The organism is Martinezella multihospitum, assembly GCF_900094585.1.
Classification (GTDB): domain Bacteria; phylum Pseudomonadota; class Alphaproteobacteria; order Rhizobiales; family Rhizobiaceae; genus Rhizobium; species Rhizobium multihospitium.
In genome coordinates this window covers 113,780-229,122 of the sequence record NZ_FMAG01000008.1, presented here as the reverse complement: position 1 = coordinate 229,122, position 115,343 = coordinate 113,780, and the positions used below count along the sequence as shown (strand labels likewise).

96 protein-coding genes (1 of these 96 cut by a window edge) are annotated in these 115,343 nt (G+C 60.1%); 57 read left to right on the top strand and 39 right to left on the bottom strand.

Features of this window, described 5'->3' with window-relative positions; genetic code table 11:
• Positions 1-209 precede the first annotated feature (209 nt).
• The 3 genes from GA0061103_RS27710 (at position 210) to GA0061103_RS27700 (ending at position 3,946) form a co-directional block, all read left to right on the top strand.
• Positions 210-1,166, top strand: coding sequence for a sugar-binding protein (locus GA0061103_RS27710; protein ID WP_092717138.1), 957 nt, complete (start codon positions 210-212; stop codon positions 1,164-1,166).
• Between the two features lie 102 nt (positions 1,167-1,268).
• Positions 1,269-2,810, top strand: coding sequence for a sugar ABC transporter ATP-binding protein (locus tag GA0061103_RS27705; RefSeq protein ID WP_092716870.1), 1,542 nt, complete (start codon positions 1,269-1,271; stop codon positions 2,808-2,810).
• A gap of 128 nt (positions 2,811-2,938) precedes the next feature.
• The gene (locus tag GA0061103_RS27700; RefSeq protein WP_092716868.1) at positions 2,939-3,946 is read left to right on the top strand and encodes an ABC transporter permease; all 1,008 of its coding nucleotides are present in this window, start codon (positions 2,939-2,941) and stop codon (positions 3,944-3,946) included.
• A 73-nt stretch (positions 3,947-4,019) separates the two neighbouring features.
• Here GA0061103_RS27700 and GA0061103_RS27695 read toward each other — a convergent pair whose 3' ends face one another.
• Together GA0061103_RS27695 and GA0061103_RS27690 are read right to left on the bottom strand one after the other, a co-directional pair.
• A complete protein-coding gene (locus GA0061103_RS27695) occupies positions 4,020-4,466 on the bottom strand; it encodes a hypothetical protein (protein WP_141694477.1) in 447 nt (148 codons plus the stop codon).
• Positions 4,467-4,588: 122 nt separating this feature from the next.
• The gene (locus GA0061103_RS27690) at positions 4,589-5,491 is read right to left on the bottom strand and encodes a LysR family transcriptional regulator (protein WP_092716864.1); all 903 of its coding nucleotides are present in this window, start codon (positions 5,489-5,491) and stop codon (positions 4,589-4,591) included.
• Between the two features lie 137 nt (positions 5,492-5,628).
• On the opposite strand from GA0061103_RS27690, the gene GA0061103_RS27685 reads away from it, so the two are divergent.
• The 4 genes from GA0061103_RS27685 (at position 5,629) to GA0061103_RS27670 (ending at position 11,273) form a co-directional block, all read left to right on the top strand.
• Positions 5,629-6,855 (top strand): HlyD family secretion protein, encoded by a 1,227-nt coding sequence (locus GA0061103_RS27685; RefSeq protein ID WP_092716862.1) that lies wholly within the window; start codon positions 5,629-5,631, stop codon positions 6,853-6,855.
• Positions 6,856-6,932: 77 nt separating this feature from the next.
• Complete coding sequence (locus GA0061103_RS27680; protein WP_092716860.1) at positions 6,933-8,555, top strand: MDR family MFS transporter; 1,623 nt, start codon at positions 6,933-6,935, stop codon at positions 8,553-8,555.
• A 30-nt stretch (positions 8,556-8,585) separates the two neighbouring features.
• A complete protein-coding gene (locus tag GA0061103_RS27675) occupies positions 8,586-9,791 on the top strand; it encodes an adenylate/guanylate cyclase domain-containing protein (protein WP_092716858.1) in 1,206 nt (401 codons plus the stop codon).
• Positions 9,792-10,181: 390 nt separating this feature from the next.
• Entirely contained in the window at positions 10,182-11,273 is a 1,092-nt protein-coding gene (locus tag GA0061103_RS27670) for a porin (protein WP_092716856.1), read from the top strand.
• Between the two features lie 160 nt (positions 11,274-11,433).
• Here the strand turns inward: GA0061103_RS27670 and GA0061103_RS27665 are convergent, their stop codons facing one another.
• From GA0061103_RS27665 to GA0061103_RS27655, 3 genes are all read right to left on the bottom strand, one after another.
• Positions 11,434-12,768 carry an acetyl-CoA hydrolase/transferase family protein gene (locus GA0061103_RS27665; protein WP_092716855.1) on the bottom strand — a complete coding sequence of 445 codons (1,335 nt, stop codon included), beginning with the start codon at positions 12,766-12,768 and terminating at the stop codon, positions 11,434-11,436.
• Between the two features lie 292 nt (positions 12,769-13,060).
• Positions 13,061-14,533: a multicopper oxidase family protein gene (locus GA0061103_RS27660; RefSeq protein ID WP_092716853.1), complete on the bottom strand. Its 1,473-nt coding sequence runs from the start codon at positions 14,531-14,533 to the stop codon at positions 13,061-13,063.
• A 235-nt stretch (positions 14,534-14,768) separates the two neighbouring features.
• Complete coding sequence (locus GA0061103_RS27655) at positions 14,769-14,963, bottom strand: heavy-metal-associated domain-containing protein (RefSeq protein WP_092716851.1); 195 nt, start codon at positions 14,961-14,963, stop codon at positions 14,769-14,771.
• A gap of 160 nt (positions 14,964-15,123) precedes the next feature.
• Between GA0061103_RS27655 and GA0061103_RS27650 the strand changes: the two genes are divergently transcribed.
• Positions 15,124-17,616: a heavy metal translocating P-type ATPase gene (locus tag GA0061103_RS27650; RefSeq protein WP_092716850.1), complete on the top strand. Its 2,493-nt coding sequence runs from the start codon at positions 15,124-15,126 to the stop codon at positions 17,614-17,616.
• Positions 17,617-17,672: 56 nt separating this feature from the next.
• Positions 17,673-18,122 (top strand): Cu(I)-responsive transcriptional regulator, encoded by a 450-nt coding sequence (gene cueR / locus GA0061103_RS27645; RefSeq protein WP_092716848.1) that lies wholly within the window; start codon positions 17,673-17,675, stop codon positions 18,120-18,122.
• Between the two features lie 126 nt (positions 18,123-18,248).
• Here cueR and GA0061103_RS27640 read toward each other — a convergent pair whose 3' ends face one another.
• Both GA0061103_RS27640 and GA0061103_RS27635 read right to left on the bottom strand, forming a co-directional pair.
• Positions 18,249-19,691 carry a GAD-like domain-containing protein gene (locus GA0061103_RS27640; protein WP_092716846.1) on the bottom strand — a complete coding sequence of 481 codons (1,443 nt, stop codon included), beginning with the start codon at positions 19,689-19,691 and terminating at the stop codon, positions 18,249-18,251.
• Positions 19,692-19,784: 93 nt separating this feature from the next.
• Positions 19,785-20,693, bottom strand: a complete 909-nt coding sequence (locus GA0061103_RS27635) for a LysR family transcriptional regulator (RefSeq protein WP_092716844.1) — start codon at positions 20,691-20,693, stop codon at positions 19,785-19,787.
• 167 nt (positions 20,694-20,860) lie between these two features.
• On the opposite strand from GA0061103_RS27635, the gene GA0061103_RS27630 reads away from it, so the two are divergent.
• Complete coding sequence (locus tag GA0061103_RS27630; RefSeq protein ID WP_092716842.1) at positions 20,861-21,685, top strand: aldo/keto reductase; 825 nt, start codon at positions 20,861-20,863, stop codon at positions 21,683-21,685.
• Positions 21,686-21,696: 11 nt separating this feature from the next.
• The gene (locus GA0061103_RS27625) at positions 21,697-22,908 is read left to right on the top strand and encodes an MFS transporter (protein WP_092716840.1); all 1,212 of its coding nucleotides are present in this window, start codon (positions 21,697-21,699) and stop codon (positions 22,906-22,908) included.
• A gap of 115 nt (positions 22,909-23,023) precedes the next feature.
• On the opposite strand, the gene GA0061103_RS27620 is transcribed toward GA0061103_RS27625, so the two are convergent.
• Positions 23,024-23,938, bottom strand: a complete 915-nt coding sequence (locus GA0061103_RS27620) for a hypothetical protein (RefSeq protein ID WP_092716838.1) — start codon at positions 23,936-23,938, stop codon at positions 23,024-23,026.
• A gap of 299 nt (positions 23,939-24,237) precedes the next feature.
• On the opposite strand from GA0061103_RS27620, the gene GA0061103_RS27615 reads away from it, so the two are divergent.
• Positions 24,238-25,389, top strand: a complete 1,152-nt coding sequence (locus tag GA0061103_RS27615; RefSeq protein WP_092716837.1) for an MFS transporter — start codon at positions 24,238-24,240, stop codon at positions 25,387-25,389.
• A gap of 159 nt (positions 25,390-25,548) precedes the next feature.
• Here the strand turns inward: GA0061103_RS27615 and GA0061103_RS27610 are convergent, their stop codons facing one another.
• Positions 25,549-26,058: a cytochrome P460 family protein gene (locus GA0061103_RS27610; RefSeq protein ID WP_092716835.1), complete on the bottom strand. Its 510-nt coding sequence runs from the start codon at positions 26,056-26,058 to the stop codon at positions 25,549-25,551.
• 234 nt (positions 26,059-26,292) lie between these two features.
• Between GA0061103_RS27610 and GA0061103_RS27605 the strand changes: the two genes are divergently transcribed.
• Positions 26,293-27,042: a 2OG-Fe(II) oxygenase gene (locus tag GA0061103_RS27605; RefSeq protein ID WP_425349549.1), complete on the top strand. Its 750-nt coding sequence runs from the start codon at positions 26,293-26,295 to the stop codon at positions 27,040-27,042.
• An 8-nt stretch (positions 27,043-27,050) separates the two neighbouring features.
• On the opposite strand, the gene GA0061103_RS27600 is transcribed toward GA0061103_RS27605, so the two are convergent.
• Positions 27,051-27,812 carry a helix-turn-helix domain-containing protein gene (locus tag GA0061103_RS27600; protein ID WP_092716831.1) on the bottom strand — a complete coding sequence of 254 codons (762 nt, stop codon included), beginning with the start codon at positions 27,810-27,812 and terminating at the stop codon, positions 27,051-27,053.
• A 170-nt stretch (positions 27,813-27,982) separates the two neighbouring features.
• On the opposite strand from GA0061103_RS27600, the gene GA0061103_RS27595 reads away from it, so the two are divergent.
• Complete coding sequence (locus GA0061103_RS27595; protein ID WP_092716829.1) at positions 27,983-30,235, top strand: marine proteobacterial sortase target protein; 2,253 nt, start codon at positions 27,983-27,985, stop codon at positions 30,233-30,235.
• Entirely contained in the window at positions 30,232-30,852 is a 621-nt protein-coding gene (locus GA0061103_RS27590) for a class GN sortase (protein WP_208603575.1), read from the top strand. Before GA0061103_RS27595 ends, GA0061103_RS27590 begins: the two co-directional genes overlap by 4 nt.
• 38 nt (positions 30,853-30,890) lie before the next feature.
• Here GA0061103_RS27590 and GA0061103_RS27585 read toward each other — a convergent pair whose 3' ends face one another.
• Positions 30,891-31,856, bottom strand: a complete 966-nt coding sequence (locus GA0061103_RS27585; RefSeq protein ID WP_092717132.1) for a nitrilase family protein — start codon at positions 31,854-31,856, stop codon at positions 30,891-30,893.
• A gap of 90 nt (positions 31,857-31,946) precedes the next feature.
• Between GA0061103_RS27585 and GA0061103_RS27580 the strand changes: the two genes are divergently transcribed.
• The 4 genes from GA0061103_RS27580 (at position 31,947) to repC (ending at position 37,377) form a co-directional block, all read left to right on the top strand.
• Positions 31,947-32,852 (top strand): LysR family transcriptional regulator, encoded by a 906-nt coding sequence (locus tag GA0061103_RS27580; protein WP_092716827.1) that lies wholly within the window; start codon positions 31,947-31,949, stop codon positions 32,850-32,852.
• 859 nt (positions 32,853-33,711) lie between these two features.
• Entirely contained in the window at positions 33,712-34,935 is a 1,224-nt protein-coding gene (repA, locus tag GA0061103_RS27575) for a plasmid partitioning protein RepA (RefSeq protein WP_092716826.1), read from the top strand.
• Entirely contained in the window at positions 34,932-35,966 is a 1,035-nt protein-coding gene (gene repB / locus GA0061103_RS27570) for a plasmid partitioning protein RepB (RefSeq protein ID WP_092716824.1), read from the top strand. Before repA ends, repB begins: the two co-directional genes overlap by 4 nt.
• A gap of 187 nt (positions 35,967-36,153) precedes the next feature.
• A complete protein-coding gene (repC, locus tag GA0061103_RS27565) occupies positions 36,154-37,377 on the top strand; it encodes a plasmid replication protein RepC (RefSeq protein ID WP_092716823.1) in 1,224 nt (407 codons plus the stop codon).
• A 188-nt stretch (positions 37,378-37,565) separates the two neighbouring features.
• Here repC and GA0061103_RS35155 read toward each other — a convergent pair whose 3' ends face one another.
• From GA0061103_RS35155 to GA0061103_RS27550, 4 genes are all read right to left on the bottom strand, one after another.
• Positions 37,566-37,736, bottom strand: a complete 171-nt coding sequence (locus tag GA0061103_RS35155; RefSeq protein WP_167376662.1) for a hypothetical protein — start codon at positions 37,734-37,736, stop codon at positions 37,566-37,568.
• A gap of 627 nt (positions 37,737-38,363) precedes the next feature.
• A complete protein-coding gene (locus tag GA0061103_RS27560) occupies positions 38,364-38,861 on the bottom strand; it encodes an HIT family protein (RefSeq protein WP_092716821.1) in 498 nt (165 codons plus the stop codon).
• Positions 38,862-39,661: 800 nt separating this feature from the next.
• Positions 39,662-41,269: a DHA2 family efflux MFS transporter permease subunit gene (locus GA0061103_RS27555; protein WP_092716820.1), complete on the bottom strand. Its 1,608-nt coding sequence runs from the start codon at positions 41,267-41,269 to the stop codon at positions 39,662-39,664.
• The gene (locus GA0061103_RS27550) at positions 41,242-42,501 is read right to left on the bottom strand and encodes an HlyD family secretion protein (protein ID WP_092717129.1); all 1,260 of its coding nucleotides are present in this window, start codon (positions 42,499-42,501) and stop codon (positions 41,242-41,244) included. Before GA0061103_RS27550 ends, GA0061103_RS27555 begins: the two co-directional genes overlap by 28 nt.
• Before the next feature lie 249 nt (positions 42,502-42,750).
• Between GA0061103_RS27550 and GA0061103_RS27545 the strand changes: the two genes are divergently transcribed.
• Complete coding sequence (locus tag GA0061103_RS27545) at positions 42,751-43,338, top strand: TetR/AcrR family transcriptional regulator (RefSeq protein ID WP_167376661.1); 588 nt, start codon at positions 42,751-42,753, stop codon at positions 43,336-43,338.
• Positions 43,339-43,477: 139 nt separating this feature from the next.
• Here the strand turns inward: GA0061103_RS27545 and GA0061103_RS27540 are convergent, their stop codons facing one another.
• The 5 genes from GA0061103_RS27540 to GA0061103_RS27520 all read right to left on the bottom strand — a co-directional run bounded on the left by GA0061103_RS27540 (position 43,478) and on the right by GA0061103_RS27520 (position 50,411).
• Positions 43,478-45,199 carry a peptidoglycan D,D-transpeptidase FtsI family protein gene (locus GA0061103_RS27540; protein WP_092716816.1) on the bottom strand — a complete coding sequence of 574 codons (1,722 nt, stop codon included), beginning with the start codon at positions 45,197-45,199 and terminating at the stop codon, positions 43,478-43,480.
• A gap of 202 nt (positions 45,200-45,401) precedes the next feature.
• Positions 45,402-45,947: a sarcosine oxidase subunit gamma family protein gene (locus GA0061103_RS27535; protein ID WP_092716814.1), complete on the bottom strand. Its 546-nt coding sequence runs from the start codon at positions 45,945-45,947 to the stop codon at positions 45,402-45,404.
• On the bottom strand, positions 45,940-48,873 hold the full coding sequence (locus GA0061103_RS27530) for a sarcosine oxidase subunit alpha family protein (protein WP_092716812.1): 2,934 nt from the start codon (positions 48,871-48,873) through the stop codon (positions 45,940-45,942). Before GA0061103_RS27530 ends, GA0061103_RS27535 begins: the two co-directional genes overlap by 8 nt.
• Positions 48,870-49,148, bottom strand: a complete 279-nt coding sequence (locus GA0061103_RS27525) for a sarcosine oxidase subunit delta (RefSeq protein ID WP_092716810.1) — start codon at positions 49,146-49,148, stop codon at positions 48,870-48,872. The genes GA0061103_RS27530 and GA0061103_RS27525 overlap by 4 nt, the downstream gene beginning before the upstream one ends.
• Before the next feature lie 12 nt (positions 49,149-49,160).
• Positions 49,161-50,411, bottom strand: coding sequence for a sarcosine oxidase subunit beta family protein (locus tag GA0061103_RS27520; protein ID WP_092716809.1), 1,251 nt, complete (start codon positions 50,409-50,411; stop codon positions 49,161-49,163).
• Positions 50,412-50,499: 88 nt separating this feature from the next.
• Here GA0061103_RS27520 and GA0061103_RS27515 point away from each other — a divergent pair, with 88 nt between their 5' ends.
• From GA0061103_RS27515 to GA0061103_RS35590, 14 genes are all read left to right on the top strand, one after another.
• Positions 50,500-51,459: a GlxA family transcriptional regulator gene (locus GA0061103_RS27515; RefSeq protein WP_092716807.1), complete on the top strand. Its 960-nt coding sequence runs from the start codon at positions 50,500-50,502 to the stop codon at positions 51,457-51,459.
• A gap of 79 nt (positions 51,460-51,538) precedes the next feature.
• A complete protein-coding gene (locus tag GA0061103_RS27510; RefSeq protein ID WP_092716805.1) occupies positions 51,539-52,222 on the top strand; it encodes a helix-turn-helix domain-containing protein in 684 nt (227 codons plus the stop codon).
• Positions 52,223-52,314: 92 nt separating this feature from the next.
• Positions 52,315-53,223, top strand: coding sequence for a class II glutamine amidotransferase (locus GA0061103_RS27505; RefSeq protein WP_092716803.1), 909 nt, complete (start codon positions 52,315-52,317; stop codon positions 53,221-53,223).
• 30 nt (positions 53,224-53,253) lie between these two features.
• Positions 53,254-53,940 (top strand): GltB/FmdC/FwdC-like GXGXG domain-containing protein, encoded by a 687-nt coding sequence (locus GA0061103_RS27500; protein WP_092716801.1) that lies wholly within the window; start codon positions 53,254-53,256, stop codon positions 53,938-53,940.
• A 15-nt stretch (positions 53,941-53,955) separates the two neighbouring features.
• Positions 53,956-55,284, top strand: a complete 1,329-nt coding sequence (locus GA0061103_RS27495; RefSeq protein ID WP_092716799.1) for an FMN-binding glutamate synthase family protein — start codon at positions 53,956-53,958, stop codon at positions 55,282-55,284.
• A 77-nt stretch (positions 55,285-55,361) separates the two neighbouring features.
• On the top strand, positions 55,362-56,669 hold the full coding sequence (glnT, locus tag GA0061103_RS27490) for a type III glutamate--ammonia ligase (RefSeq protein ID WP_092716797.1): 1,308 nt from the start codon (positions 55,362-55,364) through the stop codon (positions 56,667-56,669).
• 99 nt (positions 56,670-56,768) lie between these two features.
• On the top strand, positions 56,769-57,653 hold the full coding sequence (purU, locus tag GA0061103_RS27485; RefSeq protein WP_092716795.1) for a formyltetrahydrofolate deformylase: 885 nt from the start codon (positions 56,769-56,771) through the stop codon (positions 57,651-57,653).
• A 3-nt stretch (positions 57,654-57,656) separates the two neighbouring features.
• The gene (folD, locus tag GA0061103_RS27480) at positions 57,657-58,562 is read left to right on the top strand and encodes a bifunctional methylenetetrahydrofolate dehydrogenase/methenyltetrahydrofolate cyclohydrolase FolD (protein ID WP_245304883.1); all 906 of its coding nucleotides are present in this window, start codon (positions 57,657-57,659) and stop codon (positions 58,560-58,562) included.
• Positions 58,563-58,674: 112 nt separating this feature from the next.
• Positions 58,675-59,808: an aminomethyl transferase family protein gene (locus tag GA0061103_RS27475; RefSeq protein ID WP_092716793.1), complete on the top strand. Its 1,134-nt coding sequence runs from the start codon at positions 58,675-58,677 to the stop codon at positions 59,806-59,808.
• Between the two features lie 10 nt (positions 59,809-59,818).
• Positions 59,819-60,424 carry a dimethylamine monooxygenase subunit DmmA family protein gene (locus tag GA0061103_RS27470; RefSeq protein ID WP_092716791.1) on the top strand — a complete coding sequence of 202 codons (606 nt, stop codon included), beginning with the start codon at positions 59,819-59,821 and terminating at the stop codon, positions 60,422-60,424.
• On the top strand, positions 60,421-61,386 hold the full coding sequence (locus tag GA0061103_RS27465) for a PDR/VanB family oxidoreductase (protein WP_092716790.1): 966 nt from the start codon (positions 60,421-60,423) through the stop codon (positions 61,384-61,386). The genes GA0061103_RS27470 and GA0061103_RS27465 overlap by 4 nt, the downstream gene beginning before the upstream one ends.
• A gap of 29 nt (positions 61,387-61,415) precedes the next feature.
• The gene (locus GA0061103_RS27460) at positions 61,416-62,456 is read left to right on the top strand and encodes a heme-dependent oxidative N-demethylase family protein (RefSeq protein ID WP_092716788.1); all 1,041 of its coding nucleotides are present in this window, start codon (positions 61,416-61,418) and stop codon (positions 62,454-62,456) included.
• 67 nt (positions 62,457-62,523) lie between these two features.
• A complete protein-coding gene (locus GA0061103_RS27455; RefSeq protein ID WP_092716786.1) occupies positions 62,524-63,861 on the top strand; it encodes an NAD(P)-binding domain-containing protein in 1,338 nt (445 codons plus the stop codon).
• A gap of 115 nt (positions 63,862-63,976) precedes the next feature.
• A complete protein-coding gene (locus GA0061103_RS35590) occupies positions 63,977-64,576 on the top strand; it encodes a methyl-accepting chemotaxis protein (protein ID WP_092717124.1) in 600 nt (199 codons plus the stop codon).
• Here the strand turns inward: GA0061103_RS35590 and GA0061103_RS27445 are convergent.
• Positions 64,573-66,942, bottom strand: a complete 2,370-nt coding sequence (locus GA0061103_RS27445; protein WP_092716784.1) for a trimethylamine N-oxide demethylase — start codon at positions 66,940-66,942, stop codon at positions 64,573-64,575. The two genes, GA0061103_RS35590 and GA0061103_RS27445, sit on opposite strands and share 4 nt — an antisense overlap.
• Before the next feature lie 242 nt (positions 66,943-67,184).
• Here GA0061103_RS27445 and GA0061103_RS27440 point away from each other — a divergent pair, with 242 nt between their 5' ends.
• A complete protein-coding gene (locus tag GA0061103_RS27440) occupies positions 67,185-68,969 on the top strand; it encodes a trimethylamine N-oxide permease (RefSeq protein WP_092716782.1) in 1,785 nt (594 codons plus the stop codon).
• Positions 68,970-69,062: 93 nt separating this feature from the next.
• On the opposite strand, the gene GA0061103_RS27435 is transcribed toward GA0061103_RS27440, so the two are convergent.
• Positions 69,063-70,514 carry an MFS transporter gene (locus GA0061103_RS27435; protein WP_092716781.1) on the bottom strand — a complete coding sequence of 484 codons (1,452 nt, stop codon included), beginning with the start codon at positions 70,512-70,514 and terminating at the stop codon, positions 69,063-69,065.
• Between the two features lie 113 nt (positions 70,515-70,627).
• On the opposite strand from GA0061103_RS27435, the gene GA0061103_RS27430 reads away from it, so the two are divergent.
• Positions 70,628-71,503: a helix-turn-helix transcriptional regulator gene (locus tag GA0061103_RS27430; RefSeq protein WP_092716779.1), complete on the top strand. Its 876-nt coding sequence runs from the start codon at positions 70,628-70,630 to the stop codon at positions 71,501-71,503.
• A gap of 301 nt (positions 71,504-71,804) precedes the next feature.
• Positions 71,805-72,119 carry a hypothetical protein gene (locus GA0061103_RS27425; protein ID WP_092716777.1) on the top strand — a complete coding sequence of 105 codons (315 nt, stop codon included), beginning with the start codon at positions 71,805-71,807 and terminating at the stop codon, positions 72,117-72,119.
• A gap of 110 nt (positions 72,120-72,229) precedes the next feature.
• On the opposite strand, the gene GA0061103_RS27420 is transcribed toward GA0061103_RS27425, so the two are convergent.
• Complete coding sequence (locus GA0061103_RS27420) at positions 72,230-73,129, bottom strand: LysR substrate-binding domain-containing protein (protein ID WP_092716775.1); 900 nt, start codon at positions 73,127-73,129, stop codon at positions 72,230-72,232.
• 135 nt (positions 73,130-73,264) lie between these two features.
• Here GA0061103_RS27420 and GA0061103_RS27415 point away from each other — a divergent pair, with 135 nt between their 5' ends.
• The 11 genes from GA0061103_RS27415 to GA0061103_RS27365 all read left to right on the top strand — a co-directional run bounded on the left by GA0061103_RS27415 (position 73,265) and on the right by GA0061103_RS27365 (position 85,124).
• Positions 73,265-74,815 (top strand): ABC transporter substrate-binding protein, encoded by a 1,551-nt coding sequence (locus GA0061103_RS27415; protein WP_092716774.1) that lies wholly within the window; start codon positions 73,265-73,267, stop codon positions 74,813-74,815.
• Between the two features lie 22 nt (positions 74,816-74,837).
• Positions 74,838-75,719, top strand: coding sequence for a dihydrodipicolinate synthase family protein (locus tag GA0061103_RS27410; RefSeq protein ID WP_092716772.1), 882 nt, complete (start codon positions 74,838-74,840; stop codon positions 75,717-75,719).
• A 33-nt stretch (positions 75,720-75,752) separates the two neighbouring features.
• Positions 75,753-76,712, top strand: coding sequence for a nucleoside hydrolase (locus GA0061103_RS27405; protein ID WP_092716770.1), 960 nt, complete (start codon positions 75,753-75,755; stop codon positions 76,710-76,712).
• Positions 76,709-77,680: a nucleoside hydrolase gene (locus GA0061103_RS27400; protein ID WP_092716768.1), complete on the top strand. Its 972-nt coding sequence runs from the start codon at positions 76,709-76,711 to the stop codon at positions 77,678-77,680. The genes GA0061103_RS27405 and GA0061103_RS27400 overlap by 4 nt, the downstream gene beginning before the upstream one ends.
• 5 nt (positions 77,681-77,685) lie before the next feature.
• Positions 77,686-78,660, top strand: coding sequence for an ABC transporter permease (locus tag GA0061103_RS27395; protein ID WP_092716766.1), 975 nt, complete (start codon positions 77,686-77,688; stop codon positions 78,658-78,660).
• A complete protein-coding gene (locus tag GA0061103_RS27390) occupies positions 78,660-79,598 on the top strand; it encodes an ABC transporter permease (protein WP_092716765.1) in 939 nt (312 codons plus the stop codon). The genes GA0061103_RS27395 and GA0061103_RS27390 overlap by 1 nt, the downstream gene beginning before the upstream one ends.
• 3 nt (positions 79,599-79,601) lie before the next feature.
• Entirely contained in the window at positions 79,602-81,407 is a 1,806-nt protein-coding gene (locus tag GA0061103_RS27385; protein WP_092716763.1) for an ABC transporter ATP-binding protein, read from the top strand.
• Positions 81,408-81,522: 115 nt separating this feature from the next.
• Positions 81,523-82,587, top strand: coding sequence for an ABC transporter substrate-binding protein (locus GA0061103_RS27380; protein WP_208603573.1), 1,065 nt, complete (start codon positions 81,523-81,525; stop codon positions 82,585-82,587).
• On the top strand, positions 82,584-83,618 hold the full coding sequence (locus GA0061103_RS27375) for a FecCD family ABC transporter permease (protein ID WP_092716761.1): 1,035 nt from the start codon (positions 82,584-82,586) through the stop codon (positions 83,616-83,618). Before GA0061103_RS27380 ends, GA0061103_RS27375 begins: the two co-directional genes overlap by 4 nt.
• Positions 83,608-84,396, top strand: a complete 789-nt coding sequence (locus GA0061103_RS27370) for an ABC transporter ATP-binding protein (RefSeq protein WP_092716759.1) — start codon at positions 83,608-83,610, stop codon at positions 84,394-84,396. The genes GA0061103_RS27375 and GA0061103_RS27370 overlap by 11 nt, the downstream gene beginning before the upstream one ends.
• Positions 84,393-85,124: a molybdate ABC transporter substrate-binding protein gene (locus tag GA0061103_RS27365; RefSeq protein ID WP_092716758.1), complete on the top strand. Its 732-nt coding sequence runs from the start codon at positions 84,393-84,395 to the stop codon at positions 85,122-85,124. The genes GA0061103_RS27370 and GA0061103_RS27365 overlap by 4 nt, the downstream gene beginning before the upstream one ends.
• 94 nt (positions 85,125-85,218) lie before the next feature.
• Here GA0061103_RS27365 and GA0061103_RS27360 read toward each other — a convergent pair whose 3' ends face one another.
• Positions 85,219-86,154 carry a LysR family transcriptional regulator gene (locus GA0061103_RS27360; protein WP_092716756.1) on the bottom strand — a complete coding sequence of 312 codons (936 nt, stop codon included), beginning with the start codon at positions 86,152-86,154 and terminating at the stop codon, positions 85,219-85,221.
• 172 nt (positions 86,155-86,326) lie between these two features.
• Between GA0061103_RS27360 and GA0061103_RS27355 the strand changes: the two genes are divergently transcribed.
• From GA0061103_RS27355 to GA0061103_RS27335, 5 genes are all read left to right on the top strand, one after another.
• Positions 86,327-87,103 carry a class I SAM-dependent methyltransferase gene (locus tag GA0061103_RS27355; protein WP_208603572.1) on the top strand — a complete coding sequence of 259 codons (777 nt, stop codon included), beginning with the start codon at positions 86,327-86,329 and terminating at the stop codon, positions 87,101-87,103.
• Between the two features lie 10 nt (positions 87,104-87,113).
• Positions 87,114-87,758 carry a pyridoxine/pyridoxamine 5'-phosphate oxidase gene (locus GA0061103_RS27350; protein WP_092716752.1) on the top strand — a complete coding sequence of 215 codons (645 nt, stop codon included), beginning with the start codon at positions 87,114-87,116 and terminating at the stop codon, positions 87,756-87,758.
• An 85-nt stretch (positions 87,759-87,843) separates the two neighbouring features.
• The gene (locus GA0061103_RS27345; protein ID WP_092716750.1) at positions 87,844-89,073 is read left to right on the top strand and encodes a DUF2325 domain-containing protein; all 1,230 of its coding nucleotides are present in this window, start codon (positions 87,844-87,846) and stop codon (positions 89,071-89,073) included.
• A gap of 155 nt (positions 89,074-89,228) precedes the next feature.
• On the top strand, positions 89,229-89,717 hold the full coding sequence (gene msrB, locus GA0061103_RS27340) for a peptide-methionine (R)-S-oxide reductase MsrB (RefSeq protein ID WP_092716748.1): 489 nt from the start codon (positions 89,229-89,231) through the stop codon (positions 89,715-89,717).
• A gap of 18 nt (positions 89,718-89,735) precedes the next feature.
• Positions 89,736-91,577, top strand: coding sequence for a cytochrome c biogenesis protein DipZ (locus tag GA0061103_RS27335; protein WP_092716746.1), 1,842 nt, complete (start codon positions 89,736-89,738; stop codon positions 91,575-91,577).
• Between the two features lie 6 nt (positions 91,578-91,583).
• Here the strand turns inward: GA0061103_RS27335 and dinB are convergent, their stop codons facing one another.
• Complete coding sequence (gene dinB, locus GA0061103_RS27330; RefSeq protein ID WP_092716744.1) at positions 91,584-92,681, bottom strand: DNA polymerase IV; 1,098 nt, start codon at positions 92,679-92,681, stop codon at positions 91,584-91,586.
• A 380-nt stretch (positions 92,682-93,061) separates the two neighbouring features.
• Here dinB and GA0061103_RS27325 point away from each other — a divergent pair, with 380 nt between their 5' ends.
• Positions 93,062-93,385: a hypothetical protein gene (locus tag GA0061103_RS27325; RefSeq protein ID WP_092716742.1), complete on the top strand. Its 324-nt coding sequence runs from the start codon at positions 93,062-93,064 to the stop codon at positions 93,383-93,385.
• A gap of 40 nt (positions 93,386-93,425) precedes the next feature.
• Here GA0061103_RS27325 and GA0061103_RS27320 read toward each other — a convergent pair whose 3' ends face one another.
• The 7 genes from GA0061103_RS27320 to GA0061103_RS27290 form a co-directional block, all read right to left on the bottom strand.
• Positions 93,426-93,986: a GNAT family N-acetyltransferase gene (locus GA0061103_RS27320; protein ID WP_092716740.1), complete on the bottom strand. Its 561-nt coding sequence runs from the start codon at positions 93,984-93,986 to the stop codon at positions 93,426-93,428.
• Between the two features lie 22 nt (positions 93,987-94,008).
• Positions 94,009-96,366 carry an Orn/Lys/Arg family decarboxylase gene (locus tag GA0061103_RS27315; protein WP_092716738.1) on the bottom strand — a complete coding sequence of 786 codons (2,358 nt, stop codon included), beginning with the start codon at positions 96,364-96,366 and terminating at the stop codon, positions 94,009-94,011.
• A 166-nt stretch (positions 96,367-96,532) separates the two neighbouring features.
• Positions 96,533-97,885: an NCS2 family permease gene (locus tag GA0061103_RS27310; protein WP_092716736.1), complete on the bottom strand. Its 1,353-nt coding sequence runs from the start codon at positions 97,883-97,885 to the stop codon at positions 96,533-96,535.
• Positions 97,886-97,933: 48 nt separating this feature from the next.
• Entirely contained in the window at positions 97,934-99,712 is a 1,779-nt protein-coding gene (locus GA0061103_RS27305; RefSeq protein WP_092716734.1) for an adenine deaminase, read from the bottom strand.
• Entirely contained in the window at positions 99,702-100,700 is a 999-nt protein-coding gene (locus tag GA0061103_RS27300) for a LacI family DNA-binding transcriptional regulator (RefSeq protein ID WP_092716732.1), read from the bottom strand. The genes GA0061103_RS27305 and GA0061103_RS27300 overlap by 11 nt, the downstream gene beginning before the upstream one ends.
• Positions 100,701-100,857: 157 nt before the next feature.
• The gene (locus tag GA0061103_RS27295) at positions 100,858-102,690 is read right to left on the bottom strand and encodes an ABC transporter ATP-binding protein (RefSeq protein ID WP_092716731.1); all 1,833 of its coding nucleotides are present in this window, start codon (positions 102,688-102,690) and stop codon (positions 100,858-100,860) included.
• Positions 102,691-102,722: 32 nt separating this feature from the next.
• Positions 102,723-103,919, bottom strand: coding sequence for an aminotransferase class V-fold PLP-dependent enzyme (locus tag GA0061103_RS27290; RefSeq protein WP_092716729.1), 1,197 nt, complete (start codon positions 103,917-103,919; stop codon positions 102,723-102,725).
• Between the two features lie 92 nt (positions 103,920-104,011).
• On the opposite strand from GA0061103_RS27290, the gene GA0061103_RS27285 reads away from it, so the two are divergent.
• Positions 104,012-104,845 carry an IclR family transcriptional regulator gene (locus GA0061103_RS27285; RefSeq protein WP_092716727.1) on the top strand — a complete coding sequence of 278 codons (834 nt, stop codon included), beginning with the start codon at positions 104,012-104,014 and terminating at the stop codon, positions 104,843-104,845.
• A 67-nt stretch (positions 104,846-104,912) separates the two neighbouring features.
• On the opposite strand, the gene GA0061103_RS27280 is transcribed toward GA0061103_RS27285, so the two are convergent.
• The 5 genes from GA0061103_RS27280 to GA0061103_RS27260 form a co-directional block, all read right to left on the bottom strand.
• On the bottom strand, positions 104,913-105,425 hold the full coding sequence (locus GA0061103_RS27280) for a RidA family protein (protein WP_092716725.1): 513 nt from the start codon (positions 105,423-105,425) through the stop codon (positions 104,913-104,915).
• An 18-nt stretch (positions 105,426-105,443) separates the two neighbouring features.
• Positions 105,444-106,652, bottom strand: coding sequence for an amidohydrolase/deacetylase family metallohydrolase (locus GA0061103_RS27275; protein WP_092716723.1), 1,209 nt, complete (start codon positions 106,650-106,652; stop codon positions 105,444-105,446).
• A complete protein-coding gene (locus tag GA0061103_RS27270) occupies positions 106,653-107,531 on the bottom strand; it encodes an ABC transporter permease (protein ID WP_092716722.1) in 879 nt (292 codons plus the stop codon).
• Positions 107,531-108,472 (bottom strand): ABC transporter permease, encoded by a 942-nt coding sequence (locus GA0061103_RS27265; protein ID WP_167376660.1) that lies wholly within the window; start codon positions 108,470-108,472, stop codon positions 107,531-107,533. Before GA0061103_RS27265 ends, GA0061103_RS27270 begins: the two co-directional genes overlap by 1 nt.
• 183 nt (positions 108,473-108,655) lie before the next feature.
• Positions 108,656-110,182 (bottom strand): ABC transporter substrate-binding protein, encoded by a 1,527-nt coding sequence (locus GA0061103_RS27260; RefSeq protein ID WP_092716720.1) that lies wholly within the window; start codon positions 110,180-110,182, stop codon positions 108,656-108,658.
• Between the two features lie 179 nt (positions 110,183-110,361).
• Here GA0061103_RS27260 and GA0061103_RS27255 point away from each other — a divergent pair, with 179 nt between their 5' ends.
• Positions 110,362-112,782, top strand: coding sequence for a glucan 1,4-alpha-glucosidase (locus GA0061103_RS27255; RefSeq protein ID WP_092716718.1), 2,421 nt, complete (start codon positions 110,362-110,364; stop codon positions 112,780-112,782).
• A gap of 40 nt (positions 112,783-112,822) precedes the next feature.
• Entirely contained in the window at positions 112,823-113,563 is a 741-nt protein-coding gene (locus GA0061103_RS27250) for an ROK family protein (protein ID WP_167376659.1), read from the top strand.
• 64 nt (positions 113,564-113,627) lie between these two features.
• Here GA0061103_RS27250 and GA0061103_RS27245 read toward each other — a convergent pair whose 3' ends face one another.
• Both GA0061103_RS27245 and GA0061103_RS27240 read right to left on the bottom strand, forming a co-directional pair.
• Entirely contained in the window at positions 113,628-114,506 is an 879-nt protein-coding gene (locus GA0061103_RS27245; protein WP_092717114.1) for a hypothetical protein, read from the bottom strand.
• 209 nt (positions 114,507-114,715) lie between these two features.
• Positions 114,716-115,343, bottom strand: the 3' portion of a protein-coding gene (locus GA0061103_RS27240) for a LysR family transcriptional regulator (protein WP_092716716.1). Its footprint extends 299 nt past the window's final position; 628 of the gene's 927 nt are visible here — the last part of the coding sequence; its start codon lies beyond the right edge, outside the window; the stop codon is at positions 114,716-114,718.

The following is a 115,343-nucleotide window of genomic DNA, read 5'->3' as shown; positions in this document are numbered from 1 at the left end:
ACAAATAGCTAGATTTTCGAGAATCCACCGCTTCACACATGCGAAATTGTATTACTAATTCTATTTACTAATCGAAATTAGTCGTATACCGTCGCTCCCGTGGTTGGACGTGCCGTATCTCGCTCGGCGAGAAACCCTAGGAGGGGGTTCAGGACGGCCTGCCGCGAGTTGCAACTAGATCCCGCAAGCGGATCTATGGGAGGATGATCATGAAGTACGTAACACGGGGCGCTGCCGCCTTTGCGGCAGGGTTGCTGCTGAGCTATGCAACGGCGACCTATGCCGCCGACAAGCCGACTCTCGCATTTGTGGTCAACGGCGCATCCGACTTCTGGAAGGCGGCCGAAGCCGGCGTCAAGAAGGCCCAGGCCGAACTGCCGGACTTCAATATGGAATTGAAATATCCTGAACAATCGTCGGTCGCGATCCAGCAGCGACTGATGGAAGATCTCGTGGCGGCCGGCGTCAAGGGTATCATGGTTTCCGCCGTCGATCCTAAGACTTCAACAGACGGGCTGAACAAGATCGGTTCGGAAACGGCGCTGTTTACTACCGATAGCGACGCGCCGGATACGAACCGCGTCGCCTATATCGGCTCATCGAACATCGATGCCGGCAAACAGGCCGCCGAAATCGCCAAGAAAGCCATGCCGAACGGGGGCAAGTGCATCGGCTTCGTGGGACTTCTCGGCGCCGACAATGCCAAGGAGCGCATTCAGGGCATGAAGGACGGCCTGGCGGGCACGAAGATCGAGTTGACCGACGTGCGCGGCGACGACATCGACCAGACGAGAGCGAAGAAGAACGTCGAAGATGCGCTCGTTGCAAGCCCTGACGTCACCTGCATGGTCGGCTTCTACTCCTACAACACGCCGCGCATCTACGAAGCACTGCGCGAAGCCGGCAAACTCGGTCAGATCACCGTCGTCGGTTTCGACGACGATCCGATCACGCTCGGCGGCGTCAAGGAAGGAACGATCGCCGCAACGGTCGTGCAGCAGCCCTATCTCTGGGCCTATCAAGGCATGAAGCTGATGGCCGCCTATCTGAAGGGCGACAAATCGGGCATTCCCGCCAGCAAGCTGATCATCATCCCGACGAAAATCATCGGCAAGGACGATGTCGATGCCTATGCGGCCAATCTGAAGGCTATGGCTGGCAATTAAGGCCAGCCAGCAGCGCCGGTTGCGAGGACCGGCGCTGCTCGAATGCAATTGCTCACGTCGCCGCGGCTCTCGAAGCCACATCGCACAGGCATGATATTCGTTATGAACCAACGCTCGGATACATTGGTATCGACTGAAACCACAATGCCCTTTCTCAGCCTTTCGGGAATCGGCAAGACCTACCCGGGCGTGGTAGCGCTCGATAATTTCTCGATGGACGTCAGCCCCGGCGAGGTGATCGGTCTTGTCGGCGAAAACGGCGCCGGCAAATCGACGCTCATGAAAATCCTTGGTGGCGTCGTCAAGCCGGATCACGGCAGCATTCGGCTCGATGGAGCCGAGCACGGCGCCTTCACGGTCGAAAGCAGCATTGCGTCCGGGATTGCCTTTGTCCATCAAGAGCTCAACCTGTTTGATAATCTCGATGTTGCGGCCAATATTTTCCTTGGCCGCGAACCATTGCGCGGCGGCGCCCTGAAACTGGTCGACCGTACCCGCCTGCGCGAGATGGTCACCCCTCTTTTGAAGCGCGTCGGTGCCAATTTCTCGCCGGATACGCCGGTGGCGTCGCTGTCGCTTGCGCAGCAGCAGATGGTCGAGATCGCCAAGGCATTGTCCATCAATGCCCGCCTCGTCATTCTCGACGAGCCGACCTCGAGCCTGCCACTCGCGGAGACGGAGAAACTGCTGGCCGTCATATCCTCGCTGAAGGCCGAAGGTATCAGCGTCATCTTCATTTCGCACCGCCTGCATGAGGTCGAGCGCGTTGCCGATCGCGTCATCGTTCTGCGCGACGGCACGCTTGTCGGCACATTGCCGAAAGACGCGATCGACCACGATCGCATGGTGAAGCTGATGATCGGGCGGGCATTGGCCGCACGCTCCGTGGAAGCGGCTCGTCCGCCGGGCGATATCGCGCTGAAGATCGCGGCAGTTCGCACCGCCGCCTATCCGACGCAGCCCGTCAATCTTGACATCCGTTTCGGCGAAATCCTCGGCCTCGCCGGCCTCGTCGGCTCAGGCCGGACCGAGCTTGCCCGCGTCCTGTTCGGGGTCGACCACAGCTATGGCGGCAACATCACCCTCGACGGACAGGACCTGAAACTGCGATCCGCCAGGGACGCCGTCGCCAATGGCATTTTTCTCGTGCCCGAGGATCGCAAGCTGAACGGCATCCTGCTCGATATGCCGATCTCTCAGAACATATCATTACCCAACCTCCCGGCCTTTGCACGCCGCTCCATGGTTTCGCCGGAGCGAGAAAATGCCATGGCCGAAACGCAGCGCAGGCAGCTCGCCATCAAGACGCCATCGGTCGCAACGCGCACCGGCACGCTTTCGGGCGGCAACCAGCAAAAGGTCGTGCTCGCCAAATGGCTGGCGATGCACCCAAAGGTACTGATCTTCGACGAGCCCACCCGTGGCATCGATATCGGCGCAAAAAGCGAAATCTACAGCCTGATGCGCAAGCTTGCGGATGCCGGTGTGGCGATCCTGATGATCTCGAGCGACATGGAAGAGGTAATCGGCGTCTCCGACCGGATCGCGGTCATGCATGAAGGCCAAATCTCCGGTATTCTCGACAAAGATCAGTTCAGTCAGGAAAACGTGCTTTTGCTGGCCGTCGGCAAAACGCTACACTAGAGCGGTTCAGCTATCCATGGAAACCTGAACCGCTCTATCTCATTGTTTTTGCGCAATTTCTAACGAAGGACGCTTCGCACTTTGCCTGGAATTGCTCTAACGGCCGCGGCCAATGGGAATTGATATCGATGAGTAAGAAAGATCTGGGCCTGCTTCTGCTGATCATCGTCGTCGGCATTGTCGTGACGATCATCAATCCGCGCTTCCTTCTGCCGATCAACCTCGCCAATACGTCGAACCTCATCGGCCTTTTCGGGATATTGTCGATCGGCCAGGCTTTCGTCATCATCACCGGTGGCATCGAACTGTCGGTCGGCTCACTGGTTGCCTTGCTCGGCGTCCTGTTCATCGATTTTATCGCCGTCCAGAACATGCCCTGGGCGATTGCCCTGCCGCTGATCCTGATCCTTGGCGGCGTTCTGGGAGCGATCCATGGCTGGCTGATTACCCGGCTCAACCTTCAGCCTTTCGTCGTCACGCTCTGCGGCCTTCTGATCTATCGTGGTGCGGCGCGCTTCTACACGGCAGACGGCACGGCCGGATTCGCCTTCGGCCAGAACTTTCCGACCCTCGAATTCCTGACCGCCGGCCGCTTCTATGGCGTGCCGAACACCTTCATCGCGCTCGTGATCATTGCCGCCGTCATGTGGATCGTTCTGCATCGCTCCGTCTATGGCCGCTATCTCTACGCCATCGGCAAGAATGAGGAGGCGGCAAAATATTCCGGCATCCGCACCACGAAGATGGTAACGGTCGCCTACATCATCTGCGGCGTGCTGACGGCGCTTTCGGCGATCTATTTTGCCATGTACACCCGCTCCATCTCGCCGGCGAGCCACGGGCAATTCTATGAGCTCTACGCGATCGCCGCGGCGGTGCTTGGCGGCTTTTCGCTGCGTGGCGGCGAAGGATCTCTGATCGGCGTGGTGCTGGGCACGATCCTGCTGCAGGAATTGCAGAACCTCGTCAATCTGCTCGGCATCCCCTCCTCGCTCAACTTCGCCGTCATGGGCGGCGTCATCCTGATCGGTGTCTTGATCGACCAGCAATGGAGCGCCATCCGGGCGCAACGGCGCCTCGTGTCTGCCGCACGCCAGGCGGAAACGCGCCAGCCCGCCGAACAACCGCAGTCATGATGGTGCTGCAGCCTGGATCGACCCGAGAGATGTCATGTACGATCGATAACGGGATGTCATGTGCCTGTGGATTTCAGGAGGGCATCGACCTGTTGCAGACGGGGCATCCGTAAGCATGCATGATGATCCCGTGTGTTTCGCAGCGGCTGAGGTCGCTTTCGGAAAAGGTCGAATGGATTGCCGCACTGTTTGGCCCGATATCGTGTGGTCCAAATGCCGACACAAGCATTCGCAAACGCATCAGGCACGGCATCAGCCAGTCTTCTTTCGGCTCGTAGCCCAGCAGCTTCTCCCAACCGGCTTTCGATTCTGCGGTGGTAATCGCCCGAATTAGAAAATTCCGATCCTCGGCAAATGTTGCAACGTGCCAGGGCATTTCGGCGATGTCGAATCCCACCACTCCAAGTCCGAAGACCGCCTGATCTCGCGATGCGATCCATGATGCAAACGCTTGCTCTGACCTCGTTTGTGCCAACGCCGACGCCGCAATGGCGAGAACTTCCATGAAGACGTCGGTCAATCCGTTCTGCATCTGAATCGCAGGCAGCTCCGGACGAGCATTGCATGTTATTCGGTTCGCCATGGCTTTGAGATGGCTCCATTCACTGCTGCGTCACCGACGGAAAACAGGCCCTGCCCTGCTCAGGTCATCCACTTTCGATGCTCGACGAAACGCTCTGCCAAAAGGTCGATGAACAATCGCACTTTCGTCGGCAGATGGCTACGGTTCGGATAGATCGCGCTGATCGTGAATTCCACGGCGCGATAGTCGGGCATGGCGCGCACGAGGCGGCCGGCGGCAACCTCGTCGTAGACGATGAAACTCGGGGCGAGAAAGATACCCTGCCCGCTTGCCAGGAGAAAACGCAGCGTCTCGGCACTGTTGGAGACGACATTGCCAGAAATCTTGACCCCCACCTGCTTGCCATCGGCATCTTCGAAACGCCATTCGTCGCCGTAGGGGTAATAGGTATATTGCAGGCAATTATGCTCCACGAGATCGGCCGGAACCTTCGGCATCGGATGTGTGTCACGATATTCGGGCGAGCAGACAAGCATGTGCCGCCAGGGTGCAAGCTTGCGTGCGACGAGCGTCGAGTCGGACGCGGGCAGGGTTCGGATCATCAGATCGTAGCCCTCCTCGACCATGTCGATCGACCGTTCTCCGACATTGAAATCGAGCGAGATCGCAGGATATTGCGTCATGAATTCGTTGACGACGGGAAGCAGGAAGCGGACGATGGCGCCGCTGGTATAGAGCTTCAGTGTGCCTCGCGGCGTGGTACTAAGCGCGCCGGCCGCCCGATCGGCCTCCTCGAGATCGGCCAGGATCTGTGAGGAGCGCTCATAGTAATATTTGCCGGTTTCCGTCAAACTGATCCGGCGCGTCGTCCGGTTCAGGAGCCGCGCGCCGAGGCGGTCTTCCAACGATTGCACATGATTGCCCACCATGGTGACGGACATGTTGAGCCGGCGGGCGGCGGCGGAAAAGCCACCACATTCCACCACCCGGCCAAAGACTGTGAGGCTGGTCAACCGATCCATATTGTCCTCGGATTATCCACTGTGACTTGATGATCCTTCCCGATTTGAGGAGATTATCAGAAGGATCGTTCGGACGCATCTTCATCGCATCAAAAATAGCCCCGGGCAAAGGGGTGGCGCACTGAAGGAAATGGACAATGGTGGAACTCCCCCGCAACGAAGCGTTCAAGAACGCAAGCCAAGCCGATGCTGCTCCGGCCAGCGAGGTGGCCAAGTCTCCCAACACTCAGGCTCCGCCGGCCACCAGTGTAGAAGCGCCTGCGGCTGCCGCCGAACCCAAAGCCGGTCGGAAGCTTATCAAGCGCGGCGTGCTCATTGCCGCATTGGTGGCGGGCGTCGCGCTCGGCGCCGATTTCGGCTATCGCTACTGGACGGTGGGACGCTTCATCGAATCCACGGACGATGCCTATGTGAAGGCCGATTACACCACGATTGCCCCAAAGGTCGCCGGCTACATCAAGGACGTGCTTGTCAACGACAATGACAAGGTCAAGGCCGGCCAGGTGCTCGCCCGCATAGACGACCGCGATTTCCAGGCCGCACTTTCCCAGGCGAAGGCGGATCTCAAGGCTGCGGATGCGGCAATTTCCAACATCGATGCACAGATCCAGCTGCAGCAATCGCTGATCGGGCAGGCCAAAGCAACGGTCGACTCATCGCAAGCCTCACTGGATTATGCTGTGTCTGACGCCGCACGTTCGGCTCGTCTGATCACCAACGGCGTCGGCACGCAATCGCGCGCTGAAGAGACGGAATCTGCCAGAAAACAGGCGGCCGCCGCTGTCGAGCGCGATCAGGCCGCGCTCGTCGCCGCCCAGAACAAGGTACCGGTGCTGCAGACCCAGCGAGACCAGGCAGCAGCCCAGCGCGATCGCGCCGCCGCCGCCGTTCAGCAGGCCGAGCTCAACCTTTCCTATACTAACATCGTCGCCGCCGTCGACGGCACCATCGGCGCCCGCTCGATCCGCGTGGGGCAATATGTGACATCGGGCACGCAGCTGATGGCGGTGGTGCCGCTACACTCGGTCTATGTCGTCGCGAATTTCAAGGAGACGCAGCTCACCTATGTACGTCCCGGACAGACGGTCGAAATCAAGGTCGACAGCTTCCCCGACGTCACCATCAAGGGCCATGTCGACAGCCTCTCGCCGGCAAGCGGACTCGAATTCTCGCTGCTGCCGCCGGACAACGCAACCGGCAACTTCACCAAGATCGTCCAGCGCATTCCGGTGAAGATCGTCATCGACGACGATAATCTGGCCGGGCTGCTGCGCTCCGGCATGTCGGTGGAGCCGGAAATCGACACCAAGGCGGCCCAGACATCGGCGGCAGAGGCACGAGGATTATCCAGCCACGCTGGATGATCCTTCCCGATCTTCGTCGATTATCACCTCAGTATCGTCATGAGATTATTCCGGCATGACCCGGAAGGAGACGCGTCGTGGCCACTCTTCAGATCGCCGCAAACAACAATTCAGCCTTATCCCAGGGCACTCCAACCGCTCCGGTTGCCCGACCTGCCATGAGCCCGCTGCGCATGTGGACCGCCGTGGTCGGCTCGACGCTTGGCGCTTTCATGGCCGTTCTCAACATCCAGATCGTCAATGCCTCGCTCGCCGACATCCAGGGCGCGATCGGTGCCGGAACGGACGATGGCGGCTGGATCTCGACCTCCTACCTGATCGCCGAGATCGTCGTCATCCCCCTTAGCGCCTGGCTTGCCCGCGTCTTTTCGGTGCGCATCTATCTGCTGACGAACGCGGTGCTTTTCCTTCTGTTTTCAGTCGGCTGCGCCTTTGCCGCCAATCTGCAACAGATGATCGTGCTGCGCGCCATTCAGGGCTTTTCCGGCGGCGTGTTGATCCCCATGGCCTTCACGATCATCATCACGCTGCTCCCCAAACCCAAGCAACCGATCGGCCTTGCGCTCTTTGCCCTTTCGGCGACCTTCGCGCCGGCGATCGGCCCGACCATCGGGGGCTACCTCACAGAAAACTGGGGCTGGGAATATATCTTCTACGTCAACCTCGTGCCCGGCATTCTCATGGTCGGCATGCTCTGGGCCTCGCTCGAGCGCGCACCGATGAACCTTTCGCTGCTCGCCAAGGGCGACTGGCCGGGCATCATCACCATGGCGGTCGGCCTGGCCGCGCTGCAGACCGTGCTTGAGGAAGGCAACAAGGACGACTGGTTCGGTTCCGCCTTCATCGTCCGCCTTTCTGTTATTGCCGCGGTCTCGTTGACGCTCTTTCTCATCATCGAGCTTCGCGCCGCCCATCCGCTCCTCAATCTGCGTCTGCTGGTGCGCCGCAATTTCGGCTTCGGCATCGTCGCCAATTTCCTGCTGGGCATCGCGCTCTATGGCTCGGTCTTCATCCTGCCGATCTACCTCACGCGCATCCAGGGCTACAATTCCGAGCAGATCGGCATGGTGCTTGCCTGGACCGGCATTCCCCAGCTGATCCTGATCCCGTTGGTCCCGCGGCTGATGAAACGCGTCGATGCCCGGCTGCTGATCATCGTCGGCTTCGCACTCTTTGCCGCTTCGAACTTCATGAATATCTACATGACGAGCAACTATGCCAGCGATCAGCTCTTCTGGCCGAACATCGTGCGTGCCGTCGGCCAGGCACTGGCATTCACGCCGCTGACCGCAATTGCGACGGCCGGTATCGAGCAGGAAAATGCCGGCTCCGCCTCCGCGCTCTTCAACATGATGCGCAATCTCGGCGGCGCGGTCGGCATTGCGGCGCTGCAGACCTTCCTCACCAAGCGCGAGCAGTTCCACTCCAACATCCTCACCAATTCGGTCTCGGTGTTCGAAGAGGCTACCCGTGCCCGCGTTGCCAATCTCACGAGTTACTTCATGAACCATGGGGTCAGCGACCAGGCGCTTGCCACGCACAAGGCGATCGTCGCCATTGCCGCCAGCCTTCGCAAGCAGGCCAACATCATGGCTTTCAGCGACACCTTCTATCTGCTCGGCGCCGCGCTGGTCATTGCACTCGTCGCCAGCCTGCTTCTGAAGAAACCCGGCCACCTTTCCGGCGGTGCGGCACACTGAGCGCCGCACCTCAAAGAGGAGGAGATAGCCATGACCTTGCTGCACGACATGCCCAAGACCGCAATCATCAATTCCAGACCAGGCCACAGTGGCGTCAACACTGCGGCTACCCTGAACCTGATCGAATGGCTGACGGGCGACGAATGCCACGCTCTCGATGAGGCCGGCCTCGTCGCCGGGCTCGGTCGCCGCCTGCAGGCCCTTGGCCTTCCCGTCGATCGATTGACGCTGCACCTGACGACGCTGCATCCCGAATTCATCGGCCGCACCTTCGCCTGGGCGCCCGGCGAGCCGGTCGAGATCCATGATCGCGAACATGGCTCACGTCTCGCACTTGCCAATACGCCGCTCATGAAGGCACAGGAGATGCGCGAGCCGCTCGTCGTCGGTCCCGGCGAGAGCGCCCATGGGCGCTGGCAGCATATCGACATATTTTCCGGCCGGGGGCTGGTTCAACTGATCGTGGCGCCGCTTTGCAACGCCGACGGACCGATCAGCAGCGCCGTCTTCGCCACGCGGCGGCCGGGCGGCTTCACATCCGGCGAGCATGACCTGATCGAGCGCATCCTGCCGGCATTGCGCAATACCTGCGAACTACGCGTCCTCAGACAATGCGAACTCAGCCTTCTCGACACCTATATCGGCCCGATGACGGCGAGCCGCATCCTTGCCGGACACATTCGTCGCGGGGAAATCGAATCGATGGAGGCTGCACTTCTGCTGTGCGACCTGCGCGGCTTCACCGAGCTTTCCAATCGGCTGCCCGGCGGTACCGTGCTCGGGCTCCTGAATGCTTATTTTGACAAGGTGGTACCGGCGATCACCCATGAAAGCGGAGAAGTGCTGAAATTCATGGGCGATGCGGTTCTGGCATTCTTTCCAGGCGCCGATGCGGCCGGAGCCTGCAATGCCGCGCTGACCGCGGCAAAGACAATTCTCGATGAAATAGGCGGCTTCGAATATGACGGCATCCGCGTCAAGGCTGGTATCGCGCTGCACTATGGCGAGGTGAGCTACGGCAATGTCGGCTCCGGCAACCGCCTGGACTTCACCTTGATCGGCCCTGACGTCAATATCGTCAGCCGCATCCAGAACGTCTGCAGCGAGAGCGGCGAAGCGCTCCTGATATCAGGCCCATTCCAGCAAAAGGCCGATATCACCGATGCAATCTCGATCGGGCGGCAGCAGCTGAAGGGCTTCGCCAAGGCGATGGAGCTGTTTGCGGTCGCATATTGACGGTGCCGATGAGACAAGAGATGGGCCGTCAACGCATTCCGTCACTACGCCGATTGCTTAGATGGACTTTCCCGACCGAATTTTCTCGCCAAGCATGTGTTGCATTAAATCAACAACCACTTTTTCCGTTTTCGAATGGCTCCGGCACGGATTTACAAACAATCTGAATGTATATAGCCCTGTCATCAGGACCTAATTGGCTTGCGATCTGGTGGGGTATTGTTTCAGACGCCAGCTAACGAGGTTCCATCGGGGTGGGGATAGTACCGGCAGTCTATTGCAGATGCAGTGCCTGGTTTTTGCTTCCTGTTTGCAAGGGAGCACTTCCAGGATGGCCTATTATGCTCGCTCCTTGGATTACGTACGAATTGTTACAACCAGGAGTTTACAATGAACATCAAGAGCCTTCTTCTCGGCTCCGCTGCTGCTCTGGCAGCAGTATCCGGTGCTCATGCTGCTGACGCGATCGTCGCAGCCGAGCCCGAGCCGCTGGAATACGTTCGCATCTGCGACGCATACGGTGCAGGCTACTTCTTCATTCCCGGTACCGAAACCTGCCTCAAGGTCGGCGGCATGGTCCGTACCGAAGGCAAGTGGTATGACGCCTACAATGCCAACAGCCACAACGGCACTCTCTGGCATACCCGCGCTCAGCTGAGCCTCGATACCGCGACCGACACCGAATACGGCCCGCTGAAGACCAACACGGTCATCCGTTGGGACTGGCAGGAAGGCAACAGCACCAGCACCAAGCTGCTCTGGGCCAACATCAGCCTCGGCGGCTTCCTCGTCGGTAAGGCAGACTCGCAGTTCAACTCCTACATCGGTTATGCCGGCGACGTCATCAACGACGACGTGATCTATGACGGCCCGTACGAACTCAACCAGTTGACCTACAACTACGATGCCGGCAACGGCTTCACGGCTGTGATCTCGGTTGAAGACAGCAATTCCAGCGGCTCGGGCGCTGGTTATGGCGCAAGCTGGGCATCGGACGACAAGGCCAACCATTACGCTCCTGACGTTGTTGCCGGTGCTGGCTTCAAGTCCGGCGCATGGGGCTTCAAGGTCGTTGGCGGTTACGACTCGATCAAGTCGGAAGGCGCCATCAAGGCTCGTGTCGATGCTGACTTCGGCGTCTTCTCGGCCTTCCTGATGGGCGGCTGGAACACCGATGGCGACAACCTGAACAAGTATGCAGGCACCAACCTGGCTCGCTCTTCTTGCCCGGCTAACGATGCATCGAAGTGCGGCTGGGGTGACTGGGCAGTTTGGGGCGGCGTTGGCGTTCCGATCAACGAAAAGCTGAAGTGGAACCTCCAGCTCGCTTATACCGACTCGAAGATCTTCGCAGCGACCACGAACCTCAAGTTCAACCCGGTCAAGAACCTGCTCATCGAGCCGGAAGTCTCCTACACCAACTTCGATTCTGTGAACCAGGATCAGTGGGCTGGTATCCTGCGCTTCCAGCGCAGCTTCTAATACCGAATTGCCTGGTCTACCTGGGACCAGGTACGGGAAGCCTGATGTACCGATCCATCAGGCTTCTCAAAGTGATCGGTTGACCTCCGATCAAAGCCGGAAGGATCCGGTTTCCCTCCGGGTCCTTCTTATTGCCCAAGCAAGATCAACGATGGTTATGTCAATCCGGCGCGTAGAACCCCGCCTGATGGGCGGCCCGATCCAGCTCCTCCCGGAAATCAGGATGAGCAAGCGCAATCATCGCCTTTGCCCGCTCTGCCACCGATTTACCCTTGAGGTTGGCCCAGCCATATTCCGTCACGACGATATGGATATCGTTGCGTGACGTCGTCACCGGACCTGTCAGCGTCGGAACGATACGCGACAGCGTTCCCTTCGCCGCTGTCGCATGACAGGCGATGATCGAGCGGCCGCCGCGTGAGCCATAGGCGCCGCGGACGAAATCCACCTGTCCCCCCGAGCCGCTGAACTGTCTTCCATTGACGAATTCGGAATTGCACGCACCATTGAGATCGATCTGCAGCGTCGCATTGACCGACACCATGCGGTCATTCTGCGCGATGACGAACGGATTATTCACATAGTCAACGGGATGCGCTTCGACATCGGGATTATCGTTCAGAAAATCGTAAAGCAGCTTGTCTCCCAATGCGAAGGTGAAGATGGTTCGTCCGGCATGTATCTGCTTGCGGCTATTGTCGACCACGCCTGCCCTGACCAGAGCGGCAAGTCCCGATGTCATCATTTCGGTATGGATGCCGACATGGCGGTGCTGGGAGAGGCCAGCACAGACGGCATCGGGCAGTGCGCCGATGCCCATCTGCAGGCAATCGCCATCGTCCACAAGCCCTGCAACGATGGCGCCGATGGTATCGTCGACTTCTGAGCGAGGTGCGGCGGCGAGAGCCGGCAGGCTTGCGTCGTTCTCGACAAGTGCCGTGACACTCGACACCGGAATCATGCAATTGCCGCGCACATAGGGCATGCTGGGATTGACTTCGAGGATCAGCCGAGCGCCTGGCTTGCGGGCAACCGCCAGCGAGTAATCGGTACTGGCGCCAAGGCTGAAATTCCCGTCCGCATCCATGGGCGAGACGGTTGCGATCAGCGTATCGACGCCGACATGCTCGACAAGCGAGCGCGGCACCTGGCTGAAATGGCACGGCACGAGGTCGGCGGCAGGCAGCATCTCCGCCATTCGCCTCTTGTCGAGGGCGCGATCCACCGCTCCATGAAAGTAACTCATGGGAACGATGCGGTCGCGCAAGTCGAAGTCGAGCACGCTGGAGCCGGCGACACCTGTGCAGAGCAGATAGTAGAGCCGGACGTTGTCGATCGCGCCGGCCCGCGCGCGTTCCGCCAATGCCGCAAGGATGGCAGGCGGCTGGCCAGCAGCGATCGGCATGGCGATCTTCGCGCCGGATGGTATCAAGGCAACGGCCTCATGGGCAGAGCGCACGCGTTCGCGATATTGCGTCTGATGATTAGCGGCCATCGAGTCCTCCCCTTGAATGCCACTGTCAGCACAATTTGGCATCCACTGCGAGATCGCATACGGCCCTCCTCCGAGGCTGCTGCGAACGCTTTCGCTGCAGTAGAACGCGCTTACATAAAAGCGCCTAACCTGCTGTTTGCGCAAGAGCCGAACATCACGCTTACACCGGCAAAAGCGAAATCGGCCTCAATCTTCGAATCGGAATCGACGCCGCAATCTCATCGAACGCAAGCTTCGATACTCAAGGATAAAGGGATTCTCCTTCCATGACTGCGATTGATGACGGAGCTTGTCAGGCCTCTACGTCGACTGTGCCCATCATGCCGAGATCTTCATGCTCAAGGATGTGGCAGTGATACATGCGCTGCCCCGGCAAATCCTGTCGCAGCAGGATGCGCACCGTCTCGCCCGCGGCAACATTCACGGTGTCTTTCCAGGCCCGATAGGATGGCTTGCTGACCGCGCCATCCTTTTCGCTTTCGACAAGCTGGAACTGCGTCCCATGCACATGAAACGGATGGTCCATATCCGCCTGGTTGACAATTTCCCAAAGCTCGACCTGCCCGACCTTCGAGACTTCATCAATGCGCTTCATATCGAAGCTGGCGCCGTTGATGAGGAACTTCATCTCCATGCCTTCCATGGATTCCGTCAACACAAAGCGACGTGTGACTGCCGGCTCTGCGAAGCGTTCAATGGTGCGCAGCTTCGCGGGAAGCGGTGGCGAAACAGGTGCGGCTTCGTCTGAAACTCTTGCCGTCAGCAAGGTCATGCCGGCCTCATCGGGCTTGCCCGGCCCCATCCACCCGCGCTCATAGTCGAGCGTGGTGAGCTTTGCCGCTCCCGGCTTGTCGAAGGCGACGATAAGCTCGACGCGCTCGGCGGGCGCAAGCAGCAATTCGTCGATGCCAACGGGAGCCTCGATAAGGCCGCCATCCGTTCCGACGAGCACCATGGCGGCATTCTCGAATGTCAGCCGCAGGAATCGCGCATTTGTCGCGTTGAAGAGGCGCAGGCGACGCTTTTCCCCTTTCGCGACGGTCAGGATCGGATTCTTCTGGCCATTGACTAGAATGTGATCGCCGACACGCCCATTCATCAGATCGATCATGTTGCTCGCCGGCATGCTTCCATCTTCGGCGATCCGAAGATCGGTGAACATCAAGACCGTATCGCCATATTCGGCAGGGATCGGATCATCCTTGGGTTTCACCAGAAAGACGCCTGCGAGTCCGCGATAAACCTGCGCGGCGGTGAGGCCATGCGGATGGGGATGGAACCAATAGGATGCGGCGCTGCCTGGCGGAAGATCGAAAGCATAGATGCGCTCGCTGCCCGAAGCGATGGGTTCCATAGGGCTGCCATCCTGATCGGCCGGCACCGGCATCCCATGCCAATGAACCGTCGTCGGTTCGCCGGGAATGCCGTTCCTGAAGCTGATCTCGATCCAGTCGCCCTCATGCGCCTCGATCACGGGATTTCCGCCGTTGTAGAGGAGCACGGGCGTATCAAGCCCCTCGGCGAAGCGGGCAAGCCCTTGCTCGGCGGCAAGCCTTGCCTTGAACAAACCGGCTTCGCCGGTCTCGTTCGTCAAGCGCGGCAGCTCGCGCAGAGGCTGTTCTTCCGGCAGGACGAGCTTGTTGCCGGCCACGGGCATCATATTATGACCGCCGTTCATGTTGCCCATGTCGTGCATCATCTGGGCCGAGGCAGGCCCGGAAATCGCAAGGCCCGCCAGCCCCGCCAGAAAACTACGTCTGTCCATCGATTGCTTCCTCCTGCTCACCTGGAAGCGATACGCCCGGAAGGCCGCCTCACTACGGTATCGCGCTTTTTGTCTCTGTGTCGAAGGCGGCTTCAAAGAGCCGCCTTCCGGTCGTCGGTTGCCGCGCTCGGTGCGCCATCTTTTCATCATGGCAATCTTGCCTTCCGCCGGTTCCGCGCGGTCGGCGGGCCTGCGCCGATGACGATCAGCGGAGCTCGTTCAGGATCTGAACTGCTCAGTTCGCGACTGCCGGATAGCCGGCCTGTTCGAGAGCCTGCTGGAGCACCGGCCGAGAGGCAGTCGTCTCAATCTTGACGGTGCGCGCGTCCGGATTGGTCTCGATCCTGGCGTCGGGATCGACGGATTGGATTGCCTTGGTGACGGATCTGGCGCAGCCGCCACAGGTCATGTTGTCGATTCTGAGCTCCATGAGAATTCTCCTTGGTTTCGATCTCACGGCACTCAAGGTGGAGTTTCCAACCATGGTAAGGTCAAGTGTCATCCAGCAAAAAAAATGCTATTGACCTTCCCATGGTTGGAAGCCTCACCTTCCCTTCGCATTCAGATTCCGGAGCGTGAAAGGACCTCCCATGAATAGTTCAGTTCGGTCATTGGATCTGTCGACTGTCATATCTCTGCCCATCGAGGGCATGAGCTGCGCATCCTGTGTCGGCAGCGTCGAGCGCGCCTTGAGGAACGTGCCGGGCGTCGATGCCGTATCGGTCAATCTCGCCACCGAAAAAGCGAACATCACGGCACAGGCAGGCATCGATCACGCGGAACTCGTCCAGGCTGTCGAAAATGCCGGCTATTCCGTCCCGGAGAATTTTACCGCTGCCAGAGGCTCCGTCGAGCTTTCGATCGAGGGCATGAGCTGTGCCTCCTGCGTCGGCAGTGTTGAACGGGCGCTGAAGACCGTGCCGGGCGTGAGTGAGGCCGCCGTCAATCTTGCGACCGAGCGGGCCACGATCAAAGGGTCGACGGACGCGGCAAGCCTTATCGCAGCGGTCGAGAGCGCCGGCTACGAGGCGAAAATCATAAGCGCCGACCAAGGAGACGAAGACGCCGAACGCGCGGAAAAGAAAGATGCCGAACGGCGAGAACTCACCCGCGATTTCACCGTCGCCGCGATTTTGACGACGCCGGTCTTTCTCCTGGAGATGGGATCGCACCTCATTCCCGGCGTCCACGGTCTGATCGCAGAGACGATCGGCATGCAAAGGAGCTGGTACATCCAGCTTGCACTGACGACGCTCGTCCTCTTCGTTCCCGGCATCCGCTTCTACAAAAAGGGGCTGCCGGCGCTCCTTCGCCTTGCGCCCGACATGAACTCGCTGGTCTCCGTCGGCTCATTGGCCGCCTATGGCTATTCGCTGGTTACGACCTTCGCGCCCGGCCTGTTGCCATCGGGCACGATCAACGTTTATTTCGAAGCGGCCGCCGTCATCGTCACGCTCATTCTGCTCGGCCGACTGCTCGAAGCCCGGGCCAAGGGACGCACGTCCGAAGCGATCAAGCGCCTGGTCAACCTACAGGCCAAGACGGCGCGTGTCCGGCGCAACGGCAAGGCCGCCGATCTGCCGATCGGTTCGGTCGTTTCCGGCGACATCATCGAGCTTCGTCCCGGCGAGCGGGTTCCGGTCGACGGAGAGCTGGTCGAGGGCGAGAGCTATGTCGACGAATCGATGATCACCGGCGAGCCGATCCCCGTCCTGAAGACGATCGGCAGCGCAGTCGTTGGCGGTACGGTCAACCAGAAGGGCGCCTTTGTCTTCCGCGCGACGGCCGTCGGCGGCAATACCGTGCTTTCGCAGATCATTCGCATGGTCGAGGAGGCTCAAGGGTCGAAGCTGCCGATCCAGGCCATGGTCGACAAAGTGACCATGTGGTTCGTACCGGCCGTGATGGTGGTGGCTGCTGCAACTTTCGCCGCCTGGCTCTATTTCGGTCCGTCACCCGCCCTCACCTTTGCGCTCATCAATGCGGTTGCCGTGCTGATCATCGCCTGCCCCTGCGCCATGGGACTCGCCACCCCGACCTCGATCATGGTCGGCACCGGCCGGGGCGCGGAGTTGGGCGTGCTCTTCCGCAAGGGCGAAGCCTTGCAGCTGCTCAAGGACGCAAGCGTCGTCGCCGTCGACAAGACGGGCACGCTGACCGAAGGCAAGCCGGCACTGACCGATTTGGAACTGGCAGCAGGCTTTGACCGTTCTCATGTGCTGCGCCTGGTGGCGGCCGTCGAAGCAAAATCCGAGCATCCGATTGCCCGCGCGATCGTCGAGGCAGCCGCCTCCGAAGATCTGGTATTGCCACGCGTGTCGGATTTCGAATCGATGACGGGCTTCGGCGTGCGAGCCAAGGCGGATAACAAACGTATCGAGATCGGCGCGGATCGCTATATGGCCGAACTTGGACATGATGTCGCCAGCTTCTCCGTGGTTGCCGAGCGCCTCGGCAACGAGGGCAAGTCGCCGCTCTATGCTGCGATCGACGGCAAGCTCGCCGCAATCATTGCCGTCGCCGATCCGATCAAGGCGACGACACCGGCAGCGATCAAGGCGATGCACGATCTTGGCCTGAAAGTGGCGATGATCACCGGCGACAATGCCCGCACGGCCAAGGCCATTGCCGCACGGTTGGGGATCGATGAGGTCGTGGCCGAAGTGCTGCCCGACGGCAAGGTCGAGGCGGTCCGCCACCTCAAAGGCCGTTACGGCAAGGTGGCTTTCGTCGGTGATGGCATCAACGACGCACCGGCTCTGGCCGAGGCCGATGTCGGTCTTGCCATCGGCACGGGCACGGATATCGCCATCGAGGCGGCCGATGTCGTCCTGATGTCGGGAAGCCTGCAGGGCGTGCCGAATGCCATTGCCCTGTCCAAGGCGACGATCGGCAACATCAGGCAGAACCTGTTCTGGGCCTTCGCCTACAATACGGCGTTGATCCCGGTCGCTGCCGGCGCGCTTTATCCGGCCTTCGGCATCCTGCTATCACCGGTCTTTGCCGCCGGCGCCATGGCCTTGTCGAGCGTCTTCGTGCTCGGCAATGCGCTGCGGCTGCGCCGCTTCAGGGTCATCAACTAACAATCGGACGCAGCCGGTCCTTTCGGGGCCGGCTGCCTTATGTCAGGAGAACGTTTATGAATATCGGACAGGCGGCAAAGGCATCGGGCGTTTCGGCCAAGATGATCCGCTACTACGAAGAGACCGGCCTCATTCCGGCGGCCGGCAGAACCGCATCGGGCTATCGCGACTATTCGGATACCGACGTGCATATGCTGCGCTTCATCCGCCGGGCGCGCGATCTCGGCTTCGCTGTCGCTGAAATCAGCGAGCTTCTGGAACTCTGGCGGGACGAAACCCGACAGAGCGTGGAAGTCAAGCGCCTGGCTCAGGGTCACATCGAAGCGCTGAAGAAAAAGATCGCCGACCTGCAGGACATGGAGCATACGCTCACCATGCTCGTTAATTCCTGCCAGGGCGACCATCGTCCGCATTGCCCGATTCTGCAGCGGCTCGAGACCGATCAGGAGGACGAAAATCTGTCGATCCAGCCTCGAACCGGCGCGATACCACGGCCGTTGCAGTAAGAGCGGGGCAAGCGATGTAACCGCCATCGTTTCGGCGGCGCTGCGGCTTTCCGGCCTGCTGCCCCTGCAGAACTGGTGGCAGGTGTTCGCTGGCCCGGATCTCAATTTCTATACGCAGGTCCTCGCTCACCTCTCGCTCGGCGCGCGCGTCGTCAATATATCGCCGATCGCCGGACCGTGTTCGATGGTGCCGTTTTCTCCCCGTCGATATTTCACACCGACCTTGCACGCATGCGGGGCCATTTTCCAGATCCAGCCTTTGAGATGACGGCCAGTGTCAGGGGGCGAATAAAGCGGCATGTTGTGGCGCAGTCCGTCGTCCTCGCCAAGATCGAGCGTGCACATGACCGTGCCTTCGCCCTCGTCTTCTTCGTCGAGGTTTGGGTCCTCCACATGCGTAATCGTCGTGCGAAGCGGCTCGACGTGAACCAGGGCCTTAAGGGCATGCGGAAGATCGGCAAAAGGCGGCGCCGATCGGCCATCGCTCGGCTCCTCCACGAAAGCCTCATCCAGCGTGACCCGGCGGAAATAATATTCGCTGCGCCCCATTTCGTCCCAGCCGCCGATTGCCGTTGCGATGTCGCCCAATTCGTCGACGCGCAGCAAGAAGCTGGTGCCGCCCGAACGCATCGCCACGAGACGGTCGTCGCGCGCATCACTTCCCAGGGAATCGGCGCGCAAGCGGATGTCGAGCGCGACGATCTCGTCATTTTGAGCGCTGCGGGAGGTTTCATAGGTCCCAGTGTAAAAACGTACCTCGACGCGTTCCAAACTCCGATGATGGATACGCCAGAACAACAGGCTATAGCGACCGTCCGGCCGGAGCGCCAGAAGCCTGTGCCAGTCGATATAGGAAGAAAGATATAAGCCGGCTAATCCTTGGTCGCCTGGGATATCATCGAACGCGGGACGATGTTCGACCGGTAGGGCGTCGGCCACTGTTGTCGGCTTTTCGGCCGTCGGCCTGGGCGGATCGACGGCATCGCGAAGGCGCCGATGCATCTCGAAGGCATCGACCTTTGCGATCCGCAGCATCTGCATCGAAAACAGCATCTGGTCGATCTCGTAGACCTCGCCCGATGAGAGCATTCCGCATTCCTCACGCGCAGACTGCAGCAATGCCGGAGAAATCAGGGATTCAAGCGACTGCCTGTCGCAAAGGAACCGATTGAAGAAATCATCGAGGCTCCAGGCCAGGTCGCTCGTCGTTTTCGATACAGGATCGATGAAGACGACATCCTCGTCGGTCGCGGTCAGCTTGCGGTAATAGAGAAGCACGCCGAATGGCGTCAGCGCAATCGGGACGCGCCGCACGTCATCCGGCGGCGAAACGATCCATCGGTTAAGCACGGCCTGCCATGGCCGCGGGTCGATCAGGGCAAGTTGCATTTCGCCATAGAACCCAAGCCCCTTGCGGCGCCACAATTCGAGAAGGCTGTCGGGAAGAATGCCTTCATAGGCGGCGACAAGCTCACCGTCGGCCCGCGAAACCTGCCGGGATGGTGAATGCGCTTCGACAAAACGGTAAAGAGCGAGGCGGCGAAACGGAAGAACAAGGCGATCAAACATAAGTTGTATATGGACGGCGGGGTCCACCGGACAAGATGCCCGATCGTTCCGCCACGCACTTTTCCCATTCCGCACGCGATCGAGACAATAGGCTCAGGCTTCCCCATCGAGGAATTGCCGGAGGCGCGGCACAACGAAATCGAGGAAGACGCGCACGCGCTGCGGCATGCGCGCGCCGCCGAGAAAGACCGCATGAATCTGCTCCTCATCCGGCTCGACGACATCGGCGAGCACCTCGATGAGACGACCGGCCGCAAGATCGGCGCGGACGTGATAATCACCCATACGGGCAAGCCCAACGCCTGCCAGCGCCATGCGCCGCACGGTTTCGCCATTGTTGGCGAGCAGCGAACTTGTCATGGCGCGATCGACGATGCGGCCGCTTTCCCTTACCGGCCAGACGGGTGCAAGACGGCGGAAATTGAACCCCAGGCAATTGTGCCGCGAGAGATCATCGACAGTCAGCGGTATTCCATGACGATCGAGATAACTGGGCGCGGCGACGATCTTGCGACGGGCGATGCCGATGCGGCGCGCTATCATTCCTGAATCCGGCAGAGATCCCACCCGGAAGGCAATGTCTGTCCGGTCGAGATAAAGATCGACGATTTCATCGGACAGCGACAGATCGACGACAACATTGGGGTAGGTCCGCCAAAATTCCGGCAAGAGCGGTTCGAGGCCGAGCACGCCCAAGGCAACGGAAATGTTGACCCGTACAGTGCCGCCTGTCGTCGTCGCGCCCTGTGCCAGCTCCTGCTCGACCTCGTCGAGATCATGCAGCAGGGCCTGGCTGCGCTCATAGTAGATCCGGCCCTCCAGGGTCAGCGATAGCCGCCGTGTCGAACGTTCGACAAGTCGCACGCCGAGCCGGGATTCGATGCGTGAGATCAGCTTGCTGACGGTGGACGGCGTCATGCGCAGCAGGCGCGCTGCTTCGGAAAAGCTGCCTGCTTCCACCACGCGAAGAAATACCTGCATCTCGCCGACGCGATTATCCATGGAGCACCCATTTTTGATTTAATTTCACAAATAATGTGAAAACTCACCCAATTATCAAGTGCGTGTGCTCTCTCTATTTCATAGGCCGAAGAGATTGTGCCCTCAAATCCGGCACTCGACCCATTCAAGGCGGCCAAAGCCGCCGAGGCTTTCAAAAGGAGTTTTCAATGCTCACCGTTACTGCCCATGGCGCGACAATTCCCGCGCTCGGCTTCGGCGTATTCCGCATGTCGGACGCGGAAGTGGAGCGCGTCATCCCGGTCGCATTAGAGGCCGGTTTCCGTCATTTCGACACCGCACAGATCTACCAGAACGAGGAAGCGCTCGGACAGGCCCTCCAGGCCGCCGGCGCGCGACGGGACGAACTGTTCCTGACCACCAAGGTCTGGGTCGACAATTACAGCAAGGAGAAGTTCGCCGCTTCGGTCGACGAGAGCCTCGACAAGCTGAAGACCGACCGCGTCGATCTGCTTCTGCTGCACTGGCCGGGCAACAAGGTGCCGGTCGCCGATCAGATCGAGATGCTGAACACGGTCAAGGCTGCCGGCAAGACCCGCTTCGTCGGCGTCAGCAATCAGAATATCGCGCAGATGCGGGAATCGGTCAGACTTTCCAGCACGCCGATCGTGACCAATCAGATCGAGATTCACCCCTACCTGCCCCAACACGCGCTCGTTGCAGCCGCAAAGGCAAACGGTCTTGCGATCACCGCCTATTACGGCATGGCCGACGGTGCGGTGCCGAAGGATCCTGTGCTGCAGCAGATCGGCACCAAATACGGCAAGAGCGCCGCGCAGGTCGGGCTGCGCTGGCTGATCCAGCAGGGCCATATCGCCCTCTCCAAGACGGCCAATCCGGAGCGTGTCAAGGAGAACATCGCTATCTTCGACTTCAATCTCGACGAGGCGGATATGGCCGCCATCGCCGCTTTCGCTCGCCCGGATGGCCGCATCGTCAGCCCTCCGGGCCTCGCTCCCGAATGGGACGCCTAAGGAGTTTCAACATGGACGCCAAGATTTCGACGGCCGCAAAGGCTCAAACATCCTCTCATGCGCAATGGGCGCTTCTTGCCCTTGCGATCGGTGCCTTTGGCATTGGTACGACCGAGTTTTCGCCGATGGGCCTTCTCCCGGTCATCGCCAAAGGGGTCGACGTTTCGATCCCGACGGCCGGTCTCCTCATCAGCGCCTATGCGATCGGCGTCATGGTCGGCGCCCCCTTCATGACGCTTGCCTTCAGCCGTTTCGGCAAGCGCACGGCGCTGATGCTGCTGATGAGCATCTTCACGATCGGCAATCTCATGTCGGCCATGGCGCCAGGCTACTTCACGCTGCTGCTTGCCCGGCTCGTCACCAGCCTCAACCATGGCGCCTTCTTTGGTCTGGGTGCCGTCGTGGCGGCAAGCGTAGTGCCGAAGGAAAAGCAGGCAAGCGCGGTCGCCGCCATGTTCATGGGGTTGACGATCGCCAATATCGGCGGCGTGCCGGCCGCGACCTGGGTCGGTCAGGCAATCGGCTGGCGCATGGCCTTCGCGGGGACCGCTTTGATCGGTATTGCCGCCATCGCCGCACTTTGGGTCGCTCTTCCGAAAGGCGAGCGCGGTGCGATGCCCGATGTCAGGCGGGAGCTGGCCGTGCTCACCCATCCTACGGTGCTCATTGCCATGGCAACCACCGTCATGGGTGCAGGCGCGATGTTCTCGCTATATACCTATGTCGCTCCGGCGCTCACCGAACTCACCGGCGCATCCAATAGCTTCGTAACGCTCGGACTGGTCCTGATCGGCATCGGCTTCACGATCGGAAACTGGCTTGGCGGTCGACTGGCCGACTGGTCGCTTGACGGTGCGACCAAGATCTTCCTGGCGCTGCTCGCGGCCATCATGTTCGTGCTGCCGCTGGCGATGATCACCCACACGGGAGCCGCCATCGGCCTGCTTCTCTGGGGTGGCGCGGCATTCGCCATCGTTCCGCCCGTGCAGATGCGCGTCATGGAAGCGGCGGCAGAAGCCCCCGGCCTTGCCTCCTCCATCAATGTCGGGGCCTTCAATCTCGGCAATGCCCTGGGTGCGGCAACCGGTGCAGCCGTCATCAGCCTTGGTTTCGGTTATGCTGCAGTCTCGATCGCCGGGGGCCTGCTGGCTGCCGCCGGTCTGGCGCTGGTATTGATCGGCACGCGCAAGCCGTCATCGCTGCCGGCAAATTGCGGCGCCTGATCAATCCGCTGGCCACCACATCAGGCATCAAAAGTTTCTCGATGCCTGCCCGTTAAAATCGAGCCGTCTACGGTCTTTTGCCGCAGACGGCTCGACCCAATTGAAGCAGCCTTGCTCAGGGCAGTTTGATTTCGAGCGTGATCATATAGTTGCTGTAGTTGGGAGGGGCCGGCGGGGGGTTAGGGTTGGTGGCTGAGAAGATCGAATAGTCCGTTATGCGCGGCGGTGTCGACGGCGGCTTCACGTCCGGCCTCCAGGACGCCTTGATCGTTATTTTGTCCGTGGCGCGATAGGAAAGATTAAGCTCGCGGTTCCTGCTTGTACCATCTCGGGAATGCTTGCCCTCTACGGACCATTTGTCCCATGATGCCTCCAGGCTCTCCGCTGTCTGGGTGCCTTTCCGTTCATAGCTTCCGCTCAGCGACGAATTATCACCCTTGGTCGACAGCTTGTAGAGTTGATCCTGAACCTTGCCGTTGAAATCAGTCGTTATCGTGGCGCTGCCTTCGGTCTTACCATCCGACGACCGTGCGTTGAGGTCGAAGATGATCGTCTTGTTGCCGACATAGACGCCGACGTTCGGATTGAGCCCATTCGTCTTGAAGCCGATGTCGCTCTTGGCCTTGGAATCGAGAACGATGGGACGCTCCGGCGACTGGAAATACTTTCCGAGCAAATCCTGCTGGGGCTTGGTCGGCTCAACGGGCTTGCCCATGGGGTCGAAGGCACCCATGACCGTGCAGCGCTGGCCACTCACCCAGCTGTTGACCGCGAAGATCAGATGTCCGTCATCGCCAATCGCGGCTACGCCCTGATGCAGGCTGTTCCTCAGGTTATAGCGACCGCAGCAGGACAGGGAGTTGTCGCTCACCGCTTCGAAGGATCGGCCGGAAAAAAGCACACCGGACGGCAAGCCCGATGCCGCATCGCTCCCGAGAATAGGGCAGCTGGAGAGCGGTATCAGCCTGTAGCTGTTCAAATCCGTTTGCGGCGTCTGGCCCGTCGGCCTGGTGAGCGGTGCTAATCCCATATCTGATCTGCCGTTTCTTGATCCGTTGACGAAGAATGAAAAATGAAATTCCCAAATCGCCATGCCGCTGAGAGGCAGCGGGCGATACGATTTATGCGTGTCCAACCGGGGGAGTTAGGTCGGCGAACTTATTTGTCCAGACGGTCGATTTTGTTTCTGGCGGCGTCAGACCGGGCTGACGAAATCGGCTTGGGACCCTGATCGCCTGATCATTTGATACGGCTCGTATTGCCAGCCCTAGTTGCTTTCGGATAGACCCTCTCCATCTCATCTGTGTTCAGATTCTCCGGAGCATAAAAATGCGTCTTGAACCGCAGCAGCGAATTTATGTCTGCTTCTTCCTCTTTGCGGTATCGATGGGCGCAATGCTGTCGCGCCTCCCCGACCTCCAGGACGCCTTGCAGATCAACAAATCCGAGCTCGGCCTGACGCTGATCGGCGCGGCCATCGGCGCTCTGATATCGCTCACCTTCGCCTCTCCCATCGTTGCACGCCTTGGCGCCCGCAAGACGGCATTCATCACCGTGCTCGGAACGTCTGCGTCCCTGGCGCTCGTGCCCTGGATGGGCGTTGCTCCCCTGGTCTTTGCCGTTCTGCTTTGCGAAGGTCTGCTGGCCGGAGCGCTGGAAATCAACCTCAATGTCGAGATCGACCGCATCGAGGCGCAACTCGGCCGGGGCGTGATGAACCGCGCCCATGGGTTCTGGAGCCTCGGCTTTTTCGTCACCGCCCTCATATCGTCGGCCATCCGCCAGGCGGGCATTTCGATGCAGCTGCACCTTGCCCTGACATTCACCTTCGTCCTGATCGTGGGTTCGCTTGTCATTGCCGGCATGCGCAATGCGCCGGCACGCCCGATGCAGGACCACCCCGAGGCCGGGCATATCGCGCTGCCGACATTCGGCCTGCTGCCTCTCTGTGTGATCGGCATTGCGGCATTCCTCGTCGAGGGCGCAGGCATCGACTGGTCGGCGATCTACATGCGCGACGTCTTCCACGTCGAGCCCTTCATCGGCGGTCTCGGACTGACGCTCTTCACCTTCTTCATGGCATTGGCGAGACTGTTTGCCGACCGTTTCGTCGATCGCTTCGGCTCACGCTCCGTGGCGCTCTCGCTGCTGCTCCTTTCGACCGCCGGCCTCTGCGCCGTCTGGCTGGCACCGCACCCCAATGTGGCGCTCCTCGGTTTTGCCTTCATGGGCGCCGGCTGCAGCGCGGTCTATCCGCTTGCAGTTTCAGCCGCCGCCCAACGCACCGACCGTCCGGCCCATGTCAATGTCGCAGCGCTTGGACAAATGTCCTTCGTCGTCTTCTTCCTTGCCCCGCCGCTGCTTGGATTCGTTGCCGAGCATGCGGGTATCCGCACCGCCTACCTCGTGTGCATCCCGGTCATCCTGGCTGCGCTCATAGGCGTCGGGTCGCTTTCGGGCCGCCGCAGCGCCTTCGCGTAAGGACTTTGTGTCATTCGGCCTTTTCCAGGGATCGCATCCAGCGGCACTCGCTTAGACGCTTTCACGGACTTGACACGAGGAGCCGGAGCGTCAAGCCGGGAAAAATGGGCCAGCTCCGACCGCGCGGTATCGGACGGCAATGCATCCCATGCGATGACGTTACGGCGCATAGCGCGTAAAGACGTAGTCGTGATCCCTGACGTTGCCGACATGGCAGCTGAGACAGGTTTCATGTTGGGCAACATCGACCGGCTTGCCGTTGACGAACCGCCCGAAACCCCAGCCGTGACTGCCGGGGTATTTCTTTGAATCCTTCACCATGACCTGTACCGTCGTCGGCGCGCCCGGCACGGTTGCCGGCGCGAACTCTGTCGATTGCTTGCGCTTGTAGGCCAGCTTGACGAGGATCGAGCCGTCCGGAAAAGGCAGGGTGCCTTTCTTGTAGGCGTCGACGGCGATATCGTTGCCGAGCACGGCGCGAAGTTCGTCGAGCGGCGGAGCTTCCTGCGCCGGCGCAATGAATTTCCAGTCTCTATAGCCTTCCGGTATGGTTACGCCATAAATCGGCGAGGCGTTTTCCGGTGGCGTTGCAGAACTTGCCGATTGGGAAGCGGCAATGCCGACAGCAAGGCTTGAGACCGCAAATGCACCGAGGAATGCAAATTTCATTTTGGCCTCCTGCCTGATGGATGATCTGGCAGGAAGATCGCCCGGAATTGTATCCGCGAGATTTCAGGAAACGGCCCGATTGTATCGCAATGTAGCCGGGGAGACCTATTCGTGTGAGCTGCTCATCGGAAATCGGGTGGCCACCGCTCCGGTTCGGACGCTAGGCTTCAGGTTATTGCGGCATCCGGGGACCTCGAATGCCCTCGAAAGCCTACCCAGACCGAGGACATGAACATGAACACATTGATCTCCACTTTTGCTCCGGGTTCCTTGGAAAGCCCCGTTGCGGGCCGGGTCGACGCCTACGACTGGACGTCGCTGGCGAGAGAACTTGACGGCTTCGGCTGTGCCATCCTTCCGAAGCTTCTCGCACCCGGCGAATGCGATGCAATCTCCCGTCTTTACCCCGAGGAACGTCATTTCCGCAGCCACATCATCATGGCGCGTCACGGTTTCGGAAGAGGTGAATACCGCTATTTCAACTATCCGCTGCCGGGGCTTCTCGGTGAATTGCGCACCGCGCTCTATCCTCATCTCGCCGATATCGCAAACCGGTGGAATGAACGCATGGGCCTTGAGGAACGCTACCCCGATGAGCATGCCGCCTTCCTGAGGCAATGCCATGAGGCCGGTCAGAGGCGCCCGACGCCGCTGCTGCTGCAATATGTGCCGGGAGACTTCAACTGTCTTCATCAGGACCTCTACGGCGAACTTGCCTTTCCGATCCAGGTCGCAATTCTGCTTTCCGAACCGGGCCGGGATTTCACCGGCGGCGAGTTTGTCCTGACCGAGCAGCGACCACGCATGCAAAGCCGCGTGGAAGTCGTGCCGCTTCGACAAGGCGACGCCGTCGCCTTTGCGGTCCACAATCGCCCCGTGCGGGGAACGAAAGGGAGCTACCGTGTCAATCTCAGGCACGGGGTAAGCCGGGTCCGCTCAGGCATGCGCCACACCGTCGGCATCATCTTTCACGACGCCCGCTAAGGGCGTCGCTACCCAACGAAGCCGGCGTAATTTTCTCCGGTAATTCTGTGCATGATGGCCGAGTACGCGTCGTAATTCTGATCGCCCGCCAAGACGCGCCCCAGCGACGGCTGCGCGAAAGCTGACATCGGCAAGAGGGCGAGCGGCGTCGAGACGGGTGTGAGATGCGAGCCCTGACCGGCGCGCAATGTCGTCAGCAAGCCGAACATTTCGCCGGTGATGCTGGGCCTCGACAATATCGCCATGCGATATTGCCCGGACGAATTCGTCACCAGGTAGATATGCCCCGACAGGTGCGGCACCGACACCGACCCCTGCTGCGAAAACGAGGCGTCGCTACGCTCGCGTTCCCGGAAGCTCAGACAGGTCCGTTCTCCATCCCAGGCGATCTCGGTGCAATAGGCGAAAATCGCCTTCGCATCGCCGAAGGACGGACGAAGCGTCAGGTAGGTGCCTTCCAGCCAGGAAACCGAGGCGCGGGAATAGGCACCAAGCTCTTCAGGCGCATGGCCGGGCCTGTCGTTAACGACAGGAGCTTGCGTTCCTGCCGGTTCCCGCAAGACGACGCCCATCGCCTGCTCCAGCCGAATGAGGGTCGCCAGCGTGAAGGGCCGGTGGCCCGAAAGAGCCTTCTCCAAGGTCGAAAGACTGATGCGCGCGTCATTGGCAAGACGCTGCCTGGAAATACGCCGTCGGGCGATCTCTTCCCGAACCCGCGCCGCCACGGCGCTGTTCTGGCTGTCGGACAAATACGGGTCGCCCTGGACCATTCACTCGTTTCCTGATTGCGTAATTTTCTTCACAATTCCACACATGGCCGTAACCGGCAAGACCGTTTGCGGCAAGATGCGGACGAAACAGGGCAAAGCTTACGCTGGCGAGAAAATAGCCTTTGTTCACAATGGCTTCAGTCATTCCACCAGCGAATAAGGAGCCTGTCATGTCAGCCTCGCCAAACATCTCGCGCTACCAAAAGCGGCAAAATTTCCTCATCAGGTTCGGCCTGTTACTCTGGTTCAGCAATGCCATCCTGCTGCCGGTGCTTGCCGTCATTTTCGCACTGCTGCATCCCCTGGAATCGCACGCGCAGCCGGCAGCCTTCGTCACGTCGAACGAAATGGGTACGGGCAGCCTTCTTCTTCAGACCAAGGAAGAGGGAAAGTATATCGAGGCACCCCGCCTCGCGACCGATGTCGATCTCGACGTCAACGGACCGACCGCACGCGCAGTCCTGACCCAAGCCTTCGAGAACACGACCGACAAATGGGTCGAAGCCCTCTACGTATTTCCTCTTCCGGAAGACAGCGCCGTCTATTCCCTGAAGATGATCGTCGGCAACCGGGTCGTCGTCGCCGATATCAAGGAAAAGCAGGCTGCGCGCGCCATTTACGAGCAGGCCCGCAAGCAGGGGAAGAAGGCCGCGCTCGTGGAGCAGCAGCGTCCGAACGTCTTTACCAATGCGGTCGCCAACATCGGTCCGCATGAAAAAATCGTCGTTCAGATCGAATATCAGCAGTCGGTCCGCCTGGCGGACGGCCGCTTCTCCCTGCGGGTTCCGCTCGTCGTCGCACCGCGCTACACCCCACAGGACACATCGCCCATCACACAGCAGGCCGATCTGAAGGCCGGCTGGGGACACACCAAGGAGAAATCGGCCCACGATGCCGGCAACAAGCCCGTCTCCGCGCCGCTTTTGGCGCCGGAGAGCAGCCGCACCAACCCTGTCACCCTCAAGGTCAATCTCAACGCCGGCTTTCCGCTCGACGATATCAAAAGCCTCTATCACACGGTCAAGATCGACAAAGTAAGCGATAGCGCGCGTCGGATCGTCCTGGATGGTGACGCGACTGCCGACCGCGACTTCGTGCTCGAATGGAGTGCCGTCGCAAGCAATATGCCGAGCGTCGGTCTCTTTCGCGAGCATGTCGGCAAGGATGATTACCTGCTTGCCTATGTGATGCCGCCCGCAGTGGCGACGCCGCAAAAGGCCGGCCGCGAAGTGGTCTTCGTCATCGACAATTCCGGCTCGATGGGCGGCACCTCGATCGAACAGGCAAGGGCGAGCCTCGATTATGCCCTGTCCCGGCTCGAGCCGAACGATCGCTTCAACGTCATTCGCTTCGACAACACGATGACCAAATTCTTCCCCGATTCGGTCATGGCGACGACTGAGAATATCGCCTCGGCCCGCGGCTTCGTCACCGGCCTGCAGGCTGCCGGCGGAACCGAAATGCTGCCACCGCTCCATGCCGCGCTCGACGACAGCCATCAGGCCGATGGGTTGCGCCAAGTCGTGTTTCTCACCGACGGCGAAGTCAGCAACGAGCAGCAGCTTCTCGATGCGATCGCAAAGTCGCGTGGACGCTCGCGCATCTTCATGGTCGGCATCGGCTCGGCGCCGAACACGTACCTGATGAGCCGCGCCGCCGAACTCGGCCGCGGCAGCTTTACCCACATCGGCTCGGTCGCCGAAGTGAACGAGCACATGCGCGCCCTCTTCGACAAGCTGGAGAACCCGGCTGTCACCGATGTCGCGGCTGCCTTTTCGGAAAAGAATGTCAACCTATCGCCCAATCTCCTGCCCGACATTTACCACGGCGAACCGCTCGTTCTGGCGGCCCGGATGGAAAAGGCTGCCGGAACCCTGACCGTCAGCGGCAAGATCGGTGACCGTCCGTGGACGATCTCCCTGCGGCTCGATCAGGCAAGCAATGCCAAGGGTATCTCGAAGATCTGGGCTCGCCACCAGATCGACGATGCCGAGGTCAATCTTACGCTCGGCAAGATCACGCAGGCCGATGCCGACAAGCGTATCCTGCAATTGGCGCTCGACCATCATCTGGTCACGCGTCTGACAAGTCTCGTCGCCGTCGATAGCAGGCGTCTGCGACCGACAAACGCGCCGCTGACACAGGCCGACATTCCATTGCAGCTTCCCGCGGGCTGGGATTACAACAAGCTCCTCGGCATCGGTACAACACGGGATGCGAAAGCCGACACCAGACATCAGCAGACAGCCGACAAGTCGCAGAGTGCCGATGCTGAGCTTGAGCCTATCTCCGCACCGGCTCCGGCCAGCGTTCCGCTACCGCAGACCGCAACGCCCGGAATGCTTCTCATTCTCCAGGGATTGCTTGCTCTTCTGTGTGGGGCTTCGCTGCTGGTCTTCGCATCGCGAAGGAGCCGGGCATGATCGCCGCCACTCGCCTCCAAACCATCGGGAGCGCGCCAGCGCGCTCCCTTCTGACTTTTGCGGCCGGCATTCTCATCGCCGCCGGTCTTTTCTTCGCCGCACAGGGAGGATGGATCTACGCCAAGGCGGCTTTGGCGCAAGTCCTGCTGGAACGTGCCTTTGCCGAGAGCGTGATATCAGGCGCACCGGTCAAGCCCTGGAGTTGGGCCGACACATGGCCGGTGGCGCGTATCGAGGTTCCGCGCCTTGGCATTTCCGCCATCGCGCTAAAGGGCGCAAGCGGCCAGGCTCTTGCCTTCGGTCCCGGCCACCTCGACAACACGCCGCAGGCGGGCGAAGAGGGTACGGCCGTCTATGCGGCACACCGCGATACCCACTTTACATTCCTGAGACATATCAGGGAGAACGACCGTATCCGCATCACACGCAGCGATGGCCGGACCTTCACTTTCCGCGTGACCCACATGGCCGTTGCCCGCTGGGATGAAGCAGAGATCGACCCCAACGCGCGCGGCGCCCATCTCGTCCTGGCAACATGCTTTCCCTTCGACGCCGTGACCTCGGGGCCGCTTCGCTATCTGGTCTATGGCGATCTCGAAGAAACGGCGGCGAAATAGACCGCCGCCAGAAAGCCGTATGGAATCTACCCTATCCGCTAGGTGCGGGTAGATGCTTCCGAGTAGCGTGCGTCCATGGGTGCGAGGCCGTTGGCATTGGCTTGTGTCAGGATATCATAGAGCTCCGGACGGCGGCCTCTTATCCAGCGCTGGCCCGTACACTTGTCGAGCAAGGCCAGATCGATTTCAGCGCTCACCCTCACATCGGCGGCCGCCCAGGTTTCGACCAGGATGCGCCCATAGGGATCGAGGATCATGGCATTGCCGGTGCGCACCTCGTCTTCATCCTGTCCGACACCGTTGCTGAAGACGAGGAACATTCCATTGTCGTGGGCGCGCGACGGCAGCCAGCGCATGAACCACTCCCGGCCATTCGGACCTCGAAATTCGGCCTCGATCGCCTCCGGATCTTCGTGGCGATTGATCCATTTTTCGATCGGTATCCGCTTCAGCCCATGCGGGCTTACCGAATGGCCGCCGCCCGCCTGATGCGGTGCGATCAGCAATTCGGCGCCAAACAGCGCCGTGGCGCGCGCGTTCTCGATCAGATTATTGTCCCAGCAGATCAGGATGCCGGCACGAATTCCCCAAGGTGTGTCGAAGACCGTGAAGGTATCGCCGCTGGAAATGAGGCGATGCTCCCAGGCATGCAGCTTGCGGTGGCAATGGATGTGGCCGTCCGGCATGCAGACCGCATAACTGTTATAGAGCTTTCCGTTTTCACCCAACTCGAGGAAGCCGGCGCCGATCGCGATGCCCTTCTCCCGCGCCAAGGCGGCTACTCGACTGATCGAGGGACCGGAGAGCGGCTCCGCCAGCGCCTGCAGCGCAGGACCATCGAGCTTGGGAACATGCCAATATCCGCAGATGCACATCTCGGGAAAGACGACGAGCTGGTTGCCTGCTTGAACGGCCTCTTCCGTGAAATGCTCTATGCGCGAGAGATTGTAGGCCTTGTCATTGGCCCGGTGCTGAAACTGCACGGATGAAATTTTGAGCGTCATGTCGATTGCTCCTTTCGTCATGAAGCAATTTGACCATGCGGCTTCTCTTTCGTAAAATGACTTTATCGATTGAAATTATTCCTAGATAGAATGGAAATAAAACTCCTCCGATCCTTCGTTCAATTGATCGACACCGGCCATTACGGCAAAGCCTCGGCCAAACTGTTCGTCACCCAGTCGACCTTGACCAAGCAAATTCAAGCTTTGGAAGCGGCAATGGGCGGAGCGTTGTTCGAACGTGGCCGCCATGGCGCCAAACTCACACCTCTCGGAGAACTTCTGCAGCGCGAAGCGCGCCGGCTTCTTCAATTGAACGACGATGTCGACCGGAAGATGCATCGCGCCATGGCCGGCCTTACCGGATACCTCGATATCGGATTTGGAATATCGACCCTCGTCGTCGCGCCGCAGCTGATCGCCGGTTTCCGTACGGCGACGCCGGATTGCAGCATCACGCTCAACGACCTGCCATCGCGGGAACAGCATCAGCGCCTGCTCGACGGCCGGCTTGATATCGGTTTCTGCCGGGCGCCAGAGGAAGATAGCGGCCTGGCTTTCATGCCTGTCATCGAAGAGCATCTGGCCCTGGTGCTGCCAAGTGGCGTGACCATGCCGGCTCAGGATCGGCTGGCGGAGCTGAACGAGCTTGGCTTCGTGGCACTTTCGCCCTCGCGCGGACCGGGGCTGGATGACCAGATCAGGCGCTGGTGTTCGCTTGCTGGTTTCGAGCCTCGCATCGCCCAATATGCAGACGACATACTGACCGTGCATGCCATCGTTTCCGCCGGCCTGGGCGCGGCATTCCTGCCCTGGCGTGGCGTGCAGGCATTGGCAGGGTCCAGCCACAAGCTGTCTCTCTCGGGACCGGAATCAAGATGGCCGATTGGGATCTGCTGGCATCGCAACCATACGAGCCCCCTGCTGGCGCACTTTATCGATCATGTATCGAAGAATCTGGAATTCGACCGCTCGCAGGCCGATCGACAATCGAGATAAAGTCTCGCGCATCGGCATTCTACGATGCAAGCGATCGTTCTCGTTGCCGGCAATGGGGTTATGCATTCCAACCCCATTGTCCGAAAGGCGCTAAACGTGAGCCCGCCCGACGTCGTCGGCGGACGGTTCAGGCACCTTGATGGTCAAAACGAACCATGCAGCCAAAGCATTGTCGGCGTGCCGAGAATTGCCACGGCAATCACCACGGAAACCGCCATCTTGATCGCTTTGATGCGCCGTGTCCTGACGCCGCTCCAATCATAACTCAAAATCACTAACCCTCACAAATCATTAATGATTCGCAAACTAGAGCTGACCCGCCTTTCGGCAAGGGACGGTAATGATTCGTCCACAACGGATATTTCCGCGACGCTTCGACAGCGCCGATGTCGAGATCATCTGATGGCCAAGGGAAACCGTTGGTACAGAAAGAGAGACTGCCGCGCCTAAGCTTCCCGGATGCCGAACCACGAGATTCTGCACCATCGTTTCATCTGCATCGACGGAGAAGGAAGGCTGAGATTTGGGGGAGATCATCCGTGAGGTTGCGACTCACCCGGACCGATATGGTGATTCTCATCACGATAATCGTCGCTAATCTTAGCCGGATAGGCGTCTGGCGATCGACGGCAGCCGCACGTTACTATCAAAAGGTGTGAGTCATCACCGCCGCCATCTTCGACGACTTACTGCAGAAAATATAGGAAAAGCAGTGTATTAAATGGCGAAGGACAGAGTCTTGGCTGTCACACGTTAACCGGTCATTAACCGTTAATCTCTGGACGGCCTGACAGAATCGTGTTCTATCTCCTGGCGGGCAAAGGTCGGCAAACCGGCGACAGGCCGCCAAGAGGGACAAATGGCGATAGCGAACCGCACGGAGACTGTAGCTCCTTCAAAGGAAAATGCAGCGAGCAAAATTGCGCGCCATGCAACGGTGTTGTCTGGTCAGCTCCAGCAGCTCAGAACGCGGATGTATCCGCCGAAATCCGAGAAGATGCTGCGCCAGTTCCTGACCAATGAAGTGTCCAAGCTGACCTCGATCCCGGATTCGACCCTGAAACTGATGTCGAGCGAAGGCCGAGGCCCTGCCCCGAGCCGGTTGGAGAACAATCATCGGGTCTACACGCTTGCCCAGATCAACGAATTGCGGGAGCTGTTTGCCAAGCAGAAGCCAACAGAAGCCCTTCGCTTCCTGCCTCGGCGCCGGCCGGGCGAGCATCTGCAGGTGATGGCGATAGCCAACTTCAAGGGTGGCAGTGCCAAGACGACCACTTGCGTCCACCTCGCACATTATCTTGCGCTGCATGGCTATCGCGTACTCGCCCTCGATCTCGATCCGCAGGCGTCGCTTTCGGCCATGTTCGGCGCCCAGCCGGAAATCGATGTCGGCGCCAACGAAACCATCTATGCGGCGCTCAGATACGATGCGGCCGAGAGGCGCTCGATCCGCGAAATCATCCGCAAAACCTATTTTGACGGCATTGATCTTATTCCGGGCAACCTGGAAGTCATGGAGTATGAGCACGAGACGCCGCGCGTTCTCGCCCAACGGTCCGGCTCCGGCGCCATCTTTTTCGAGCGCCTCAAGCTGGCGCTTGCCGAGGTCGAAAGCGACTACGATATCGTCATCCTCGACACGCCGCCGTCGCTCGGGTTTCTGACCCTGAGCGCCATCTACGCCGCCACAAGCATGATCATCACGGTGCATCCGGCCATGCTCGACGTGGCATCGATGAGCCAATTCCTGCTCATGATGGGCGATCTTATCAGCGTGCTCAACGAAAGCGGCGCGCAGCTCGATCAGGATTTCATCCGCTATCTGGTTACGCGCCACGATCCGAACGATGCGCCTCAATCGCAGGTCGTTGCGATGCTACGCCATCTCTTCGGCACCGATGTCCTCTTGCCAACGGCAATTGAGAGCACCGCGGTCGAGGCTGCCGGACTTGCCAAGCGCTCCCTCTACGAACTCGAAATGGGGCAGATCGGCCGAGACACGCACAAGCGCGCCCGCGAGGCCGTAGACGCCGTCAACGAAGCCATCGTTCATCTCATCAATACAAGTTGGGGGCGTGGATGACCAAAAGCCCGAGAAAATCCATCGTCGCCAGTTTCGGACTGCTTTCCGCCGAACTGGAAAGCAGCGAAAGCACGGCAGATCCGACGCCTCCTACCCCTGTCCCCGCACAGTCGGGGCGCGTCGGTGCTGGCGTGATCGGCGCCGCGCATCGCGCAATCGGCGATATACGTGCGGAGCGCGACCGGCTGCGTGCCATTGTCGAATCCGGCGAAGGCTGGATTCAGGATCTCGATCCGCATACGATCGATGCATCGCCCTATCCGGATCGCCTGCCCGACGACGATCCCCATGATTTCGAGAGATTCAAGCGCTCCCTCGAGGAGGAAGGTCAGAAGGTTCCGATCCAGGTACGACGACACCCCTCTTCCGGTGATCGGTATCAGGTCGTCTACGGCCATCGCAGATGGCGGGCCGCTCTCGAGCTCGGCCGTACCGTCCGTGCCATAGAGGTCGAGATCTCCGATCTCGATCTGGTTCTGGCCCAGGGTATTGAAAATGCCAGTCGGCAAGATCTGACATGGATCGAACGCGCCTTGTTTGCCTCGCGCATGGACGATGCAGGCATCAAGGCACGCCATATCTATGCGGCCCTTTCTATCGAAGATGCGGAGCTCGCACGAATGCGGAGCGTCTATCGTACGATTCCGGCGGATATCATCGAAGCGATCGGCAGGGCTCCGAAAGTCGGCCGGCCGCGTTGGCTAGACCTGGCGAAGACAATATCCGCCGCCCCCAATGCCCTTAAAGTGGTGCGCGCCGCCCTCTCCGACGCGAATGAGGCCAATGAAACTTCGGACCAGCGATTTCAGGTGGCGTTGAAGGCGATCAAGCCTCCGCCTGAGGCACGCAACACCCAGATCGCGATTTCCGATACGTCGGGAACCAGGCTGGGTGTGTTTATGACGTCGCCTCGGGAGGTTCGAATCGCTGCCGAAGGCAAGTTGGGTACGGAATTCGTAAGATTTGTCGAGGAAGCGCTGCCGGATCTTGTCGAGCGCTTCACTCGTTCGAGAAACAACCGCAACCCCTGACAGCTGTCAGGGTTTTCTGATTGGAAAGGAAACCTAGCAAAAGAAAAAAGGCCCCCAAACGTTGCCGTCGTGGAAGCCTTCTCTTCAATGTAGCAACTGAAGAATCGCATTTCCCCGAATCCCAGTCAAGAGTTTTTGGCACCGTTTTTGGTGATCGTATTTCTTTTGCCTCTTGAAGGTGAGGAAAATGCAGAATGGAAGTGTAACGACGCCTTTTGGGCGGCGGCCGATGACGCTTGCCTTGTTACGGCAACAGATTGCCGCGACCAGGATCGAGCCCAGTAAATCGGTCGACAAATGGAAGGTCTTTCGAGACGCATCCGAAGCACGACAAAAGCTCGGATTGCAGGATCGTAGCCTTGCCGTACTTGACGCTCTCTTGAGCTTCTATCCCGAAAATGAACTTCGCCAGGACGCCCAGCTCGTTGTCTTTCCGTCCAACGCGCAGCTGACCTTGCGCGCTCACGGCATTGCAGGAGCTACACTTCGCAGGCATCTCGCGCTTCTCGTCGAGGCCGGCCTGATCGTCAGAAGGGATAGCGCCAATGGCAAGCGCTATGCGAGAAAAGGCAGGACGGGCGAGATCGAAAATGCGTTCGGCTTCGATATCTCACCGCTGCTGCTGCGTGCCGAAGAGCTTGCGATCATGGCTCAGCAGGTCGCAGCAGACCGGATCGCATTCCGCCGCGCCAGGGAAAGCCTGACGATCTGCCGGCGCGACGTCCGCAAACTGATTGCAGCGGCGGTCACCGAAGGCGTCGGAGGCAACTGGGCACCGATCGAAGACAGCTATAACGCCCTCGTCGCCCGCATTCCTCGTTCGCCAACGATGTCCGACATCATCTCCATTCTCGACGATATGGAGCTTCTTCGCTGTGAAATCATCAACCTTCTGGAAACGCAGCAAAAAATTGAAAATTGTAGCACCAATGATGCCCATAATGAGCGGCACATACAGAGTTCGAATCCCGAATCCCTTAATGAACTTGAACCAAGCTTTCGAACAAAGCTAGAAGTGAGATCCATAGAGGGAAGCGGATCACAGAAAGAGCCAATGCGGATCTTCCCGTTAGCTCTTGTACTGAAGGCGTGCCCGGAAATAAGCTCGTATGGGCCGACAGGCATCATCAACAGCTGGCGGGACCTGATGTCTGCGGCTGTCGTCGTACGATCGATGCTGGGCGTCAGCCCCTCGGCCTATCAGCATGCTTGCGAGACAATGGGACCGGAAAATGCTGCCGCGACGATAGCTTGCATTCTCGAGCGATCAGGGCATATCAATTCGGCCGGCGCTTATCTTCGGGATCTTACGTCCAAGGCGAAACGCGGTGAATTTTCACTTGGCCCGGCGCTTATGGCATTGCTCCGAGCAAATAACGGAGATAGCGATATCGTATTGAGGGTTTCGTGATGGATTGCCTCGGTTTCCGGGATATTGACGACCTGATATGCGCCGTTGGGGTAAGCCCCTGGTACTGCAAAGCGAACGGGCAGCGAGACATGTCATTTCCATCAAATGATACGGCCACAGCCGATCCTTCTGCTATGGCCGTCCATTGACCGTCGAACATTGCCGACGGCATAGATCTGCGCGTTGGATTAACGGCAGACACGTTCCTTGCGAACGACCCAGTGGCCATGAACCTTATGCTTCACGGTCTTCACAACGCAATCGTGGTGATGACGATGGAACGGCGCTGCCTGGGAGGGGGCGCTGACGGCGACAACCGAAGCCAGGGCGATAACGGAAGAAAGAAGCAGGCTTTTCATGTTAAACCTCGTAAGCATTGGGGGTTGATGCTGCGTGTTTACGCATGACTTTGATGCCCGATTGCGACTTAACCGAAAATGAATAGCACCCTTACAATTTTGTAATGCATTTCGGAGACCGCCAGCTATTCGAACAGCCCATTCACGGGAAATTCGAGAGCAGCTAGACGGACCGAACTTGGCTTAGCCGGCTGCATCTGCTGTGCTATCTCTCACCGTTGTCCACCAGTCATGGGCTGCAACTGGGACCACAGCAGCGAGCGAGCGCAAACTCTCTGGAGATTTTATTGGTTCGGGATATCTCGTGATTGGCAGATCTGATCGGGAAATTCATCCAAAAAGCTGATCAGATCGCTCATTCAGACGCTGCTTTTTCCCCGATCCTGAAGGCGAGATCGCCGCTTGCGGGGCACTGCCTTTCCATGCTTCTGAAGCTTCGGCCGACACTGTATGGCTCATGGAAGCTAACATCAATATAGCTTCACAATTGAAAATTTTCCTTGGGAAATCCGATATTTAGACAGCGCCGAATTTGAGCATGAAAAGCGAAGCATTTCGTCTGTCTCAAGTAATATAGCACGCTAAGCAGACCGATTAGTCAAGAAAATTGTCGGTCAACAACATCGTTCAAATGGCCTGCAGACGGAACTGCATCGTCTTGCGCAGGAGCTCGATGGTCTCGGGAGCGCTCGGTCCTTCGATCGGAGGCGGCTGCAGACGTTCGCAGAATTCGCGCCACACGAACAGGGTCAGTTCCGCGCCGTCCGTCTCGGTCTCCCCCTCCCCTTCGGCAAAATGTTCGAGGATCCGATATCGGGCGTCCTGCCAGAACAGTTTCTCCACCCAATCGTAGATGGGGATGATGTGGAAGTGAAAGGCGAGTCCAGAAATATGGCCATAGCGACCGATATAGACGCGTGGAGCGCCCAGATCCTGTTTCAGGGCTGCTTGAGACGCTGCCAGCAGCGGACCGATCTCGCACAAGGCACTATCGGGTAAATCGAAGAGATCATTGGCGGATCTCTTGGACGCAATGATGAGATAGCCGGGGAGAGCCGAATTTGCGCGATGGCTTACGAGCCATCCGTCGGTCTCGGCGATGAGAAACTGTGACGCAGTCGTCATTACCTCTCCTTGATTTCAGCTATTATTCGTCGGCTACTTACGCTTCCGGCCAGGGCGGAAATAACAGCGCTCAGGACCAGCAAGTTGAAGTTCTCTTGGCTTTTCGATGGCCCAAGCTGAAGGGCAAGCGAATGCGTCTCTCATCATATCCATTCGAAGAACTCGTCTACGAAAGCAAGCACGCCGTTTATCCCAGGCACGGTTAACATAACTTACTGGATCGTTGCCGTGCCTGTTCCAGAGACTGTGATCTGAACCTGCGACCATAGGCAATAGAATTCGCGGTAATCGGCGCTGCGTTGGGACCCGGCGGCAGGACGAGCGCTACCGTTGCTGCGATGAAAGCTGCGTATAATTCGAGGGACATGTCGGGACTCCTTGAGGGTACAAGGCAGCCGTAATGGCGATATCAGCAAGGGACGATCATGGCGGATGGGCTAGGGCGACCTTCAGCACCCAATCGGAGAGGTCTTTCTCTCGTTGGGAGCCAGCCCGGTCTGCTTTCGGTCTTCGCCACGAAACCCTGACAGCTGTCAGGGTTTTCCGAGTAGCGGATGTTGGAGAGGCGGTCTCAGAAGATTTGCATCGTCCGACGACTGACAGAGTGGCAATATACGTTGTGCCACCCTCTCGCAAACGCAGGTCAAAAACCTGACAGTTGTCAGGGTTTTTAGCCTGTGGGGTTCCGTCGAAGCATCGCGATTGCCGGATGGATGGCCGTGGTTGATAATATGGGTGGCCACTTCTTTCTGGGTCGGAACTCCCAGGTATCGAAAGCTCCGACCGGGAATGTCTGCCCGTCAATGTCCCATGGATGCCTTCTTGCCGAGCGTTACGTTGCGCAGCGTCAGGGCGAGGGGGATGGCTGCGAGCGAGATTAGCGTCAGGACCCAGAAAGCGTCGATATAGGAGAGAAACGAAGCCTGGCTCTGTATTTGCTGATTGATCCAGGCAAGTGCTTGTTGGTGGGAGGTCAGAAGTGAGCTTCCTTGCGCCATGAAATAGTTGCTCAACTGACCAAAGGTATCTTGATAGGCTCCGTTCGACGGGACGATATGTTCGACCAGGCGGCTTTGATGGAACTGTTCGCGATGGGCGATGACGTTCGATATCAGCGACACACCAATCGATCCGCCGGTGTTGCGAGCGGCGTTCAGCAGGGCAGAGGCCTGGTCGGTCTTGCTGGCAGGAATCCCGTCATAGGAAGCCGAGGTGATCGGCAGGAAGATGAATGGCAGGCCAATCCCCTGCAGCATGCGGGCCTCGGCAAGATACCAGAAGCCTACGGCACTATAGACGCTGGTCACCTGGTACATCGACAGGGCAACGAAGCCGGCACCGATCGCGATCAGATACTTCGGCTGTACTTTCGACGACACGAAGCCGACCACGAACATCATGACCATGGTGACCACGCCGCCGGGGGACAGCATCAGCCCCGCCCATGTTGCGGTGTAGCCGAGATTCTGCTGAACCAGCTGCGGCAGATATTGCGTCGTGGCGAGCAGCAGGGCGCCCGTCGCCATCATCACCAGAAAGCAGGTGCCGAATTGGCGACTGACCAGCATCCTGATGTCGACGGCCGGATTCCTGTGCTTCAGTTCCCAGGGGATCATCAGCAGGAAGGCAAGCGCACAGATCACGGCTGCCGCAACGATGAAGCTGGAGCCGAACCAGTCGTCTTCCAGACCGCGGTCGAGCATCAGCTCCAGCATTCCAAGAAAGGTGGCGACGAGTCCGAAGCCGATCCAATCGAAGCCGGGCTCCCGCCTGTGCTTCTGAGCACGCTCCTGCGCGGCGCCTGCCGGTTCCTTGATCAGCATGGCAACGGCGGCAAGCGTCAGGATGCCGACGGGGCCGTTGATCAGGAAGCACCAGTGCCACGAGAAATTATCCGAAAGCCACCCGCCCAATGTCGGCCCGACCACCGGGGCAACGACGACGGCTACACCGAACAGAGCAAAGCCCTGCCCTCGCTTTTCAGGTGGAAAGCTGTCGGCCAGAATGGATTGCGCAACCGGCACCATGCCGCCACCGCCGATGCCCTGCAGGATCCGGGCAAGAAGCAGGAATTGCAGATTGGGCGCAAAGCCACACATGACGGAGCTGATGGTGAAAAGTGCGAGGCAGCCGAGAAAGAAAGTCCTGCGCCCGAAAATGCGCACGAGATAGCTGGTGGCCGTCACGATCACGGCGTTGGAAACGAGGTAGGTGGTGACGACCCAGGACGCTTCGTCCTGGCTGACACCGAGGCCGCCGGAAATATAGTTCAGGGCGACGTTGGCGATGGTTGTGTCGAGCACTTCCATGAAGCTGGCAAGTGCGACGACGATCGCGATGATCCAGGGGTTTGCCGCCGATCTGGCGGCAGCGTTCGTGCTCACAACACGGTCCTCAAGCTGTCCCATAAGGAGGGGCTGGCATCGGTGCGCACCGTGGGGACGACGGACATGCCCGGCCCCAGTGCGACATCGCTCGGCACGTCATCGAGCTCGATCTTCACCGGAACGCGCTGGACGATCTTCACATAGTTGCCGGTGGCGTTTTCCGCCGGAAGCAATGAAAATGCCGTTCCTGATCCCGGCTGTACGCTGGCGACATGGCCATAGATCGTGCGGCCGCTATACGCATCGATAGTCAGCGTTACCGGCTGGCCCGGGCGCATATGATCGAGCTGGGTTTCCTTGAAGTTGGCCGTAACCCAGAGCTTGTCCGGCACGAACATGGCCAGATTCGTGCCCGCCTGCACATATTCGCCGTCGCCGGCCGACAGTTGCACCACTCGACCCGGCTGCGCTGCCGTCATCGTCGTGTAGGAAAAATTGAGCTTGGCCTGGTCGAGCTGGGCTTGATCCTGCTTGAGAGTGGCCTGAACGTTGGCGATCTGGAAGTCATAAGCGTCGAGCTGACGCTGCGCAGCGGTCAATGAGGCTTGATCGGTGTTCAGGGCAGCCTGTTGCTGGTGCAATTGCGAGGTATATTGCTGCGCTTCCTGAAGAGTGCCGGAGCCGCTCTTCACCAGCCCCTGGTAGCGGTCGTTTTGCTGCTGGGCGAAGACGAGATTGGCTTGGGCCTGTGCGACCTGAGCCTTGGCCTCTTCCACATTCGCTCCCTGAACCCGCTTCTGTGCCTCAGTGTTCTGGATATTGGCGTTTGCGGCAGCGACCTGAGCCTGCGCCTGCTCCAGAGCTGTTTGATAGTCGCGATCGTCGATGCGGGCGATCACTTCACCGCTCATGACGTGCTGGTTGTCGGTGACGGGAACGGAAGAAATATAACCGGCTACCCGCGAGGTGATGGCATATTGCCGCGCAGCGATGAAGGCATCGTCGGTGCTCTCATAATGCGAGGCGTTGTCCCAATAGACAAAGGTCACCGCCGCCGCAACAGCGAGCGCGCTTCCGCCGATCAGGAGCATCCTCAGGCGTTGGGAGGGGCCGCTAGTCGGATCCTTCTGGCCGGTGTCATCCGGCGTTTCGGCATTTTCGTCGAGGATTCGGGTTTTATCGCCAGGTTGCGGCGCTTCTGCTCGTTCCTGCAGGGCCGGGAGGCCGCTTTGCTCATGATTTGCCTTGGCGCCGGTCGCCTTCGGCTCCAGCACGATCAATTTTCCGAGAGTCTCATCCTGAGGCGTGCTCATCTTCTACCTCTTCTGTCACCAGGGTTTAAATTGAAACGAAACGTTCAATTTAAATATTGACGTAGAGCTGATCGAGGTGTTAGTCAAGAGGTGCAGAGGGTGCTAAACCGCGTCCAAGCCAATCAAAAAGCAGTGAGGTCAGTCATGCCGCGAGAAATGGCAAAACCCCAAATTACACCGGCAAAGACAAATGCAACGCGACGTGGTCGCCCGCCGCGGGAGAGGGCAGGCGAAGTCGAGGACAGAATTTTGGAAGCGGCTCTCCAGGTCTTCATTGCCCGCGGCTATGAGGGTGCCAGCATTGATGAGATTGCCGAGGTGGCGAGAGCCGGCAAGCCGAGCATTTATGCGCGCTTCACGAACAAGGAGACCTTGTTCAGAGAGGTCGTCATCCGCTGGGCGCAAAAATCCGGCGAGATGGTGGGTTCCGCAACATCGGGCACCATTCTCGAGCGCTTTCAATCAGCGGGCGTCCTGATTGTCCAGCGCGCCATCCGGGCGGAAACCATAGGGCTTATACGCAGCGTGATCGGCGAGGCGACACGCCACCCGGATCTGGCGACCACGATCCACTACGCCATGCGGGCGCATGGGACGGCGACCGCGATGAAACTCCTAGCGGAATTGGCAGAGGCCAAAGAACTCAAGTCGCTCCCCGCCTTTGCACCGGCTAATATTGAAGCCACGACACGCTATTTCATCGATCTGGTGCTGCTGCCGATGATGATATCCTCGCTCTTCCATGCCGATCTGACGCCGGTGAAGTCGCAGATGGAGGATCATGCACGCGAGGCCGCCACTTTTTTCTTGCGCGGCTGTGGCTATAGCGGTGTTTGACTGTCGCGGCCTTCGCGAGACCGTCAGAACAGGGGAGAGCGGTTCAGCTTTTCTCGGAATCTCCGAACTGCCCTAGCTCTTTCTCTTCATACAATTCCAGGAAAACCGCTGCGCGCTCTTCCTGGAATTGCCCCAATCTTCAAAAGGCGGCGAGCAAGTTCGACCCGAAATCCGGCTCGACGCCGAGCAGCGGCGCGGCGTGGCTGATGATATCGTGGACCATGGGTGCTGCCGTTTCCGCAGCGAGGTTCAGGTTGTGAACGCCCGTCAGCGGCTGGTCGATGAAGGCCAGCACCACGTATTTCGGATTATCCATGGGGAATGCCGCCAGGAACGAATTGAAGCTGAGCTTGTGCGAGTAGACGCCGTGAATGACCTTGTTCGCGGTGCCCGTCTTCCCGCCGACATGATAGCCGGGGACGTCGGCGGCTCTGCCAGTGCCCTGTTCGCCGTTCAGACGGAAGAGGTAGCGGATCGTGTCGCTGGTGCTCTTCTTGACGATCATCGTCTCAGTCTTTTCCGCCTCTTCCTGTGTGCGCGGAAGGAAGGAAGGCTCGATCAGCTTGCCGCCGTCAATCAGGGCTGCACCGGCGACGGCAGTCTGCATCGGCGTGGTGGCGACGCCGTGGCCGAAGGCGATGGTGATAGAATTGAGCTTCTTCCAAACTTTTGGCTGGCTGGGCGCTTTCACCTCAGGCAGTTCGGTCTGCATCTTCGTCAACAGCCCGAAGCGGGTCAGATAGCTCTTCTGGATGGTCATGCCCACCTTGTCCATCATCTTGGCCGTGCCGATGTTGGACGAATAGCGGAAGATTTCCGGGATCGACAAGACACGCCGCGGCACGTCGCGGTCGTCATGGATGGTGAAGCCGCCGTAATGCAGAGGGGCGCTGGCGTCGAAGGTATCCGTCAGCTTGACCATGCCCGTGTCGATGGCCATCGCGATCGAGAAGGTCTTGAACACCGAGCCCATCTCGTCGGTGCCGTTCGACATGCGGTTCAGCCAGCCTTTGACGTCCGCCTGCGGATCGTTCGGATCGAAATCGGGGGCCGAGGCCATGGCCAGGACTTCGCCGGTGTGGATGTCGAGGATGACGGCGCCAGCCGCCTGACTCTGATAGCGGCCGATCGCATCAGACACCACGTCATGCACGACGTTCTGAACACGAAGATCGATCGAAAGTCGCACCGGCTCCAGTTGGTCCCGGCTCGTCAGGCCCGTGGAAGCGAGATCCGACAGGCCCTGCATGTCGAGATATTTCTCCATGCCGGCGACGCCGTGATTGTCGATATCGACATAGCCGAGAATATGTGCGGCTGTTCGCCCGCCCGGATAGAAACGCTTGACCTCAGGCCGAAACCCGATCGCCGGGATGCCGAGCGCTAGGATCTCGCTCTGTTCCTTCGGCGTCAGCTGCCGGCGCAGCCACGCAAAATGCGAGCGGCGGTCGGAAAGCTTTTTATAGAGTGATTTGCGGTCGATATCGGGAAAGATCGAAGCGATTTTTTCCACTGCCTCGTCCGGATCGATCACGCGATTGGGCTCGGCAAACATCGAAACGGTGCGGATGTCGGTTGCAAGCAATTCGCCGTTTCTGTCGACGATATCCGGACGCGCAGCGCTGACATGATCCGGCGGAATCGCCGACGTGTCGGTCCTCGGCTCCATATCGAAATAGGTAAGCCTGGCGAAGATCGCCACATAGCAGATGACCAGGCCGCCCGCGAGCATCATGATGCGGGCTTTGGCGAGTTTGGCCTTACCGGTGGCGCGCACTGGCGGTCGCTCGCGCCCCCCCGGACCGAAGGTGATTCTGATGAGGCGACCGCTATTTGCGCTGAGGGCGTGGATGATCGACATGAACGATTATTCGCAAAAACTGGGAAGGCGGATTTGCCTCTCGATTAACAATCTTTAAACGCAAGATGGTTAACAGGAGTCTAATTATAAGTTCTTCTTACTAACGTTGTGTTTGAAGAAGACCTCGCGCTTTGCGCGCAAACAGTTATGGGCAAGACGGCCTTGCCCGACTATGCTCGCATCAGAATTATTTGGATGTTATTCAGAGCGCGAGCTGCTCGGCGCCCTGAGCTCGAGCTAGAACCTCGAGTTCCTCATAAAGCGATTCCGCAAAACTGCGCAGAACAGTCAGCTCGAAATCGTTCATGCCGGTGCGCGTGAGCTGCACCGAGATATGACCGAAAAGCGTCGTGGCACTGCGTCCTTCCGGGAAGCTCGATGGATGCAGATCGACGGCCGTACCTTTGGTGAGTATGCGGGGGGCGTCCTGGCCCGAAACGAGGATGCGGATACGGCCGTGGCTTTGGTCGCAGATGAAGGCGCGGCCGGCCAGGGCATCGGCAAGAGCTTGCCTTTGGGATTTAACGAGCTGCTCATTGCCGGCGATGAACCATTGCCGGTATCCCGCCGGGCGTACGGAACTTTGCTTGACGCCGGCCGCAGCAAGATGGGCCGCAAGCTCTTCGCTCGTCGTCACGCCCATCACATGCAGGAGATGGCCTTCGGCCAAGGCTTCCAGCCGGATGGTCTCGCCTTGTAGAACGGCCCTCCCGGCAAGGACCGGCTTTGATATCGGCAAATCAGGCATGGAGTTTCTCATTCTGAGGGTCGATGAAGACCGGGCTGCAGATCACTGCATCCGTGTATTCGTTTCTAAGGCCGTTCCAGACGACGACCTTTTCGCCGATGCGCTCCGGCCCGTTCTTGATGAGAGCGAGCCCGATCGTATGGCCGAGGCTCGGCGAAAAGGCGCTTGACGTTACATAGCCCTGGTCATTTTCGAGCGTCGCCGCCGCACCTTCCGCGAGGATATGGGCGCCTGTCCGGAAGCTTGTTGCCGGGTCTATCGGTTTGACACCGACGAGGCGAGCCCGATCGGTTGCCTGCAGGCCCTCGCGCTGAAGCATCGCCTTGCCGATGAAATCGGGCTTTGTGGCCGAAACCATACGACCAAAGCCAAGATCCCCGGGCGTTACCGTGCCGTTGATCTCGGCATGGGTGACGTGGCCCTTTTCGATCCGCATGACGCCGAGTGCCTCGGCGCCATAGGCGCAGATCTCATGCTTCCGGCCCGCCTCCATGATGGTGTCGGCGACGAATTCGCCGTAAGCCGCAGGGACGCCGAGCTCGTAGGCGAGTTCGCCGGAAAAGGAGATGCGGAACAGTCGTCCCTCAAGCTTGCCGCCGAACAGGGAGACCGCGCGTGCGCTCATGAACGGGAAAGCCGCATCGGAAATGTCCTCGTCGACGATCTCAGAAAGGATGGCTCGAGATTTCGGGCCGGCGACTGCCATCTGCGCCCATTGGTCGGTCGACGAGGCAAAATAGACCTCTAGCTCGGGCCAGAGTGTCTGGGCGCAAAATTCCAGATGGGTGAGCACGCCAGCGGCAAGCGCGGTCGTCGTCGTCATGAAGAAATGGTCTTCGCTCAGGCGGCTGGTGGTGCCGTCATCATAGATCATGCCGTCTTCGCGCAGCATGATGCCGTAGCGCGCCTTGCCGACGGAAAGCTTGGCAAAGCCATTGCAATAGATGCGGTCGAGAAAGGTTGCCGCGTCCTTGCCGAAGATCTCGATCTTGCCGAGCGTCGAGACGTCGCAGATACCGGCATTCCTGCGGATGTTCAGCACTTCGCGATCCACGCTTTCGCGCCAGGTCTTCTCGCCCTCGCGCGGAAACCAGGAAGAGCGGTACCAGAGCCCGGTTTCGACGAAGACCGCGCCATTCTTTTTCGCCCATGCGTGCAGGGGGGATTTGCGCGCCGGTTGAAAATGCTTAGCCCGCGAAGTACCTGTTAACGCACCGAAGGAAACTGGCGTGTAGAAGGGCCTGAATGTCGTGGTGCCGACCTCGGCCGGCGAGACGCCGCGGGCTTCGGCCAGAATGCCGATGGCATTGATATTGGAAAGCTTGCCCTGGTCGGTAGCCATACCGTTTGTCGTATAGCGCTTGGCAAGCTCGACATCGCCGTAGCCTTCGCGCACGGCAAGGCCGAGATCTTTCAGGTTCACGTCGTTCTGATAGTCGACGAAGGCCTTGCCCTTGCCGCCCTTGACGAACCAGAGCGGAGACGCTGCCTGTCTCCTATCCTCGACCGGCGCGAAAGCCGGGTCGACCCTGGCAAAGCCGATTGCCGTCAGCGCCTCGACGGCCTTGCCGGCGCCATCGCCAAGACATGCCTCGGTGGAGGCAAGGCCGGCGGCGGCACCAGCCATCGTCACGCCTTCCTGTCTTTCCGGAGCCAGGAAGGCTGCATGCTTTTCCGACCAGATCGGCTTTGCGCCGCGATGGCAGGCAAGATGAATGATAGGGCTCCAGCCGCCGGACATGGCGAGCGCATCGGCTTCGATATCGCGGTTGCCGGAGGAGGTCGCGATCGTCACACGACGCAGTTGCCTGCCGCCATGCGCATCGATGACGCGAGCGCCGGTGAGCATCTGCGCCCTGCCTTTCCAGCCTTCGCCGCTATTGGCGCGGCTATCGACGATGGCGGCCACCTCGATGCCGGCAGCTTCAAGATCAGCCGCTGTCTGATAGCCGGACTGGTTTGTCGTAAAGACCACTGTGCGCTTACCGGGGGCAACCGCCTGCCGGTTCAGATAGCTGCGCATGGCGCCGGCCATCATGACGCCTGGAATGTCGTTGCCGCCGAAGACGAGCGGCCGCTCCTCCGCGCCGGTTGCAAGGATTGCCTGCCTGGCGATGATGCGCCAAAAGCGCTCGACCGGCCGCCGCGCATCAGGCGTCGCCACGTGTTTCTGAACGCGCTCGACTGCCCCGAAGACGTTGTCGTCGTACCAGCCGATGACAGTCGTTCGTGGCAGGCACTGCATGTTCGGCAGGTTTTCGAGCTCGTTCAGGATGGTGTCGAGTGCCGGGTTCTTCTCCGCGAGCAGATTGCCGCCGAGGGCGAAACCTTCATCTGCAAGAAGAACGCGCGCGCCGGCGCGTCCAGCCGTCAGTGCCGCGGCAAGGCCGGAAGGACCAGCGCCGATGACGAGCAGATCGCAATGCGCCCAGCATTTTTCGTAGGAATCCGGATCAGCCTCATAGGAGGCCTTGCCGAGACCGGCGGCCTTGCGGATCAGCGGCTCGTAGACCTTTTCCCAGAAGGCGGCCGGCCACATGAAGGTCTTGTAGTAGAAGCCGGCGCTAAGGAAGGGCGAGAGCAGGCCGTTCACCGCGCCGACATCGAAGGCGAGCGAGGGCCAGCGGTTCTGGCTGCGCGCCGTGAGCCCGTCATAAAGTTCGATCATCGTGGCGCGGCTGTTGGCCTCGGTGCGGCCGCCCATGCCGGTCGTGACAAGCGCATTGGGTTCGGCGGTTCCCGCCGTCAGGATGCCGCGCGGTCTATGATACTTGAAGCTGCGCCCGACGAGCTGGACGCCGTTGGCCAGCAGCGCCGAGGCGAGCGTGTCGCCGGGATGGCCCGTCAGATCCTGACCATCGAAACGGAAGGCGACGGTCTTCGAACGATCGATCCGGCCGCCGGAGGATAGGCGATGGCTGCTCATGCCTCACCCCCGAGCTTGGCAAGTGCCGCATCGCTGACGCGATAGACCTTGTGGGTGACGGTGTCGCGCTCGACGATCAGCCAGCGGCGGCAGCCGGAGGCGTGGTGCCAATATTCCTTGTGAAGCCCCTTCGGATTGTCGCGCAGATATACGTAGTCGTACCAGTCATCCGCGCTGGCATTGGCTTTCGGGCGCGCGAGGTTTGCATCCCCTTTGATGGTGAACTCTTCTTTGGGGCGGGCGCCGCAATGAGGGCAGGAAATCAGGCTTGCCATGTCGTCATGTCCTCAATGCAGGTTCGGCTGGGCGCCGACGCCCTTTTCATCGATCTGATAGCCGCGTTGGAATCGATCGAGGCGCAGCTGCGTCGCCGTTTCATGCGGCTCGTTGCGGGCGATCAGATGCGCGTAGCAATAGCCCGACGCCGGCGTCGCCTTGAAGCCGCCGTAACACCAGCCGGCGTTCAGATAGAGATTGTCGATATGGGTCCGGTCGATGATCGGCGAGCCGTCCATGCTCATATCCATCACGCCACCCCATGTGCGCAGATAGCGCACGCGGGTCAGAGACGGGATCATCGCAACGCCGGCTTCCGCGACATGTTCGACAGTCGCAAGGTTGCCGCGTTGGGCGTAGGAATTGTATCCGTCGATATCGCCGCCGAAGACGAGGCCGCCCTTGTCCGACTGCGAGACATAGAAATGTCCGGCGCCGAAGGTGACGACGCAGTCGATGAATGGTTTCAATCCCTCGGAGACGAAGGCCTGCAGCACATGGCTTTCGATCGGCAGGCGCAGACCCGCCATGTCGGCGACGACGGTGGAGTTGCCGGCCGCCGCCAGCGCCAGCTTACCGCAGCCGATGAAACCCTTCGTCGTCTCGACACCGGTGACGCGGCCCTCGTCGGTGCGGATGCCTGTGACTTCGCAGCCGGTGATGATGTCGACGCCGTGGCTGTCGGCGCCGCGGGCATAGCCCCAGGCGACCGCATCGTGGCGGACCGTGCCGCCGCGCTGTTGCAACAACCCGCCCATGATCGGGAAGCGGGCATTGTCGAAATCGAGGAAGGGCAGTTTCTGGCGGACGGCGTTACGGTCGAGCAATTCCGCATCGACGCCGTGCAGGCGCATGGCGTTGCCCCGACGGGTATAGGCGTCGCGTTGCGCATCGGAGTGAAAGAGATTGAGCACGCCGCGCTGCGAGACCATGGCGTTGAAGTTGAAGTCCTGCTCCAGCCCTTCCCAGAGCTTCATCGACAGCTCGTAGAAGGGATTGTTGCCGGGAAGCAGGTAGTTCGAGCGGATGATCGTAGTATTGCGGCCGATATTGCCCGAGCCGAGATAGCCCTTCTCCAGAACGGCGACATTGGTGATGCCGAAGGTCTTGGCGAGATAGTAGGCCGTTGCCAGACCATGACCGCCGCCACCGACGATGATGACGTCATAATGTTGCTTCGGTTGTGGCTGCCGCCAGGCAGGCGCCCAGCCGGTATTGCCGCGAAGACCGTTGAGGAAAACTGAAAAGGCCGAATAGCGCATGGTTCGATCCGCTTGGAATTGCGCTCATGATGCCAGAGTGAAAAATGCGGACTTGCCCAAATAGGACCAATTTCGATAGAAAAGGGACATGGCCGCGGTAGATAGCAAAAATAGCCAGAATATCGGTTTTATCCTGATCCCGGGATTTGCGCTGATGTCCTTTGCATCCGCAAGCGAGCCCTTGCGCGCCGCCAACCTCCTGGCCGGGCGCGAAATCTACAGGCAGACAAATTTTTCGCCGGATGGCGCGCCGTCGCTGTCATCGGGCGGCGTACCGGTGCCGGCCGCGCCGCTTCCAGGGCGAGGCTCGGATATTGGCACCGTCTTTGTCTGCGCCGGCGGATCGGCGCGAGACTGGCACTATCCCGCAGTTCTCGCCTGTCTTCGTCAGCTGGCACGCGAAGGCGTGCGCATAGGCGGGATTTCAGGCGGCTCCTATCTGCTTGCTGCCGCCGGCCTTTTGGCCGAGCGTGATTTTACCATTCACTGGGAATATGCGCCGGCATTGTTCGAAGCCTTCCCGACGCTTTCGCCTCGCCAAGCCCGCTTTGTCGTCGATGGCAATCGGATTACCTGCGGCGGCGGGATTGCGTCGCTCGACATGATGCATGTGTTGATATCAGAGCGCATGGGCGCCGATTTTGCCAGGCGCGTCAGCGATTGGTATCTGCATACGGAGGTCGGCGAACCGACGGCACCGCAACGGGGCTCGCTTGCCGAACGCTACGGTGTCCATCATCCAGGCCTGCTCAGCGTTCTGGAAAAGATGGAGGAGACCATCGAGATGCCGCTCGATCGTGCCGCGATGGCGCGCATCGCCGGTGTTACGCCGCGTCATCTGGACAGGCTCTTTGCCGCCCATCTCGGCTCGACCTTCCTGGAACAATATCGGCGTATCAGGCTGCAGCATGCCAGGCGTCTCCTCGAACAGAGCCCGCTGTCGATATCCGAGATTGCTCTTGCCACCGGTTTTTCCAGCGGCGCGCATTTCTCCAGAGCCTATCGCGATCTGTACGGCGCGGCGCCCAGCGAAGCTCGCCAGGGATGACTTTCGCCGCAGTTGAGAAAATTTCACTGGGAGGATAGAGTTCTTCCCAACAAGCCCTGCCGGCAAAAAAGGATACAGAATGAAAACCAAGGCAGACAAGATAGCGGCTGATGACCAATCCCACGGCGGACGGTCGGCCTTCTCGCAGAACCCGCATGCGGTGCGCGAGCCCAAGGAAAACAATCTCGAAATGGCGATCGGCCACGAGGTCCGCGCCTACCGCAAGAAGCTCGGCATCACCGTCACCGACCTAGCCGCCGCAACGGGTATCTCGCTCGGCATGCTGTCGAAGATCGAAAACGGCAATATCTCACCGTCGCTGACAACGCTGCAATCGCTGTCGCGCGCGCTCGGCGTGCCGCTGACGGCCTTCTTCCGCCGCTATGAAGAGCCGCGCAACGCCGTCTTCGTCAAGGCTGGCCAGGGCGTCGAACTCGAACGTCGCGGCACGCGCGCCGGCCATCAGTATAACGTGCTCGGCCATATCGACAACAATTCGAGCGGTGTCATCGTCGAGCCCTATCTCATCACGCTGACGGCGGATTCCGATGTGTTTCCCACTTTCCAGCATGAGGGCATGGAGTTCCTCTATATGCTCGAGGGCGAGGTGATGTATCGCCATGGCGATCAGCTTTATCCCATGCAGCCGGGCGACAGCCTCTTCTTCGATGCCGATGCGCCGCATGGCCCGGAGGTCCTGGTAAAACTGCCAGCCAAGTACCTTTCGATCATCAGCTATCCACAGCGGGGCAAGACCGATTAACTTGCCTTAAAAGAAAAATTTATTCTTTTGAGTTGAAAAGACGCTGTGGACCTGATAGCCATTTTGCAGATGCGAAATTGGAGGCTTTGGGCATGTGCGGAATTGTCGGTCTTTTCTTGAAGGATAAGGCGCTGGAGCCGAAACTCGGTGCGCTTCTGTCCTCCATGCTGGTGACGATGACCGATCGCGGACCTGATAGCGCAGGCATCGCGATCTACGGCAGCGATAACGGTACGACAGCGAAGATAACCGTTCAGTCGGCTGATCCGACGAAGGATTTCGACGGGCTGGAATACGAACTGAGACGCGCGCTCGACGTGCCGGTCTCCGTCGTCGTCAAGAGCACGCACGCGGTTATCACTCTTGCCAAGGAGAAGCTCGACGAGGGCAGGGTGGCGCTGACGCAACTGCGCCCGAATATCCGCGTCATGAGCAGCGGCGATACCGTCGAGATCTACAAGGAAGTCGGCCTGCCGAAGGATGTGGTCTCGCGCTTCGGCGTGATGGCCATGTCGGGTACGCACGGGATCGGCCATACCCGTATGGCGACCGAGTCGGCCGTCACGACCCTTGGCGCTCATCCCTTCTCCACCGGTTCGGACCAGTGCCTGGTTCACAATGGTTCGCTGTCGAACCACAACAACCTGCGCCGGGAGTTGAAGCGCGTGGGCATGACCTTCGAGACGGAAAATGACACCGAAGTCGCTGCTGCCTATCTGACGGCCGAGATGGCCAAGGGCAAGGATCTCGGCGCGGCGTTGGAAGGCGCGGTCGATGATCTCGACGGCTTCTTCACTTTCGTCGTCGGCACCAAGTCCGGTTTCGGCGTCGTTCGCGATCCCATCGCCTGCAAGCCGGCCGTCATGGCTGAAACCGATCAATATGTCGCTTTCGGCTCGGAATATCGTGCGCTGGTCAATCTCCCTGGCATCGAAAATGCCCGCGTCTGGGAACCGGAGCCGGCGACCGTCTATTTCTGGGATCACGAAAAGGCTGCCTGATCAGAAGTGCCGCAATCGAGAGAGTTTTTCATGCCAGTTTTCGACCTTTCCCTCACACCGCTCCGTGAACTCAACAGCGCCCTTCATGGCCTTCCTCCGGGTGCCAACGATCTGGCCTTCGAAGTCGTCAACCCACGCGGCCATCATGCCGTGGCTGCCGGTATCGACGCGCCCGTTACTGTCGATATCAAGGGTTCCGTCGGCTACTACTGCGCTGGCATGAATGATGGCGGCAATGTCACGGTGCATGGCTCCGCCGGTCCCGGCGTTGCCGAAAACATGATGTCCGGCAGCGTCGTCATCGAAGGCGATGCCAGCCAATATGCCGGAGCAACCGGCCGCGGCGGCCTGCTTGTCATCAAGGGCAATGCGGCCTCGCGCTGCGGCATCTCGATGAAGGGTATCGATATCGTCGTCTATGGCAATATCGGCCATATGTCCGCCTTCATGGGACAGTCGGGCCATCTGGTCGTCTTGGGCGACGCCGGCGATGCGCTGGGCGACAGCCTCTATGAGGCCAAGCTTTTTGTTCGCGGTTCGGTGCAAAGCCTCGGTTCCGATTGCATCGAAAAGGAGATGCGCCCGGAGCATCTGGAAAAGCTTGCCGAGCTGCTCGAGAAGGCTGGCGTGCGCGGCGTCAAGCCTGAGGAATTCAAGCGCTACGGATCGGCTCGCAAGCTCTACAATTTCAACATCGACAATGCCGACGCCTATTGAGACGAAGGGGACCTCATGAGCTATCACAACCCACCTACGCCACCCCGCAAGTCGGCGACCTTCGACGATCATACGCTGGCGGAAATCCGCCGCGCTGCGGCGACCGGCATCTACGATATCCGTGGCGCCGGCACGAAGCGCAAGGTGCCGCATTTCGACGATCTGCTGTTCCTCGGCGCCTCGATCTCGCGCTATCCGCTCGAAGGTTATCGCGAGAAATGCGATACGACCGTCGTTCTCGGCAGTCGCTTTGCCAAGAAGCCGATCACGCTGAAGACCCCGATCACCATTGCTGGCATGAGCTTCGGGGCGCTTTCGGGCAATGCCAAGGAAGCACTTGGCCGCGGCGCGACGATTGCCGGCACGTCGACGACGACGGGCGACGGCGGCATGACGGACGAAGAGCGCGGCCATTCGCAGACGCTGGTCTATCAATATCTTCCCTCGCGCTACGGCATGAACCCGAAAGATTTGCGCCGCGCTGACGCCATCGAAGTTGTGGTCGGCCAAGGGGCCAAACCCGGCGGCGGCGGCATGCTGCTCGGCCAGAAGATCTCCGATCGCGTCGCCAACATGCGCAATCTGCCGAAGGGTATCGACCAGCGCTCTGCCTGCCGTCACCCGGACTGGACCGGCCCCGATGATCTCGAAATCAAGATCATGGAGCTGCGTGAGATCACCGACTGGGAAAAGCCGATCTATGTGAAGGTCGGCGGCGCGCGCCCCTATTACGACACGGCTCTTGCGGTCAAGGCCGGTGCCGACGTCGTCGTGCTTGACGGCATGCAGGGCGGCACGGCCGCGACCCAGGACGTCTTCATCGAGAATGTCGGCATGCCGACGCTTGCCTGCATTCGTCCAGCCGTTCAGGCGCTGCAGGATCTCGGCATGCACCGCAAGGTGCAGCTGATCATCTCCGGCGGCATCCGGTCGGGTGCTGATGTGGCGAAAGCCCTAGCGCTCGGCGCCGACGCGGTTGCCATCGGCACGGCGGCACTGGTCGCGCTCGGCGACAACGATCCGAAATGGGAAGAGGAATACCAGAAGCTCGGCACGACGGCCGGCGCCTATGACGACTGGCACGAGGGCAAGGACCCGGCCGGCATCACGACGCAGGACCCGGAGCTCGCAAGCCGGCTCGACCCTATTGCGGCGGGCCGACGCCTTGCCAATTATCTGAAAGTGATGACGCTGGAAGCGCAGACGATCGCGCGTGCTTGCGGCAAGAATCACCTGCACAACCTGGAGCCGGAGGACCTGTGTGCGCTGACGATGGAGGCGGCCGCCATGGCACAAATCCCGCTCGCCGGCACCAACTGGTATCCGGGCAAGGGAGGCTTCTGACATTCCGGCCGGGCCGAAAGGCCCGGTCGTATCACGCATCATCGAAGTGTCTCTAAGAAATCCAAAGGGGAACGAGAATGACACTGGATCTTGCTGCCTTTGCCAAAGACAAGGGCATCAAATATTTCATGATCAGCTACACGGATCTTTTTTCCGGCCAGCGTGCCAAGCTGGTGCCAGCCCAGGCGATTGCGGGCATGCAGGAAGACGGTGCCGGTTTTGCCGGTTTTGCCACCTGGCTCGATATGACGCCTGCCCATCCCGACCTTTTTGCAGTGCCCGACGCATCTTCCGTCATCCAGCTCCCATGGAAGAAGGATGTTGCCTGGGTCGCGGCCGATTGCGTGATGGAGGGCGAACTGGTCGCCCAGGCGCCGCGCAACGTCTTAAAGAAGCTCGTGAAAGAGGCAGAAGCAGCGGGCAAGCGCGTCAAGACCGGCGTCGAGGCCGAATTCTTCCTGATTACGGCCGACGGATCCAAAATATCCGACGAATACGACACGGCGGAAAAGCCCTGCTATGATCAGCAGGCGGTCATGCGGCGGTATGACGTCATTTCCGAGATCTGCGATTATATGCTGGAGCTCGGCTGGGGGGCCTATCAGAACGACCACGAGGACGCCAACGGTCAGTTCGAAATGAACTGGGAATTCGACGATGCCTTGAAGACGGCGGACAAGCACTCCTTCTTCAAGTTCATGGTCAAGTCGATTGCTGAAAAGCACGGTCTTAGAGCAACCTTCATGCCGAAGCCCTTCAAGGGCCTGACGGGCAACGGCTGCCATTGCCATATCTCCGTGTGGAGCAATGATGGCAGGACCAACGTCTTTGCCGACAGGGAGGCCGAATTCGGCCTGTCGTCCGAGGGCAAGCATTTCCTCGGCGGCATCATGAAGCATGCCTCATCGCTGGCAGCCATCACCAACCCCACGGTCAATTCCTACAAGCGCATCAATGCGCCGCGCACGACGTCGGGTGCCACCTGGTCCCCCAATACTGTGACATGGACCGGCAACAACCGGACCCACATGGTGCGTGTGCCGGGTCCCGGTCGCTTCGAGCTGCGCCTGCCCGATGGTGCCGTCAATCCGTACCTGCTGCAGGCCGTCATCATCGCTGCCGGCCTCGATGGCCTGCGCAGCAAGGCCGATCCCGGACCGCATCACGATATCGACATGTATGCGCAGGGTCATCTCGTGAAGAATGCACCGCGCCTGCCGCTCAACCTGCTCGATGCGCTGCGTGCCTATGACGAGGACGAGGGGCTGAAGCAGGCGATCGGTTCGGAATTCTCCGAAGCCTATCTGAAGCTCAAGCATCAGGAATGGAACGCTTATTGCTCGCATTTCACGCAGTGGGAGCGCGACAGCACGCTCGATATCTGAGTGCGTAGCGATAAGATGCCCTCAAGGGCTCAGGTGCCGGGGCGCGATCCCCCGGCACGGCAGCGGAATTTTGGCCGCAGACGGCGGAGGAAGATCAGCATGACGAGCTATGTATTGACAGTTGCGTGCCAGTCGACGCGGGGGATCGTTGCGGCGATCTCGAACTATCTGGCCGAGCAAGGCTGCAACGTCGTCGATTCCAGCCAGTTCGACGATCTGGATACCGGCATGTTCTTCATGCGCGTCTCCTTCATCTCAGAAGAAGGTGTGAGCCAAGCGGCGCTTGCCGAAGGCTTCAAGCCGATCGCCGAGAAGTTCGCCATGGTGTCGGAGATCCATGACGAGAAAAAGCGCATGAAGGTGTTGCTGATGGTGTCGCGCTTCGGCCATTGCCTCAACGACCTGCTCTATCGCTGGAAGATCGGCGCCTTGCCGATCGACATCGTCGGCGTCGTCTCCAACCATTTCGACTATCAGAAGGTGGTGGTCAATCACGATATCCCCTTCCACCACATCAAGGTGACGAAGGAGAACAAGCCGCAGGCCGAAGCCCAGCTCCTGGATCTGGTCGAGCAGACCGGCACCGAGCTTGTCGTGCTTGCCCGCTACATGCAGGTTCTGTCGGATGCGCTGTGCCGGAAGATGTCGGGCCGGATCATCAACATCCACCATTCCTTCCTGCCATCCTTCAAGGGGGCGAACCCTTACAAGCAGGCCTATGAGCGTGGGGTGAAGCTGATCGGGGCGACGGCGCATTATGTGACGGCCGATCTCGACGAAGGTCCGATCATCGAGCAGGACACGGCGCGCATCACGCATGCGCAGTCGGCCGAGGACTATGTGTCGATCGGCCGCGATGTCGAGAGCCAGGTTCTCGCCCGCGCCATCCATGCCCATATCCATCACCGCACCTTCATCAACGGCAACCGCACCGTCGTCTTCCCGGCAAGCCCGGGATCCTATGCCTCCGAGCGAATGGGGTGAGGCATGGCGCTGGCAAGGGTAATCGACGGCAAGGTTGCAGCGGCTTCGGTGATCGAGGCAGTGAAGATGGCGGCGGCAGGGCTTGAGACGGAGACCGGCGTTAAGACCGGGCTTGCGGTCGTCATCGTCGGCGACGATCCGGCCAGCCACGCCTATGTGAACTCCAAGAGCAAGATGGCCAAGGAATGCGGCTTCAAGTCGGTGCAGCACACGTTGCCGGCCGAAACGACGCAAGGTGAGCTGGCGCAGCTCGTGGCTTCGCTGAACGACGATCCCTCCATCCACGGCATTCTGGTACAGCTGCCGTTGCCAAAGCATCTGGATTCCGATCCGATCATCCAGTCGATCCGGCCGGAGAAGGATGTCGACGGGCTGCATGTGGTCAATGCCGGCAAGCTTGCGACCGGCGATCTCGAAACCGGGCTGATCTCCTGCACGCCGGCCGGCGCCATGCTTCTGGTACGGCGCATCCATGGCGAGGACCTGTCGGGTCTGAATGCCGTCGTCATCGGTCGCTCCAACCTGTTCGGCAAGCCGATGGCGCAGCTGCTGCTCAATGCCAATGCGACGGTGACGACGGCGCATTCGCGCACGAAGGATCTGGCCGCGGTCGCCAGAGGCGCCGATATTCTGGTAGCGGCCGTCGGCCGGCCTGAGATGGTGAAGGCGGACTGGATCAAGCCGGGCGCCACGGTCATCGATGTCGGCATCAACCGGATTGCGGCACCGGAGCGGGGCGAGGGCAAGAGCCGTCTTGTGGGCGATGTCGCCTATGCTGAGGTCTCCGATGTCGCCGGTGCGATCACGCCGGTTCCGGGCGGCGTCGGACCGATGACGATTGCCATGCTGATGACCAATACCGTCATCGCAGCTCATCGCACTGCCGGTCGGAAGCCGCCGAAGTTTTGAACAAAATGCCGTCCGGGCGATAACAAAAAACCACTCGGATCGGCTTGCCAAGGCATGAAAGACGACTATAGTCAGGAAATAAATATTCCATAGAAGAAAATGAGGGAACGAAATGGCATTATCATGGCGTTTCTCCGCCTTGGCGGACCGGCACCGTGCTCTCGGATCGAAACTCGAAGACTGGAGCGGCATGGGAACCGCCTGGACCTACGAGAAGGACATGTCGGACGAGCATGTCGCGATCCGCACCAAGGCCGGGCTGATGGACGTTTCCGGCCTCAAGAAGGTGCATCTGGTCGGCCCGCACGCCATTGCCGTGCTTGACTATATCACCACCCGCGATATGTCGAAGATCTATCCCGGCCGTTCGGTCTATGCCGCGATGCTGAATGATCGCGGCTATTTCACCGACGACTGCATCGTCTACCGCACCGGCCCGAACTCCTGGATGCTGGTGCATGGCTCGGGCTCCGGCCATGAGGAGCTCGTCAAGCAGGCAGCGGGGCGCAACTGCGCCGTCCTCTTCGACGACGATCTGCACGACCTCTCGCTACAAGGTCCGGTCGCCGTCGATTATCTCGCCAAATATGTACCCGGCATCCGCGACCTCAAATATTTCCATCACATGCAGACGACCCTGTTCGGCGCACCCGTGATGATCTCGCGCACCGGCTACACCGGCGAACGCGGCTATGAAATCTTCGTGCGCGGTCAGGATGCCGCGATGGTCTGGGATCGCATCGTCGCTGAGGGCAAAGAGATGGGGATCATTCCCTGCTGCTTCAGTGTCCTCGACATGCTGCGCGTCGAAAGCTATCTGCTCTTTTATCCCTATGATAACTCGCAGATGTATCCTTTCGCCGATCAGCCTCCCGGCGACAGCCTCTGGGAACTCGGCCTCGACTTTACAGTCAGCCCCGGCAAGACCGGTTTCCGCGGTGCCGAGGAACATGCCCGCCTCAAAGGCAAGGAACGCTTCAAGATTTTCGGCATGCTGATCGATGCCGATGGCCCGGCCGATCTCGGCGACGAAGTCTTTGCCGATGGCAAAAAGGTCGGCGTCATTACCTGCCCTTGCTATTCTGCGCTGACGAAGAAATCGATGGCGATCGCCCGCCTCGACGTCGACAAGGCCGTGCAGGGCACCAAGCTTGAGGTGCGTGGCAAGAGCCTGAAGGCAAGCGCGATCGCCCATACGCTGCCCTTCGACGATCCGGAAAAGAAGAAGAGGACGGCCATCGGCTAAGGAGGCGCTCATGCTTGTCGAAGGCATTAAGAGCCGACCGGTTTACCGTGGTCTCGCAATCCAGCCGCATGCTCGTCGGCATCTCTTCGTTCTCGAAGGGGAGGGCGCCAACGCCCTTCTCGATCACAGGCCCGCGCTTGACGACACGATCCTGTCGCGCAGCGAGATCCTCTATGTCGCGCGCGGCTCACAGGGCAAGGGTCATGACGAGACCCTGCGCAGCCTTGGCGCCGACATGTTCTTTACGGCACCGACCATTGCGACGCTGCTCTTCCGCCTGAAGGGCTCGCTTACGACGGCGCATATGGGCACGCGGCTTTATATCGCCGGCACCGAGGGCTTTATCGGCCAGGCGATGATGGTAGCGCTCGACTACGGCATGGATCATGCCTCGCTCATCACCGAACATCGCGGTTCCCTGGCGCGTCGGGTGCAATGCGTCCATTGCAAGGGCATTACCGAGGATGTCACGCATAGTCCCTTTGCCTGCAGCCATTGCGGGCTGCCGTTGCTGGTGCGCGACCACTATTCGCGCCGTCTCGGCGCCTTTCAGGGCGTCAACATCGATGCCGAAGAGCCGGGTACGGCGCCTGATCCCGAGGAGTTGTTCCTGTGAGCGGTGGTACGGAAATTCCGGTTCGTGTCGCGAAGGTGACGCCGGTCGCCGATCGCATCAAGCGCTTCCGCTTCGAGCGTCTCGACGGCGCGCCCATGCCTTATTTTTCGGGCGGTGCCCATGTCATCGTCTCGATGAACGACGAGGGCCATGTACGCCGCAACGCCTATTCGCTGATGTCGCCGCCGCATGATTGCTCGGCCTATGAGATCAGCGTGCTGCGCGTCGAGGAATCGCGCGGCGGCTCCGCCTTCATGCATGAGAAGGTGAGAGAGGGTGATGAGCTCAAGGTCAGCTATCCCGTCAATCTCTTCCAGCCGGACTGGCGCGGCCGCAAGCATCTGCTGATCGCCGGCGGCATCGGCATCACGCCGTTCATCGCGATGATGCAGCAGTTCTCCCGCGAGGGCGTCAATTTCGAGTTGCATTATGCCGTTCGTTCGCTCGATCGCGGCGCCTATTGCCGGGAACTTGTCGAGCAATATGGATCGCAGCGGGTGAAGATCTACTGCGATGCCGATCGCCATTTCATTCCCGTCGCCCGTCTGCTCGAAAGCCAGCCGCTCGGCACGCATCTCTATGTGTGCGGCCCGGCCGGCATGATCGACGGCGTGTTGAAAACCGGCATCGAGGCCGGCTGGCCGGAACAGAACCTGCATTCCGAGCGCTTCCTGTCCTCGCAGCCCGGCAAGCCGTTCTCGATCGAGCTGACGCGGTCCGGCAAGACCGTTCACGTCGGCCATCATGAGAGCATGCTGGAGGCAATCGAGGCCGCCGGTATCGATGCCCCCTTCCTCTGTCGCGGCGGTGCTTGCGGGCAGTGCGAGACGGGTGTCGCCGCCTGCGACGGCAAGCTTCTGCACAATGACGTCTATCTGACCGACGAAGAAAAGGCTTCCGGCCGAAAGGTGATGATCTGCGTTTCGCGTTTCGAAGGAAGCGCACTGCATCTCGATCTTTAGGCATCCCGCCGATACCCAGGAGAACGGACATGGCAATCGCTTTCAAGCACGAAACGTTCCGGGACGATTTCAGTTATCGCAACAGTCCGGAGAACATCCGCCGCTTTCCGTTTCCCTTCGATCGCGACGAATACATGTATTCCGTCAACATGGAACCGCATGTGAAGGGGCAGAAGAATACGATCTACGAAAGCCTGATCGACGTCGACGAGCACTACGTCGCCGAGATGCACGACCGGGCGCTGGTGCTGAAGGAAGATCCTTTGCGCTACCAGGCGCTGCCGCACATGATGTCGGCGCAATGGGATACGCTGGAACTCTTGATGGAAGAGCAGGCTGCCGGCTATCCCGAGCACTTCACGCTCACCAAGAACGGCGATCAATGGCGCTGGATCAACCGTCCCCTTGGCATCGACGACACCTTCACCTTCGGCGATGCGTCGACTTTGCCTTACGAACCCTTCGAATACATCACCCGCCAGGCGCAGGGCGATTTCTGCATCGTCGACCAGCGCGACAGCAATCTCTGGATGGATGCTGGCATGGTGACGACCCAGGCCGACTGGTCGCTTGATTTCGACATCGGCATGAACTTCATGGAATGGCACGGGCCGGTGCCGCTTGCCCATCAGATCGGCGTTTTCGACCGGGCGCTGAAATTCCTGTTGAACCTGCAGCTGGGTAAGCCGACGCGTCGGTTCAACTGGACGATGACGATCAATCCTCGTCTTGACACCAGCCCGGAGAACTATCCGAAATGGGGTCCGGACCGGACCACGGTGACGCCTGAGAATGTTGGCGAGAAGGTGCATCTGCGCGTCGAATTGCAGAGCCTCTGGCGTCTGCCGCGCTCGAACGCCATTCTTTTCGTCATCCGTTGCTACCTGATGAACATGGACGAGCTCGTCACCGTGCCGAAATGGGGGCGGCGCTTCCCGCGCGTGCTGAAAACGCTGCCGCCCGAGCTCATCGACTACAAGGGGCTGACACGGTTCCGCCAGACCACCATCGACTGGCTTTCGCAATATGACGACGGAGCGCCGACCAGCCCGGGCATCTTCCCGGATTGATGCCGGGCATCGCGCCAGGAACTGCATGCAATAAGAACTTCGATAGAATCGGGAAGGGGAATGCCACATGACACGAGTTGCCGTTATCGGTGCCGGCCCTTCGGGCCTTGCCCAGCTGAGGGCCTTTCAATCGGCAGCGAAGAAGGGAGCTGATATCCCTGAAGTCGTCTGCTTTGAAAAGCAGGCGGATTGGGGCGGTCTTTGGAACTATACCTGGCGCACGGGCCTTGATGAGTATGGCGAGCCGGTCCATGGCAGCATGTATCGCTATCTCTGGTCGAACGGCCCGAAGGAATGCCTGGAGTTCGCCGACTATTCCTTCGAAGAGCATTTCGGCAAGCCGATCGCCTCCTACCCGCCGCGCGCCGTGCTCTGGGACTATATCAAGGGCCGCGTCGAGAAGGCTGACGTGCGCAAATGGGTGCGCTTCAGCACGCCGGTGCGGATGGTCAATTTCGACAATGCCACGAAGAAGTTTACGGTCACCGCCCACGACCGTACCCACGACCGGATGTATGACGAGGAATTCGACTATGTCGTCGTTGCCTCGGGTCATTTCTCGACGCCGAATGTGCCCTATTTCGAGGGGGTAAAGACCTTCAACGGTCGAGTGATGCACGCCCACGACTTCCGCGATGCGCTGGAGTTCAAGGGCAAGGACGTGCTGCTGGTCGGTCGCAGCTATTCGGCCGAGGATATCGGCTCGCAATGCTGGAAATACGGAGCGAGGTCGGTAACGACAAGCTATCGCTCCAAGCCGATGGGCTTCAAATGGCCCGAGAATTTCGAGGAACGGCCGCTTCTGACACGCCTTGAAAACAAGACCGCCCATTTCCTCGACGGCTCTTCCAAGGAAGTCGATGCACTGATCCTGTGCACCGGCTACCAGCATCACTTCCCATTCCTGCCGGACGATCTCCGCCTGAAGACGGCCAATCGCCTCTGGGCAGACCACCTCTACAAGGGCGTGGTCTTCGACAAGAATCCGCAGCTTTTCTACATCGGCATGCAGGATCAGTTCTACACCTTCAACATGTTCGACGTGCAGGCCTGGTGGGCGCGCGACGTCATCATGGGCCGTATCAAACTGCCGCCGGAAGCGGAACTGCAGGCAAACTTCGACAAGTGGCGCGCCCGTGAAGAAACACTTGAAGATGCCGAGCAGATGATCTGGTACCAGGGCGACTACGTGAAGGAGCTGCTCGCCGAGACGGATTATCCAAGCTTCGATATCGAAGGGACCAACAAGACCTTCATGGAGTGGGAGCACCACAAGGCCGAGAACATCATGGGCTTCCGCGACCACGCCTACCGCTCGCTGATGACCGGCACCATGTCGCCGACACACCATACGCCTTGGGTCGACGCGCTTGATGATTCCATGGAGGAATATCTGCGTAATTGATCCCTGGTCACTTCCCCACCTAACCGGCAAGGGAGGCAAGAGCCGCCCTTGCCGGACTTTTATGTGTTGAGACGAAACGAGTTCATTGGCAACTTTCTCTTCGGGCACGGCTTCCATGGATTTTCAAACAAGCGTTCTCAGCCGCATGGCCGGCTTTCTTTATCGTTGCCGCGCTGACGAAAACTATACGATGCTCGACATGACCGACGGCATCGCGCGCATCTTCGGTTATCCTGCCGATGAAATCATCGGTAACCGCCTGCGGACCTTCACCTCCATCATGCACGAGGAGGACGTTCCGATGATGGATGAGCTTGTCGGCAGGGCCTTGGAAAACCGCACCGACTGGACGATGGAATATCGCATACGCCACCGTGACGGACATCTCATCTGGGTGACCGAGACGGGTGGAGGAGTCTGGGATGAAGCCGGCGAGCTTCTTTATCTCGAAGGCAGCATTATCAACATCGAATCCCTCTATCAGAGGCTTGACGATCAAACCGCGGATATGCGGATCACGGCATCGAAGACCAACGAGATCCTGCAGTCGCTGCGCTATCTGAAGCTACTCGCCGTTAACGCCGGCATTGAGGCTGCAAGAGCCGGAACAGCTGGATCGGGCTTTGCCGTGCTGGCAGCGGAGATGCGCACGCTTGCAAACTCCTCGGAAGAGGCCGCGCGCGCGATCTCGGGTGCGCAAAAGAGATCGGATTAGGAACGCGGCCGCGTCTTCTGCGGGTCATAGTGCGATAGGGGCACGATGACGGCGGGAAGCCGCTTTTGCTGACCATCGAGCTTGCCGATCTCGACCTTGGTGCCGACAGCCGCATGCGTGACGTCGACGCGGGCAAGCGCAATGGTCTTGCCGAGGATCGGCGAGCGTGTGGCACTGGTGATGACGCCGATCTGCGCGCGGCCGATATGGATGCAATCGCCATGTCCCACAGCCTCGTTGGCCTCGACATCGAGACCGACCATCAGGTGACGGGGATTTTCCTTTCGCCTGAGCAACGCCTCGCGACCGATGAAGTCGTCCTGCTTGGATTTCAATGGCACCGTGAAGCCGATACCGGCCTCGAAAGGATCGGTCTGATCGTCGAATTCGTGATGGGCAAAGACCAGGCCGGCCTCTATGCGCACCATATCAAGCGCCTCCAGGCCCATCGGCTTTAGACCGTAGGGTTCGCCGGCTTTCCAGACTGCATCGAAGACGGCTGCCGCATCCTTCGGATGGCAGAAGATTTCGTAGCCGAGTTCGCCGGTATAGCCGGTGCGCGACACGACGACCGGCGCGCCCTCGAAGTGGCCGATGCGGCCGACGGTGAAGCGGAACCATTCGAGCTCGCCGATCGTCGGCTGACGCGGTGCCGTCCAGATGATCTCCTTCAGGATATCGCGGCTCTTCGGGCCTTGCAGGGCGATGTTGTGCATCTGGTCGGTGGAGGAGCGGACCCAGGCCTTGAAGCCCTTCTTCTCGGCCTGCTCGCGCAGCCAGATGCCGCTATAGTCGTCGCCGCCGATCCAGCGGAAATTCTTGTCGCCGAGGCGAAACAGCGTGCCGTCGTCGATCATGCCGCCGTGTTCGTAGCACATGGCGGAATAGACGACCTGACCCGTCGAGAGCTTGCGCACGTCGCGCGTCAGGCAGTATTGCAGCAGTTCCTCGGCATCCGGACCCGTCACCTCGAATTTGCGCAACGGCGAAAGGTCGATGACGACGGCGCGTTCGCGACAGGCCCAGTATTCCTCGACCGGCCCTTCCGCGGAAAAGCGGTTCGGCAGCCAGAAGCCGCGATATTCGGTGTAGTCGCGCGTCAGGGCGGAGAGGCGCGGATGGAACGCGGTTTCCCGCGTCAGTTCGGGGTCGGCGTCAGGGGTCATGCGATAGGCCACCGCTCGTGTGAATTTTTCTTTGCCGGAAAAGGTGCGCACGTGAATGTCGGTCGGATCCCAGCCGTTGGCCGCATCGATATCATCGGGGCAGGATGAGGAGACGCAGACGAGATCCGTCAGGGCGCGCATCAGGACGTAATCGCCCGGCCTGGACCAGGGCTCGTCGAGGTAGAGCTGGTTATTGTGATCGACATTGGTGTTGTAGAAATAGTTGAGCGCCTCCCAGCCCTTTCGGCCGGCAATGCCGTAGGGCGCTAGGGCCGCATTGAAATTGTCGGTGCAGTTCACATGGCCGGGATAGCCCATGTCGTCGTAGTAGCGGGAATTGCAGGCCGTTGCGAAAGCGTCATGGCGGCCGACCGTATCCTGGACGATTTCCACCAGCGGCTCGAAATCGCGGTCAAAGGCCTTGGACGGCAGGCCGGGAGCCGGATAGCTGCGGCCGAGCAGGGTTCGAGTCACTGTGGAATCGAGCGCAAGATCGAGCCCCTTGTCGACTTTGCGGGCGGAAAAAGCCTGGAAGTCGGTGCATTGCCGGCCATAGACATCGATGATCTGAATATATTCGCCGGCGCGAACGAAATAGGCCGAGGCGGTTGCAGCCTTGATGCGAATGTCTTCGATCGGATCGGCAAGCGGTTCAGGCAGCGCGGAAGCATAATCTCGCAGGATCGTCGTGCGGCGTATCCTGACTTCCACGGGCGTTGCCGTATCCTGCGCCTCCGGCGACATGGCTGTTCCCGGTGCACAGGCGACAAGCAGGCCTTTGGTCGCGATGGTGAATTCCGCCGTGCTGCCCGCTGGCGACGATGCTCCGAAGAGGCGAAGCGCCGCTGCGGATGCGAGGTCCGCCCCGCAGCGTTCCAGCGCCGCCCTAACGCGAGCCGCGCTTTCATCTTCCGAGGAAAGGATAGCTTTCAGACCCGTTGCTTCGCCGGTGAATGTAGACCCTAATCCTGCGGATTGAAAGCGGCCCTTTTCGTCGATGAAGGTGAGTTCACAGACCTGGCCACCCTCGCTGTCTGTCAGCGTAATGCGATCGCCAGGCTCGACGCGCACGACCAGCGATCCGCCGCCTTTGCAGCGATAGCGTTCGGTATCTTTCGGTAGTGCCGGAATGCCCGGATAGCGAATGATGCTCGCCGAAATCGGCCGTATTCCGGCGGTTGGCGGGTGGAGATCTCGCATTAAGCCCTCTCGGGAAATGACGTCCGTCAGGACACCGGAATCATGCTGACAAAATGCCATCGGAAAGTAAAGGGATATTGACTAAAAAGAAAATATCTTCACTATGCATAAAGGGCATGTATCTGGAAACCGCGCGCAGACTCGGCTCATGAAAACCTCCAGCAAGCCCCGCAATGCCATGGGAGGCACGTTCAGGGAGACGTACGAGAGATACGTCCGGAACAAAATGGGGAATATCACCGATGACGGATATCGTGGACGCCGGCGCTTCTGCCGGCACCGAAGGTAAGCTTATACGCGCGCTGGACTGGAAGGGCGCGTTCTGGGTGGCTGCGGGCGTGCCGCCACTTGTTCTCTTCTCCATCGGCGGCATCGCCGGCACGACAGGCAAGCTCGCCTTCGTCGTGTGGATCATTTCGATGGTCATGGGGTTCCTGCAGTCTTTTACCTATGCGGAAATCGCCGGCATGTTCGGCAACAAGTCCGGCGGCGCTTCTGTTTACGGCGCGACGGCTTGGCTGCGTTACTCGAAATTCATCGCGCCGCTTTCCGTCTGGTGCAACTGGTTTGCCTGGTCGCCGGTGCTGTCGCTCGGCTGTGCCATTGCAGCCGGTTATATCCTCAATGCCTTCTTCCCCATTCCGGCGGCGGATTCGCAGGCTGTGCTGAGCTGGATCAGCGCACACGCCACCTCCATCGCCGCCGACAGCCCGCGTGTTGCCGAATATATTGCGGCACATGCCGGCACCTCACCCGACGATGCCGTCAAGGCGCTATTGAGTGCCGATGGCGTTGCCGCTTTGACGCCTGCCATTCGTAATTGGTCCCTTTTCAGCTTCACTATTCCCTTCCTCGCAACCGCCAACATCAATGCCACCTTCTTCATCGGCGGCATCCTGATGCTGATCATCTTTGCGATCCAGCATCGCGGCATCTCCGAGACGGCGAGCGTGCAGAAATGGCTTGCCATCATCGTGCTGGTGCCGCTGCTCATCATCGGCGTCTATCCGATCGTCAGCGGCCAGATCGTCTCATCCAATGTCACCGGCCTCGTGCCGCCAACCGCTGCCTATGCCGGCACTGACGGAACTTGGAGCAACGGTGGCTGGACGCTCTTTCTGGGTGGCCTCTATATCGCCGCGTGGTCGACCTACGGTTTCGAGACTGCAGTCTGCTATACGCGGGAACTGAAGAACCCGAAGACGGACACCTTCAAGGCGATCTTCTATTCAGGCCTTGCCTGCTGCATCTTCTTCTTCCTCGTGCCTTTCGCCTTCCAGGGCGTGCTCGGCCATGCCGGCATGCTGGCGCCGGGCATTGTTGACGGCACCGGCGTTGCCGAGGCGCTCGGCGGCCTGATCGGCGCCGGCCGCATCGTCACGCAGCTGCTCGTCATCCTGATGATCCTGGCGCTGTTCCTCGCCATCATGACGGCGATGGCCGGCTCCTCGCGCACGCTCTATCAGGGCTCCAAGGACGGCTGGCTGCCGAAATATCTCGATCATGTGAACGAGAACGGCGCTCCGACGAGAGCGATGTGGACCGACTTCGCCTTCAACCTCTCGCTTCTGGCGATTGCGTCGGATACCAGCGGCTACTTCTTCGTGCTCGCTGTTTCCAACGTCGGATACATCATTTTCAACTTCCTCAACCTCAATTCCGGCTGGATACACCGGATGGACTCCGGTCATGTCGAGCGCCCGTGGAAAGCACCGTCCTGGCTCATCGGCCTCAATACCATCCTAGCTTTCGTCAACGCGCTTTTCCTTGGCGCGGGGGCGAAGGTCTGGGGTTATGCCAATGCGCTCTGGATCGGATTTGCCTTTGCAGCTCTGATCCTGCCGGTCTTTGCCTACAGGCATTATGTTCGCGATGGCGGCAAGTTCCCCGCCGGTGCGATGGATGATCTGGGCCTTGTCGGTCAGGATTTGGGTGTGAGAAAAGCCGGCATTCTGCCCTATCTGGCGCTTGCCGGCGGCCTTGCCATCGTGCTGATCGCCAATTGGGCCTTCCAGTTGCCGGCATAACGGCATCTGGTCGAAGACGAGGTTCATGTTTGCAAGTCCGGCCTGGTCACAGGCCGGACTTCGCTATGGGACCAACTGATCCTGATCGTTCGATCACTCGGGTGCGACGATGAGAGTGTCGTCGATCTCGGCTTCTTGAGGCCGGCTGCGCTGTCGCGCCAGCCGTAGAAGCGTGGCCGCCAGCAGGATGGCCATCAGCCCGAGCTCGACGGCGATCGCCGTGACCCCGGCGGAGAGATAGGCGCTGGAATATTGCAGCACCTGGGCAAATACGGCCCCCAGGATCGCCGGTCCGAGACCCAACGATACCTGCTGCATGGTTGCGAGCATCGCGCTGCCGGCGCCGGCGTGTTCATGCGGCACGTCCGCCAGCCCGAGCCGGTAGAAGCTGTTGACGATGAGCGCCTGGCCGAAGCCGATCAGAATGGTGGACGGAATAAGGTTGATGACGCCGGGTTGCGGCCAGACTGTTTCGAGCGTCACGATGAGCAGCGCAAGCCCGCTCATCTGGATCACGCAGCCCATCGCCAGCATGAGTTCCCGGCGTATGTTTGCAAGGCGAGGCGTGACGAAAGCGGCCGAGACGAAATAGGAGCCGCCGAGTGCAATCAAGGCATTGCCCGATTGCAGCGGTGTCAGCCCGGCACCTGCTTGCAGCGTCAGCGCGAAGACGAACATGAAGCCGCTCCAGCAGGTGAAAAAGAGTATGGCGATCAGCCCTCCGAACCGCATGCTGGAGATGCGCGTGAGTGATGGCGGCAGGATCGGGAAGGCGCCGCGCATCTCCTTGGCGCGCTCGATGCGCCAAAGGAGTGCCACCAGCGGCAGGATCGGCACGAAGCCGAGCAGGCAAAGCCAATTCCAGTGGAGCGACGGGCCGAGCGCGGTCGGCAGCAGGACCGAAAGCGTCAGCAGCGCTAGCGTGATCATGCCCGACCAGTCCACCGGAACCCTGCCTTGGCCACGCGTCTCGGGAACATGCCGCCACATGCTGAGCAGGATCAGGATGCAGATCGGCAGATTGATGAGAAAGATGCTGCGCCAGCCGGAGCCGGCAATATCAGCCGAGATCAGGAAGCCGCCGAGAACCTGGCCGACGATGAAGGCGATGCCGCCGATCGCGCTGTAGAGCGAAACGGCACGGGCATGATCGCGTCCGGTCAGGCTGACGTGAATCGTCGCCAGCACCTGCGGCACCATCAGCGCTGCCGCAATTCCCTGCAGCGCGCGGGCGACGATGAGGAAGGCGACCGATGTCGCCACCCCGCAAAGCAGGGAAGCGAGGCAGAACATCAGGACGGCGAGGCCGAACATGCGCCTGCGGCCGAAATTGTCGCCAAGGCGCGCACCCATGGCCAGGCAGACGGCGAAGGCGACGCCATAGGCGGCGACGAAAAGTTCGAGTTCGGTCTCGCCGGCGTGCAGCGAGGCGGAGATGGCGGCAAGGCCGACATTGATGATGGAAAAATCGAGCTGCAACAGCAATTGCCCGGCAAGCAGGATCAGCAGGCCGAATTGGCCAAGCCGGATTGGTGCGGATGACATGGGGGACCTCAAAGCATTTCCAAAACTGAGTCCACAGCGTTCTACACCTATGTTAAACTGGTACAAGATACCTGTTTAGACTGGTATAAAAAGTATCAGGCTGGAGAATGGAAATGCACGGCACGCTCGATATCGTCCCCAATCAGATGCTTTCGCGGGCACAGGAGCTCGGCGAGATGTTGCGAAGACGGCGGGAAACTCTTGACCCGAAGCGACTGGGCCTCGGTCGCGCCGGCCGGATTCGTACACCCGGATTGCGACGGGAGGAAGTGGCGTCGCGTGCCGATATCGGCATTACCTGGTACACCAAGCTGGAGCAGGGCCGGTCGATACGCGTGTCGCCGCGCGTGCTTCTCTCCGTCGCACATGCTTTGGAATTCAACGAAGTCGAAACGGAGCACCTGTTCAGATTGGCCAATCTGCCGGTCCCGCCCCGGCTCGAGAATCCCCGCGTCTGTGAGCCGCTCACCGAGGCAAGCCAGCGCATCCTCGATCAGCTCTGTCCTTACCCGGCTCTTATCCAGACGAAGCGCTATAATATACGCGGTTTCAACGAGGCCTATCGCCGCCTCGTCGGCGTTGACCTCGATGCCGTCCCGCCCGAGGACCGGAACTGCATCTATCTATCCCTCGTCAACCCTGCCTGGCGCGCAAGCCAGGCCGATCCCGACGAGATGCTGGCCAATATGGCAGCGCTGTTCCGCGCCTCCATGGCCGAACATCTCGACGATCCGGCCTGGGAGCGGCAATTGGAACGCTATATGAGCGCTTCGGATCAGTTCCGCATCGTGTGGGATCGCTACCAGCTCAAGGGTATCGAGAACACCGTGAAGCGCTTCCGCCTCGTGGATGGCGCGATTCTGGCGCTGCAATCCAACAATTGGTGGGCAAGCCCCAGCAATGACGACCGCATGATCGTCTACACACCCGTCGACGAAGCCGGGGCGGAGAGGCTGAGCGCGATGATGAAGCGCAGGCGGGCTTGCTGAGCGGTAAGGCCGGCAGAACTTCAAAAGGATCGTTTATTACGAGCGAACTTGCGGCGGCTTCCGCCCGTTCGTCGGGCATTCCGTGTTCCGGCACTGTCAAAAATGGACGTAGGCTTTAAACGGCAGTCTGCCTAACGTGCCGGCAGCAGACATAGCAATGGCCGGTTTGGCTGGCGGCTTGCCATCGGGATCGTCCATCGCGCGGAGCTGAAGTAACGGACTGCATTAGTATCTGAGTAGTTTCACTTGCAGAAGCGAGTCCATCTGTGATGTCGCGGTAGCAGTGGTCCTCGAAGGAGGCATGATGGAACGCTTTCGCCACCTTATGGGAGGCAGCCTATCGCCGAAGCAAGTCGCCATACTCCAGAAGGTACTGGACAACGTCACCAGCCAGCCTTGGTTCGATAACAATGAGCATTACCGCAATGCGTTGGCCGGGCGGCTGACTTTTCTCATAAAAATTGGAATAGAAAACGCCGCGCATCTTCAAACCATCGGTGTTTGCTGGGCAGTTAATGACTTCAACCGCGATGTGATGAAAACGAATCGAAGGAAGCCGGCAGAGATAATGGAAACAAGGGAGGCCGAGCAGCTTCGGCTTGAGGATTACCGGTGAAATTTGCATCCCGAGTCCGACCTCAACGAACATCTCTGTAAAATTTCGATGTCCCGCCGCCGTATGCGATTTCATTGGGACGACGAGCTTAAATAGCGTGTGTTTCGCGCCTAAAGCCCGGACTCTGCATCCGAGTCGATGAGCTCGCTCATTCGTTTGATCAGGTCGTCCAGGATTGAGATGCGGTGACCGCCGGAAGGACGAATGGCGAAGTAGGCGACCTCGATCTGCGGTTCGAACGGTATCGCGACGATATCGGTTCCGGCGGACTGCAGGCTTGTGTGATCGACGATGCCAATGCCCATGCCCGCGGCTGCAAAATGACAGCAATTGAGCATTGATGTTTCCATCGTGCTGGTCGGCTGATGATCCTGCGCGGAGAAGGCGCGGTCGAGCGCCAGTCTGAGCGGCGAATTGCGACCGGGGATCAGCACGCGTTCCTCCATGAGGTCGGCAGGCCGGATGACGCGCCGGGAGGCCAGTCGATGCCCCGGGGCCATGGCGGCGACAGCATGGGAACTGTGCAGGAGAACGGCGTTCTTGTCCGCCATGCGGGGCGAACCGAAGACGAAGCCGAGATCGTAGCGGTTCTTATCGACCATGTCCCAGATGTGCCGGCTGTTTTCAACGTCGATGACAAGCGGAATGTCGCGCCGATTGCCAACGACATCGAGAATGGCTTGATGAAGATATGGGCGGACAAGCGACGTCACGCTCGCAATTCTCAGAACGATGTTCTTGTGCCGACGAATGTCGTCGGCGGCCTGGGCGATCTGATCGAGGCCGAGATACAGCCGCTCGACCTCTCGGAAGAGCTGTGTCGCCTCCACCGTCGGCACCAGGCGAGCGCCCACCCGCTCGAATAGCGTGATCTCGACGATTTCCTCCAGATCGCGGATGAGGCGGCTGACGGCGGGCTGCGTGACGTTCAAGGCATCGGCTGCAGCCGTGATGCCTCCCGTCATCATGACGCTTCTGAAGGCTTCCACCTGTCTTGGTTTCAATCGCATCCCAATGCCCTTTCCATAACATTAGGGCATGGATCGAACACAAAATGCAATTTTTCTTTTCTCACCAGGTTCTTTAGTTGCAGAGAAAATCTGCTTGGAGAGTGCGGATTTCGCAAACGCCGGAGGAACACCATCATGAAATTTCTAAAGGTCGCGGCCGTCTTGGCGGCATCCGTCCTTGCCATGCCGCTCGCAAGTCATGCCAGGGATCTGACCGTTGGCCTCGCCGCCTCGACGACATCCATGGATCCGCAGTTCTACGTCGTCGGGCCGAACAGCGCGATGGCGCGCAATATTTTCGACGGTCTCGTCAATCAGGATGACAAGCAGCGGCTGCAGCCGGCATTGGCGCTGTCCTGGAAGACCATCGACGACACGACCTGGGAGTTCAAGCTTCGTCCGAATGTGAAATTCCACGACGGAAGCGATTTTACCGCCGATGACGTCGTTGCCAGCATCAAGCGCGTGCCGCTCGCTTCCAAGAACAGCCCGAGCTCGTTTGCGGCCTATGTCAAGGCGATCACCGAGGTCACTGCGGTCGATCCGCTGACGGTTCGCATCAAGACCGATGGCCCGACGCCCCTGTTGCTGAACAACCTCAGCCGCATCGCAATCCTGCCGGCCAAGATGCAGAATACCGCGACGGAAGAGATGAATTCCGGCAAGGGCGTGATCGGTACCGGCCCGTTCAAATTCGTCTCCTGGACGCCCGACGATAACGTCGTACTGGCGCGCAATGATGCCTATTGGGGTGAAAAGGCCGCCTGGGACAAGGTTACTTTCAAGGTCTTCAAGAACAGCAGCGCCCGTGTTGCGGCAATGCTTTCCGGCGATGTTGACATGATCGAGAGCATCCCGACGGCTGACACGCGGCGGCTGCAGGCCTCGGACCAGCTGAAGGTCGTCAATGTTGCCGGCAACCGGATCATGTATCTCCACATGGATCAGGCGCGCGACGTATCGCCCTTCGCGAAGGGACTCGATGGCAAGAACCCATTGTTGAAGCCGGAGGTACGCCGCGCACTCTCGCTTTCGATCAACCGCGAAGCGCTTGTCGACCGCATCATGGACGGGCAGGGCGTGCCTGCCGGGCAGCTCGTTCCGGAGGGCTATTTCGGCTACGACCCATCCATCAAGGTCGATCCCTACGATCCGAACAAGGCGAAGGAACTTCTCGCCAAGGCCGGCTACCCCGGCGGCTTTTCGCTGACCTTCCATGCCTCTAACGACCGTTATCCGAACGATTCCAAGGTAGCCCAGGCAATCGGCCAGTTCTTCAGCCGCATCGGCATCAAGACCGAAGTCGCGACCCTGCCGGGCAGCGTCTATTTCACCCGGGCTTCCAATCTGGAATTCAGCTTCATCATGGGCGGTGCGGCGGTCGAAACGGGCGAGGCATCCGGCGTACTCGGCCCGATCCTGGAAACTTTCGGTGACAAGGCCGGGCAGGGCAACCGTGGCCGCTATTCGAACCCGGAATTCGACAAGACGCTTAGCGAGGCGCGTTCGACGCTCGATGACGGCAAGCGCGAGGAACTGCTTCGCAAGGCAACCGAGATCGCCATGAACGATCTCGGCGTCATCCCGATCTTCTACCTCGCCAATACCTGGGCGGTGAAGAAGGACCTCACCTACCCCGGTCGGTCCGATGGCTACACGCTTCCCTATTACGTGAAGCCGAACTGAGCCGGCGAAGGGGCGATCGACCATGTCTTTCCGCGGCGTATTTCCCTACCTCGTCTCGCCGATCGACGCATCCGGTCTGGTGATGAAGGGCGTGTTGACCGACCTGGTGGATCATCTGATAGCGTCAGGCGTTCACGGCCTGACGCCGCTTGGCAGTACGGGCGAATTCGCTTACCTCGATCAGGAACAGCGCCGCAGTGTCGTCGATACGGTGATTGCCGCCGGTCGTGGGCGGGTTCCTGTCCTGGCAGGGGTGGCATCGACATCGACCAGCGACGCCGTCGCCCAGACCGAATACATGGTCGAGGCGGGAGCCGATGGTATTCTGGCTGTACTGGAGGCCTATTTTCCGGTCAGCGACGAGGGTGTCGAGGCCTACTTCACGGCCATTGCCAAGGCCGCGAAAGGACGGCCGGTGGTGCTCTACACCAATCCGCAATTCCAGCGTTCCGATCTGAGCCTGCCTGTCATCGAGCGGCTAAGCCGCATCGATAACATCCGCTATATCAAGGATGCCTCGACCAATACGGGACGCCTGCTCTCGATCATCGAGCGGACGCAAGGCCGGATGGAGGTTTTTGCCGCCTCCGCTCATATCCCGGTCTGTGTGATGATGATCGGCGGTGTCGGCTGGATGGCCGGACCTGCCTGCGTCGTTCCGAAGCAGAGCATCGCGCTCTATGAAGCGGCCAATGCCGGCGATTGGGCAAGGGCGATGGAGCTGCAGCGACCGCTCTGGCGGGTCAACGAGATCTTCGCGAAATACTCGATCGCCGCCTGCATCAAGACGGCACTGGAACTGCAGGGGTTTGCGGTCGGCGCACCGATACAGCCGCAACTACCCCTTGCCGAGACTGCACGAGCGGAGATCGCGGATGTTCTTCGCGAACTCGGCGCCCTCTGACACCGAATTTTCCATTTACTGAAGGCACTCCCCATGAAGCCGATTTCGATCATTGTCGATTGTGACCCCGGAATTGACGATACGATCGCACTTCTGACCGCATTCGTATCGCCGGAGCTCAACATCCTCGGCATCACGCCTGTCTGCGGCAACCAGCCGCTGGAGCGCACCGTCCGCAACGCGCTTCAGGTTTGCGAGCTTGGCGGGCGTTCCGATGTCCCGGTCTATGCGGGGTGTTTTCGCCCGATGCTGCGAGAACCGATCTACGGCCAGTTTCACGGCAAGACCGGGCTTGGAAACACCGTCCTGCCGGAGCCTGAAAAAGCGACAGAGAGCAAATCAGCAGTCGATTTCCTCATTGATACCCTGAGCGAAGCAGCGCGGACGGGAGACCGCGTCACGCTTTGCTGCTTGGGGCCGATGACCAATATTGCCGTCGCCCTGCGTATGAAGCCGCAGATCGCCGAAGGCGTCGAGCGGATCGTGATGATGGGTGGTGCTTACCGCGAGCCGGGCAACCGGACGATGACGTCAGAATTCAACATGCTGGCGGACCCGCATGCGGCGCATGTGGTCTTCTCAAGCGGGATTCCGCTCGTTGCCCTCGCGCTCGATGCGACGCATCAGGTCATGCTGAAACCCGAGCATGTTGCCGAATTCTCACGTGTCAGCGGACGTATCTCGCAGACCCTTGCAGAGCTGATGGCCTTCTGGGATCGCAACGATGTTCGCCGTTACGGTTCGCGTGGCGGGCCGCTGCATGATCCGCTGGTGATCGCCTATATCCTGGCCCCGCATCTGTTCGAGACCGAGAAGGCGCGCGTCTTCGTGGAGTATGAAAGCGAGCTCTGCATGGGCCAGACCATCGCCGACTGGTATGGCAAGAGCGGTCTTGAGCCGAATGCCGACATCGTCACCAAGGTCGATGCCGAAGGCGTGATTGCCTTCTTCCTCGAGCGGCTCTCGCGCTATGCCGAAAAGGCTGTCGCATGACCCGCCAGAAAATCATCATCGACGCCGATCCGGGCGTGGATGATGCGGCGGCCATCCTGATGGCGCTCGCATCGCCGGAAGTCGATGTGCTTGGTCTCACGATCGTGGCCGGCAATGTTCCGCTTCGCGATACGGTGGTCAATGCCTGCAAGATCGTCGGCCTGAGCGGTCGTCATGACGTGCCGGTTCACGCGGGAGCCGCCGGACCGCTCGTCCGTGACCAGGTCTATGGCAAATATGCCCGCATCGGTGCGTTTGACGATGCGTTGGTGAAAGCCGGTGATGTCGGTCCCTCTGACGAACATGCCGTGCATTTTATCGTGCACTCGGCGCGCGAAGCGGTACGGTCTGGCGAAAAGATCACCATCTGCGCCATCGGGCCGATGACCAACATTGCCCTGGCGCTCATCCAGCATCCGGACGTGGCATCCGGCATCCGGCAGATCGTTTCGATGGGTGGCGCTTTCACGGCGCTCGGCCATCGCACGCCCTGGGCCGAGTTCAATATCTATGCCGATCCGCACGCCGCCGAGATCGTTTACTGCTCGGGGGTGCCGATCGTCATCATGCCGCTCGACATGACGTTCCAGGCGCTGTTCACCTCGGAGCATTTCGGGCAGTTCCGAGACGGTGGCGAGGCGGGGAACGCGCTTTTCAATCTGCTTTCGGCCTTCGACCGCAGTGATATCAAGCGGTTTGGCAGGCCGGGCGGCCCGATCCACGATGCCACCACCATCGCCTGGCTCATCCGCCCGGATCTGTTTAGCGGCCGCGAAGCTTTCGTCGGCGTGCAGGTGACGGGCCTGACCATGGGCTACACCTATGCCGACTTTTACGGAAAGATGGATCGGTCACCCAATGCTACCGTTATCACTGATGTTAACGAGGCCGGGTTCATCGCACTGCTGATCGAGCGCATCGCCCGCTACGGGCGAGGCGGGCTCGGCTCGACAGTGCAGGGAGGTTAAAAATCATGGGCGGATATTTGCTGAGCCGATCGGTTCAGACGGTCCTCACGCTGCTCGTCATGTCGGTTCTGGTGTTTGCCGGGCTCTATCTCGTCGGCAATCCCGTCGACGTGTTGTTGAGCCCGACGGCAACGCCGGCGGAGCGTCTTCAGGTCATCCAGTCCTTCGGTCTCGATAAACCGGTCTGGGAGCAATATTGGCTCTTCCTGACGCGAGCGCTGTCGGGCGACCTCGGCAATTCCTTTGTCTATAATCAACCCGCGCTGACGCTGATCCTCCACCGCATGCCGGCGACGCTGGAACTCGCCTTCGTCGCATTGATCATGGCGCTCGTCATCGGCATCCCGCTCGGCGTCTATGCCGGCCTCAAACCGAAGGGGCTGATCTCGAAATCGATCATGACCTTCTCGATCCTCGGCTTCAGCCTGCCGACCTTCTGGATCGGCCTGGTGATGATCATGCTGTTCAGCGTGCATTTCGGCTGGCTACCGGCTTCCGGCCGGGGTCAGACGGTGCCCGTCCTCGGGGTACCGCTCAGCCTCTTCACGCTTGATGGCCTTTCCCATCTGGTGCTGCCGGCCTTCAACCTGGCGCTCTTCAAGATCTCGCTGGTCATCCGCCTGACGCGGGCCGGTGTGATGGAAACGATGCAGCTCGATTTCGTTCGCTTCGCCCGCGCCAAGGGTCTGACCGAGCGGCGGATCGTCACCGTGCATGTCCTGAAGAACACCCTGATCCCGCTGATCACCGTGATCGGCCTCGAACTCGGATCGCTGATTGCCTTTGCCGTCGTCACCGAGACGATCTTTGCCTGGCCCGGCATGGGCAAGCTCATCATCGACGCGATCGGCGTTCTCGATCGCCCGGTCATCCTCGCTTATCTGATGATCACCGTCGTGATGTTCAGCGTCATCAATCTTCTGGTCGACATCCTCTATTCGATCGTCGATCCCCGCGTCCGTCTCGAAGGGAGTGCATAATGAGCCAGGATAGCGCAAATGCAGGCTCCGTGCATTCGGGCCAGGGGAGTGCCGGTAGGGTCACGTCGCGCTCGCCCTTCCGTCAGACGATGTCGGCCCTCCTGCACGACAAGCTTGCGCTGGCAGGTCTCGTCATCGTCGCCATCTTCGTGGTTGCGGCACTATTCGCGCCTTTGCTCGCGCCGCAGAACCCTTACGATCTATCCCAGCTCGACATCCTGGACGGACGTTTGCCGCCCGGATCGCACAGCACCACCGGCATGTTCTATCTGATCGGCACCGACGACCAGGGGCGCGATCTGATGAGCGCAATCCTCTATGGTCTTCGCACCAGCCTGCTTGTCGGCATATCGAGCGCTGCCGTGGCGCTCGTCATAGGCGCTTCGATCGGGCTTGTCAGCGCTTATGTCGGCGGCCGCCTCGATGCCTTCCTGATGCGAGTAGTCGATATCCAGCTAAGTTTCCCGGCGATCCTCATCGCTCTGATCTTTCTCGCCATCCTCGGCCAGGGTGTCGACAAGATCATCCTGGCGCTCATCGTCACGCAATGGGCCTATTATGCCCGCACAATCCGCGGGTCCGCACTGGTGGAGCGCAAGCGCGCCTACGTCGATGCTGCCCGCTCCATGGCCCTGCCGGACAGGAGCATCCTGTTTCGTCACATCCTGCCGAACTGCCTGCCGCCCTTGATCGTCGTTGCCACGATGCGCGTGGCCTATGCCATCATGCTCGAGGCGACGCTTTCCTTTCTCGGCATCGGTCTGCCGGTGACGCAGCCGTCTCTTGGCCTGCTGATCTCCAACGGCTTCGAATATCTGCTCTCCGGCGACTATTGGATCAGTTTCTTCCCAGGCCTTGCGCTTCTTATGCTGATCGTCGGCATCAATCTCATCGGCGATGCGCTGCGTGACATCCTCAATCCACGGCGGGAAGGCTGAGCCATGACCAAACCGATCCTTTCCATCTCCAAGCTCAACACGGCCTTCCGCGTCGGTGGCGAATGGCGCAATGTCGTCCGTGATATCAGCTTCGATATCGGTCCGCAGGAAACCGTTGCAGTCGTCGGCGAATCCGGCTCAGGCAAAAGCGTCACCGCCATGTCGATCATGCGGCTTCTGTCGCCGGCCAATTCGCGGATAACAGGCAGGATCGAATTCGAAGGTCAGGATCTCCTATCCCTACCGCTTGCCGATATGCAGGCGATCCGCGGCAATCGAATCGGCATGATCTTCCAGGAGCCGATGACCTCGCTCAATCCCGTCCTGAGGATTGGCCAGCAGATCACCGAGGTTCTGGTGCAGCATCGCGGTATGTCGCAGTCGCAGGCCGAAGGCGAAGCCGTGCGTCTGCTTGAGAAGGTGCGCATCCCCTCGGCGAAATCGCGGCTCAACGAATATCCGATGAATTTTTCCGGCGGCATGCGCCAGCGCGTGGTGATTGCGATCGCGCTTGCCTGCGATCCGAAGCTGCTAATCGCCGACGAACCGACGACGGCGCTCGACGTGACCATTCAGGCGCAGATCCTCGGTCTGATCAAGACGCTGCAGGAAGAGGAGGGCATGTCTGTGCTCTTCATCACCCATGACATGGGGGTCGTCGCCGAGATTTCCGATCGCACCGTCGTTATGTATCGCGGCGAACAGGTTGAGACGGATACGACGGCGGCCCTCTTTGCCGGCGCCAGGCATCCTTATACGCGCGCCCTTCTTTCAGCCGTGCCGCAGCTCGGCTCGATGACCGGAAAGGACCGCCCCTTGCGTTTCCCGCAGGTGGATATGGCGACCGGCGAGGTGCAGCCGGTCAGGCCGACCGAAGACACGGTCAAGCTCAATCAGCCGCCGATCCTGAAGGTGGATAACCTCATTACCCGTTTTCCAGTCAAGCGTGGTTTTCTGCGCAGAACCGTCGGCAGCATCCATGCGGTCGAAGGTGTTTCCCTTGAACTCAGGCAGGGCGAAACCCTGTCGCTTGTCGGCGAATCCGGCTGCGGCAAGTCGACAACCGGACGTTCGATCATCCGTCTTGCCCCGGCGATGTCAGGCGAAATCCGCATCGACGGCAAGGATGTCCTGAAGGCCGGCAGGGATGATCTCGCCGATATCAGGCGCGAAGCGCAGATGATCTTTCAGGACCCGTTCGAAAGTCTCAATCCGCGCATGCGTATCGGCCAGGCGATCGCCGAACCGATCATCGCCCATGGCCTGGCGACCGCCGCGCAGGCAAAGGATCGCGTGAGCGACCTTCTCGAACGGGTCGGCCTCTCGGCCGCGATGGCGGATCGCTTCCCGCATGAGTTCTCAGGCGGGCAGCGCCAGCGTGTCTGCATCGCCCGGGCGCTGGCGCTTGAACCGAAGCTTCTCATTGCCGATGAATCGGTGTCCGCGCTCGACGTCTCGGTCAAGGCCCAGGTCATCAACCTCATGCTGGATCTGCAGGAGAAATACGGTCTCGGCTATCTCTTCATCAGCCACGACATGGCGGTCGTCGAGCGTATCAGCCACCGTGTTGCGGTGATGTATCTGGGCGAGATCGTCGAGATCGGACCGCGCCGGGCGGTTTTCGACAACCCGCAGCATGACTATACCAAGCGCCTGATGGCGGCAGTTCCGATTGCCGATCCCACGCGTCGCCCGGTGCGGCGCATCTCCAACGAGGAGATAGGGAGCCCGTTCCGCGCAACCGACTATCGGCCGCCAAAGCGGACATACGAGCAGGCCGGCGATGGCCATTTTTTTCAGGTGGCTTGAGAGGGACGCCGCGCCATCATCGTCATGGCGCGGCTTACCGCTCGGTTTCGGATTGGCGGTCGTTGTATACGAGGAAATATAATGATAGCGGTTGGAACCTTTCCGGGAGAATTCCATGTTTCAGCTCCGCCATCTGCTTGCCGTCGTTAAAATCCTTATCATTTTCAGTAGCTTGTTATTTTCCGCTCCCGCCTGGGCCGACCGTGTCATCACCGATCAGATCGGCAGGCAGGTGCATATTCCCGATGCGGTCAATCGGGTCGTCATCCTGCAGCACCAGACGCTCAATATTGCGGTTCAGCTTGATGCGATGGACAAGGTGGTCGGTGTTCTCGACGAGTGGAAGAAGCAGCTTGGCGCCAATTATGTGCGGCTTGCGCCGCAGCTGCCCAATCTGCTGATGCCGGGCGGTCTGACCAAGGTGAATATCGAGGAGCTTCTGAAGCTGAAGCCGGATGTGGTCTTCGTGACCAACTATGCGCCGGCCGACATGGTCAAGCAGATCGAGGATGCCGGCCTTTCCGTCGTGGCGATCTCTCTGCTCGACGTGCCGCCAGAAGAGGCCGTCAAGCTCAATCCTTCGGTCAAGGATGAGCCAGCTGCGATCGACGCCGGTTTTGCGACCGGCGTGCGCCTCATTGCCGATGTGCTCGGACGCAAGGAACAGGGCGAGGAGATGATTGCGGCAACGAAGAAGACGCGCAAGCTCGTTGCCGATCGTCTCGCCGACATTCCGGCAGACAAGCGCGTGCCTGTTTACATGGCCAATCCGGATCTGACGACCTATGGCCGCGGCAAATATACGGGCCTGATGATGGAGCGCGCCGGCGCGCGCAACGTCGCCAATTCGATCAGCGGCTTCAAGCAGGTGACGATGGAGGACGTGCTGACATGGAACCCCGCCGTCATCTTCGTTCAGGAGCGTTATCCCGCCGTTGTCGATGAGATCAGGAAGGCGCCCTCCTGGCAGACCATCGACGCCGTCAAGAGCGGCCGCATTTACCTGATGCCGGAATATGCCAAGGCATGGGGCTATCCGATGCCGGAGGCCATGGCGCTTGGCGAACTCTGGATGGCGAAGGAGCTTTATCCCGAGCGGTTCAAGGATATCGATATGCAGAAGCAAGCGGACGCCTATTACAAGGAATTCTACCGCACCGATTATCGCGCCGCGCAATGAGCGTGGCGGCTTCCAGCCGATACGGGCCTAGAGCGACGATCGCCACATTGGCGATCCTGCTTGTGGTCGTCGCTGTTGTCTCGCTGGGCGTCGGCCGCTACGACATTCCATTCCTGCGGGTCGTGGAAATACTCTGGTCGCCGATCTCACCGCCGGCGGTGCCCGTCACGGCAACCGAGGCGAACGTCGTCTTCACGGTGCGCATGCCGCGTATCCTGCTGGCGTTGCTCGCCGGTGCCGGTCTGGCCGTCTCAGGTGCGACGCTGCAGGGCGTGTTCCGTAATCCTTTGGTAGGGCCGCAGGTGATGGGCGTATCCTCGGGGGCCGCTTTCGGCGGCACGCTTGCCATCCTTTTGAGTTTCTCGCGTTATGGCCTGCTCGGCTCGGCCTTTATCTTCGGTCTATCCGCGCTCGTCATCGTCTATGGGCTGAATGGCATTGTTGCCCGGCGAAATATCCTGGCGCTTGTTCTTGCCGGCGTTGTCGTGAGTGGCTTCTTTGGAGCGCTCGTGAGCCTGGTGCAGTATCTTGCCGATACGGAAGACAAGCTGCCGGCCATGGTATTCTGGCTGCTTGGCAGCTTTGCCACGGCCAATTGGGAAAAGTTCTGGCTGATCGCTGGGCCGGTCGTCGTCGGCAGCCTCCTTTTGCTGGGTCTCCGCTGGCGCATCAATTTGCTGTCGATCGGCGACGAGGATGCGCGTGCGCTCGGCGTCAATGTCGAACCGCTGCGCTGGCTGATCCTTGTCTTGGTCTCCTGCATCGTCGCAGCGCAGGTTGCCGTCAGCGGCATCATTGGCTGGGTCGGTCTCGTCGTGCCGCATATGGCGCGCATGCTCGTCGGCCCGGATCATCGCGTGATGATGCCGGCCTCCCTGCTGATCGGCGCACTTTATCTGCTCATCATCGACACCATCGCCCGGACTGCGACCAGTTCCGAAATCCCGCTCGGTATTCTCACAGCCCTGATCGGCACCCCGGTCTTCGCTCTGGTACTCAGGCAAACCCAGCGAGGCGCGCGTGGGTTCTGATCCGGTCAAGCTGCGTATCGAAGGGGCGAGCCAATCCTATGATGGCGAGCGTTGGCAGTTTCGCGATCTTCATCTCGATCTCCGCACCGGCGAGATTACGGCCATTCTCGGGCCGAACGGTCGCGGCAAGTCCACTTTGCTGCGCGTACTGGCCGGACTTTTGAAGCCGAGCGCCGGCAAGGTCGCGCTGAACCCGCAGATGGGCTTCGTGCCGCAAGAGTTTTCCGGCTCCTTCCCCTATTCCGTGCTCGATGTCGTGCTGATGGGGCGTGCCCGTCACATCGGGCTGTTCCAGACGCCGCGCAAGGTCGATGTCGAGAAAGCCATGGAGGCGCTCGATCTCACCGGCATGGCCGGCTACGGGCAGCGCAACATCGAAGCGCTCTCTGGCGGTGAGCGCCAGCTGGTGCTGATCGCAAGGGCGCTGGCAGGTGAGAATGCCGTGCTGCTGCTTGACGAGCCGGCCTCCGCACTTGATCTCAAGAACCAGGATATCGTGCTGTCTCTGCTCGCCACCCTCGCTGATCGCCAAGGGTTGGCGATTGCCTTTACCACGCACCAGCCGAACCATGCGGTCGCCGTCGCCGACAAGGTGCTGCTCATGCTCGATCAGGCAAGAACCGTGTTTGGTGCCACCGATGATGTGATGACCGAGGATAATCTCGAGCTGCTTTATGGTCTTCCCATTCGCTCGGCAAAGCTGGGCGATGGCGAACTTATGGAGACCGCGTTCGTGCCGCTGTTCCGGCAAAGAGACAGAAAAGGAAATCGCCCGTGAGCAATGCAGTTCAAGTCTTGTCTGCCGGCAGTCTGCGTCATGCATTTCCGGCGATCATCGGTGCTTTTGGTCATGAATTCGGCATTGGCATCTCGCTGACGCTCGGACCCGCGGGGCTGCTGCGGGAGGAGATCGAGGCGGGCAGCAGTTTCGATCTCTTCGCCTCCGCCAATATGGCGCATCCGCGGCGTCTCGCTTTGATTGGTCTTGCGGAAGATGCGATCTGTTTTGCCCGCAACCGGCTCTGTGTGCTGGCGCGTGCCGATTTTGGTTTGACGACGGAGAATTTTCTCGCGGTCCTGGCCGATCCCGCCGTGAGGATTGGTACCTCCACGCCTGGCGACGATCCGGGCGGCGACTATGCTTTCGAGGTGTTCGACAAGATCGAAGCACGGTATCCGGGCAAAGGCGTGGCCATCAGCTCGCGGTCGCAGCAATTGGTAGGTGGCCGCCATTCGCTGCCGACGCCAGCGGGCAAGGGCGGCGGCCATCTGATCACCGACGGCGTCGTCGATCTGATGATGAGCTATTCTTCGAACGCGCGTCTTCTGGCAGGGGATCCGGCTTTCAGCGTCATCGACATACCTGACGAGTTTCAGCCGCTTATCGAATACGGCATGACAATTCGTAAGGGCGCTGATGATGAAACCAGGTATCTGCGGGACTTCCTGCTATCGGAGACCGGGCAGGAGATTCTCAGCAAGGCCGGTTTTTCTTCGGTCGGTTAGTCTTGAAGACAAATGGTGGCCACGCTCGTTTCAGGCATCAGCTAGAGCGGTTCAGTTTTTCACGGAATCTCTGAACCGCTCTAGCTCCTTGTTTTCACGCAATTCCGGACGGAAAACCGCTGCGCACTTTTCCTGGAATTGCTCTAGTGGGAGGCGTGCTGGCGCGCACGTAGACCTCGGCTTCGTTCTGCAGCCATTCGCTGAAGAGAACGGATTTTCGGTTCCGACGTGCGCGGCGCAGCGCCACATATTCGTGGCCGCTTTCCAGAAAGCCATATGGCGCCATCAGCCGGCCGAAACGGATATCGTCGCTGACATAGGGCCAGGGGGCGACGCAGACGCCAAGGCCGGCGCTCGCAGCTTCCAGCATGAAGTAAAAATGCTCGTATTCGACGCGCGGTCCGGTGGCGACCGATCTTTCGGAGCGGGCCAGCCAGTCGCCCCATGCGCGCAGCCTTGTGCGCGTATGAAGCTGAGGCAGGCCCTCGAATTCTGGCGTCGACGCGGCAAAGAGCGATGGCGCGAGCACCGCGCCGGTTTGCTCCGGAAACAGGGAAATCACATCGGCGCCGGAAGGCCATGGTGCGCTCCCGACGCGGATCGCCACATCGAAACCGTCGCGGCTGAAATCGACGGGCTTTGAGGAGGCCGACAGGCGCACTTCTATGTTGGGGTATTTCGCCTGAAACCGATAGAGGCGGGGAATGAGCCAGCGCATCGTAAAGGTGCCGGGGCAGGAGACGTCGAGCTGACCGTCTTCGGTATCGGCTACGGCTCGCACCGACAGATCCATCTGGTCGAATGCGCCCGTCAGCCCGCCCAACAGGGTCATCCCGCCTTCAGTCAGTCTCAGCCGGTTTTTCGGCCCTTCGAACAAGGGAACGCCAAGTACCTCCTCCAGATGCTGGATCTGCCGGCTGACGGCGCTGTGCGTCACATTGAGCTCGTCTGCGGCAAGCGTCATGCGGCCGAGCCGGCCGGCCGCTTCGAAGGCACGCAGTGCATTCAGGGAGGGTAATCGTCTAGTCATGTGCATTTTCCGAACATTGACTGTTCGAACATATCGTTTTTCTTCCGAGAAAATAACGTGTTTTTTGACATCGAGAGAAATGGACAGCGTATTCATCGAACAATGACGCGACGATGCAATGGCATTTTCGCGTTCGGCGAAGCTTTGTCTGACGAAGCAACGGAGGTATGAGGTGCAAGACAGACATCAGGACGGCAGTGCAGGCGATGCGAATTACGGCGTGATCGGATCGGGCTATACCAACTATCGCCAGCCGGATCCCCGTATAGCCGAATTCATCCGCGCCGCTCTCGGCGATGCGAAAACGGTGTTGAATGTCGGTGCCGGTGCTGGCTCCTATGAGCCGGTCGATCGGCAGGTGACGGCCGTCGAGCCGTCGGCTTCCATGCGTGCCCAGCGGCCAGCGCATCTCCCGGTCGCGATCGACGGAACGGCGGAACATCTTGCTTTTGCCGATCGGAGTTTCGACGCGGCAATGGCGACATTCACGGTGCATCAATGGTCTGATCTCAGCCGCGGGCTTGCCGAGATGCGGCGCGTCACCCGCGGCCCCGTCCTGGTCTTAAGCTGCGATCCGCATCTGCTGGAACGATCGTGGCTGCACACCTATGCGCCAGAAATGATTGCGGTCGAGGCGCGACGTTATCCGGAGATGGGCAGGATCGCGGCCGCACTCGGCGGTAATGTGGAGATCAAGGCGGTGCCGATCCCGTTGAACTGCGTCGATGGTTTCGGCGAGGCCTATTATGGCAGGCCGGAACGAATGCTTGATCCCGGCGCGCGGCTTGCCAATTCGGCATGGAGCTTTGTCGATATCTCCGTTGGCGAGCGTTTTGTTGCCGAGCTCGGCCGCGATCTCACCGACGGATCCTGGGATCGCCGTTATGGCGCCCTCCGCGCGCAGCCCTTCTTCGAAGGCTCGCTGCGGCTTATCATCGCCAGACCATGAGGAGAATGCCGTGAAGAACGAATTGCGCACATTGAAATCGCTGGCTGGGCCGTTTCCGGCGTTCGAGGCGGATTTGACGCCCGACGATCCGCGAGATCTGTTTTCCGACTGGCTGCACGATGCCATCGAGGCCGATATCAAGGAGCCGCATGCCATGGTGCTTTCAACGATCGACGAGGATGGTGCGCCGGATGCTCGCGTTCTCATCCTGAAGAACCTCGACCAGCGTGGTTGGCACTTCGCAACAACAGGCAGAGGGCCGAAGGGTCGGCAGATTGCCGCCAATCCCTCCGTGTCACTCACCTTCTATTGGCCGCAGCTCGGGCGGCAGGTGCGGCTGCGCGGCATGGCGTTTCAGGCCGAGGCGCATGAGCGGTATGCCGATTTCCGTGCGCGTGCATCAGGCGCCAAGGCCATCGCCCTGACCGAGCGTCAAAGCGAGGTTCTCGGCTCGTCCCAGGAGCTCGACGATGCATTGAAGGTGCAGCATCGGCGATTGCAGGACGAACCCGATCTTGTCGCTGCAAATTGGGCGCTTTTCATCGTCATGCCGCATGAGGTCGAATTCTGGCAGGGCGACGCCGAGCGCCGCCACCATCGCTTGCGATACCGGCGTGAAAAGGCGGGCTGGCTGAAGGAGCGGCTCTGGCCTTGATGCCTCTGGCTTTGATGACTGGGCTTGCCTGATGGCGAAAGACGCACTAGCGTAATATTTGAAGAAATATAACGCTAGTGCTCACATGTCGGCTCTTCTCAATCACAAACGGCCCTTTGCACTTCCGATCGTCGAACGGCGCCCGGACGATCGGCCCGCTCTTTCGCCGGCATCTGCCAGGACCCAGCGGCTGAGGACCTGGGAACTGCCGTCGATGTTCCATTGTTCGATTGTCGGCACATGCCTGACGACGACGGAGCTGCGGCAGGTGCTGGCGAAGGCAGGTGATATCGATACGAAGACGGCGACCGACCATGCCCTGCACAGCCGCGGTGTCCGGGCCGCCGGCCAGCATGACATTGCCGCCAAGCTATTGAACAAAGCGCTCGACCGTCGTCACGAACGCATTCTCAAACAGTTTTCAAAGCTCTCGATACCGGCGGAGATCAAGTCACGGTGGGACAGGGCCGTCGATGACGGCGATATATCGGGAGCTTATTGGGCCGTCATGAGCCACCCGGCCAGCGATCGTCCGCTGATGAACGCTATTTTCGGCGAGGTGCATATGCTGTCGCATCTGGTCGGCAGTTCCAGCCGGCTCGATCTCGCGCGTCTGCGCAGGCTGCAATTGGATGTCGAGGCGAGGGATGAAAAGATCGCTCGCCAGGAGGCCCGCCTCCAAGCGGCAGCTCAAGATAATGTCATCCTCCACAAGCGCATGGAAGAGCTGGAGCAAAGCTCGCGACGTGCGCTGGCGACTGCCGGCGAACCCGCTTCTGCCGGCTGGGGTCAGCGTCAAGAGGCAAGACTTTCGGAGAAGCTGCAGGCAGCCGAGGAGCGTGCCGAGGGATACGAGAAGCGTCTTGCATCCTCCGAGGCGAAGCTTGTTGAAGCCCTGTCGCAACTGTCCGTTTTCGCTGAGGAGAACCTGGCATTGAAGCGCGAGCTGGATCTGCTCGGGGCGGCGATTGCCGTTGCTGCAGATCCTGATGTCGTTGCGAAATCAAGCGGGCATGAGACGCTGCTTTATGTCGGCGGCCGCCCAAATCTGTTCGATCGCTTGCGGAAGCTCGCCGAAAGCAGGAACATCGAGCTGCTGTTTCACGATGGCGGCGTCGAGGACAATCTTTCCCTGTTGCCAGCGCTGGTCGGGAGGGCGTCATCGGCGGTTTTCCCGGTCGACTGCATCAGCCATTCGGCCGCCGATATTGTGAAGCGGCTTTGCCGCGAGAGCGACAAGCCGTATCTGCCGCTTCGCTCGGCAAGCCTGGCGAGTTTCGCCGCCGTGATTGCTGCGCCCCTGGCGGCGGAATGAAGTCCGTTCACGTTTTGGTGTTTACACCGGCCCCGTGTGTAACAAGATGGCCCTCTCTTTCGTACTCCATGGTGACGGGACACGCCCGTCGCCGAAGCAATATCGGGCCTGCATGTCCCGTGAGCTTGGCTCGTCCGCTGAAGGAGAATGGTGCGATGCTGAACAGACGACGAGTGCTTCTGGCAACGGTTCTTGGTGCCATCGGCCTGCGATTGGGTTACGGCTCTGCCGCAGCCAAAACGACCGCGACTTTCCCCGTTTCGCATACGGATGAGGAATGGCAGAAGATCTTGACGGCGGATCAATATGCAGTCCTGAGAGAAGAAGGGACCGAACGTCCCTTCACCAGCCCGCTGTTGAACGAGCACGGCAAGGGCAATTTCGCCTGTGCCGGCTGCAATCAGGATGCCTTCTCCTCGGCCACGAAATTCGATAGCGGCACCGGTTGGCCGAGCTTCTGGGCGCCGCTCGACGGTGCTGTGGCAACGTCGCGCGATACCTCCTTCGGCATGGTGCGCGACGAAGTGCATTGCAGCCGCTGCGGCGGCCATCTTGGACATGTCTTTAATGACGGGCCGAAACCGACAGGCCTTCGCTACTGCATGAACGGCGTCGTCATGACATTCCATAGGGCTGCTGCCTGAACGATCAGAGACCGAACGATGCTTCTGTTTATCCTTGCCTATCTCGGCGGCGTTCTGACGATCGTCAGCCCCTGCATCCTGCCCGTCCTGCCATTCGTCTTCGCACGGGCGGGCCAGCCTTTTTTGCGCAGTACACTGCCGTTGCTCGTCGGCATGGCGGCAACCTTTGCCGCCGTCGCGACGCTTGCCGCCTTCGGCGGCGGCTGGGCGGTGACGGCCAACGAATATGGACGTTACGCAGCCATGGCGCTGCTTGCGGTTTTCGGCATCATCCTTCTCTTTCCGTCGCTTTCGGATCGTTTGACACGGCCGCTCGTCTCGCTCGGCGCCCGCCTGTCGCAATCGGCCGATCGCGCAAGCCGCAGCGGTGGGTCGACGATTGCCGCATCGCTGCTGCTGGGCGTGGCGACCGGCCTGCTCTGGGCACCTTGTGCCGGCCCCGTGCTTGGCCTCATTCTGACCGGAGCCGCGCTGCAGGGAGCCAGTGTCGGCACGACATTGCTGCTGCTTGCCTATGCGCTGGGGGCGGCGACGTCGCTTGCGCTCGCCCTTCTGATTGGCGGCCGGGTCTATCAGGCGATGAAGCAATCGCTCGGCATCGGCGAGTGGCTGCGCCGTAGCGTCGGCGTTGCGGTGCTTGCCGCGGTCGTCGCTATTGCGATGGGGCTCGACACCGGCCTCTTGACGCAAGCCTCGCTCGCAAGCACTGCTTCGCTCGAGCAAAATCTGGTCGACCGTTTCCATACCCAGGACCCGAACAAGCCATCATCGGTCGTCATGAAGAATGAAGGTGGGGCGATGATGAGCGCCACCAATCAGATGATGAGCGCGAAGCCCGATGGTGCTGCCGGCGGTGGTTCGATGGCGATGACACAGAAGCCGGCCGCGACGCAGCTGCCGACCGAAGGCCCAATCCCCTCGCTCGACGGTGCGGTACAATGGCTGAATTCGCAGCCGCTGACCGCAGCCGGTTTGAAGGGCAAGGTCGTTCTGGTCGACTTCTGGACCTATTCCTGCATCAACTGCCTGCGGGCCATTCCCTATGTCGAAGCCTGGGCACAGAAGTATAAGGACCAAGGCCTCGTCGTCATCGGCGTGCATGCACCCGAATTCGCCTTTGAAAAGAACGCCGACAATGTGAAGAAGGCCATAGCCGATCTCGGCATTACCTATCCGGTCGCGATCGACAACAATTATGCGATCTGGCGCGCCTTCGACAACGAATATTGGCCCGCCCATTATTTCATCGATGCGCAGGGGCTGGTGCGCCATCATCATTTCGGTGAAGGCGACTACGATCAGTCCGAAAGGGTGATCCAGCAGCTTCTCGCCGAAGCCGGAAAGAGCAATGTTTCCAGCGACATCGTGGACGTGAAGGCGACGGGTGCGGAGGCTGCCTCCAACGAGGCCGATGTGCAATCGCCGGAAACCTATGTCGGCTACATGCGGTCGCAGAATTTTGTCGACGATGCCGGCACCGTGAACGATGCTGCTCACGACTACGTCGCGGCGATGCCGAAACTCAACGAATGGGGCCTTGCCGGCAATTGGACGGTCGGCCCGCAGGAGGCGACCTCGAACAGTGCAGACAGCCGGCTCTATTATCGCTTTCATGCCCGCGATCTGCATCTGGTGCTGGGGCCATCGGCGGACGGAAAGCCGGTGCGCTTCCAGATCACCGTCGATGGCAAGCCGCCGGGCGACGGCCATGGTGTCGATACGGACGCAAACGGCAATGGCGTGGTGACGGGGCAAAGGCTTTATCAGCTCGTCCGCGCGAGCGGCCCGGTGTCCGATCATATGTTCGAGATCAAATTCCTTGATCCCGGCGCCCAGGCCTATGCCTTCACCTTCGGCTAGGGCCTCTCATATACCGAGATCGAGCTGGGGCTGTGATCTCCCATCGTCGGCCTCTTCGTTCGTCAAAGACGAAAGCGTGATGCCGAGCAGCCGGACCGGCCGCGTGAACGGATGGACGGTTGCCAGAAGCGCCGACGCTATATCGAGAACCGCGCCGATGTCGGCGACCGGAGAAGAGCTTGTCCGACTGCGTGTCGCCTGGGTAAAGTCCGAATATTTGATCTTTACGGTCACAGTCTTGGCGCCGATGCCACCCGTTTCGCAGTAGCGCCAGACCTTTTCCGCAAGTGGCCGCAGCTCCGCCGTCGCCAGCTCGAGATCGTCGATATCCTCGGCAAACGTATCCTCCGCGCCTATGGATTTGCGAACCCGGTCGGGCTTCACCTGGCGCTCGTCGATACCGCGGGCAATGCCGTAGAAATAGGGGCCTGCCTTTCCGAAATGTTCCTGTAGGAAGGCGAGGGATTTCGACTTCAAGTCTAGCCCGGTTTCGATCCCGTATTTGTGCATGCGCTCGGCCGTCGCCGGCCCGACGCCATGAAACTTCTTGACGGGAAGCGTTTCGACGAAGGCCGGCCCATTCTTCGGCGTAATGACAGCTTGGCCGTTCGGCTTGTTCAGGTCGCTTGCCATCTTGGCAAGAAACTTGTTGTAGGAAATGCCGGCCGAGGCATTGAGCCCGGTGACTTGCTTGATCCTGGTTCGGATCTCCAGCGCGATCTCGGTGGCGATTTCCATGCCCTTCAGGTTCTGGGTAACGTCGAGATAGGCTTCGTCCAGCGAGAGCGGTTCGATCATCGGCGTATACTCGGCGAAGATTTCGCGGATTTGCTGCGACACCGCCCTGTAGACGTCGAAGCGCGGCGGCACGAAAATCAGGTCAGGACATTTCCGCTTCGCCGTGACCGATGGCATCGCCGAGTGAACGCCGAAGGCGCGGGCCTCGTAACTTGCGGCCGCCACCACGCCGCGCGCTGCGGACCCGCCGACCGCAAGCGGCTTGCCGCGCAGCTCGGGATTGTCTCGCTGTTCGACCGAAGCATAGAATGCATCCATATCCACATGGATGATCTTTCGGACTGGGTTCGAGCTCGTGTCGTTCATGGCGGTCTCGGTTATCACACTGCAGGTTCAGCGCGCCCGTCAATTGCAGGGGTTGAAACAAATGCAGAACATATCATCCTCGATGACGATATCAAACCGGCTCTGTTGTTGTGCTGAAGAAGCAGGGAAATCGCCGCATGCCAGCCATGCCGCAAACGCCACCTTGAGATGCGCTCGAGGCTTCCTATCTCTTGTCGGTCCCCCACACGGAGCCTCAAGATGGGCCAAATCGCAACCGATCCGCTTTCCGACCTGCTTATGGAGATCCTCCCGCCCGAGCGTGACGAGGAATCCCGAGCGGATGGCACCGCATGTCTGTGCTGCCGAAGGCTGCGATCGGCGAGGAAGATGGACGAAGACGGCTGCGGCATATGTGACGAATGCCTGGCACCATGACGGACGGCGCGCCGCAACTGCTGCAGGCCGAATTGTCGGACTTCGAACATGCGCTTGCGAAGCTACCTGACGGCTATGCGGAGGGGCGCTTTCAGCGTCGCCCCTGGGGTGTGACGGTCAAGCGATCGGCTGACGGGAAACGGGTCTGGCTCTACGGCGAGGAGCTCGGCGGGACCGACGTCGTCAGTTTCAATCTCTATGTGCTCTCCGGAGTGGGCTTCACCCTCAAGCCTTGCGAAATGTCCTCGTCGAAGGTCGTAGATTTTGTTTTGGCCTTCAGGCCAGCTTCAGCGCTGCATCCGGCATAAGCGCGGAGTTTTGCCGCGATCGGCAGCCACCCGCTCTGCTTCAGCGGGTGGAGAGCGGCGGCGGAGGCGGCTGCGTTGTCGCGCCGGGACCGAGCGAGCGCTGGACCATCACGGTATCGGCCCAGCGGCCGTACCGATAGGCAACGGCCGGCAGAAGGCCGACGCGAACGAAGCCGAAGCGTTCGTGCAAGGCGAGAGAGGCCGCGTTGTCGGCGTCGATATAGCCGATCATCTGCCGGAAGCCGGCGGCCGCGCACGCGTCGATCAGCCCGCGCATGAGCAGGCTGCCGACACCCTGGCCGACATGGTCGTGATGCACATAGATCGAATGCTTGACGGTATAGCGGTAGGCTGGGCGCTTGCGGAACAGCACCACATAGGCATAGCCCAAGACCTTTTCACCTTGGATCGCAACGACATGCGGAAAGCGGCGGTCCTTCAAATTCTTGCGCCGTTCGCGTAAATCATCCGGCTGCGGGGTGTCGCTATCATCAACCCCAGCCTCGACGCCGCGGTGAATATGGCGGCGATAGATAGCCAACATGGCATCGACGTCGCTCTCCCGGGACGGGCGAACGATGATTGTTTTATCCTGCTTCATGTCCGAACCTGAATTTCCAAGCCTATTCCGCGACAACGTAGGTATAGAGCCGGATTTTGCCGGATGCATCAATCTCGCGATAGAGGCCTTGAATCTCCACTTCGAAGCCGGGGAAGGTGTTGAAGCAGGTTTCAAACATTTTGAGATAGTCGATCATGGGCTTTGCCTGCTCCGTCAGGCGCTCGCCCGGCACGATGGTTGCGATCCCCGGAGGATAAACGACGAAGGGCGTGGTTGCGATGCGGCCGGCAATGGCGTCGATCGGCAGATAATCGACATCGTTGCGCACCAGGCAGCGCGCGGCATCGTGCGGCGACATGGCGATTGGCGGCAGGTGGTCGGCGGAAAACTGCTTTGTCTGCAGCGCGCTGACATCGGCCTGGCGGAAGAAATTGTGCATTTCAGCGCAAAGATCGCGCAGGCGCACGCCTGCATAGCGGCCGGGACGGCGGCGATAGAATTCCGGAATTGCCTCTTCCAGCAGCGCATTGTCGTCATGGAGTTTCTTGAAAGCGACGAGGCCGCTGATCAAGGTGCCGGCCTTGCTGGCTTCGACACCGGGGGTGAGGAGGAAGAGCAGCGAATTGAGGTCGTTCTTTTCCGCGACGATACGGTTTTCACGCAGATATTGCGCGACAACCGGCGCCGGAATGCCGTGCTCAGTGTATTTACCGCTCGCTCGGTCGAAGCCGGGGGTCAACAGGGTGAGCTTGTTCGGGTCCGTCATGGCGAAGCCCGGCTCCATGCCGGAAAAGCCGTGCCATGCCGCATCGGGTGTCAGGTGCCAGAAAGCGGGATTGGTGGCGAGCTGATCGGTCGCGACGCTCTCCCAAGGCACATCGTGCACAGCGCCGGGGCTCGACACGTCGGGGATTGCTACCCGATCCGGCACGAAGGGCTCGAAGAACCAGCGGCGGTCTGCGCGATGTTCCTTCTCCTCGAATTCACGGCGAACGGCGCGGATTTTCTTGCGCAGCTCGATGCCGAGCCTGATCGTGTCGTCCCACAGCACTTCGCCCGAGCGTCCCTTCATCATCTGTGCGCCGACGTCGAGCGAGGCAAACAGCGGATAGAAGGGCGAGGTCGAGGCGTGCTGCATGAAGCTTTCGTTGAAGCGACGGTGTTCCACGCGGCGCTTCTGGCCGGTGATGTGCCTATCCTTCATGTGGATCTGTGAGGCCTGCGAGAAGCTTGCGAGCTGCTTATGGGTGGATTGCGTGGCGATGATGCCGGGCGCATCCGGGCCGAGGTCGGCAAGACCCATGGCAAAGCGCCCGGCATAAAGCGGATGAAACTTCATGAAGCCCGCCCATGCCTCGTCGAAGAGAATGTAGTCGCACAGGTGGCCGATGCGCTTGAGGATCATCTCGGCATTGTGGATGGTGCCGTCATAGGTGCATTGCTCCACGACAGCGACGCGGAACGGGCGCGGCTTTTTGTAGGCTTCCGGATCTTTCACCAGCGGATGGGTGCGGATGCGCTCGCGCAGCGCGTCCTCGTCCATGGTAGCGAAATCCATGGGACCGATCAGGCCATAGACATTGCGTCTGGTGGGTAGATAGATCGGAATGCCGCCCGAGATCATCAGCGCGCCGTGATGGGCGGCCTTGTGGTTGTTGCGGTCGAACAGCACGAGATCGCCGTCGGTGACGAGCGCGGAGAGCGCGACCTTGTTGGAGGTGGAGGTGCCGTTCAGCACGAAATAGGTCTTTTCGGCGCCGAAGATCTTGGCCGCTTCCTTCTGCGCGGCAAGAGCCGGCCCCTCGTGGGTCAGGAGGTCGCCGAGATCGAGCACGGAATTGTCGAGATCGTCGCGGAACACCGCTTCGCCGAGATGCTCCATGAAGACCCGGCCGATGGGGCTGCGGCTGTAGAAGATGCCGCCATTGTGTCCGGGGCAGGTCCAGAGATGGTTGCCCTCTTCGGCATAATCGACCAACGCGCCGAAGAACGGTGTCTTCAGCGTCTCGGCATATTGCTTCAGCCGGCTGATGAGGCTCTTCGCGATAAAGGCGGGTGTCTCTTCCGACAGGAAGACATAACCGTCGATGAAATCGAGGACTTCGACCGGTACATCCTCGAAGCGCTTGCGGCGGATCAGCAGGATGATCGGGAATTCGAGGCCGCGCCGGCGCATGAGGTTGATGAGGGAGGCCGTCTTGCCTTCAAGGCCTTTTTTGCCCCAGTCGACCAGCATGCAGCCGATCGCGGCGTCCGTCTGCACGGCGATCTCGGCATCTTCGAGATTGCGCGCCCGCACTACCTCGAAACCGGAGCGTTCGATTTCCTCGACGATCTGATTGTAGCGGGCGCCCTCCAGATCCTCATTGTCGAAGGTTGGTGTTGCGAACAGAAAGTTGAAACGTCTGAAATAATCCATGTCGATACCCGCTCCTGATTTGGCATGAGGTGTCGGCGCATTTCATGACATGGATGTGACAGAATAGAGGACGTCCCAAACCGTATCGACGGCCATTGCCGATCAGGTCGCTGGCCCGCAGTTTCGTGCCGGATCGCGAGCGCGGAATTTATGGATTTGTGGCCACTCAGTGAGCGGCCACCGTCCAGAAATAATAGGCAAGCGGGATGGCGAGAAGGTACATGCCGATGGAAACCTGCCTTGCTTCTCCCGACAAGACCTTGACGATGACGTAGAACAGCAATCCTCCGGCAATGCCGGTTCCGAAGCTGTTCGATACCAGGGTCAAAAGGACCATCATCAGGGCGGAAAGACCGTCGGAGAAATTCTCCAGATCGACCCGCTTCAGCGCGCTGAACATCGACATGCCGACGAGGATCAGGGCGGGCGCTGTGGCAGCTGCCGGGATCATCAGCGCGATCGGGGTGAAAAGCAAGGTAAGCGCGAAAAGGGCTGCGGTTGCAAGCGAAGCAAAACCGGTGCGTCCGCCGGCTTCCGCACCAGTGGCGCTCTCGACCAGCGCAGTAGCGGAGGGAATGCCGAGCAGCGGACTGATCGTGGCGGCGATCGAATCGACGAGGAACGGCTTGCCCAGATCCGCCATGTTGCCCTCTTCGTCAACCAGACCGGCCTTCGCGCCGACGGCAAGAGTCGTGCCCAGGGTCGAGAAGAATTCGGATGCGAAGAAGGCAAAGAGATAAGGGAAATATTCTATCTTCAGCGCACCGAGGAAATCGAGCTGAAGGCCGATTTCGGAAATGCCGTGTGGCGCTCCGAAGAAGGTGGCAGGCACCTTGGTGACGCCGAGCGGAATGCCGAGAAGCGTGCTGCCCAGAATGGCCCAGAGGATCGGTCCCGGCACTTTTCGCCCGCGCAGGAAGACCGCGAGGAAAATGCCGAAGACGGCAATGATGGCTTGCCCAGAGTTGAACGAGCCGAGCATGAGTGCGTGGCTCTTGGCGTTGACATCGACGAGACCGGCATTCTTGAAGCCGAGAAGCGCGATGAATAACCCGATCGCCGCACCCAGGCCGAGCTTGATCTGGGCTGGAACCATGCGGGCAATGACCTGGCGTACGCCGAGCACCGTCAACAGAACGAAGATGACACTCGACCAGAAGGAGATGGCAAGGCCGGTCTGCCAGGGAATATGCTCCACGGCAGCCATCGTCGGACCCACCAGAACCGACCCGCCAATGCCCGGCCCCACCACGAAGGGCATATTGGCATAAAGCGCCATGAACAGGGTCGCGCCAATGATGACGAGAATGGTTGCCGTCGTTGCTGCGGCGCGGTCAATGCCACCGGCGGAAAGCAGGGAAGGGATCACGACGAGAAGATAGGCCGCTGCTAGGAAGGACGTCATCCCGGCAATGATTTCCGTCTTCGTATTGGTCTTACGCTCGCCCATGCGAAAATAGGTTTTCCACCGCGGCTCTGACGTATCACTCGGCTGCCCGACATTCGTATTTGAAGCCATTGTCTATATCTCCTAAGTCGGCAAACGCTGCCGTGCGGGCTGACGACCTCAGTTTTGGCTTGCAGCCACAAGCGGTCTGATTTCCTGGGTGGTTCCGTCGGTCAGCCCGAGATCGGTGACATGCGGGCCGGGGTTGCAGGCAAGGCTTGCTCCGACGACCGCCTTGAAGGTGCGAATGGGCGGCATCCAGTCCGCAATTGCATCAGCCGCGGCGCGCAACCTGGCGAAATCGTCGGCCACCTCCCTTGTGGGCGCATCCGACAGCAAGCCGCAGACGGGCAGCGGAAGCACTGCCGTCACCTTGCCATCGGCCGCCGTCGCCATGCCGCCGCCCACCTCGATGACGGCATTGGCCGCTGCAGCCATATCTGCGGGGTCGCGGCCGAAGACGGTGAGATTATGGCTGTCATGCGATATCGTCGTCGCCAGGGCGCCACGCCAGTGACCCCAGTCTTCCAGGATGCCGATGACGGGTGTCGGGTCCTTTCTTCCGTGCCTGTGGATGACTGCCATCAGAAGCATGTGATCGGGCAGAACGAGCTTGTCCGCCTCAACCTTGACGATCGCCTTCCCCCATTTCGTGAATCGCGGGCTGACAATCGTGTTGACATGCGCTTCGGTCATGCCGGAGAGCTCGATCGTGAAGTCGGCGGCGGAAAGCTTCTCAAGCCTTACGGTGTCGCGATAAGCATCCGAGGCCAAGCGCTCGCTGGTTCCAATGAGGCTGCCGCCTCTTGCAACTTCACGTCCCGATGCAAAGACGCGGTCGACCGCAATCTTTTCGAGATCAGACAGAATGACGATGTCCGCGCGGCGGCCGGGCGCGACCAACCCCAGATCATAGCGGTTCAGCCACATGGCGGCATTGAGCGTGGCGGCGCGGATGGCATCGATCGGTTTCATTCCGTAGCCGATCAGACGCCTGAGAACGGATGACATAGCTCCATCGTTCACGAGGTCGTCGGGGAAGACGTCATCGGTGCAGATCGTCAGCGTTTGCGGCAGATGAGGCAGCTTTTTCAGCGCCCCGATCACGCCGGGCAGGACATAGTCGTGGGAGCCGCGCAATTCGATGGTAAGGCCGGCCCGCAATTTTGCCAGCAGGTCCTCGCCCGATGTGAGCTCGTGGTCGGATTGAATTCCCGCGGACGCAAATGCCTGCAATTCCGCGCCCTCAAGGCCGCGGGCATGGCCGCAGACGCGCTTGCTGCTTGCAAGCCCGGCGTCGACGATGCCGCGCATCGGCTCGCTGCGCTCAAGGACGCCGCGCATGTTCATCACTTCGGCGACGCCGGAAATCTCCGGCCAGCTCAGCATGGTCGCCATTTCGTCTGAGCGGAATTCCGCACCGGCCAGCTCAAGGCCGGGTGCCGAAGGGACGCAGGATGGCGCCAGGGTCAGGAAGCGCAGCGGCAATTGCCGCGTTTCTTCGAGCGCCCATCGAATGCCGTCGAGACCGGCGACGTTGCCGATTTCATGCGGGTCCCAGCAGACCGTCGTCGTACCCTGGGGAACGACCGTTTCCGCGTAGCGCCTCGGTGTCACCATCGAGCTTTCGACGTGCATATGCGTATCGATGAAGCCGGGCGTGATGAATCGTCCGGAAGCGTCGACGATCTGGTTTGCGTCCTTCCTGGTTCCAGAGGCATGGACGCTTGCGATCAAGGGGCCGACAAGGCCGATATCGGCAGCTCTCATCTCCGAGGTTGCGACGTCGACAAGCGTCCCGCCGGTGATGAGTACGTCGAAGGGTTCAATGCCCAATGCTGCCCGCACTGCGCGATCGCGCAGCTCGGACGAATGGAGGTCGTGGGGTTCATTCGGCATTCTTGCCTCCTTGGGCGAAAGCGGACGGGCGTGCGGTGGACTGCCGCAAGACAAGCTCGGTCGGGAATATTCCGCTGGTCCCGGTTTCCCCGGCAACGAAGGCGAGCGCATGGTTCGCGACGGCTTCCAGATCCTGCCGGACTGTCGTGAGCGGTGGAGATACGATTTGAGCCCACATCAGGTCGTCAAAGCCGGTCAGCGATATGTCTTCCGGAATGCTGCAGCCCCTGTCTTTGACAGCAATGGCGAAGCCGATGGCAAGGGCGTCATAGGCGGCGGCACAGGCGGTAAAATCCCGTAGATCGAGTTCGCGGCCGAGAGTGCTGCCGGCCTCGAAAGTCGCATCGCTGTGTCGCAATGCCGGCTCGACGCCGGCCTGGCGGAAGATTTCGCACATTCCTTCGACGCGCTCGCGTGCCACCAGCGAATTTTCCGGGCCGGCGAGGATAAGAAGCTGGTCATGACCAAGGTCGAGCAGATGGCGGGCGATCAGGCGCCCGCCTTCACGATGATCGCTTGCTGCGATGTTGCCGACCGTGGCAGCGCTGTCGATGACGGCGACTGGCACTGGGACATCCGCCGGCGCAATGGTCGTGCCGCGCGTCGGTATCACGATCAGGGCATCGACGCCGCGGGCGATCATGGTCCTGATTTCGAATTCCTGCTGCTGCGGATCGCCTTGACTGTCGCCGATCAGAACGGCAAGGCCGCGCCGCTTGGCGGCTCGTTCGATGGCCTGGGCAAAGGCCGGAAACAAGGGTTGGCCGATGTTCGGAACCAGCAGGCCGACCGTATTGCTCTTGCCGGTGCGCAGTGCGCGGGCCGCATGGTCAGGCACATAGCCGAGCCTATCCGCTTCCAGACGAATCTGCTCCGCAAGGGCTGATGACACCCGCCCCGTGCCGCGCAAGGCATTGGAGACCGTTGCCGTGGAGACACCCAGCTTGGTTGCGATTTCGCGAATGGAAGAAGGGCGTGCCTGGCTCATTCAAGAGTCCGCTCTGGTTTCCTTGATTAAACGATTAATCAAAGCGGTGTGCTTTTGCAAGAGCATCTTTGCGGTGCGTGGATAAAGCACGGTTGCCGTGTTGGCGACTGCTCAATTTACAGATGACGAAGGGCGTCAGACCGATCGGAGTGAGGCGTCAGACCGCGACCAGATGATTGGGAGAGACGGTTCGATATTCGCGCGGCTTGACCAGGTAATCGACAGGCCGGATCGGGCTCTTCAGCTCGTCGCTCGCCGTCATGCGTTTCTCGCGCCGGCGATCGGGGTCCGGTACCGGAACGGCCGCCATCAGCTTCTTCGTGTAGTCGTGCTGCGGATTGCCGAAGACGGCCGCGCGCGGGCCGATCTCGACGATTTCACCGAGATACATGACGGCGACGCGATGGCTGACGCGCTCGACCACGGCCATGTCGTGGGAGATGAACAGGAAGGAAAGGTTAAGGCTCTGCTGCAGGTCGAGCATCAGGTTGATGACCTGCGCCTTGATCGACACGTCGAGCGCGGACACGCTTTCGTCGGCGACGATCACTTTCGGCTGCAATGCCAAGGCACGGGCGATGCAGATGCGCTGGCGCTGACCGCCGGAGAATTCGTGCGGGTAGCGGCTGGCCATGTCAGGCGTCAGTCCCACCTTGCGCAGCATGTCGGCGACGACCTCTCTTGCCTCCTTGGCCGTTCCCATCTTGTGTTCGAGATAGGGTTCGGCGACCGCCTGTCCGACCGTCATGCGCGGATTGAGCGAGGCGAACGGGTCCTGGAAGATCATCTGCACGGATTTGCGCATCTCGCGCATATCACGCTTGCTAAGCGAGAGCACGTCACGGCCGTCGACGATGACTGAGCCGGATTGTGGCTCGATCAGCCGCATGATCGCGCGTCCGGTGGTCGACTTGCCGCATCCGGATTCACCGACAAGCGACAATGTTTCGCCGGCAAAGAGATCGAACGAGACGTTTTCGACCGCATGCACCCGGCCTCTGAGCTTTCCGAAGAGGCCCGAATGGATGTCGAAATGCTTGGTGAGGTTTTTCACCTGCAGAACCGGCTTTTCCTTCGCCACCGTATCGGGCACTTCGGCTGGTGTATCGGACTCCCCCGTTGCCGTATTGACGACGGGAAAGCGCAGCGGCCGTTCATAGGATTGCATCGAACCGAGCACCGGCACAGCCGACAACAGTGCGCGGGTATAGGGATGCTGGCCGCGATGAAAGATATCGGCCGTCGCACCCGTTTCCACCTGCTCGCCGCGATACATGACGACCGTGCGATCGGCGATTTCCGCGACCACGCCCATGTCGTGGGTGATGAAGAGGACGGAAGTTCCTTCCTCGTCCTGCAGCATCTTGATGAGATCGAGGATCTGGCCCTGGATCGTGACGTCGAGTGCCGTCGTCGGCTCGTCGGCGATCAGCAGCCTCGGCTTCGAGGCAAGCGCCATGGCGATCATGACGCGCTGGCGCATGCCACCGGAAAAGCGGTGCGGATACTCGTCGAAGCGCGAGGCGGCCGAGGGAATGCGGACCTTTTCGAGCAGCCGGATCGTCTCGGCTTTGACGTCCGCCGCCGACATATCCTTGTGGCAGAGCAATGCCTCGGAAATCTGGTCGCCGATGGTGAAGAGCGGATTGAGCGATGTCATCGGCTCCTGGAAGATCATCGACACGTCGTTGCCGCGCACCTTGCGCATCTCATGCTCGGGGAGCGAAAGCAGGTTGTGGCCGCCGAGCATGATCTTGCCCTCGATGCGGCTTGAATCGCTCTGCAGCAGCCGCATGATCGAGAGCGAGGTCACGCTCTTGCCCGAGCCGCTCTCGCCGACGATCGCCACCGTCTCGCCCGGCGCAACCGAGAAGGAAACATTGCGCACCACAGGTTTCCATGCGCCATCCACCAGGAATGAGGTGGTGAGGTTCTCGACCGAGAGGATAGGTTCGGCGGCTTCTGCGGCCCTTGCCTGCGACGTGTTCATGCTTGTTCCCTTCTTGCGATCCCTGCCACAGCTCAGTCCGGCCAGTTCAGCACGCCGTCGAAGCGATGCCGGCTGCGGTTCTCGATCGGTGTCGCGATGATCTCGTTGGAGGCGCGCGCCTTGTCGAGTTCTTCGGCAAGCCGGGTCGCGACAATGGTCTCCTGGCCGGGGTGCAGGTTGCATGGATCGAGATAGAAATAGTGATGCTCCACCTCATGGTCGCGGACGATCACGGGCGGGTTGCCGCGGGCAAGCGCTGCGGCAAGATCCCAGGCGCTGATATGCGCCTCCGGCGCCGAGATGATGACCCGCATGCGGTCGAGCGGGTTGTCGGTAGGATCGGGCTCGATCAGGGCGGTAACGCCGGGGCGGCCGTCGAGAGTTCGCTTCCAGAGATTCAGATAGCCGGTCTCGCGTTCGCGGATGCCAGCATGGTCGCGCTTTTCCCAGGCCTCCAGCGCTGCCATGGTGCCATAGATGCTTTCCTTGCCGACCTTCATGCCGCGACCAATGCCCATGTTCTGCAGGAAGGCATTGCGAACCAGCTCCTTCTTGCCGGCGACGATACCGGAGGTCGGGCCGCCGAGGAATTTATGGCCGGAATAGAGCACGATGTCGGCGCCCTGTGCCAGGAAGAGCTTAAGGTCGTACTCCGAGGCCGCATCGACGATAACGGGTACGCCTTTAGCGTGCGCGATCTCGACGAACTCGGTCAGGTGCAGCAGGCCGTAATCGACGACATGATGGGATACGACATAAACGGCGGCCGCGGTCTTCTCGGTTATGGCGTTTTCCATATGGAAGCGGTGCGTCGATGTTGCCTGGCCGATCAGGACGACCTTGCCGCCGGCAAGGCGGATCGCCTGGTCTACCGGAGCGCCGTAGCTCACAACATGGCCCGTCTGCACGATGACTTCATTCTTGTCCGGGGCGATATCGGGCAGCTTCTCTATGGCAAGCAGGTTGTTGCCGGTGATGGCGCCGGCGACAGCGAGGCTGATGCCGGAGGAGCAGGATGCCGTCACGAAGCCTGCCTCGCCGCCCGTCAGCCGCGCGATGACGGCGCTTGCCTTGCGCTGGAGGTCGTTGATTTCGACGAATTGCGGCAGGATTGCCGCCATTGCCGCAATGGCTTCAGGCACGACGATCGAGGCGCCGAGGCTCGTCATGGTGCCTGACACGTTGATGACGGACCTCAGGCCGATCTTGCTACGGATATCATCGGACATTCTATCTCTCCAAAGTGACGACTGCCGATTGTCATCGACAGCTATGCCATAGTAATGTAATAGCTTCTCGAAATCTCACGAGGAGCGTTGATTTGGACGCCAAGACCCTACCCGCCGCACTCCCTGAAGACGTTGATTCCACGGGGGAAACGGAAGCCAAAGGCGTTCGCCGTTCGCGCGTAAGCGGCATCGACCGCGCGCTGCAGGTGATCGATTATCTCTATGAAACCGGTGCGCCGGCCGGAGCCTACGCGATTGCCAAGGCGATCAAGGCGCCGCTTTCGACCGTCTACGTGATCATCGACGATCTGGTCGAAAAGAACATGCTCGGCCGCAATGCCGATGGTTCCGTCTGGCTCGGCGCGCGCCTCTATCACTACGGTCTCGCCTATGCCCGGTCGCTGGATTTCATGAGCGTCGCCACCCGCGAAATGCACGACCTTTGCCGACAGGCGAGCGAGACGGTGCAAGTCTGCGGTCGCGACGGCGACAACATGCTGGTGCTGGCGATGGCGGATGGGCCAAGCCATTTCCAGGTCGCCTCTCGGGTCGGAACCCGTGTCCCGCTCAACTGGACGGCATCCGGCCGGCTGTTGGTCGGCCACTTGCCGGAAGACGAGAGGATCGAGCTTTTCAAGCGCTGCGCTCGCACCTCGCCCACCGGTCGGGCCGAGGTCGATGCCGACGTGCTTTCCGATGCCGCGGGCAAGGCGTTTGAGGAACGCTTGTCGGTTCAGGTGGCGGAGTCCGATTATGCGGTTGCCTGCATCGCCTCGCCGGTCGTGGATCGCGATGGCCAGTGTGTCGCGACCATTTCGATCGTGCTGCCGGAACAGAAAGTCTTTTCCGACGGCAACCATTATGGCGAGCAGGTACGCGCGGCTGCCGAGCGGATCGAAAAGTTGATGGGCTGGCGCAACCACTGAATTCGTCCTCCTTAGAGCAATTCCAGCAAAAGTGCGACGCGGTTTTGCGTCCGGAATTGCGCAAAAACTAGTCGTTGAGCGATACGATCGCTTCGATTTCGACCGTGATATTGCCGGGAAGCGAGCCGAAGCCGACGGCCGAACGGGCATGTTGACCCGCCTCGCCGAAGACCTCGATGAAGAGGTCCGAGCAGCCGTTGATGACGCTCGGATGATCCTCGAAATGTGGTACGGCATTGACCATGCCGAGCAGCTTCACCACCCGCTTCACCCGGGAGAGATCGCCGAGCGCGCCATGCATGACGGCAAGCAGGTTGATGCCCGTCAGCCGTGCATGCTGGTAGGCCCGGTCGACGCCGACGTCACCGCCGACCTTGCCGGAATGGAGATGACCGTCCAGCTCCCGCGGTCCTTGACCTGATAGATAGAGCACATTGCCTTCGCGGACATGGGTCACGAAATTGGCGATCGGCGGCGGCGGCGGCGGAAGCTCGATGCCGAGTGCCGCCAGCCGTTCGTAGGGTGTTTGCGCTGCTGAAGCGGTCTGTGTTGGGGACGTGTTCACGTATGCTCCTGGCATTCAATCTTGATGTTTCGACTACCGCCACGAGTAGCCGTGGCTGTGGCGGACGAGCTTGCGCGCGCGCGGTATGTAGCGGCTGGCGGCGATCGCCTCCGCGCCGATGACAGCGTAGCGCGGTTCGAACAGCTTCTGCAGGCGCGAGACGTCGCCGTTGGAATCGGTCGCCTCCAGATCCGCGTCTACCAGGTCGAAGATGGTGAAATCGGCCCGCGCGCCGACCGACAGGCGGTTCTCCATCGCAAGTTTGATGACCGAGGCCGGCGCATGCGTGACCGCGTCCACCACCTTGTCGAACGGCATGCCGACCGAGAGCAGCTTCGACATGGTGGTTGCCAGATCCCAGACCGGGAAGTTCATCGAATGCCCGTGCAGGTCAGTCGAGATCGAATAGGGCAGCAGGCCGCGCCTGATCGCCGCCTCCGCGACCTTGAAGGAGAAGGAAGCGCCTCCGTGGCCGATATCGAGCCGGATGCCTTCGCCGGCGCAGCGTTCGGCGAGATTGTAGAGATCCTCGTCCTCCATGATGCTCGAACCGGCCTTGCCGTTGAAGCAGTGCGTGACGACATCGCCCGGCCCGAGAATTTCGAGCACTTCGTCGTAGAGCGCCGGCGGCTCGCCGACATGCACCATCATCGGCACCTTCAGGATCTTGGCGATCTTCTTGCCGAGCTTGACGGGCGTTACTCCCCAGGAACCGGTGATCACGTGGCTGGCGCGGACCTTGATGCCGACGATATGCTCGCTGTTCTCGGCATAGCATTCGAGGATGCGGTCGAGGTCGATATCCTTGATATCACGCAATTCGGGAACGCGATTGCAGGCAACGAGGCCGATCGAGCCGAGATTGAGGAAGGCCTTGATGCGTTCCCTGGAGGGTTCGATGATATATTCGCGGAAGCCATGAAAATTGGCTTCGCCGGCGGAGCCTGCATCGACCAGCGTCGTGACGCCGCGCTCGGCGCCGCATTCGGACGGACGGATCGAGATATCAGTGCCGCCATGCCAGATATGGACGTGTAGGTCGACCCAGCCCGGAGAGATCCATGCGCCCTTGCCGTCGACCCGCTCGACATCGCCGGGAGCGACAAGCTGCGGGCCGAAAGCGGCGATCTTGCCGTCGGCGCCGACGAGAATGTCGATGACGCCGGCGGCGGTATCGCCACCGAAAGCCATGGGCTTCACATTGGTGAGGAGGAGCGGCTTGCCCGCTTTTTCACCGGTCATTTACAGGTCCTTTCGAAGTCTTGGATCGAGCATGTCCCGCAGGCCGTCGCCGACCATTTGCAGCGAGAGCACGGAGAGAATGATGGCAAAGCCCGGGAAATAGGTCATCCAGTCGGCCTGGCCGATATATTGGCGGCCGGCGGCGATCATGGTTCCCCAGGTCGGGATTTCGGGGCTGACGCCGAGGCCGAGAAACGAGAGCCCGGCTTCGGCGAGCATGGCGCTGGCAAAGAGAAACGAACCCTGCACCAGGATCGGCGACAGGAGGTTTCGCAGGACATGCCGCGTCATGATGTGGAACGTCGAGATACCGAGAGCCTTGGCCGCCTCCACGTAAGGGAGTTCGCGGATGACAAGTGTCGAGGCGCGGACGATGCGGGCGAGCCGCGGCGCGTACACGATCGAAAGTGCGACGATGACCGTCGTCAGCGACGGACCGAGGGCTGCGACGAGCGCAATGGCAAGCAGGATATCGGGAAACGCCATCATCGCGTCGATCAGGCGGGCGATCGGCGTATCGAGCCTCTGGAAGAAGCCCGCAAGCAGACCGAGAGTGACGCCGATCGCAGCGGACAGCGCCACGACGGCCGCACCCACCAGCAGCGAAAGCCGTCCGGCATAGATGGTGCGGGAGAAGATATCGCGGCCGAATTCGTCGGTGCCGAACCAATAAACCCCGCTTGGGGGTTTCAGTCGGTTGACGATCGAGAGTTTCGAGGGCGAATAGGGCGCTATCCATGGCGCAAGCACGGCAAGCAGGACGAAGATCGTCAGCACGGCAAGACCGATGGCGACGGTCTTGCGCTTCAGAAGCCGGCGAAGGAACTTGCTTCGCTCGCTCGGCGCCTGTTTCGGTGTATCGGTTGCGATATCGGCCATCAGTAGCGTACCCTCGGATCAACCAGCAGGTAGAGCATGTCGATCGCAAAATTGATCAGGACATAGAGGCCGGCGATGACGAGCAAGGCCCCCTGGATCACCGGATAATCGCGGCGCAGCACCGCCGAGACGACGAGGCTTCCGACCCCCGGCAGGCCGAAGACGGTCTCGGTGACGACAGCGCCGGAAATCAGGACTGCGGCGGTCAGCCCAAGGACGGTGAGAATTGGAATGAGCGCGTTCTTCAGCGCATGTTTGAGGACGACGCGGCGCTCGATGAGCCCTTTCGCGCGGGCGGTGCGGATATAGTCGTCCCCGAGTACGTCGAGCATCGATGCGCGGGTGAAGCGCAGGATCAGCGCCGAGGAGACGAGACCGAGTGCTACGGCCGGCAGCGTTAGATGATACATGCGATCGAGGAAACTTGCGCCTGGCCCGCCATAGCCTGACACCGGAAACATCCCCAGGCGCACCGCGAAGAATTGCATCAGGATGAGGCCAAGCCAGAAGCTCGGAATGCTTGCCGCCAGCATGCCGATCGCCATCGAAGCCTGGTCGACGAGCGATCCCCGCCGATAGGCGGCATAGATGCCGATCGGCAGTGCAATCACGCCAGCGATGAGGAGCGAGAACAACGTCAGGAAAAAGGTCGGCTCGGCGCGTTCAAGAAGTGCGGAGGAGACCGGAATATTGAGGAAGATCGATTGACCGAGATCGCCCTTCAACAACTGCCCGACATAGAAAAGGTATTGGATGAAGATGGATTGGTCGAGGCCAAGCCGGGTGCGGAGTTCGGCAATATCCTGCGCGGTGGCATCCGGGCCGAGCATGACGGCGGCCGGATCGCCGGGCGTCACGCGCACGATCACGAAGACGATCGTGACGACGAGAAACATCACGACGATCATGCCCGCAAGACGTTGAAAAATGTAGCGTATCATTGGGTCAGTTCCCAGAGCGGTTCCGCTTTTCTTCGAATCGCGCAACCACTCTATGTCTTTGTTCTCTCGCAATTCCGGACGGAAAACCGCTGCGCGCTTTTCCTGGAATAGCTCTAGGTTCGCAAAAGGACAGGATCGGTAACGGGCGCCGGCCATGACCGGCGCCCGAGCGCCTTGGGAGGCTTATTTCTTGATCGATGCGTTCCAGAAGTAGGGCCATGGCGCGGGGTCGACGCCTTGAAGCTTGGTGGAGATCGCCGCAACGGCGTTGAAATCTCCGATCTTCATCATTGGGGCTTCGTCATACATCGTTTTCTGGACGTTCGCCCAAAGCTCGATGCGCTTCTTGGGATCGACCTCGGTGTTGAACGCGTCGATTGCCGCCTTGCTCGTCGGCGTGCTCCACCAGCCGGGCGAGCTTGGCGACAGCGTGCCGATCAGCGCCGGTTCCGGCAGGAAGGGACTGTGGCTGATATAGATGTCCCAGAGCGCCTTGTCCGTGCGGCGCTGCGTGAGCGTTGCCCAGTCGACCACCTGAAGGTCGACCTGGAAGCCCGCCTGCTTCAGATATTCGGCCGCGACCTGCGCCATCTTGTAATGGAATTCGTACTGGCGGCTGGTCAGGATGCGGATCGGTTCGCCCTTATAGCCCGCGGCCTTGGCGGCAGCGGCAGCCCCTTCAGGATCGGCGACGTTGTAGTTGCCCTTGACGCCGGCATCCGTGCTCCAGGTATAGGGGGCGGGATACATGTTGCCGTCTACCGTATAGAAATTCGTGCTGCCGAAGGCTGCTGCCAGCATATCTTCCATGCTCAGCGCCTGACGGATTGCCTTGCGGATCGCGACATTCTTCGTGATGCCGTCGGCGGTATTGAAGACGAAGACCGGATAGCCGAACGGCTTCAGGAGCAGCGGCTGGGTCGCCGAGGAGGACTTCAGCTTGTCGAAGGATTCGACCGGAAGACTGTCGATATAGTCGTACTGGCCGGAAATAGCCGCCTCGACGCGGGTATTGGCGTCGGGAACAGGAACGAAGCGGATTTCGTCGAGATACTGATGCCGAGCGCCGCCGTAACCGTTGCTTTCGCCATCGCGCGATTTGTAGCCGTCGAAACGCACCAGCTGGATATACTGGTCGGGCTTGCGCTCTTTCAGCTTATAGGGACCCGTGCCGATGAAGTCGGTCATCGTATCGGCCTGTTTGCTGGCCGGAATGATGATGGCGGCGGAGTTGTTGAAGGCGAGCAACGAGGTGAGGGGGGCGTAGGGCTGCTTCAGCTTGATGACGACGGTCGCCGGGTCCTGGGCGGTAATCGATTCAATGAAGCCGCCTGCCTGCTTGCCGCGTGATGCCAGCTTGATCCAGCGGTTGAGCGAGGCCACCACGTCGTTGGACGTCATGACGCTGTCATCGTGGAACTTGATGCCGGTCCTGAGCTTGATCGTGTAGGTTTTGCCGTCGGCACTGATCTCGGGCAGGCTTTCGGCAAGCAGCGGCGTGACATTCCAGCCCTTGTCGAAGGTGTAGAGCGTTTCGAAGATGTGCTGCGTGACGATACCGACCAGATCGGCCGTGGAGGTCATCGGATCGAGCGTCGGCGGCTCGCCGATCGTCGCGACGTTAATGACGCCGCCTTTTTCCTGGGCCATCAGCAGCGACGGGGCTGCAATCAGGGCAGCCGCAATCAGGAATCCGACTCTGAGCTTCATCCATATTCTCCCGTTTATGTTCCACAATTATGTTATATGCAATTTTATAAAAGAATACAGGACGTATGGGGGCTGTCAATGGTGGTGAAAACAAGGATGCATCACCTCGAATGCGATCAGGTTCAGTCTTGCCGAAACACTTTGGTCGGAGCAGATTGCAGCGATAGAGGAGATAGTGCATGGCGCCTTACGATGCTTCCGGCTCCAACGTGAACGGTATCGAGCCTCGCTGGACGTCCAGCGCAAAGAGTGGAATTGGCACAGCGCTTTCGCCAGCCTGCCGCATCTGGTTCACACTCAGTCATGGCATCCTGAACGAAGTCTACTATCCCCGCGTCGACAGCGCCTGTACCCGCGACATCGGATTGATCGTCACAGGTCCCGATGGTTATTTTTCGGATGAAAAGCGCGATACGGAGAGTGTCGTTGCGACGGTCGAGGACGGCGTTCCGGCGTACCGGTTGATCAATACGGCAATCGACGGTCGTTACCGGATCATCAAGCGCATCATCGTCGACCCGATGCGCAGCAGCTTGCTGCAGCGGATATCATTTGAGCCGCTGGAGGGAACGATCCACGATTATCGTCTCTATCTGCTTGCCGCTCCGCATCTGGTCAATGCCGGTTACGGTAACACGGGCTGGGTAGGAGATTATAAGGGCACGCCGATGCTTTTTGCGACGGGCACAGGCGGCGTCTCGCTCGCACTCGCCGTCAGCGGCGGCTGGAAGACAGCATCTGCCGGCTATGTCGGCAATTCCGACGGATGGCAGCAGTTGCGCAAGGCGGCGCAATTGGACACGTCCCTTGCGCGTGCCGCCGATGGCAACGTCGCACTGACCGGTGAGATCGATCTCACTGGCGGCAGCGACACCGTCATCGTATCGCTCGGTTTTGGAAGTCACGCCCAGGAAGCCGGCTACAATGCCCTTGCCAGCTTGCAGGCTGGCTATGAGGATGCGGAGCGCAGCTATGTCTCCGACTGGCGGACCTGGCAAGACGGGTTGCTGGCCCTCGACGAACCGAAGGCACCGCCGCCCGAGCTCAATCGCTATCGGATATCGACAGCCGTTCTGGCAACGCACCGGCCTCTTTCTTTCGAGGGGCCGGCTGTTGCTTCTCTCTCCATTCCTTGGGGCTTTGCCAAGGGAGACGAGGATCTCGGCGGCTATCACCTGGTCTGGCCGCGCGATCTGGTCGAGACCGCCGGCGGCTTCCTGGCTGCAGGCGCCTCACAGGATGCGCTGCGAATTCTGGCCTATCTACGCGTCATCCAGGAAGAGGACGGGCATTGGCCGCAGAATTGCTGGCTGGACGGCGAGCCTTACTGGACCGGGATACAGATGGATGAATGCGCCTTCCCGATCCTGCTTGCCGATGCGCTGCGTCGCGAAGGGGTGTTAACGGGCGAACAGCTTTTATCCTACGTGCCGATGGTCGAACGGGCAGCGCGCTATGTGGTCATCAACGGTCCCGTCACCGGTGAGGACCGTTGGGAAGAGGATGGCGGCTTTTCCCCCTTCACCTTGGCGGTTGAGATCGCCGCCCTGCTGGCCGCCGCCGACATTCTGGAAATTGCCGGGCAAACGCACAATGCGGACTACTTGCGGCAGACCGCCGATGCCTGGAATGACCAGATCGAGCGCTGGACCTATGTCAGCAGCGATACGGAAAGCGCGGGCCTTGGGGTCAAGGGCTACTATGTCCGCATTGCGCCTCCGGAAATAGCCGATGGGACCTCGCCGGCCGAAGGCTTCGTGCCGATCAAGAACCGGCCGCCTGCCGAATCCTTTTTGCCGACCGCCCGCGTCGTGAGTCCCGATGCTTTGGCACTGGTGCGCTTCGGATTGCGTGCCGCCGACGATCCCCGCATCCTCGACACCGTCAGGGTTATCGATGCACAGCTCAAATGCGACCTGCCGCAGGGCCGGCTATGGTATCGCTATACGGGTGACGGCTACGGCGAGCACGAAGACGGCGGGCCATTCGATGGCACCGGCATTGGGCGCCCGTGGCCGCTGTTTGCGGGTGAACGAGCCCATTATGAGCTTGCCGCCGGCCGACCGGACGTCGCTCTGGAGTTGCTCAAGACGCTCGAGCAGTCCGCGGGGGAAGGCGGTTTGCTGCCCGAACAGGTATGGGACCAGCCCGATGTCCCGGAGCTGGGCCTTATCCTCGGGAAACCTTCCGGCAGCGCCATGCCGCTCGTCTGGGCTCATGCCGAACATATCAAGCTCTTGCGCTCGCTGAGAGACGAGGCCGTTTTCGACATGCCGCCGCAGGGCGTCGAGCGTTATGTGAAAAACAAGGTTACGGCACCCTTCGTGCTATGGCGTTTCAACAACAAGCTGTTGCAGCTTTCCGTCGGCAAGCGTCTGCGGGTCGAGGTCATGGCGCGGGCGATCATTCGCTGGAGCTTCGACGGTTGGGCAAGCGTCAACGATACCGAAACCCGCCAAAATGGCTTCGGTATCAACGTTGCGGAGCTTGCAAGCGAGCGCTTGCCCAAGGGCACAGTGATTGCCTTTACCTTTTACTGGCCAGACACCGACCATTGGGAGGGAGAGAATTTCTCCGTCTCGGTCGTTGAAACGCCATAGCATGAATAGTGCCGGTCACGGATGGAGGGTGTGGACGAAGATGAGCCAGGTAACAGAGAGCCGCAAAGCAAGCACAAAATCGAAGAAAACCGCGGCCCCGGCTGCGACGGAGGATCTCGTCGTTTTGGCGATCGATCTCGGCGGTTCGCATGTAAAGATGCGTCTCAGTTCCGGCGGTGAGCGCCGAGCGGCTGCCTCCGGTCCAGCCATGTCGGCAAAGGAGATGGTTCAGGCCGTCAAGAAGCTAACGAGCGATTGGCAATACGACGTTATCGGCATGGGATATCCAGGTCCGGTTTCGAACAACAGACCGGCCGCGGAGCCGCACAATCTCGGACCTGGCTGGCAGGATTTCGATTTTTCTTCCGCCTTCGGAAAGCCGGTCAGGCTCGTCAATGACGCCGTGATGCAGGCAATCGGCAACTATAAGAACGGCAACATGCTGTTTATCGGCCTCGGCACCGGGCTGGGTTCAGCTATGATCGCCAATCATGTCTGCCTGCCCATGGAACTCGCCCACCTGCCCTACAAGAAGCGCGACACTTTCGAAGATTTTATCGGCGAACGCGGACTTGAAAAATACGGCAAGAAAAAATGGCGCCAGTCGGTCGAGGAGATCGTGGAAAGGTTGCGGGCAGCGTTGTTGCCGCATGAAATCGTCATCGGCGGCGGCAATGCCGAAAAGCTCAAGGAACTGCCGCCCGGTTGCCGTGTCGGCGAGAACGAAAATGCCTTCCTTGGGGGATTTCGTCTCTGGAAGGACGCAACGCTAAGCTTCTAGGCTGCTTGTATCCCTCTGTCTTGAATGAGGCGCCGCTACTGTCACATTGACGGAGCGGCTGCCATCAGAGTTTCTTGTCGCGAATGGTCACGACCCCGAACGGATTGAACTTATACTCATCTTCGTCATAGCGGGTGTCGTCGGATAGGGTGGCGTGACGAGCCGCTACTGCCGCGTCAACACCCTCCCGTGCCATTTGATCGCCGATCTCGTCAATCAAGGCGGCGATAGCAAGCTGCTCATCATTGGTCGACGGCTGCTGATCGTCCTTCCGGATAAAGGTAACGAGTATGTCGGGCAATCCGACCAGATGATTCCCGACGCTTGCCATGCCCTCGGCATCGTCGCCGATGGGCCGGCGCGCAAAGGCGAGGCGGCAGGTTTTGGCAAGTGCCAGCAAATCACGGGAATCCGATGCGCTACGCGCCTGCTCGGAGAGCTCTTTCCATCGCCGTACGCCGTGGGCCACGCCTGCGGTCTCGCCCTTTGCGGCGATCGCCCCGCGATCGAACATGTATTGCACGAACATCAGGGCCTTCGCCGATGTCGCAACGGCTGTTTCGGCCGTCATGGGCGGGCTGAGCACATAAAGGACGGATCCATGCGTGGCGACGGCATCTTCGTCTGCCTCCTGATAGGCATCGGGGTTCACACGGTCCCAGCAGATATTGAACGAACGGACCATGCGGTCGTCCGGCTCATTCTGCGAACCGTCTTCATCGGCGGTGAAACCATCGCCGAATTGAGCGATGGCGGCACGGGCATTCTGCAGGAGCGCCGCAAGGCCATTCTCTTCGCCGAGAAAGCAGAGCACATGACGCGGTTTATAGCTGGAACGGGAGGCTGCAAACGCCGATGGTTGGCTCGAAGCCCAGCTGGGAGACGGTCTATCCGCAATGAGACTGCCGAAGAACGCAAGAATGCCGCGCCGCATCGAATTCATTCCGGTGTCCTCATGGTTCAAATAGGCAGAGTTGAAGGCATTCACAACGACAGGGTTACGCGCGGCATATCGCATTCGTTTTGTTTTCGGTGCAACCCGATTTTATTGCCATTTCAGCATCAGCGATTCTTCCAGCTCGAGAACATGGCGCGAAGTTCGCGCATTGCGTACGCGCTGCCCAATCTTTGCTCGCGAATGGGATAGCCGGCTCATGGGCTGTATTTCAACGACACTTTCTCCCGATGGACGATGTCGGCAAACAGCCGAAGCGCGCCACTTGGTTGTTCATCGCGCTGCGCGAGATAAAGGGGCGCTATGAGGTTGGTGTGAGGGGCAAGCCTCAGATAGGCGATGCCGTTCGTCTCCAGCCGGGCAATCGATCCTGGAATGATCGAAATTCCGAGCCCGGCGGCAACCAGGCTGAGCGTTGACAGCAATCGGGGAGCTTCATGCCGTATTTTCGGGCTGAAACCCGCGGCAAGGCAGGCGGCTATGATGCCGTCATATAGTCCGGGGCCTGATGGGCGCCGGTAGAGGATGAAGGCTTCGTTCGCGAGTTCTGACAATCGAATGGGTCGAGGCTTTTCGCCCTTCGCTATCGCGATCGGATGACGATCGGGAAGAGCGACCAGCATTTCTTCATCGAGAATTCGGGAAATTATCAGCCCGCTCGACTGTGCAACGGGAGAGCGCACGAACGCGACATCCAGAAGCCCGGAATGCAGCATGGCGATCAGATCGGGCGTACTGGCTTCCTCAAGCTTTAGCGCAATATCCGGTGACATCTCGCCAAGCGAGCGGACGGCCGAGGTGACGAGAGGATGAAATGCAGCCGAA

Bases quoted from the DNA above. Each gene is read 5' to 3' on its own strand.
- GA0061103_RS27710 (WP_092717138.1), top strand. From the start codon at position 210: ATGAAGTACGTAACACGGGGCGCTGCCGCCTTTGCGGCAGGGTTGCTG.
- GA0061103_RS27705 (WP_092716870.1), top strand. From the start codon at position 1,269: ATGAACCAACGCTCGGATACATTGGTATCGACTGAAACCACAATGCCC.
- GA0061103_RS27700 (WP_092716868.1), top strand. From the start codon at position 2,939: ATGAGTAAGAAAGATCTGGGCCTGCTTCTGCTGATCATCGTCGTCGGC.
- GA0061103_RS27690 (WP_092716864.1), bottom strand. From the start codon at position 5,491: ATGGATCGGTTGACCAGCCTCACAGTCTTTGGCCGGGTGGTGGAATGT.
- GA0061103_RS27685 (WP_092716862.1), top strand. From the start codon at position 5,629: ATGGTGGAACTCCCCCGCAACGAAGCGTTCAAGAACGCAAGCCAAGCC.
- GA0061103_RS27675 (WP_092716858.1), top strand. From the start codon at position 8,586: ATGACCTTGCTGCACGACATGCCCAAGACCGCAATCATCAATTCCAGA.
- GA0061103_RS27670 (WP_092716856.1), top strand. From the start codon at position 10,182: ATGAACATCAAGAGCCTTCTTCTCGGCTCCGCTGCTGCTCTGGCAGCA.
- GA0061103_RS27665 (WP_092716855.1), bottom strand. From the start codon at position 12,768: ATGGCCGCTAATCATCAGACGCAATATCGCGAACGCGTGCGCTCTGCC.
- GA0061103_RS27660 (WP_092716853.1), bottom strand. From the start codon at position 14,533: ATGGACAGACGTAGTTTTCTGGCGGGGCTGGCGGGCCTTGCGATTTCC.
- GA0061103_RS27655 (WP_092716851.1), bottom strand. From the start codon at position 14,963: ATGGAGCTCAGAATCGACAACATGACCTGTGGCGGCTGCGCCAGATCC.
- GA0061103_RS27650 (WP_092716850.1), top strand. From the start codon at position 15,124: ATGAATAGTTCAGTTCGGTCATTGGATCTGTCGACTGTCATATCTCTG.
- cueR (WP_092716848.1), top strand. From the start codon at position 17,673: ATGAATATCGGACAGGCGGCAAAGGCATCGGGCGTTTCGGCCAAGATG.
- GA0061103_RS27640 (WP_092716846.1), bottom strand. From the start codon at position 19,691: ATGTTTGATCGCCTTGTTCTTCCGTTTCGCCGCCTCGCTCTTTACCGT.
- GA0061103_RS27635 (WP_092716844.1), bottom strand. From the start codon at position 20,693: ATGGATAATCGCGTCGGCGAGATGCAGGTATTTCTTCGCGTGGTGGAA.
- GA0061103_RS27630 (WP_092716842.1), top strand. From the start codon at position 20,861: ATGCTCACCGTTACTGCCCATGGCGCGACAATTCCCGCGCTCGGCTTC.
- GA0061103_RS27625 (WP_092716840.1), top strand. From the start codon at position 21,697: ATGGACGCCAAGATTTCGACGGCCGCAAAGGCTCAAACATCCTCTCAT.
- GA0061103_RS27620 (WP_092716838.1), bottom strand. From the start codon at position 23,938: ATGGGATTAGCACCGCTCACCAGGCCGACGGGCCAGACGCCGCAAACG.
- GA0061103_RS27615 (WP_092716837.1), top strand. From the start codon at position 24,238: ATGCGTCTTGAACCGCAGCAGCGAATTTATGTCTGCTTCTTCCTCTTT.
- GA0061103_RS27610 (WP_092716835.1), bottom strand. From the start codon at position 26,058: ATGAAATTTGCATTCCTCGGTGCATTTGCGGTCTCAAGCCTTGCTGTC.
- GA0061103_RS27605 (WP_425349549.1), top strand. From the start codon at position 26,293: ATGAACACATTGATCTCCACTTTTGCTCCGGGTTCCTTGGAAAGCCCC.
- GA0061103_RS27600 (WP_092716831.1), bottom strand. From the start codon at position 27,812: ATGGTCCAGGGCGACCCGTATTTGTCCGACAGCCAGAACAGCGCCGTG.
- GA0061103_RS27595 (WP_092716829.1), top strand. From the start codon at position 27,983: ATGTCAGCCTCGCCAAACATCTCGCGCTACCAAAAGCGGCAAAATTTC.
- GA0061103_RS27590 (WP_208603575.1), top strand. From the start codon at position 30,232: ATGATCGCCGCCACTCGCCTCCAAACCATCGGGAGCGCGCCAGCGCGC.
- GA0061103_RS27585 (WP_092717132.1), bottom strand. From the start codon at position 31,856: ATGACGCTCAAAATTTCATCCGTGCAGTTTCAGCACCGGGCCAATGAC.
- GA0061103_RS27580 (WP_092716827.1), top strand. From the start codon at position 31,947: ATGGAAATAAAACTCCTCCGATCCTTCGTTCAATTGATCGACACCGGC.
- repA (WP_092716826.1), top strand. From the start codon at position 33,712: ATGGCGATAGCGAACCGCACGGAGACTGTAGCTCCTTCAAAGGAAAAT.
- repB (WP_092716824.1), top strand. From the start codon at position 34,932: ATGACCAAAAGCCCGAGAAAATCCATCGTCGCCAGTTTCGGACTGCTT.
- repC (WP_092716823.1), top strand. From the start codon at position 36,154: ATGCAGAATGGAAGTGTAACGACGCCTTTTGGGCGGCGGCCGATGACG.
- GA0061103_RS35155 (WP_167376662.1), bottom strand. From the start codon at position 37,736: ATGAAAAGCCTGCTTCTTTCTTCCGTTATCGCCCTGGCTTCGGTTGTC.
- GA0061103_RS27560 (WP_092716821.1), bottom strand. From the start codon at position 38,861: ATGACGACTGCGTCACAGTTTCTCATCGCCGAGACCGACGGATGGCTC.
- GA0061103_RS27555 (WP_092716820.1), bottom strand. From the start codon at position 41,269: ATGGGACAGCTTGAGGACCGTGTTGTGAGCACGAACGCTGCCGCCAGA.
- GA0061103_RS27550 (WP_092717129.1), bottom strand. From the start codon at position 42,501: ATGAGCACGCCTCAGGATGAGACTCTCGGAAAATTGATCGTGCTGGAG.
- GA0061103_RS27540 (WP_092716816.1), bottom strand. From the start codon at position 45,199: ATGTCGATCATCCACGCCCTCAGCGCAAATAGCGGTCGCCTCATCAGA.
- GA0061103_RS27535 (WP_092716814.1), bottom strand. From the start codon at position 45,947: ATGCCTGATTTGCCGATATCAAAGCCGGTCCTTGCCGGGAGGGCCGTT.
- GA0061103_RS27530 (WP_092716812.1), bottom strand. From the start codon at position 48,873: ATGAGCAGCCATCGCCTATCCTCCGGCGGCCGGATCGATCGTTCGAAG.
- GA0061103_RS27525 (WP_092716810.1), bottom strand. From the start codon at position 49,148: ATGGCAAGCCTGATTTCCTGCCCTCATTGCGGCGCCCGCCCCAAAGAA.
- GA0061103_RS27520 (WP_092716809.1), bottom strand. From the start codon at position 50,411: ATGCGCTATTCGGCCTTTTCAGTTTTCCTCAACGGTCTTCGCGGCAAT.
- GA0061103_RS27515 (WP_092716807.1), top strand. From the start codon at position 50,500: ATGGCCGCGGTAGATAGCAAAAATAGCCAGAATATCGGTTTTATCCTG.
- GA0061103_RS27510 (WP_092716805.1), top strand. From the start codon at position 51,539: ATGAAAACCAAGGCAGACAAGATAGCGGCTGATGACCAATCCCACGGC.
- GA0061103_RS27505 (WP_092716803.1), top strand. From the start codon at position 52,315: ATGTGCGGAATTGTCGGTCTTTTCTTGAAGGATAAGGCGCTGGAGCCG.
- GA0061103_RS27500 (WP_092716801.1), top strand. From the start codon at position 53,254: ATGCCAGTTTTCGACCTTTCCCTCACACCGCTCCGTGAACTCAACAGC.
- GA0061103_RS27495 (WP_092716799.1), top strand. From the start codon at position 53,956: ATGAGCTATCACAACCCACCTACGCCACCCCGCAAGTCGGCGACCTTC.
- glnT (WP_092716797.1), top strand. From the start codon at position 55,362: ATGACACTGGATCTTGCTGCCTTTGCCAAAGACAAGGGCATCAAATAT.
- purU (WP_092716795.1), top strand. From the start codon at position 56,769: ATGACGAGCTATGTATTGACAGTTGCGTGCCAGTCGACGCGGGGGATC.
- folD (WP_245304883.1), top strand. From the start codon at position 57,657: ATGGCGCTGGCAAGGGTAATCGACGGCAAGGTTGCAGCGGCTTCGGTG.
- GA0061103_RS27475 (WP_092716793.1), top strand. From the start codon at position 58,675: ATGGCATTATCATGGCGTTTCTCCGCCTTGGCGGACCGGCACCGTGCT.
- GA0061103_RS27470 (WP_092716791.1), top strand. From the start codon at position 59,819: ATGCTTGTCGAAGGCATTAAGAGCCGACCGGTTTACCGTGGTCTCGCA.
- GA0061103_RS27460 (WP_092716788.1), top strand. From the start codon at position 61,416: ATGGCAATCGCTTTCAAGCACGAAACGTTCCGGGACGATTTCAGTTAT.
- GA0061103_RS27455 (WP_092716786.1), top strand. From the start codon at position 62,524: ATGACACGAGTTGCCGTTATCGGTGCCGGCCCTTCGGGCCTTGCCCAG.
- GA0061103_RS35590 (WP_092717124.1), top strand. From the start codon at position 63,977: ATGGATTTTCAAACAAGCGTTCTCAGCCGCATGGCCGGCTTTCTTTAT.
- GA0061103_RS27445 (WP_092716784.1), bottom strand. From the start codon at position 66,942: ATGCGAGATCTCCACCCGCCAACCGCCGGAATACGGCCGATTTCGGCG.
- GA0061103_RS27440 (WP_092716782.1), top strand. From the start codon at position 67,185: ATGACGGATATCGTGGACGCCGGCGCTTCTGCCGGCACCGAAGGTAAG.
- GA0061103_RS27435 (WP_092716781.1), bottom strand. From the start codon at position 70,514: ATGTCATCCGCACCAATCCGGCTTGGCCAATTCGGCCTGCTGATCCTG.
- GA0061103_RS27430 (WP_092716779.1), top strand. From the start codon at position 70,628: ATGCACGGCACGCTCGATATCGTCCCCAATCAGATGCTTTCGCGGGCA.
- GA0061103_RS27425 (WP_092716777.1), top strand. From the start codon at position 71,805: ATGATGGAACGCTTTCGCCACCTTATGGGAGGCAGCCTATCGCCGAAG.
- GA0061103_RS27420 (WP_092716775.1), bottom strand. From the start codon at position 73,129: ATGCGATTGAAACCAAGACAGGTGGAAGCCTTCAGAAGCGTCATGATG.
- GA0061103_RS27415 (WP_092716774.1), top strand. From the start codon at position 73,265: ATGAAATTTCTAAAGGTCGCGGCCGTCTTGGCGGCATCCGTCCTTGCC.
- GA0061103_RS27410 (WP_092716772.1), top strand. From the start codon at position 74,838: ATGTCTTTCCGCGGCGTATTTCCCTACCTCGTCTCGCCGATCGACGCA.
- GA0061103_RS27405 (WP_092716770.1), top strand. From the start codon at position 75,753: ATGAAGCCGATTTCGATCATTGTCGATTGTGACCCCGGAATTGACGAT.
- GA0061103_RS27400 (WP_092716768.1), top strand. From the start codon at position 76,709: ATGACCCGCCAGAAAATCATCATCGACGCCGATCCGGGCGTGGATGAT.
- GA0061103_RS27395 (WP_092716766.1), top strand. From the start codon at position 77,686: ATGGGCGGATATTTGCTGAGCCGATCGGTTCAGACGGTCCTCACGCTG.
- GA0061103_RS27390 (WP_092716765.1), top strand. From the start codon at position 78,660: ATGAGCCAGGATAGCGCAAATGCAGGCTCCGTGCATTCGGGCCAGGGG.
- GA0061103_RS27385 (WP_092716763.1), top strand. From the start codon at position 79,602: ATGACCAAACCGATCCTTTCCATCTCCAAGCTCAACACGGCCTTCCGC.
- GA0061103_RS27380 (WP_208603573.1), top strand. From the start codon at position 81,523: ATGTTTCAGCTCCGCCATCTGCTTGCCGTCGTTAAAATCCTTATCATT.
- GA0061103_RS27375 (WP_092716761.1), top strand. From the start codon at position 82,584: ATGAGCGTGGCGGCTTCCAGCCGATACGGGCCTAGAGCGACGATCGCC.
- GA0061103_RS27360 (WP_092716756.1), bottom strand. From the start codon at position 86,154: ATGACTAGACGATTACCCTCCCTGAATGCACTGCGTGCCTTCGAAGCG.
- GA0061103_RS27345 (WP_092716750.1), top strand. From the start codon at position 87,844: ATGTCGGCTCTTCTCAATCACAAACGGCCCTTTGCACTTCCGATCGTC.
- msrB (WP_092716748.1), top strand. From the start codon at position 89,229: ATGCTGAACAGACGACGAGTGCTTCTGGCAACGGTTCTTGGTGCCATC.
- GA0061103_RS27335 (WP_092716746.1), top strand. From the start codon at position 89,736: ATGCTTCTGTTTATCCTTGCCTATCTCGGCGGCGTTCTGACGATCGTC.
- dinB (WP_092716744.1), bottom strand. From the start codon at position 92,681: ATGAACGACACGAGCTCGAACCCAGTCCGAAAGATCATCCATGTGGAT.
- GA0061103_RS27325 (WP_092716742.1), top strand. From the start codon at position 93,062: ATGCCTGGCACCATGACGGACGGCGCGCCGCAACTGCTGCAGGCCGAA.
- GA0061103_RS27320 (WP_092716740.1), bottom strand. From the start codon at position 93,986: ATGAAGCAGGATAAAACAATCATCGTTCGCCCGTCCCGGGAGAGCGAC.
- GA0061103_RS27315 (WP_092716738.1), bottom strand. From the start codon at position 96,366: ATGGATTATTTCAGACGTTTCAACTTTCTGTTCGCAACACCAACCTTC.
- GA0061103_RS27310 (WP_092716736.1), bottom strand. From the start codon at position 97,885: ATGGCTTCAAATACGAATGTCGGGCAGCCGAGTGATACGTCAGAGCCG.
- GA0061103_RS27305 (WP_092716734.1), bottom strand. From the start codon at position 99,712: ATGCCGAATGAACCCCACGACCTCCATTCGTCCGAGCTGCGCGATCGC.
- GA0061103_RS27300 (WP_092716732.1), bottom strand. From the start codon at position 100,700: ATGAGCCAGGCACGCCCTTCTTCCATTCGCGAAATCGCAACCAAGCTG.
- GA0061103_RS27295 (WP_092716731.1), bottom strand. From the start codon at position 102,690: ATGAACACGTCGCAGGCAAGGGCCGCAGAAGCCGCCGAACCTATCCTC.
- GA0061103_RS27290 (WP_092716729.1), bottom strand. From the start codon at position 103,919: ATGTCCGATGATATCCGTAGCAAGATCGGCCTGAGGTCCGTCATCAAC.
- GA0061103_RS27280 (WP_092716725.1), bottom strand. From the start codon at position 105,425: ATGCCAGGAGCATACGTGAACACGTCCCCAACACAGACCGCTTCAGCA.
- GA0061103_RS27275 (WP_092716723.1), bottom strand. From the start codon at position 106,652: ATGACCGGTGAAAAAGCGGGCAAGCCGCTCCTCCTCACCAATGTGAAG.
- GA0061103_RS27270 (WP_092716722.1), bottom strand. From the start codon at position 107,531: ATGGCCGATATCGCAACCGATACACCGAAACAGGCGCCGAGCGAGCGA.
- GA0061103_RS27265 (WP_167376660.1), bottom strand. From the start codon at position 108,472: ATGATACGCTACATTTTTCAACGTCTTGCGGGCATGATCGTCGTGATG.
- GA0061103_RS27260 (WP_092716720.1), bottom strand. From the start codon at position 110,182: ATGAAGCTCAGAGTCGGATTCCTGATTGCGGCTGCCCTGATTGCAGCC.
- GA0061103_RS27255 (WP_092716718.1), top strand. From the start codon at position 110,362: ATGGCGCCTTACGATGCTTCCGGCTCCAACGTGAACGGTATCGAGCCT.
- GA0061103_RS27250 (WP_167376659.1), top strand. From the start codon at position 112,823: ATGAGCCAGGTAACAGAGAGCCGCAAAGCAAGCACAAAATCGAAGAAA.
- GA0061103_RS27245 (WP_092717114.1), bottom strand. From the start codon at position 114,506: ATGAATTCGATGCGGCGCGGCATTCTTGCGTTCTTCGGCAGTCTCATT.